Source organism: Tessaracoccus sp. O5.2 (assembly GCF_964266725.1).
Taxonomy (GTDB): domain Bacteria; phylum Actinomycetota; class Actinomycetes; order Propionibacteriales; family Propionibacteriaceae; genus Arachnia; species Arachnia lapidicapta.
Map to the genome: position 1 here is coordinate 111685 of NZ_CAXWGV010000001.1, position 111328 is coordinate 223012.

At 71.0% G+C, this 111328-nt stretch carries 111 protein-coding genes, 1 other RNA gene, 2 pseudogenes and 1 riboswitch (2 of these 115 running past the window's edge); of the genes and pseudogenes, 61 read left to right on the top strand and 53 right to left on the bottom strand.

All coding sequences use genetic code 11. From position 1 onward, the window contains the following. The 10 genes from rplF to ACFQPD_RS00610 form a co-directional block, all read left to right on the top strand. On the top strand, positions 1-266 hold the end of the coding sequence (gene rplF / locus ACFQPD_RS00565) for a 50S ribosomal protein L6 (protein ID WP_385897316.1). The gene continues 277 nt to the left of window position 1, outside the view; the window shows 266 of its 543 coding nt (coding positions 278-543); the start codon falls outside the window, past its left edge; the stop codon is at positions 264-266. Between the two features lie 3 nt (positions 267-269). Beyond that, positions 270-653, top strand: coding sequence for a 50S ribosomal protein L18 (rplR, locus tag ACFQPD_RS00570; protein ID WP_385897318.1), 384 nt, complete (start codon positions 270-272; stop codon positions 651-653). Positions 654-679: 26 nt separating this feature from the next. Continuing rightward, positions 680-1285 carry a 30S ribosomal protein S5 gene (gene rpsE / locus ACFQPD_RS00575; RefSeq protein ID WP_068749469.1) on the top strand — a complete coding sequence of 202 codons (606 nt, stop codon included), beginning with the start codon at positions 680-682 and terminating at the stop codon, positions 1283-1285. Continuing rightward, complete coding sequence (gene rpmD / locus ACFQPD_RS00580) at positions 1285-1467, top strand: 50S ribosomal protein L30 (protein ID WP_068749468.1); 183 nt, start codon at positions 1285-1287, stop codon at positions 1465-1467. Before rpsE ends, rpmD begins: the two co-directional genes overlap by 1 nt. A gap of 1 nt (position 1468) precedes the next feature. Then, positions 1469-1909: a 50S ribosomal protein L15 gene (gene rplO / locus ACFQPD_RS00585; RefSeq protein ID WP_068749467.1), complete on the top strand. Its 441-nt coding sequence runs from the start codon at positions 1469-1471 to the stop codon at positions 1907-1909. Positions 1910-2107: 198 nt separating this feature from the next. Then, positions 2108-3421, top strand: a complete 1314-nt coding sequence (gene secY / locus ACFQPD_RS00590) for a preprotein translocase subunit SecY (protein WP_068749466.1) — start codon at positions 2108-2110, stop codon at positions 3419-3421. Next, positions 3418-3990 carry an adenylate kinase gene (locus ACFQPD_RS00595; protein ID WP_385897321.1) on the top strand — a complete coding sequence of 191 codons (573 nt, stop codon included), beginning with the start codon at positions 3418-3420 and terminating at the stop codon, positions 3988-3990. Before secY ends, ACFQPD_RS00595 begins: the two co-directional genes overlap by 4 nt. Then, on the top strand, positions 3987-4805 hold the full coding sequence (gene map, locus ACFQPD_RS00600) for a type I methionyl aminopeptidase (protein ID WP_385897323.1): 819 nt from the start codon (positions 3987-3989) through the stop codon (positions 4803-4805). The genes ACFQPD_RS00595 and map (ACFQPD_RS00600) overlap by 4 nt, the downstream gene beginning before the upstream one ends. Positions 4806-4840: 35 nt before the next feature. After that, on the top strand, positions 4841-5203 hold the full coding sequence (locus tag ACFQPD_RS00605) for a DUF1707 domain-containing protein (protein ID WP_068749464.1): 363 nt from the start codon (positions 4841-4843) through the stop codon (positions 5201-5203). Positions 5204-5235: 32 nt separating this feature from the next. Further along, positions 5236-6207: a neutral zinc metallopeptidase gene (locus ACFQPD_RS00610; protein ID WP_385897327.1), complete on the top strand. Its 972-nt coding sequence runs from the start codon at positions 5236-5238 to the stop codon at positions 6205-6207. A 1-nt stretch (position 6208) separates the two neighbouring features. On the opposite strand, the gene ACFQPD_RS00615 is transcribed toward ACFQPD_RS00610, so the two are convergent. Genes ACFQPD_RS00615 through ACFQPD_RS00630 form a run of 4 tightly spaced genes read right to left on the bottom strand, consistent with a single transcriptional unit; the run spans position 6209 to position 10422 of the window. Continuing rightward, positions 6209-7351, bottom strand: coding sequence for a carbohydrate kinase family protein (locus tag ACFQPD_RS00615; RefSeq protein ID WP_385897329.1), 1143 nt, complete (start codon positions 7349-7351; stop codon positions 6209-6211). Next, the gene (locus ACFQPD_RS00620; protein ID WP_078920183.1) at positions 7348-8157 is read right to left on the bottom strand and encodes a carbohydrate ABC transporter permease; all 810 of its coding nucleotides are present in this window, start codon (positions 8155-8157) and stop codon (positions 7348-7350) included. Before ACFQPD_RS00620 ends, ACFQPD_RS00615 begins: the two co-directional genes overlap by 4 nt. Then, entirely contained in the window at positions 8154-9062 is a 909-nt protein-coding gene (locus ACFQPD_RS00625) for a carbohydrate ABC transporter permease (protein ID WP_385897331.1), read from the bottom strand. Before ACFQPD_RS00625 ends, ACFQPD_RS00620 begins: the two co-directional genes overlap by 4 nt. Continuing rightward, a complete protein-coding gene (locus ACFQPD_RS00630; protein WP_385897333.1) occupies positions 9055-10422 on the bottom strand; it encodes an extracellular solute-binding protein in 1368 nt (455 codons plus the stop codon). Before ACFQPD_RS00630 ends, ACFQPD_RS00625 begins: the two co-directional genes overlap by 8 nt. Positions 10423-10519: 97 nt before the next feature. Between ACFQPD_RS00630 and ACFQPD_RS00635 the strand changes: the two genes are divergently transcribed. Next, positions 10520-11290, top strand: a complete 771-nt coding sequence (locus ACFQPD_RS00635; RefSeq protein ID WP_385897335.1) for a DeoR/GlpR family DNA-binding transcription regulator — start codon at positions 10520-10522, stop codon at positions 11288-11290. Beyond that, positions 11287-12663, top strand: a complete 1377-nt coding sequence (locus ACFQPD_RS00640) for a 6-phospho-beta-glucosidase (protein WP_385897338.1) — start codon at positions 11287-11289, stop codon at positions 12661-12663. The genes ACFQPD_RS00635 and ACFQPD_RS00640 overlap by 4 nt, the downstream gene beginning before the upstream one ends. A gap of 3 nt (positions 12664-12666) precedes the next feature. On the opposite strand, the gene ACFQPD_RS00645 is transcribed toward ACFQPD_RS00640, so the two are convergent. Further along, the gene (locus ACFQPD_RS00645) at positions 12667-12954 is read right to left on the bottom strand and encodes a YciI family protein (protein ID WP_068749456.1); all 288 of its coding nucleotides are present in this window, start codon (positions 12952-12954) and stop codon (positions 12667-12669) included. Positions 12955-13090: 136 nt separating this feature from the next. Here ACFQPD_RS00645 and infA point away from each other — a divergent pair, with 136 nt between their 5' ends. From infA to ACFQPD_RS00700, 11 genes are all read left to right on the top strand, one after another. Continuing rightward, complete coding sequence (infA, locus tag ACFQPD_RS00650) at positions 13091-13312, top strand: translation initiation factor IF-1 (RefSeq protein WP_068749455.1); 222 nt, start codon at positions 13091-13093, stop codon at positions 13310-13312. Between the two features lie 242 nt (positions 13313-13554). Beyond that, the gene (gene rpmJ, locus ACFQPD_RS00655; protein WP_020575560.1) at positions 13555-13668 is read left to right on the top strand and encodes a 50S ribosomal protein L36; all 114 of its coding nucleotides are present in this window, start codon (positions 13555-13557) and stop codon (positions 13666-13668) included. 251 nt (positions 13669-13919) lie between these two features. Continuing rightward, a complete protein-coding gene (gene rpsM, locus ACFQPD_RS00660; RefSeq protein WP_385897344.1) occupies positions 13920-14294 on the top strand; it encodes a 30S ribosomal protein S13 in 375 nt (124 codons plus the stop codon). Between the two features lie 34 nt (positions 14295-14328). Continuing rightward, the gene (rpsK, locus tag ACFQPD_RS00665; protein WP_068749453.1) at positions 14329-14736 is read left to right on the top strand and encodes a 30S ribosomal protein S11; all 408 of its coding nucleotides are present in this window, start codon (positions 14329-14331) and stop codon (positions 14734-14736) included. A 28-nt stretch (positions 14737-14764) separates the two neighbouring features. Continuing rightward, positions 14765-15370 (top strand): 30S ribosomal protein S4, encoded by a 606-nt coding sequence (gene rpsD, locus ACFQPD_RS00670; RefSeq protein WP_385897346.1) that lies wholly within the window; start codon positions 14765-14767, stop codon positions 15368-15370. 108 nt (positions 15371-15478) lie between these two features. After that, the gene (locus tag ACFQPD_RS00675) at positions 15479-16501 is read left to right on the top strand and encodes a DNA-directed RNA polymerase subunit alpha (RefSeq protein WP_068749451.1); all 1023 of its coding nucleotides are present in this window, start codon (positions 15479-15481) and stop codon (positions 16499-16501) included. 36 nt (positions 16502-16537) lie between these two features. Then, entirely contained in the window at positions 16538-17068 is a 531-nt protein-coding gene (rplQ, locus tag ACFQPD_RS00680; protein ID WP_068749450.1) for a 50S ribosomal protein L17, read from the top strand. 117 nt (positions 17069-17185) lie between these two features. Then, a complete protein-coding gene (locus ACFQPD_RS00685) occupies positions 17186-18187 on the top strand; it encodes an ABC transporter substrate-binding protein (protein ID WP_385897349.1) in 1002 nt (333 codons plus the stop codon). A 71-nt stretch (positions 18188-18258) separates the two neighbouring features. Next, positions 18259-19290, top strand: coding sequence for an ABC transporter substrate-binding protein (locus ACFQPD_RS00690; protein WP_385897352.1), 1032 nt, complete (start codon positions 18259-18261; stop codon positions 19288-19290). A gap of 14 nt (positions 19291-19304) precedes the next feature. Beyond that, on the top strand, positions 19305-20210 hold the full coding sequence (locus tag ACFQPD_RS00695) for an ABC transporter permease (RefSeq protein ID WP_385897355.1): 906 nt from the start codon (positions 19305-19307) through the stop codon (positions 20208-20210). After that, complete coding sequence (locus ACFQPD_RS00700; protein ID WP_385897356.1) at positions 20210-21001, top strand: ABC transporter ATP-binding protein; 792 nt, start codon at positions 20210-20212, stop codon at positions 20999-21001. The genes ACFQPD_RS00695 and ACFQPD_RS00700 overlap by 1 nt, the downstream gene beginning before the upstream one ends. Positions 21002-21064: 63 nt before the next feature. On the opposite strand, the gene ACFQPD_RS00705 is transcribed toward ACFQPD_RS00700, so the two are convergent. The 4 genes from ACFQPD_RS00705 to trmB all read right to left on the bottom strand — a co-directional run bounded on the left by ACFQPD_RS00705 (position 21065) and on the right by trmB (position 24004). Beyond that, complete coding sequence (locus ACFQPD_RS00705; protein WP_385897359.1) at positions 21065-21679, bottom strand: superoxide dismutase; 615 nt, start codon at positions 21677-21679, stop codon at positions 21065-21067. A gap of 204 nt (positions 21680-21883) precedes the next feature. After that, positions 21884-22480: a methyltransferase gene (locus ACFQPD_RS00710; protein WP_353082089.1), complete on the bottom strand. Its 597-nt coding sequence runs from the start codon at positions 22478-22480 to the stop codon at positions 21884-21886. Next, positions 22477-23292 (bottom strand): tRNA pseudouridine(38-40) synthase TruA, encoded by an 816-nt coding sequence (truA, locus tag ACFQPD_RS00715; RefSeq protein WP_078920184.1) that lies wholly within the window; start codon positions 23290-23292, stop codon positions 22477-22479. Before truA ends, ACFQPD_RS00710 begins: the two co-directional genes overlap by 4 nt. Next, positions 23279-24004: a tRNA (guanosine(46)-N7)-methyltransferase TrmB gene (trmB, locus tag ACFQPD_RS00720; protein ID WP_385897361.1), complete on the bottom strand. Its 726-nt coding sequence runs from the start codon at positions 24002-24004 to the stop codon at positions 23279-23281. The genes truA and trmB overlap by 14 nt, the downstream gene beginning before the upstream one ends. 73 nt (positions 24005-24077) lie before the next feature. Between trmB and ACFQPD_RS00725 the strand changes: the two genes are divergently transcribed. Continuing rightward, the gene (locus tag ACFQPD_RS00725; protein WP_068749441.1) at positions 24078-24461 is read left to right on the top strand and encodes a YccF domain-containing protein; all 384 of its coding nucleotides are present in this window, start codon (positions 24078-24080) and stop codon (positions 24459-24461) included. 13 nt (positions 24462-24474) lie between these two features. On the opposite strand, the gene ACFQPD_RS00730 is transcribed toward ACFQPD_RS00725, so the two are convergent. After that, positions 24475-25191, bottom strand: a complete 717-nt coding sequence (locus ACFQPD_RS00730; protein ID WP_385897364.1) for an NRDE family protein — start codon at positions 25189-25191, stop codon at positions 24475-24477. A 47-nt stretch (positions 25192-25238) separates the two neighbouring features. On the opposite strand from ACFQPD_RS00730, the gene coaBC reads away from it, so the two are divergent. Continuing rightward, entirely contained in the window at positions 25239-26459 is a 1221-nt protein-coding gene (gene coaBC / locus ACFQPD_RS00735; protein ID WP_385897366.1) for a bifunctional phosphopantothenoylcysteine decarboxylase/phosphopantothenate--cysteine ligase CoaBC, read from the top strand. 45 nt (positions 26460-26504) lie between these two features. On the opposite strand, the gene ACFQPD_RS00740 is transcribed toward coaBC, so the two are convergent. Next, positions 26505-28586: an elongation factor G-like protein EF-G2 gene (locus tag ACFQPD_RS00740; protein WP_385897367.1), complete on the bottom strand. Its 2082-nt coding sequence runs from the start codon at positions 28584-28586 to the stop codon at positions 26505-26507. Positions 28587-28799: 213 nt separating this feature from the next. Between ACFQPD_RS00740 and rplM the strand changes: the two genes are divergently transcribed. The 5 genes from rplM (at position 28800) to ACFQPD_RS00765 (ending at position 33484) form a co-directional block, all read left to right on the top strand. Then, positions 28800-29243 (top strand): 50S ribosomal protein L13, encoded by a 444-nt coding sequence (gene rplM, locus ACFQPD_RS00745; RefSeq protein ID WP_078920186.1) that lies wholly within the window; start codon positions 28800-28802, stop codon positions 29241-29243. Positions 29244-29263: 20 nt separating this feature from the next. Beyond that, positions 29264-29788: a 30S ribosomal protein S9 gene (rpsI, locus tag ACFQPD_RS00750; protein ID WP_068749435.1), complete on the top strand. Its 525-nt coding sequence runs from the start codon at positions 29264-29266 to the stop codon at positions 29786-29788. Positions 29789-29901: 113 nt separating this feature from the next. Continuing rightward, the gene (glmM, locus tag ACFQPD_RS00755) at positions 29902-31254 is read left to right on the top strand and encodes a phosphoglucosamine mutase (protein WP_385897371.1); all 1353 of its coding nucleotides are present in this window, start codon (positions 29902-29904) and stop codon (positions 31252-31254) included. A 59-nt stretch (positions 31255-31313) separates the two neighbouring features. Then, complete coding sequence (locus ACFQPD_RS00760; protein WP_385897372.1) at positions 31314-32054, top strand: zinc ribbon domain-containing protein; 741 nt, start codon at positions 31314-31316, stop codon at positions 32052-32054. Beyond that, entirely contained in the window at positions 32054-33484 is a 1431-nt protein-coding gene (locus tag ACFQPD_RS00765) for an RNB domain-containing ribonuclease (protein ID WP_385897375.1), read from the top strand. Before ACFQPD_RS00760 ends, ACFQPD_RS00765 begins: the two co-directional genes overlap by 1 nt. Positions 33485-34369: 885 nt before the next feature. On the opposite strand, the gene rnpB is transcribed toward ACFQPD_RS00765, so the two are convergent. Further along, positions 34370-34736: RNase P RNA component class A (rnpB, locus tag ACFQPD_RS00770), an RNA gene on the bottom strand. Positions 34737-34803: 67 nt separating this feature from the next. Between rnpB and ACFQPD_RS00775 the strand changes: the two genes are divergently transcribed. Beyond that, positions 34804-37233: a circularly permuted type 2 ATP-grasp protein gene (locus tag ACFQPD_RS00775; RefSeq protein ID WP_385897378.1), complete on the top strand. Its 2430-nt coding sequence runs from the start codon at positions 34804-34806 to the stop codon at positions 37231-37233. Beyond that, complete coding sequence (locus ACFQPD_RS00780; protein ID WP_385897380.1) at positions 37233-38192, top strand: transglutaminase N-terminal domain-containing protein; 960 nt, start codon at positions 37233-37235, stop codon at positions 38190-38192. The genes ACFQPD_RS00775 and ACFQPD_RS00780 overlap by 1 nt, the downstream gene beginning before the upstream one ends. Here the strand turns inward: ACFQPD_RS00780 and ACFQPD_RS00785 are convergent. From ACFQPD_RS00785 to ACFQPD_RS00795, 3 genes are read right to left on the bottom strand one after another with little or no spacing between them, the layout of a single operon-like run. Further along, positions 38156-38959, bottom strand: coding sequence for a transglutaminase family protein (locus tag ACFQPD_RS00785; RefSeq protein WP_385897382.1), 804 nt, complete (start codon positions 38957-38959; stop codon positions 38156-38158). The two genes, ACFQPD_RS00780 and ACFQPD_RS00785, sit on opposite strands and share 37 nt — an antisense overlap. Beyond that, on the bottom strand, positions 38956-39816 hold the full coding sequence (gene map / locus ACFQPD_RS00790) for a type I methionyl aminopeptidase (RefSeq protein WP_385897385.1): 861 nt from the start codon (positions 39814-39816) through the stop codon (positions 38956-38958). Before map (ACFQPD_RS00790) ends, ACFQPD_RS00785 begins: the two co-directional genes overlap by 4 nt. Positions 39817-39841: 25 nt before the next feature. Further along, on the bottom strand, positions 39842-40684 hold the full coding sequence (locus ACFQPD_RS00795) for a DUF2510 domain-containing protein (RefSeq protein ID WP_385897386.1): 843 nt from the start codon (positions 40682-40684) through the stop codon (positions 39842-39844). 147 nt (positions 40685-40831) lie between these two features. On the opposite strand from ACFQPD_RS00795, the gene ACFQPD_RS00800 reads away from it, so the two are divergent. Beyond that, positions 40832-42124 carry a glutamine synthetase family protein gene (locus ACFQPD_RS00800; RefSeq protein ID WP_068749426.1) on the top strand — a complete coding sequence of 431 codons (1293 nt, stop codon included), beginning with the start codon at positions 40832-40834 and terminating at the stop codon, positions 42122-42124. Positions 42125-42148: 24 nt separating this feature from the next. Here the strand turns inward: ACFQPD_RS00800 and ACFQPD_RS00805 are convergent, their stop codons facing one another. Then, positions 42149-42571 (bottom strand): sterol carrier family protein, encoded by a 423-nt coding sequence (locus ACFQPD_RS00805; RefSeq protein WP_385897388.1) that lies wholly within the window; start codon positions 42569-42571, stop codon positions 42149-42151. A 55-nt stretch (positions 42572-42626) separates the two neighbouring features. Between ACFQPD_RS00805 and ACFQPD_RS00810 the strand changes: the two genes are divergently transcribed. The 3 genes from ACFQPD_RS00810 to ACFQPD_RS00820 all read left to right on the top strand — a co-directional run bounded on the left by ACFQPD_RS00810 (position 42627) and on the right by ACFQPD_RS00820 (position 47644). Then, the gene (locus ACFQPD_RS00810) at positions 42627-45545 is read left to right on the top strand and encodes a bifunctional [glutamine synthetase] adenylyltransferase/[glutamine synthetase]-adenylyl-L-tyrosine phosphorylase (RefSeq protein WP_385897390.1); all 2919 of its coding nucleotides are present in this window, start codon (positions 42627-42629) and stop codon (positions 45543-45545) included. 35 nt (positions 45546-45580) lie between these two features. Further along, positions 45581-45716: riboswitch (FMN riboswitch) on the top strand. An 84-nt stretch (positions 45717-45800) separates the two neighbouring features. Further along, positions 45801-46640: an ABC transporter permease gene (locus tag ACFQPD_RS00815; RefSeq protein WP_385897392.1), complete on the top strand. Its 840-nt coding sequence runs from the start codon at positions 45801-45803 to the stop codon at positions 46638-46640. Continuing rightward, positions 46637-47644 carry an ABC transporter substrate-binding protein gene (locus ACFQPD_RS00820; protein ID WP_385897393.1) on the top strand — a complete coding sequence of 336 codons (1008 nt, stop codon included), beginning with the start codon at positions 46637-46639 and terminating at the stop codon, positions 47642-47644. The genes ACFQPD_RS00815 and ACFQPD_RS00820 overlap by 4 nt, the downstream gene beginning before the upstream one ends. Before the next feature lie 548 nt (positions 47645-48192). Here ACFQPD_RS00820 and ACFQPD_RS00825 read toward each other — a convergent pair. The 6 genes from ACFQPD_RS00825 to ACFQPD_RS00850 all read right to left on the bottom strand — a co-directional run bounded on the left by ACFQPD_RS00825 (position 48193) and on the right by ACFQPD_RS00850 (position 55612). Further along, positions 48193-49158, bottom strand: a complete 966-nt coding sequence (locus tag ACFQPD_RS00825) for an MDR family oxidoreductase (protein WP_385897396.1) — start codon at positions 49156-49158, stop codon at positions 48193-48195. Positions 49159-49199: 41 nt separating this feature from the next. Continuing rightward, positions 49200-51341 (bottom strand): MMPL family transporter, encoded by a 2142-nt coding sequence (locus tag ACFQPD_RS00830; RefSeq protein WP_385897399.1) that lies wholly within the window; start codon positions 51339-51341, stop codon positions 49200-49202. A gap of 198 nt (positions 51342-51539) precedes the next feature. Continuing rightward, positions 51540-52961, bottom strand: coding sequence for a type I glutamate--ammonia ligase (gene glnA / locus ACFQPD_RS00835; protein WP_385897400.1), 1422 nt, complete (start codon positions 52959-52961; stop codon positions 51540-51542). A 113-nt stretch (positions 52962-53074) separates the two neighbouring features. Further along, positions 53075-53875 carry an ABC transporter permease gene (locus ACFQPD_RS00840; RefSeq protein ID WP_385897402.1) on the bottom strand — a complete coding sequence of 267 codons (801 nt, stop codon included), beginning with the start codon at positions 53873-53875 and terminating at the stop codon, positions 53075-53077. After that, entirely contained in the window at positions 53872-54336 is a 465-nt protein-coding gene (locus ACFQPD_RS00845) for an ATP-binding cassette domain-containing protein (RefSeq protein ID WP_385897614.1), read from the bottom strand. The genes ACFQPD_RS00840 and ACFQPD_RS00845 overlap by 4 nt, the downstream gene beginning before the upstream one ends. Continuing rightward, on the bottom strand, positions 54263-55612 hold the full coding sequence (locus tag ACFQPD_RS00850) for a dicarboxylate/amino acid:cation symporter (protein WP_078920204.1): 1350 nt from the start codon (positions 55610-55612) through the stop codon (positions 54263-54265). The genes ACFQPD_RS00845 and ACFQPD_RS00850 overlap by 74 nt, the downstream gene beginning before the upstream one ends. Before the next feature lie 197 nt (positions 55613-55809). On the opposite strand from ACFQPD_RS00850, the gene ACFQPD_RS00855 reads away from it, so the two are divergent. Further along, positions 55810-56232: an RDD family protein gene (locus ACFQPD_RS00855; RefSeq protein ID WP_385897404.1), complete on the top strand. Its 423-nt coding sequence runs from the start codon at positions 55810-55812 to the stop codon at positions 56230-56232. 232 nt (positions 56233-56464) lie between these two features. Here ACFQPD_RS00855 and ACFQPD_RS00860 read toward each other — a convergent pair whose 3' ends face one another. The 4 genes from ACFQPD_RS00860 to ACFQPD_RS00875 form a co-directional block, all read right to left on the bottom strand. Further along, positions 56465-56776, bottom strand: a complete 312-nt coding sequence (locus ACFQPD_RS00860; RefSeq protein WP_385897407.1) for a GIY-YIG nuclease family protein — start codon at positions 56774-56776, stop codon at positions 56465-56467. 289 nt (positions 56777-57065) lie between these two features. Next, on the bottom strand, positions 57066-58829 hold the full coding sequence (locus ACFQPD_RS00865; RefSeq protein ID WP_385897409.1) for an ABC-F family ATP-binding cassette domain-containing protein: 1764 nt from the start codon (positions 58827-58829) through the stop codon (positions 57066-57068). A gap of 3 nt (positions 58830-58832) precedes the next feature. Further along, on the bottom strand, positions 58833-59588 hold the full coding sequence (locus ACFQPD_RS00870; RefSeq protein WP_385897412.1) for a DUF4191 domain-containing protein: 756 nt from the start codon (positions 59586-59588) through the stop codon (positions 58833-58835). Between the two features lie 4 nt (positions 59589-59592). Further along, complete coding sequence (locus ACFQPD_RS00875) at positions 59593-60537, bottom strand: lipoyl synthase (protein ID WP_385897414.1); 945 nt, start codon at positions 60535-60537, stop codon at positions 59593-59595. 58 nt (positions 60538-60595) lie between these two features. On the opposite strand from ACFQPD_RS00875, the gene ACFQPD_RS00880 reads away from it, so the two are divergent. Then, entirely contained in the window at positions 60596-61258 is a 663-nt protein-coding gene (locus ACFQPD_RS00880) for an EamA family transporter (protein ID WP_385897416.1), read from the top strand. Between the two features lies 1 nt (position 61259). On the opposite strand, the gene lipB is transcribed toward ACFQPD_RS00880, so the two are convergent. Further along, complete coding sequence (lipB, locus tag ACFQPD_RS00885; RefSeq protein ID WP_385897419.1) at positions 61260-61901, bottom strand: lipoyl(octanoyl) transferase LipB; 642 nt, start codon at positions 61899-61901, stop codon at positions 61260-61262. A gap of 22 nt (positions 61902-61923) precedes the next feature. Next, positions 61924-62658: a DUF554 domain-containing protein gene (locus ACFQPD_RS00890; RefSeq protein ID WP_385897421.1), complete on the bottom strand. Its 735-nt coding sequence runs from the start codon at positions 62656-62658 to the stop codon at positions 61924-61926. A gap of 112 nt (positions 62659-62770) precedes the next feature. On the opposite strand from ACFQPD_RS00890, the gene ACFQPD_RS00895 reads away from it, so the two are divergent. The 4 genes from ACFQPD_RS00895 to ACFQPD_RS00910 are packed head-to-tail and all read left to right on the top strand — an operon-like array spanning position 62771 to position 66759. Continuing rightward, a complete protein-coding gene (locus tag ACFQPD_RS00895; RefSeq protein ID WP_385897423.1) occupies positions 62771-63493 on the top strand; it encodes a CPBP family intramembrane glutamic endopeptidase in 723 nt (240 codons plus the stop codon). Between the two features lies 1 nt (position 63494). Continuing rightward, on the top strand, positions 63495-64538 hold the full coding sequence (locus tag ACFQPD_RS00900; protein ID WP_385897426.1) for an NAD(P)H-binding protein: 1044 nt from the start codon (positions 63495-63497) through the stop codon (positions 64536-64538). After that, positions 64535-65260, top strand: coding sequence for a class I SAM-dependent methyltransferase (locus tag ACFQPD_RS00905; RefSeq protein WP_385897429.1), 726 nt, complete (start codon positions 64535-64537; stop codon positions 65258-65260). Before ACFQPD_RS00900 ends, ACFQPD_RS00905 begins: the two co-directional genes overlap by 4 nt. Then, entirely contained in the window at positions 65257-66759 is a 1503-nt protein-coding gene (locus ACFQPD_RS00910; RefSeq protein WP_385897432.1) for an FAD-dependent oxidoreductase, read from the top strand. The genes ACFQPD_RS00905 and ACFQPD_RS00910 overlap by 4 nt, the downstream gene beginning before the upstream one ends. 6 nt (positions 66760-66765) lie before the next feature. On the opposite strand, the gene ACFQPD_RS00915 is transcribed toward ACFQPD_RS00910, so the two are convergent. The 4 genes and pseudogenes from ACFQPD_RS00915 to idi all read right to left on the bottom strand — a co-directional run. After that, complete coding sequence (locus ACFQPD_RS00915) at positions 66766-67650, bottom strand: phytoene/squalene synthase family protein (RefSeq protein ID WP_353082052.1); 885 nt, start codon at positions 67648-67650, stop codon at positions 66766-66768. Further along, a complete protein-coding gene (gene crtI, locus ACFQPD_RS00920; RefSeq protein ID WP_385897435.1) occupies positions 67647-69149 on the bottom strand; it encodes a phytoene desaturase family protein in 1503 nt (500 codons plus the stop codon). The genes ACFQPD_RS00915 and crtI overlap by 4 nt, the downstream gene beginning before the upstream one ends. Further along, positions 69149-70270, bottom strand: a complete 1122-nt coding sequence (locus tag ACFQPD_RS00925) for a polyprenyl synthetase family protein (RefSeq protein WP_385897616.1) — start codon at positions 70268-70270, stop codon at positions 69149-69151. The genes crtI and ACFQPD_RS00925 overlap by 1 nt, the downstream gene beginning before the upstream one ends. After that, positions 70268-70810, bottom strand: a pseudogene (gene idi / locus ACFQPD_RS00930) (isopentenyl-diphosphate Delta-isomerase); the annotation flags it as partial. The pseudogene idi and the gene ACFQPD_RS00925, both read right to left, overlap by 3 nt. 123 nt (positions 70811-70933) lie before the next feature. Between idi and ACFQPD_RS00935 the strand changes: the two are divergent. Then, positions 70934-71809, top strand: coding sequence for a MerR family transcriptional regulator (locus ACFQPD_RS00935; RefSeq protein ID WP_385897438.1), 876 nt, complete (start codon positions 70934-70936; stop codon positions 71807-71809). Between the two features lie 63 nt (positions 71810-71872). On the opposite strand, the gene sucB is transcribed toward ACFQPD_RS00935, so the two are convergent. Both sucB and ACFQPD_RS00945 read right to left on the bottom strand, forming a co-directional pair. Beyond that, complete coding sequence (gene sucB / locus ACFQPD_RS00940; protein WP_385897441.1) at positions 71873-73675, bottom strand: 2-oxoglutarate dehydrogenase, E2 component, dihydrolipoamide succinyltransferase; 1803 nt, start codon at positions 73673-73675, stop codon at positions 71873-71875. A 53-nt stretch (positions 73676-73728) separates the two neighbouring features. Then, complete coding sequence (locus ACFQPD_RS00945; protein WP_385897443.1) at positions 73729-75129, bottom strand: FAD-dependent oxidoreductase; 1401 nt, start codon at positions 75127-75129, stop codon at positions 73729-73731. A 52-nt stretch (positions 75130-75181) separates the two neighbouring features. On the opposite strand from ACFQPD_RS00945, the gene ACFQPD_RS00950 reads away from it, so the two are divergent. Beyond that, complete coding sequence (locus tag ACFQPD_RS00950) at positions 75182-75508, top strand: hypothetical protein (protein ID WP_385897446.1); 327 nt, start codon at positions 75182-75184, stop codon at positions 75506-75508. Between the two features lie 4 nt (positions 75509-75512). On the opposite strand, the gene ACFQPD_RS00955 is transcribed toward ACFQPD_RS00950, so the two are convergent. Further along, a complete protein-coding gene (locus tag ACFQPD_RS00955; RefSeq protein WP_385897448.1) occupies positions 75513-77018 on the bottom strand; it encodes a leucyl aminopeptidase in 1506 nt (501 codons plus the stop codon). Between the two features lie 59 nt (positions 77019-77077). Between ACFQPD_RS00955 and ACFQPD_RS00960 the strand changes: the two genes are divergently transcribed. Next, positions 77078-77383, top strand: a complete 306-nt coding sequence (locus ACFQPD_RS00960) for a hypothetical protein (RefSeq protein WP_385897450.1) — start codon at positions 77078-77080, stop codon at positions 77381-77383. On the opposite strand, the gene ACFQPD_RS00965 is transcribed toward ACFQPD_RS00960, so the two are convergent. Both ACFQPD_RS00965 and ACFQPD_RS00970 read right to left on the bottom strand, forming a co-directional pair. After that, positions 77352-77558: a hypothetical protein gene (locus ACFQPD_RS00965; RefSeq protein WP_061620195.1), complete on the bottom strand. Its 207-nt coding sequence runs from the start codon at positions 77556-77558 to the stop codon at positions 77352-77354. The two genes, ACFQPD_RS00960 and ACFQPD_RS00965, sit on opposite strands and share 32 nt — an antisense overlap. Continuing rightward, a complete protein-coding gene (locus ACFQPD_RS00970) occupies positions 77558-78214 on the bottom strand; it encodes a DUF3043 domain-containing protein (protein ID WP_385897453.1) in 657 nt (218 codons plus the stop codon). Before ACFQPD_RS00970 ends, ACFQPD_RS00965 begins: the two co-directional genes overlap by 1 nt. Positions 78215-78363: 149 nt before the next feature. Between ACFQPD_RS00970 and ACFQPD_RS00975 the strand changes: the two genes are divergently transcribed. The 7 genes from ACFQPD_RS00975 to ACFQPD_RS01005 all read left to right on the top strand — a co-directional run bounded on the left by ACFQPD_RS00975 (position 78364) and on the right by ACFQPD_RS01005 (position 84000). Next, entirely contained in the window at positions 78364-79188 is an 825-nt protein-coding gene (locus ACFQPD_RS00975) for a PspA/IM30 family protein (protein WP_385897455.1), read from the top strand. Beyond that, positions 79185-79517, top strand: coding sequence for a hypothetical protein (locus ACFQPD_RS00980; protein WP_068749393.1), 333 nt, complete (start codon positions 79185-79187; stop codon positions 79515-79517). The genes ACFQPD_RS00975 and ACFQPD_RS00980 overlap by 4 nt, the downstream gene beginning before the upstream one ends. After that, positions 79514-80407 carry a glycerate kinase gene (locus tag ACFQPD_RS00985; protein WP_385897457.1) on the top strand — a complete coding sequence of 298 codons (894 nt, stop codon included), beginning with the start codon at positions 79514-79516 and terminating at the stop codon, positions 80405-80407. The genes ACFQPD_RS00980 and ACFQPD_RS00985 overlap by 4 nt, the downstream gene beginning before the upstream one ends. Positions 80408-80519: 112 nt before the next feature. Next, positions 80520-80867 carry an iron-sulfur cluster assembly accessory protein gene (locus ACFQPD_RS00990; RefSeq protein WP_353082041.1) on the top strand — a complete coding sequence of 116 codons (348 nt, stop codon included), beginning with the start codon at positions 80520-80522 and terminating at the stop codon, positions 80865-80867. Between the two features lie 300 nt (positions 80868-81167). Next, positions 81168-81875 (top strand): cytochrome c oxidase subunit II, encoded by a 708-nt coding sequence (gene coxB, locus ACFQPD_RS00995; protein WP_385897618.1) that lies wholly within the window; start codon positions 81168-81170, stop codon positions 81873-81875. Positions 81876-81949: 74 nt separating this feature from the next. After that, the gene (gene ctaD / locus ACFQPD_RS01000; RefSeq protein ID WP_385897621.1) at positions 81950-83605 is read left to right on the top strand and encodes a cytochrome c oxidase subunit I; all 1656 of its coding nucleotides are present in this window, start codon (positions 81950-81952) and stop codon (positions 83603-83605) included. Next, positions 83602-84000 (top strand): cytochrome c oxidase subunit 4, encoded by a 399-nt coding sequence (locus ACFQPD_RS01005; protein ID WP_068749389.1) that lies wholly within the window; start codon positions 83602-83604, stop codon positions 83998-84000. Before ctaD ends, ACFQPD_RS01005 begins: the two co-directional genes overlap by 4 nt. Before the next feature lie 51 nt (positions 84001-84051). Here the strand turns inward: ACFQPD_RS01005 and ACFQPD_RS01010 are convergent, their stop codons facing one another. After that, complete coding sequence (locus ACFQPD_RS01010; RefSeq protein WP_385897460.1) at positions 84052-84525, bottom strand: hypothetical protein; 474 nt, start codon at positions 84523-84525, stop codon at positions 84052-84054. Positions 84526-84668: 143 nt separating this feature from the next. Next, on the bottom strand, positions 84669-86129 hold the full coding sequence (locus ACFQPD_RS01015) for a GuaB1 family IMP dehydrogenase-related protein (protein ID WP_385897462.1): 1461 nt from the start codon (positions 86127-86129) through the stop codon (positions 84669-84671). A gap of 526 nt (positions 86130-86655) precedes the next feature. Here ACFQPD_RS01015 and ACFQPD_RS01020 point away from each other — a divergent pair. Then, positions 86656-86799 (top strand): annotated as a pseudogene (locus tag ACFQPD_RS01020) (pirin family protein); the annotation flags it as partial. A gap of 440 nt (positions 86800-87239) precedes the next feature. Here the strand turns inward: ACFQPD_RS01020 and ACFQPD_RS01025 are convergent. From ACFQPD_RS01025 to ACFQPD_RS01040, 4 genes are read right to left on the bottom strand one after another with little or no spacing between them, the layout of a single operon-like run. Beyond that, positions 87240-89021: a cytochrome bc complex cytochrome b subunit gene (locus ACFQPD_RS01025; protein ID WP_385897465.1), complete on the bottom strand. Its 1782-nt coding sequence runs from the start codon at positions 89019-89021 to the stop codon at positions 87240-87242. Further along, a complete protein-coding gene (locus ACFQPD_RS01030) occupies positions 89021-90085 on the bottom strand; it encodes a Rieske 2Fe-2S domain-containing protein (protein ID WP_385897467.1) in 1065 nt (354 codons plus the stop codon). Before ACFQPD_RS01030 ends, ACFQPD_RS01025 begins: the two co-directional genes overlap by 1 nt. After that, positions 90082-90882, bottom strand: coding sequence for a c-type cytochrome (locus ACFQPD_RS01035; protein ID WP_385897470.1), 801 nt, complete (start codon positions 90880-90882; stop codon positions 90082-90084). Before ACFQPD_RS01035 ends, ACFQPD_RS01030 begins: the two co-directional genes overlap by 4 nt. A 22-nt stretch (positions 90883-90904) precedes the next feature. After that, positions 90905-91495 (bottom strand): heme-copper oxidase subunit III, encoded by a 591-nt coding sequence (locus ACFQPD_RS01040; RefSeq protein ID WP_068752578.1) that lies wholly within the window; start codon positions 91493-91495, stop codon positions 90905-90907. 214 nt (positions 91496-91709) lie between these two features. Here ACFQPD_RS01040 and ACFQPD_RS01045 point away from each other — a divergent pair, with 214 nt between their 5' ends. From ACFQPD_RS01045 to trpD, 3 genes are read left to right on the top strand one after another with little or no spacing between them, the layout of a single operon-like run. Beyond that, positions 91710-92684, top strand: coding sequence for a cytochrome c oxidase assembly protein (locus ACFQPD_RS01045; RefSeq protein ID WP_385897472.1), 975 nt, complete (start codon positions 91710-91712; stop codon positions 92682-92684). Next, positions 92681-93088, top strand: a complete 408-nt coding sequence (locus ACFQPD_RS01050) for a response regulator (RefSeq protein WP_385897474.1) — start codon at positions 92681-92683, stop codon at positions 93086-93088. The genes ACFQPD_RS01045 and ACFQPD_RS01050 overlap by 4 nt, the downstream gene beginning before the upstream one ends. Further along, entirely contained in the window at positions 93088-94125 is a 1038-nt protein-coding gene (gene trpD, locus ACFQPD_RS01055) for an anthranilate phosphoribosyltransferase (RefSeq protein ID WP_385897476.1), read from the top strand. Before ACFQPD_RS01050 ends, trpD begins: the two co-directional genes overlap by 1 nt. Before the next feature lie 121 nt (positions 94126-94246). Here the strand turns inward: trpD and ACFQPD_RS01060 are convergent, their stop codons facing one another. Next, the gene (locus ACFQPD_RS01060) at positions 94247-94894 is read right to left on the bottom strand and encodes a prepilin peptidase (protein WP_385897479.1); all 648 of its coding nucleotides are present in this window, start codon (positions 94892-94894) and stop codon (positions 94247-94249) included. Between the two features lie 29 nt (positions 94895-94923). Continuing rightward, positions 94924-96333: a DUF222 domain-containing protein gene (locus ACFQPD_RS01065; protein WP_385897482.1), complete on the bottom strand. Its 1410-nt coding sequence runs from the start codon at positions 96331-96333 to the stop codon at positions 94924-94926. Between the two features lie 116 nt (positions 96334-96449). Here ACFQPD_RS01065 and ACFQPD_RS01070 point away from each other — a divergent pair, with 116 nt between their 5' ends. Further along, complete coding sequence (locus ACFQPD_RS01070; RefSeq protein ID WP_385897485.1) at positions 96450-97730, top strand: winged helix-turn-helix domain-containing protein; 1281 nt, start codon at positions 96450-96452, stop codon at positions 97728-97730. Between the two features lie 181 nt (positions 97731-97911). Here the strand turns inward: ACFQPD_RS01070 and ACFQPD_RS01075 are convergent, their stop codons facing one another. The 4 genes from ACFQPD_RS01075 to ACFQPD_RS01090 all read right to left on the bottom strand — a co-directional run bounded on the left by ACFQPD_RS01075 (position 97912) and on the right by ACFQPD_RS01090 (position 103889). Beyond that, positions 97912-99858 carry a dTDP-4-dehydrorhamnose 3,5-epimerase family protein gene (locus ACFQPD_RS01075; protein WP_385897487.1) on the bottom strand — a complete coding sequence of 649 codons (1947 nt, stop codon included), beginning with the start codon at positions 99856-99858 and terminating at the stop codon, positions 97912-97914. 24 nt (positions 99859-99882) lie between these two features. Further along, positions 99883-100647, bottom strand: a complete 765-nt coding sequence (locus ACFQPD_RS01080; RefSeq protein ID WP_385897489.1) for a hypothetical protein — start codon at positions 100645-100647, stop codon at positions 99883-99885. Between the two features lie 155 nt (positions 100648-100802). Further along, the gene (locus ACFQPD_RS01085; RefSeq protein WP_385897491.1) at positions 100803-102608 is read right to left on the bottom strand and encodes a polysaccharide biosynthesis protein; all 1806 of its coding nucleotides are present in this window, start codon (positions 102606-102608) and stop codon (positions 100803-100805) included. Between the two features lie 324 nt (positions 102609-102932). Continuing rightward, complete coding sequence (locus ACFQPD_RS01090) at positions 102933-103889, bottom strand: hypothetical protein (RefSeq protein WP_385897493.1); 957 nt, start codon at positions 103887-103889, stop codon at positions 102933-102935. Between the two features lie 106 nt (positions 103890-103995). Between ACFQPD_RS01090 and ACFQPD_RS01095 the strand changes: the two genes are divergently transcribed. Beyond that, positions 103996-105411, top strand: coding sequence for a MauE/DoxX family redox-associated membrane protein (locus tag ACFQPD_RS01095; RefSeq protein WP_385897496.1), 1416 nt, complete (start codon positions 103996-103998; stop codon positions 105409-105411). Positions 105412-105478: 67 nt separating this feature from the next. Further along, positions 105479-105988 (top strand): peptidylprolyl isomerase, encoded by a 510-nt coding sequence (locus tag ACFQPD_RS01100; RefSeq protein WP_068752436.1) that lies wholly within the window; start codon positions 105479-105481, stop codon positions 105986-105988. A 344-nt stretch (positions 105989-106332) separates the two neighbouring features. Here ACFQPD_RS01100 and ACFQPD_RS01105 read toward each other — a convergent pair whose 3' ends face one another. The 4 genes from ACFQPD_RS01105 to ACFQPD_RS01120 all read right to left on the bottom strand — a co-directional run bounded on the left by ACFQPD_RS01105 (position 106333) and on the right by ACFQPD_RS01120 (position 110210). Further along, complete coding sequence (locus ACFQPD_RS01105) at positions 106333-107091, bottom strand: ABC transporter permease (protein WP_385897498.1); 759 nt, start codon at positions 107089-107091, stop codon at positions 106333-106335. Then, positions 107088-108020 carry an ABC transporter ATP-binding protein gene (locus tag ACFQPD_RS01110; RefSeq protein WP_385897500.1) on the bottom strand — a complete coding sequence of 311 codons (933 nt, stop codon included), beginning with the start codon at positions 108018-108020 and terminating at the stop codon, positions 107088-107090. Before ACFQPD_RS01110 ends, ACFQPD_RS01105 begins: the two co-directional genes overlap by 4 nt. Next, a complete protein-coding gene (locus tag ACFQPD_RS01115) occupies positions 108017-108358 on the bottom strand; it encodes a PLD nuclease N-terminal domain-containing protein (protein ID WP_385897503.1) in 342 nt (113 codons plus the stop codon). The genes ACFQPD_RS01110 and ACFQPD_RS01115 overlap by 4 nt, the downstream gene beginning before the upstream one ends. Positions 108359-108461: 103 nt before the next feature. Beyond that, positions 108462-110210, bottom strand: coding sequence for a DEDD exonuclease domain-containing protein (locus ACFQPD_RS01120; protein ID WP_385897505.1), 1749 nt, complete (start codon positions 110208-110210; stop codon positions 108462-108464). A 61-nt stretch (positions 110211-110271) separates the two neighbouring features. Here ACFQPD_RS01120 and ACFQPD_RS01125 point away from each other — a divergent pair, with 61 nt between their 5' ends. Continuing rightward, positions 110272-110550 (top strand): hypothetical protein, encoded by a 279-nt coding sequence (locus tag ACFQPD_RS01125; protein WP_385897506.1) that lies wholly within the window; start codon positions 110272-110274, stop codon positions 110548-110550. Between the two features lie 36 nt (positions 110551-110586). Beyond that, positions 110587-111328, top strand: the 5' portion of a protein-coding gene (locus tag ACFQPD_RS01130) for an NlpC/P60 family protein (protein ID WP_385897508.1). Its footprint extends 371 nt past the window's final position; 742 of the gene's 1113 nt are visible here — the first part of the coding sequence; the start codon lies at positions 110587-110589; its stop codon lies off the right edge, out of view.

The window sequence follows — 111328 nt, forward strand, 5'->3', positions numbered from 1 at the left end:
TCGGTTACCGCGTGATCGCCAAGGGCCCGCAGCAGCTCGAGTTCGCGCTCGGCTTCTCGCACCCGGTGGTCATCGACGCCCCCGAGGGCATCACGTTCACCGTCGAGACCCCCACGCGCTTCAGCGTGCAGGGCATCGACAAGCAGCTCGTCGGTGAGACTGCGGCGAACATCCGCAAGCTCCGCAAGCCTGAGCCCTACAAGGGCAAGGGCGTCCGCTACGCGGGCGAGCACGTCCGCCGCAAGGCTGGAAAGGCTGGTAAGTAAGACATGGCCATCTCGCTCAGCAACTCCAAGACGCTGGCCCCCAAGGCGGCGTCCCGCGCCCGTCGGCAGCTGCGTGCCCGCAAGAAGATCAACGGGACGGCCGAGCGCCCCCGCCTGGTCGTCACGCGGTCCACGCGGCACCTCTTCGTGCAGGTGATCGACGACGTCCAGGGTCGTACCCTGGCGTCCGCCTCCACGATGGAAGCCGACCTGCGCGCTCTCGAGGCGGACAAGTCGGACAAGGCGCGCAAGGTCGGCGCCCTGATCGCCGAGCGCGCCAAGGCCGCCGGTGTCGAGCAGGTCGTCTTCGACCGTGCGGGCAACAAGTACCACGGGCGGATCGCGGCCCTGGCCGATGCCGCCCGCGAGGCCGGGCTCGGCTTCTAACACGACGAAAGGAAAGGTTTTTCACGATGAGTGAGACCCAGCAGCGCCGCGGTGGCGGCGCGACCGGTGAGCGTCGTGGCCGTGATGATCGTCGTGGCCAGGCTCCCAAGGAAGAAAGCAAGTACCTCGAGCGCGTGGTGACGATCAACCGAGTCGCCAAAGTGGTCCAGGGCGGTCGTCGCTTCAGCTTCACCGCGCTGGTCGTCGTCGGCGACGGCGAGGGCATGGTCGGCGTGGGCTACGGCAAGGCGAAGGAGGTGCCGGCCGCCATCGCCAAGGGTGTGGAGGAGGCCAAGAAGCACTTCTTCCGCGTGCCGCTGATCCAGCGGACCATCCCGCACCCCGTGCAGGGCGAGAAGGCCGCCGGCGTGGTCATGCTGCGCCCGGCGTCCCCGGGTACCGGTGTCATCGCCGGTGGTTCGGCCCGCGCGGTGCTCGAGTGCGCCGGCGTGCACGACGTGCTCGCCAAGTCGCTCGGCTCGTCCAACGCCATCAACGTGGTGCACGCCACCGTCGATGCGCTCAAGCAGCTCGAGATGCCGGAGTCCGTCGCCAAGCGTCGCGGCCTCCCGGTTGAGGACGTCGCCCCGGCGGCGCTCCTGCGAGCCGCGAAGGAAGAGGTGACGCACTGATGTCGAATCTGAAGATCACCCAGGCAAAGTCTGGGGTGGGTGGCAAGCAGAACCAGCGGGACACGCTGCGGACGCTCGGCCTCGGCAAGATCCGCTCCTCGGTCGTCCGTGAGGACACCCCCGAGGTCCGCGGCATGATCCGCGCCGTCGCCCACCTCGTTACCGTGGAAGAGGTGAAGTGAGATGTCGCTGAAGCTGCATCACCTGCGTCCCGCTCCGGGCGCGAAGACGGAGAAGACCCGCGTCGGTCGCGGTGAGGGCTCCAAGGGCAAGACCGCGGGTCGCGGTACGAAGGGCACCGGTGCGCGTAAGAACGTGCCGCAGAACTTCGAGGGCGGCCAGATGCCGATCCACATGCGCCTGCCGAAGCTGAAGGGGTTCAAGAACCCGTTCCGCGTCGAGTTCCAGGTCGTCAACGTGGGCCGCATCGCCGAGCTGTTCCCGCAGGGCGGGACGGTCGGCGTGGCTGAGCTCGTCGAGGCTGGGGCCGTGCGCTCCGGCCAGCTGGTCAAGGTGCTCGGCAACGGCGACGTCGACGTCAAGCTCGACGTGGCCGCTCACTCGTTCTCCGGCTCCGCCAAGGCGAAGCTCGAGGCCGCGGGCGGTTCCGCCAAGCAGCTCTGACGAGCCGCACACGCACTACTCACCGAGGGGGTGGGTCCGGATCATCCGGGCCCACCCCCTCGGCGTCGTTACGGCCACGCGAGCTGTACGCGCGGCTGTTTGGGCGCCGGTGCGCGCGCTTGGTAGGCTGCCCTGGTTGCCGTGTGCCCTGTGGGGCGCCCGTCGGCTGTGTTCCTCTCGAGATCGAAAGTAGGTCGGATGCTCTCCGCCTTGGCTAACGCGCTGAAGACCCCGGATCTTCGCCGGAAGATCCTCTTCACGCTGGGCATCATCGTCGTGTTCCGTCTGGGATCGACGGTCCCCTCGCCGAACGTGAACATCTCGCGCATCGACCAGTGTCTGGCGTTGGCGCAGCAGGGCGACGCCGCCGGCCTGTACTCGATGATCAACCTGTTCTCGGGCGGTGCGCTGCTGCAGCTGACGATCTTCGCGCTGGGCATCATGCCCTACATCACGGCGTCGATCATCCTGCAGCTGCTGACGGTCGTGATCCCACGCCTGGAGGCCCTCAAGAAGGAGGGCGGCACCGGGCAGCAGAAGATCACCGAGTACACCCGCTACCTGACGCTGGTCCTCGCTGTCCTCAACGCCACCGCGTTCGTGACCCTGGCCCGCACCGGGCAGCTGTTCCAGGGCTGCGACGGCATCCTCTACTCCGATGAGCTGCTGCCGCTCATCACCATGGTGCTCGTCATGACGGCCGGCACCGGCATCATCATGTGGATGGGCGAGCTCATCACCGAGCGCGGCATCGGCAACGGCATGTCGATCCTCATCTTCACCCAGATCGCCGCCAGCTTCCCCTCGGGCCTGTGGTCCATCAAGCAGAGCCACCAGGGCGTGACGGGCTGGGTCCTGTTCTTCCTGGTCATCGGCATCGGCCTGCTGGTCATGCTCGGCATCATCTGGGTCGAGCAGGGGCAGCGCCGCATCCCGGTCCAGTACGCCAAGCGCATGGTCGGGCGCCGCCTCGTCGGCGGTTCCACGACCTACATCCCGCTCAAGGTCAACCAGTCCGGCGTCATCCCCGTCATCTTCGCCTCGTCGATTCTCTACCTGCCGGTGCTGTACTCGACGTTCCGGCCGGACGGTGCGGTGTCGCTGTGGATCCAGCAGAACTTCACCGGGCAGGGCTCCTACTCGTGGGTCTACAACCTCACGCAGTTCGTCCTGATCATCGCCTTCTGCTACTTCTACGTCTCGATCACCTTCAACCCCGAAGAGGTCTCGGACAACATGAAGAAGTACGGCGGCTTCATCCCGGGCATCCGCGCCGGTAAGCCGACCGAGCGGTACCTGGCGTATGTGCTGTCGCGGCTGACGGCGCCGGGCTCGCTGTACCTGGCGACCATCGCGCTGATCCCGACGATCGCCTTCATGGCGGTCGGTGCTCAGCAGAACTTCCCCTTCGGCGGTACCTCGATCCTGATCATCGTGGGCGTCGCGCTGGACACGGTCAAGAAGATCGAGAGCCAGCTGCAGCAGCGCAACTATGAAGGATTCCTGCGATGAGGCTGCTGATCATGGGGGCGCCGGGCGCGGGCAAGGGCACGCAGGCGATTGCGCTGGCCGAGCGGTACGGCGTTCCTGCGATCTCGACCGGCGACATCTTCCGCTACCACATCAAGAACCAGACACCCCTCGGCGTCAAGGTCAAGGCGATCATTGACGCCGGGGAATACGTCCCCGACGACGTGACCGAGGAGATCGTGGCGTCCCGCCTGGCGGAGCCGGACTGCGAGCCGGGCTTCCTGCTCGACGGGTTCCCGCGCACGATGCACCAGGTGCACTTCCTCGACCGCTACCTGGCCGAGCGCGGCCAGCAGCTCGACGCCGTGGTCTCGCTGCACGTCGAGCCGGAGGCCCTCGTCGAGCGGCTGCTCGCGCGTGCCGCGAAGGAGGGCCGAACCGACGACAACTCGGACACCATCCGCCGCCGCATGGAGGTCTACGCCGGCCAGACGGCGCCGCTGCTCTTCCACTACGAGAACAAGGGCCTCCTGGTGGACGTGGAGGGTACCGGCTCCGTGGACGAGGTCCGCGAGCGCATGTTCCAGCTCGTGGACGCGCACACCGCGTGACGATCGAGGTCAAGACCGCGGAGCAGTTGCTCCTCATGCGCCGGGCCGGCCTGGTGGTGGCGGAGGGCCTAGAGGCGATGTGCGGGGCGGCGGCGGTCGGCGTGACCACCGGCGAGCTCGACGCCGTCGGCCGCGAGGTCCTCGCCCGCAATGGGGCCATCTCCTCGTTCCTCAACTACGGCGAGGACTGGGGCAACGGCTTCCCCGGCGTGGCGTGCATCTCCGTCAACGAGGAGCTCGTCCACGGCGTCCCGGGGGAGCGGGTCCTCCGTGACGGTGACGTGGTGTCCATCGACTTCGGCGCCATCGTCGAGGGCTGGCACGGCGACGCCGCCCGGACGATCATCGTGGGTACGCCCGACGAGGCGGACCTCGCGCTCATCGACGCCACGCGCGACGCCATGTGGGCGGGCGCCTTGGCGATGCGGCCGGAGGGCCGGGTCGGCGACGTGTCGCGGGCCATCGAGGAGCACGTCAAGTCGCTGCCGCGCCGCTACGGCACGCTCAAGGAGTACACCGGTCACGGGATCGGCTCCGAGATGCACATGGAGCCCGATGTGCCGAACTGGCACCGGCGCCGCCCCACGCCCCGGCTCACCGTCGGCATGGCGTTGGCCATCGAGCCGATGCTCACCCGGGGCCTGCACCAGACCCTCGAACTCGACGACGGCTGGACCGTGATCAGTCGGGACGGCTCCCGCGGGGCGCACTGGGAGAACACCGTCGCCATCACCGAACGCGGTCTGTGGGTGCTCACGGAGCCTGACGGCGGCGAGGCGTCGCTCGGCGACCGCTTCGGTCCGCTCGCGGACTGAGCGCGCCGGTTGCCGCCGGCCGTATGCTGGGTGCCATGGCGCTTCCTCCGTCCTCGAAGTACCTCCAGCGCGCGGGTGACCCCGTCGACGAGGTCGAGCGCGAGTCCATCACCTCCCGGCTGAACGGCGCCTTCGCCGACGGCCGGATCACCCACGACGAGTACGCGCACGCCATGGATGTCGTCTACGACGCGCGGACCCTCGGCGATCTCGTGCCCGTGGTCGAGCGGCTGCCCGCGGCCGCCACGTCCGTGCCCGCGATCGTCGAGCAGAGCGGTCCCCCCGCCGGAAACGTGACGACGACGCGGGACCTGGTGCCGTTGGCCATCGGCGCGGGCGTGGTCGGGGTCACCCTGACCGCGGTCCTGCTGCTGCTCGTCGTCCTGCTGTTCCTCTGAGCCGGCTCCACCGGCTGACGAGGAGGCGACCAATGATGTGGCAGGCGACCCCGGGCCCCGCCGATGACGCGGCGGTGCCCCGGCACGCCGCGGAGCCGGTCACTGCCGCGCCGCCGTTGGCGATCCGGGTCGGGGCCGCGGCGGTCTCGCTGACGGTGGTGGCCGCCCTGGCCGTCGTCGGCTGGTCGGTGGTCACCGGCAACCCTCGCCAGGCGGCCGAGCCGGCACCGCCGCCCTCCGCGACACCGTCCGCGTCGCCCAGCGTCAGCCCCGCGCCAGGGCCGGACGAGTGGCGGCTCCCGGAGCGGACTTGGGCTCCGCTACCGCCCGCCGATCCGGCCTCCCCGCTGTACGGGGCGCAGAGCACGGCACTCGACGCCCTGAGCCCCGTCGCGCTGGAGGGCTGCCCGACGCCCACCGCACCCGTGGGGGAGGAGCAGTGGCGGCTCGCCGTCGCGGAGCAGTGGACCTGTGTCCACGCGTCGTGGGCCCCCGTGTTCGCCCAGCTGGGCTGGCCGGCGGACCAACCGGCGCTCGAGTTCTTCGCGGGGGAGGGCACCGACAGCGATTGCGGCTACCTCGAGGCGCCGGCGTTCTACTGCGCCTCCGGGTCCGGCCACGTCTACTTCGGCGACGGGCACTACGCGATGGCCACCGCCTGGGTGCTGTCGGTCAACGAGATGGTCAACCACGAGTACGGGCACCACCTGCAGCATCTGTCCGGCGTGACGGCGGCGAAGCTGCAGTCGCCACACAGCGCAGAACTGGAGCGGCGGGCCGAGCTGCAGGCGACCTGCTGGGCGGCCACCATGACCATGCACAACACCGCGCTGGCGTTCGACGACGCCGCGCTGGCCTCCTGGATGGCGCGCCTGGACACCATGCTCGTCGACGGCGTGCACGGGTCCCGGGAGTCGATCCGCTATTGGGGCACTCGCGGCCTCTATGCGGAGACGCTGGGTGACTGCAACACGTGGGTGGTGGCGGCCGACGCGGTCGACTGAGTCAGTGGCGGGCCCCCGCGTCGGACGCGAGCGCGAACGTGCCCCGGGCCCGACGCACTCCCTGCACCGGGTGATCGGGCAGGAGTTCGGCCAGGAAGCCGTAGTCGCGCAGGAGGTACGCGGCCTTGAGGTCGCCGCCCGTGGCCCGGGCCGAGGTGAGGCGCCACCAGTCGGTGATGTCGCCCCAGCCGGGCGCGGCGAGCGACCCGCCGAACTGACGCACCGCCAGTGACGAGCTCAGGCTGGCGAACCGCAGACGGTGTTCCAGGGGCCATCCGGCCAGGGTTCCCAGGATGATCGAGGCGGCGAAGACGTCTCCGGCGCCGGTGGGATCGATGGCGTCGACGGCGACCGCCGGGCAGTACGCCTCCTCGCCCGTTGCCTGGTCGATGGCGAACGACCCGTGGACCCCGTCGGTGACGACGGCCAGCGGGACTCGCTCGGCGAGGCGCCGAACCGCGTCGGTGGGCCGGTCAGTGCGCGTGTAGTGCATCGCCTCGACGGCGTTGGGGGTGAAGGCGTGGCAGTCGTCGAGCAGTCGCAGCACCGCCTGGTCCCACACCCCCGTGTCGTCGAAGCCCACGTCGGCGAAGACGAGCGACCCGCGCTCCTTGAGGGTGTGCCACCAGGACCCGCCCTCCTTGAGGTCGACGGCCACCGCGCGGGCGGCGGGCGCGGCCACGAGCGCAGGTTCCAGGGACTCGGGGAGCGGATGCATGTGCGTGACCATGCTGCGGTCGTCGGCGTAGGCCATCGACACCGTCAGCGCGGAGTGGAAGTTGGGGAACCGCCGCGAGGCGCTGAGATCGATCCGCTCCTGCCCGCTCAGGGTGTCCCACATCCAGTCGGCGTACGTGTCGTCCCCGAACCCCGCCACCAGGCCGGTGCGCAGCCCGAGCCGGGCGGTGGCGGTCGCCAGGTTGGCGATCCCGCCCGGGCAGGACCCCATGCCGGCGCTGTACAGCTCCTCGCCGGGCAGCGGGAGGCGGGGGAGGCCGGTGAAGATCAGGTCGAAGAAGATGGTGCCCGTGGTGAGGACGTCCAGCGGCGGATCCCCGGCCGAGCGCTGAGCCTCGAGCGGGTCCCACGGGGAGCACTCGGCGCAGACGGGGACCTCGTCGTGCGTGTGGTCGTGGTCAGTCATTCCTTGGCCGCCCCTTCCAGCATGCCGGTGATGAAGTAGCGCTGGAGCAGCAGGAAGACGACGATGATGGGCGCGGCGATGATGACGCCCGCGGCCGCGATCAGCGCGTTGTCGGCGGTGTACTGCCCCTTGAAGATGGCCAGCCCGAGCGGGGCGGTGCGCCACTGGGCGCCGGGGCTCATGATCAGCGGGATGAGGAACTCGTTCCACGTCCACATGAACATCAGCACGGCCACGGTCGCGATCGACGGCAGCGACGGCGGGACGACCACGCGCCACAGCGTCCGCATCCCGCCGGCGCCGTCGATGGCAGCCGCCTCGACGAGGTTGGGGGGCAGTGCCCGGAACTGGGCGCGCATCCAGAACGTCCCGAAGGCCACGGACTGGGCGATCTGCGGAAACGCCACCGCCCAGATGGTGTCGGTCAGGCCCAGCGTCCGCAGGTCGAAGAACAGCGGGATGACGATGGCCTCGGCGGGCACCATGAGCCCGAGCAGGAACAGGTAGAACAGGACGGTCGACCCCGGGAAGCGCATGGTCCCGAACGCGTAGCCCGCCAGGATCGACAGCGTCAGCGCCACGGTGACGACCAGGGCTGCGACGAGGAGCGACCGGGTGAGGGCCGCCCCGAAATCGCCGATCCGCCACGCGTCGGCGATGTTGGTCCAGTGGGGCCCCGGCTCCGTCACGCCGTTCTGGGGACCCAGGGCGGTGAGCGCGATCGTCAGGATGGGGAACAGCGCGTAGGCCGCGAACAGCACCAGGATGACGTAGTTGAGGACCTTCTCGCCCGTGCCGACCCTCATCGCCCGACCACCCGCTCCTCGCCGATGCGCGAGATGACGACGTTGATGCCGAACACGAGCATCGTCAGGACGATCGCGACGGCCGACGCCGAGCCGACCTCCTTGAGGTTGAACGCCCGGTTGTAGACCTCATACGAGGGCACCGTCGTGGCGGTTCCCGGGCCGCCCGACGTCGTGACATAGACGAGGTCGAACGTCTTCAGCGCCGCGATGATCGTGAGCACCAGGGCTGTGGTGATTTCGGCCTTGACGCTCGGCAGGCTGATGGCGAAGAACTCGCGCACCGGCCCGGCGCCGTCGAGCCGCGCCGCCTCGTAGAGGTCGTTGGGGATCCTGCCCATCCCGGCGAGGAGGAGCAGCATGACGAGGCCGGTCGACAGCCAGAAGCCGATCATGCCGACGGCGGGCAGGGCGAGGTTCGGATCCCCCAGCCAGCCGCGGGCCAGTTCACCGAGCCCGAGTGCTCGCAGCACGTCGTTGAGCAGGCCCGTCGGGGAGTAGATCTGGTGCCACGCGACGGCGACGACCACCAGGGCGATCACCTGCGGCATGAAGATCACGACGCGGAAGAAGCCGAGGCCACGGACGCGACCACGGCGCAGGATGGCCGCCAGCACCAGCCCGACGACGAGCGGCAGGATCGAATAGAAGACGATCAGCGTCAGCGCGTGGCCGACGGCGTCGCGGAAGCGCCGGTCTCCGAGCAGATCGACGTAGTTGCCGAGCCCGACGAACTCGGAGGGTCCGAAGCCGGGCCAGTCATAGAGCGAGAACTGACCGGCCCGGATCAGGGGATACAACAGGAAGAGTCCGTAGACCAGGAACGCGGGCAGGACGTAGAGGTACGGCGTCATCCGGCGGTGGATGACGGCCGACGGCCTGACCCGCCTCCTGGCGTCAGCCACCGACGAACGCCTGGTAGTCGGCCTCGAAGTCCGCGAGGACGTCCTGGGCGGACTTCTGGCCGCCCAGCACCTCCTGCAGGCCGGTGCCGGCGGTGTCGCTGAACGTCGGTGTCGCGTAGTCGAGGTAGGGCAACAGCGTGCCCTCCTGCGAGACGGTGTCGAACGCCTCGTAGATGTCCTTCTGCACCCCGGACTCGGGCGCGAGTTCCGCGGTCCGCAGCACGGGCATGCCGCCGTTGTCGGCGATGATCTGCATCGCCTCCTCGCTGGTGATGAAGTCGATGTAGGCCGCAGCGGCCGCGACGTTCTTGGCCTTGGCGGGGATCGAGAAGGGGATGCCGGTGCCACCGGTGGTGGCGAGCTTCCCGTCGACGGCCGGGGGAGGGGGCATGAAGCGCAGGTCCTCGCCCATCACGGCCTCCATGTCGGTGGCCAGCCAGGAGCCGCCCGGCAGGAAGACGCCGGTGCCCTGCGTGAACTCCGTCCACGCCGGGTCGTAGTCGAGTCCGTTGGGGGAGGCGCCGAAGTAGCCCTCGGTGCCCCACGTGGCGAACTGCTCCATGGCGGCCACGTTCGCCTCATCGGTCCAGGTGGCGCCCGCGTTGCCCATTCCGAGCTTCACGATGGTCTCCGGCTCGACGTAGTGCGCCTGCAGCGGCCCGAAGACGTGGAGAGCCGGCCATTTCTCGATGTTGCCGAGCACCATCGGCTGCTCGCCGGCGGCCTTGGCCTCGTCGAGCAGCGCCAGGTAGTCCTCCCACGTCGCGGGCGCTTCGGCGCCGAGCGCGTCGAGCTTCTTCTGGGAGTAGAACAGCCCCACGATCTCGCCCGTCTGCGGCAGTCCGTAGAGGTTGCCCTCGCCGAACGTGGTCGCGTCGCCCGAGTAGCGGACCTTGCTCAGCACCGACGCCGGGAAGCGGTCCTCCCAGCCGTACTGGGCGGCGTAGGGGCTGAGATCCACGAGCTGACCGGCCTTGACGAACTGCCCCATGTCACCGCGGGCGTTGTTGACCTGCACCACGTCCGGGACGTCGTTGCCGCTGAGTGCCAGCGACACCTGAGCCTTGAGGTCGTCGAACGACTGGCTCGTACGGTTGACCGTGATGTTGGGGTACTTCTCCTCGAAGGCGGCGATCAGTGCGACGAGGGCGTCGTTCTGGCTCCCGCGCACCTCCTGGTCCCAGACGACCAGCTCGACGTCGCCGAGCTCGGCCGGGTCGGTGCCCTCGGGCGCCGCGCCGGTGGCGCTGCCGGAGGCGCTGGGGGCCGACTCGCCCGGGGCGCACGCCGAGACGACGGCGGCCCCGGCCAGGCCGGCGCCGAGCAGCAGGCGACGACGGGTGATCGGGTGAAGCTTCATGGTCCCTCCTCGGACATCGATATGCGCGATTCTGCCACGACATGCATGGACTTGATCGGTGTCGAGTACATTTTGTGTCCTAGTAAGGGGGAGCGACATGTTGACCGACGTGCGGCACCAGCAGATGGCGGACCTGGTCCGCCGTCGCGGGGCGCTGTCGGTGCAGGAGGCCGCCCGGCACTTCGGCGTGTCGCAGGCGACCGCGCGGCGCGATCTGGATCAGCTGGCCGAGCGCGGCCAACTCGACCGGGTGCGCGGCGGCGCCCGCGCGCCGCGCCACCACATCAGGCCGGAGGCCGACGCGGCGGCCTTCGCCGTCGTGGCCGAGCAGGAGACCGTCGAGAAGCGGGCCATCGGCCGGCGGGCGGCGTCGCTCGTCCGGGACGGCGACGTGGTGGCCCTCGACATCGGGACCACGGTCTTCGCCATGTGCGAGCATCTCCGCGACCGCGACATCACCGTCGTCACCGCCTCACTGGCCGTCGTCCGTGCGCTCGCGGACGCGCCCCGGATCGACCTGGTCGTCATGGGCGGCGTGCTGCGCCCGAACTACGAGTCGCTGGTCGGCGTCCTCACCGAGTCCTGTCTCCGGCAGGTCCGCGTCGACATCGCCTTCCTCGGCGCCTCGGGTGTGCGCCACGACGGCGCGGTCTTGGACTCCACGCCGAGCGAGGTGCCCGTCAAGCGCGCCATGATCGACATCGCGACGCGCGCCTGGCTGCTCGCGGACCACGCGAAGTTCCCCGGCATCGGGTTCCTGGAGGTCGCCCCGGTGTCCGCCTTCGCCGGCCTGATCACGGACCGGGCCCCCCTGCCCACTGACCTGGCACTGTCCCCGGACTCCGACCTGGAGGTCGTCATCGCATGAAACTCGTCATCCTCGGCGGCGGTGGATTCCGCGTCCCGCTCGTCTACGACGCCGTCGCCACCAACGCGCTCGCCGCGGCCGGGCGGCCCGCCGTCGACATCCGGGAGATCGTGTTGCACGACGCGTCGCTCGAGCGGCTCGACGCCATCGCGCGCGTCATCGCCGAGCGCTCGCGGCAGCTGGACCGCCCGCCGGCCGTGCGCGTCACCACGGATCTGCGCGACGCGCTGCGCGGGGCCCACTTCGTCTTCGCCGCCGTCCGCGTCGGTGGAGCGGAGGGGCGGATCGCGGACGAGCGGGTCGCGCTCGACCTCGGCCTCCTCGGCCAGGAGACCATCGGCCCCGGCGGCCTGGCCTACGCCCTGCGCACCATCCCGGTGATGCGCCAGGTGGCCGAGACGATCGCCGATGTCGCGCCCGAGGCCTGGACCATCAACTTCACCAACCCCGCCGGCATCGTCACCGAGGTGATGCGCGGCGTGCTGGGGGACCGGGTGGTCGGCATCTGCGACACCCCCATCGGGCTCGTCCGTCGCGTGTCGCGCCTACTCGGCGTCTCACTCGAACACGACCGGGACCGTGTGGCCTACGACTACGTCGGCCTCAACCACCTTGGCTGGCTGCGCTCGGTGACGGTCGACGGCGTGGACCGCCTGCCGGAGATCCTCGCCTCGGACGAGTTGCTCGACCACATCGAGGAGGCTCGCCTCATCGGCGAGGACTGGGTGCGGGCCGTCGGCGCCCTCCCCAACGAGTACCTCTACTACTACTGGAAGACCGACGAGGCGATCGCGGCCATCAGCGCGGCGGCCCAGACCCGTGGCCAGTTCCTACACGCCCAACAGGGCCGCTTCTACGACGACGCCGCGTGCTGCGCCTCGCCCCTCGACTCCTGGCGGGCCGCTCTCCACGAGCGCGAGGCCACCTACATGGCGGAGGCCCGCGGCGGGGCTGAGGAGAGGCGCGAGGAGGACGTGGCCGGTGGGGGATACCAGGAGGTGGCGCTACGCCTCATGACCGCCCTGGCCACCGGGGAGCCCGAGCGCATGGTCCTCGATGTCGGCAACGGCGCCTCCGGCGGGCGGATCATCCCTGAACTCCCCGACGACCTGGTGGTCGAGGTCGGCTGCGTCGTCGACGGCGACGGCGTGCACCCGCAGCCGGTCGCGCCCGTCAGCCTGCCGCAGCTGGCTCAGATGACGGCCGTGCGCGCCTCCGAGCGGGCCATCGCCGAGGCGGCGCTCACCGGTAGCCGGGAGCGCGCCTGGGAGGGGTTCTCCATCCATCCCCTGGTGTCGTCGCCGCGTCTGGGCCGGCAGCTGGTGGACGGCTATGCCGCGGCGCACCCGGCCATCGGCCGCCTGCTGCGCTGAGGGTCAGTCGGCCGACAGGGATCCGAGGACCGGGTTCCACTCCTCGATGGAGCGCTCCGCGATGAGGTTGGCGGTCCAGAACGGGTCCAGGTCCAGCAGCTGCTCAAGCTCGTCGGCGGAGCCGGCGCGCATGATGAGCAGGGCGCCCGGCAGCTCACTGTCGACGTAGGGGCCGCTCACCACGAGGGGGCCGCCGAGCAGCGTCGACAGGTAGGCGCGGTGGTGGGGCCGCTCGGCGTCGAGGGCCCGGGCGTCGTCGATGTAGGTGTACTGGACGGCGAAGTAGCTCATCCCCCCAGGCTAATGGGAGGGACACCGAGGGGCACCGCGGCCACGCAGGTTTGGTCACGCCGCGACGGCGGGCGTAGAATAGTTGTTCGATACCATCCGGCGCGCACCAGGCGTGCCGTGTGACGAGAGAGAGTACATGGCGAAGAAAGAAGGAGCCCTCGAACTCGAGGGCACCGTGGTCGAGGCCCTGCCCAACGCGATGTTCCGCGTGGAGTTGGCCAACGGCCACAAGGTGCTGACGACCATCAGCGGCAAGATGCGTCAGCACTACATCCGCATCCTGCCGGCCGACCGTGTGGTCGTCGAGCTGTCCCCGTACGACCTGACCCGCGGCCGCATCGTCTACCGGCACAAGTGAGTCGCGCGGCCGAGCGCCCGACGCCGGCCGGAGAGAGGGCACCCCGCACGCGCGGTGGCGCCCTTTTTTCATGCCCGGCGACGACAGAGGCTGATTTGGGGAAGTGTGGGCGTGTCGCGTAAAGTGGTGCGTCGGTCGTCTATGCCCGGACATGCGTGCGTGCCCAGGCCGGCGGCCAAGTCATCCACCACAAGATTGGGGCGCTCGTGCGCTCCCAGTCGCCGATTGAAAAGGTTGCTCGAATGAAGGTTCAGCCGAGCGTCAAGAAGATCTGCGACAAGTGCAAGGTCATCCGCCGGCACGGTCGTGTGATGGTGATCTGCGAGAACCCGCGCCACAAGCAGCGTCAGGGCTGACCGGGGGCTCACGCCCCAGGCACGCAGACCACCGCGGGACGGGTCGATCGCCCACTCCGCCGACAACTGAAAGCAACGTGATCGCAAGGATCTCCTCCGCGGAGATTCCCACCCTTGGACGAAGGCCAAGGCCCCGTCGGTGCCAGCAGGCACCACAGGCGGCGGGGACGCGTCACGCCACACACCTTCGCGGTCCGCGACCGGGCTCCAGAGTGAGTCAGGACCGACATTTCTAGAAAGGTAACCGCCTGATGGCACGCCTCGTTGGTGTCGACCTGCCGCGCGACAAGCGCTTGGAGGTCGCCCTCACCTACATCTTCGGCGTCGGGAAGACCCGCGCCGCCGAGACCCTCGCTGCTACCGGGATCAGTGGAGACGTCCGAGTCCACCAGCTCACCGAGGACCAGCTCGTCGCCCTGCGCGACCACATCGAAGGCAACTACGAGATCGAGGGTGACCTCCGTCGCACCGTTGCCGCCGACATCCGCCGCAAGATCGAGATCGGCAACTACCAGGGCCGTCGCCACCGCAGTGGTCTGCCGGTTCGTGGTCAGCGCACGCGCACCAATGCGCGCACCCGCAAGGGCAAGAAGAAGGCCGTCGCTGGCAAGAAGAAGGCGCGCTGATCCGCGCCCCTCGTTGAGGACTTAAGGAGACTTCATGGCTACTGCAAGCCGTAAGGCGGCCGCCAAGACCAAGGTGCGCCGCAAGGAGAAGAAGAATGTGCTCGCCGGTCAGGCGCATATCAAGAGCACGTTCAACAACACCATCATCTCGATCACCGATCCGACCGGCGCCGTCATCTCGTGGGCGTCCGCCGGCACCGTCGGCTTCAAGGGCTCGCGCAAGTCGACCCCGTTCGCCGCGCAGATGGCCGCCGAGGCCGCCGGCCGTCGCGCGATGGAGCACGGCATGAAGCGTGTCGACGTGTTCGTCAAGGGCCCCGGCTCCGGCCGTGAGACCGCGATCCGCTCGCTGGGCGCCGTCGGCCTCGAGGTCGGCGCGATCTCAGACGTGACCCCGACGCCGCACAACGGCTGCCGCCCGCCCAAGCGTCGTCGCGTCTGATCGCCCGAGAGAAGAAGGACTAGCAATTATGGCTCGTTACACCGGCCCTTTGACCAAGAAGTCCCGTCGTCTCGGGACCGACCTGGTCGGCAATGACAAGGCGTTCGAGCGCCGTCCGTACCCCCCGGGTATGCACGGCCGCGGACGCACCAAGGATTCTGAGTACTCGCTGCAACTCAAGGAGAAGCAGAAGGCTCGTTTCGCGTACGGCGTGCTGGAGAAGCAGTTCCGCCGCTACTACGAGGAGGCCGACCGGCATCCGGGCAAGACGGGTGACCGTCTGCTCCAGATCCTGGAGTCGCGTCTCGACAACGTCGTGTACCGCTCGGGCTTCGCGTCCACGCGTCGGCAGGCCCGCCAGCTTGTCGTCCACGGCCACTTCCTGGTCAACGGCCAGCGCGTGAACATCCCGTCGTACCGCGTGCGCGCCCACGACATCATCGACGTCGCCGAGAAGTCCATGAACCTCGCGCCGTTCGTGATTGCGCGGGAGACCCACCACGAGCGCTCCGTTCCGGGGTGGCTCGAGGCGCGTCCGAACCGCATGCGCATCCTCGTGCACCAGCTCCCCGTCCGCGAGCAGATCGTCGTGGATGTCCAGGAGCAGATGATCGTCGAGCTCTACTCAAAGTAACCACTGTGCGGCCGCGGGCCGGTCGGGAACACCGGCCGGGCCGACGCCGCGGGCCGTCAGGCCACCGTTCGCGCCATCAGATAGCGGTTGGCGCGGGAAGGAACCCTCATGCTCATCGCACAGCGTCCCACCCTCTCCGAGGAAGTCGTCTCGGACTACCGGTCGCGGTTCATCATCGAGCCGCTGGAGCCGGGCTTCGGCTACACCCTCGGCAACTCGCTGCGTCGCACCCTGCTGTCGTCCATCCCGGGCGCGGCCGTGACCAGCATCAAGGTCGAGGGCAACCAGCACGAGTTCTCCACCGTCGAAGGTGTCGTCGAAGACGTCACCGAGATCATCCTCAACCTCAAGGGCCTCGTGCTCTCGTCGGAGGAGGACGAGCCGGTGGTCATGTACCTCCGCAAGGCCGGCGCGGGTGCCGTCACCGCTGGTGACATCCAGCCCCCCGCAGGCGTGGAGATCCACAACCCCGAGCTGCACATCGCCACCCTCGGCGACAACGGCAAGCTCGAGATGGAACTCGTCGTGGAGCGCGGCCGCGGCTACGTCTCCAGCGTGCAGAACAAGGACCCGGAGGCCGAGATCGGCCGCATCCCGGTGGACTCGATCTACTCGCCGGTGCTCAAGGTGACGTACAAGGTCGAGGCCACCCGTGTCGCGCAGCGCACGGACTTCGACCGCCTCATCGTCGATGTCGAGACCAAGCCCTCGATCGCCCCGCGTGACGCGGTGGCCTCGGCCGGGCGCACCCTCGTCGAGCTGTTCGGCCTCGCCCGGGAGCTCAACGTCGACGCCGAGGGCATCGAGATCGGCCCGTCCCCCGTGGACGAGCAGATCGCCGAGTCGCTCAACCTCCCCGTCGAGGATCTGGAACTCTCGGTGCGCTCGTACAACTGCCTCAAGCGTGAAGGCATCCACACCGTCGGTGAGCTCGTCGCCCGCAGCGAAGAGGATCTGCTCGACATCCGCAACTTCGGTTCCAAGTCGATCGACGAGGTCAAGGAGACCCTCGCCGGCCTCGGTCTGGCGCTTCGTGACTCGCAGCCGGGCTTCGACCCGCTGCAGGCCATCGAGCGGTACGACGAGGACAACGACGAGGACGGCGACTTCGCCGAGACCGAGCAGTACTGACCGCCCACCACCCGAGAATCCTGGAGATCCACAGCAATGCCCAAGCCAACCAAGGGCGCTCGTCTGGGCGGCAGCCCCACCCACGAGCGCATCATCCTGCGCAACCTGGCCACCCAGCTCTTCGAGCACGGCCGCATCACCACCACCGAGACCCGCGCCCGCCGCGTCCAGCCGCTGGCCGAGAAGCTCATCACCAAGGCGAAGCGGGGTGACCTCCACTCGCGCCGCCTGGTGCTCAGCTCCATCACGGACAAGGAGGTCGTCCGCCACCTGTTCGACGACATCGCGCCGTCGCTCGAGGGCCGCGAGGGTGGCTACACCCGGATCACGAAGATCGGCAACCGTAAGGGTGACAACGCCCCGCTGGCCCTGATCGAGATCATCACCGAGGCGGTGACCCCGAAGCCGAAGGCAGCCGCCCCGGCCCAGGAGAAGCCCGCGGCCGTCGAGACCGAGGCTGAGGCCGAGGAGACCGAGGCGCCCGCCGACGAGGCTGAGGTCGCCGACGCCGAGGCCACCGAGGAGGAGACGGCCGAGGAGGCCGCCGCCGACGAGGACGCCAAGTAAGAACGCTGTACGCGAGGAGGGCCCCCATGGGGCCCTCCTTTCGTTGTGGGGACCTTGGTTTCCGCGGCGGCGACGCTCGCAGATAAGGTGTGAGCCACGTTCGAGAAGGAGACGACGATGTTGCGACGTGCAGTCACGGGAGCGGCCCTGGCCGCGGCCCTGCTGATGGCCGGCTGCGGGACCAGTGCCGAGCCCACCGCCACCACCCCGGCGGCCACCGGTACCGAGGAGAAGCCGTCGGTGTCGGTCGGTGCCGTCACCATCGTGTCCCACCCGTCGCTGGACGCCGTGTACGAGGGCATCAAGGAGGGCCTGGCGGACGCGGGCTACGTCGACGGAGAGAACCTCACGCTCGAGTTCCAGAACCCGCAGGGGGATCAGGCGACCCTCACCAACATCGCCAACACCTACGCCGCCTCCGACCACGACATCTTCGTGGCGCTCGCGACGCCCCCGGCGCAGGCCCTGGCGCAGGTCATCCAGGACCGACCCATCGTGTTCGCGTCGGTCACGGACCCCGTCGCGGCCGGCCTGGTCGACGACCTCGAGGCACCGGGGGCTAACGTGACCGGCACCAGCGACCAGCTGCCCACCGACAGACAGCTCCAGGTCATCCAGCAGATCCTGCCCGACGTCGAGACCGTGGGGATCGTGTACTCCTCGGCCGAGGTCAACGCGCAGGTGCAGGCCGAGGCCGCGATCGAGGCCGGCAAGGAGCTCGGCATCGAGGTCCTCACCGCCACTATCACCAACTCGTCCGAGGTGCAGCAGGCGGCCGAGTCGCTCGACGTCGACGCCTACTTCGTCGTGGTCGACAACACCGTCGTCTCCGCGATGGAGTCCATGGTGCAGGTGGCCGAACAGCGGCAGCGTCTCCTCGTGACGTCCGACCCCGACTCGGTGCAGCGCGGCGCCGCCGCGGCGCTCGCGACGGACTACCGGGCGCAGGGGGTGCAGACCGCGGGAATGATCGCGCGCATCATCGAGGGCGCGGACCCGGCCTCGACCCCCGTCGAGTTCGCCGAGTCGCTCGAGCTGTCGGTCAATCCCGCCGCCGCGGAGCGCATGGGCGTCACCCTGCCCGACGAGGTGCTCGAGCAGGCCGCGACCACCTACTGACCCGAGCGCGGCGCCCCCGGGCGCACTCACTACTCTTAGCCCAGCGAACCCGCCCCCCCCCAAGGAGAATCATGAAGCTCAAGGCCCTCGCGCTCGGCGCCGTCGGAACCCTCGCCCTCACCGCGTGTGGCGGCGCGTCCCCGGCGGACACCTCGTCGGCTCCGGCCGCCACCTCGTCGGCCGCGAGCTCGGCCGCCGAGACCACCGGCGGCGCTCCCGAGTCGATCAAGGTCGGCGTCGCGACGATCGTCGCGCACCCCGCGCTCGATGCGGCGCAGCAGGGCTTCATCGACGCCCTCGCGGAGGCGGGCTACGTCGAGGGTGAGAACGCCGAGTTCGATCTCCAGAACGCCCAGGGCGACCAGTCGACCCTGACCAACATCGCCAACACCTTCGCCTCGTCGGACTACGACGGCTTCCTCGCCATCGCCACCCCGACCGCGCAGGCGCTGGCCAACGTCGTCACCGACCGGCCCATCGTGTTCGCGGCCGTCACCGACCCCGTCGCCGCCGGTCTGGTCAGCTCGTGGGAGGCGCCCGACGCCAACATCACCGGTGTCTCGGACCTCAACCCGATGAAGGAGCAGCTCGAGCTCATCAAGGAGGCGCTGCCCGAGGTCGCCACCGTCGGCATCGTCTACTCCTCCGGCGAGGTGAACTCCGAAGTCCAGGTCGCCGAGGCCGAGGAGGCCGCCGCCGAGCTGGGCATCGAGATCCGCTCCGCGACCGTCACCAACTCCGCCGAGGTGCAGCAGGCCGGTGAGTCGCTGGACGTCGACGCCTACCTCATCCCGACCGACAACACCGTGGTGTCGGCCGCCGAGTCGCTCATCCAGGTGGCCGAGCAGAAGCAGGTCCCGGTCTTCGCCTCCGACGAGTCGACGATGGAGCGCGGCGCCGCCGCCGGCCTCTCGGTCAACTACACCCAGCAGGGCAAGGACGCCGCCGCGGTGTTCCTGCAGCTGCTCGAGGGCACCCCGGCGTCGGACATCCCGGTCGAGACGCAGAAGCAGTTCGACCTGTTCGTCAACGTGGCGGCCGCCGAGAAGCAGGGCCTGACGCTGCCCGAGGCCATCGTCTCGCGCGCCACCAAGCAGTTCTGAGGTTCGACACACCCATGATCATCGCGCTGGAGATCGGTCTCCTCTACGCCGTCATGGCGTTGGGGGTGTACCTCACCTATCGGGTGCTGGACTTCCCGGACCTGACGGTGGACGGGTCGTTCACGACGGGGGCCGCGACGTCGGCGATCCTGCTCGTCAACGGCGTCGCGATCCCTTTCGCGATGATCGCGGGCGTGGTGGCCGGCATGGTCGCCGGCGCCGTCACGGGCTTGCTGCACGTCTGGGGCAAGATCAACCCGCTCCTGGCAGGCATCCTCACGCAGATCGCGCTGTACTCCATCAACCTGCGGATCATGGGCAACAAGGCCAACGTGCCGCTACTGCGCCAGGAGACGTTGTTCTCCGAGCTCCGCGCAGACCGGTTGCTGGGCACCTGGTTCTCCGTCGCGGTGTTCGCCGTCGTGGTGCTGGTGATCGGCGCCCTCGTCTACTGGTTCCTGGGCACCAGTTACGGCGTCGCGATGCGCGCCACGGGTGACAACGAGCTGATGGCGCAGTCGCAGGGCATCAACACCGGCACCACCAAGATCGTGGGGCTCATGCTGTCCAACGGTCTGGTGGCGCTCTGCGGCACCCTCGTGGCCCAGTACCAGGGCTTCTCGGACATCTCGATGGGCATCGGTCTCATCGTCGCGGGCCTGGCCTCCGTCATCGTCGGGCAGGCGATCTTCGGGATGACGGCCGTCTGGCAGGCCGTCACGGCGGCGGCGCTGGGCTCCGTCATCTACCGCGGCGTGATCCAGATCGCGCTCAACAACGGCTTCAACCCCAACGACATGAAGCTCATCTCCGCCGTGCTCGTCGTCCTCGCCCTCGTGCTGCCGGCCTGGGGACCGCTGCGGCGCCTCCGGGTCCAGCGACGGCGCGCGAAGGCGATCCCGGAAGGGGCGGCCGCCTGATGCTGACGCTGACGACCATCACCAAGCGGTTCTTCCCCGGGACCGTCAACGAGCGGGTCGCGCTCGACGACCTCACCCTCACACTGCACGAGGGGGACTTCGTCACCGTGATCGGCTCCAACGGGGCCGGGAAGTCGACGATGCTCAACGTGGTCGCCGGGCGCTACCTGCCTGAGGGCGGGCGGGTGGTCATCGACGGCTCGGACGTGACGCGCATGCCCGAGCACCGGCGCGCCCGGTGGGTGGCGCGGGTCTTCCAGGACCCGATGGCGGGCACGTCGCCGCACCTGACCATCGAGGAGAACCTGGCCATCGCCTTCGAACGCGGCAAGCGCCGCGGACTGGGCATGGCGGTGACGAAGCCCAAGCGGGCCATCTTCCGCGAGGCGCTGACCACGCTCGAGCTCGGCCTGGAGGATCGGCTGGAGATGCGCGTGGGGATGCTGTCGGGCGGGCAGCGGCAGGCGCTCAGCCTGCTCATGGCCACGTACGCGCAGCCGTCGATCCTGCTGCTGGATGAGCACACCGCTGCGCTGGACCCGTCGCGTGCCGAGCTGATCACGCGCCTCACGGGCGAGGCGGTCGCCCGCCACCGGCTCACGACCCTCATGGTCACCCACAACATGCACCAGGCCATCGAGCTGGGCAACCGCCTCATCATGATGCACGAGGGCCGGATCGTCCTCGAGGTGGACGAGGCGGAGAAAAAGACCATCACGGCGGAGCGGCTGCTCGAGGAGTTCTCGAAGATCAAGGGCGCCAGCCTGGCCGACCGCACGCTGCTCGACTGAGCCCGCACACGAACGACGGAGCCCCGGGGATCATCTCCCCGGGGCCCCGTCGCGTGCGTCGGGTCAGACGAGACCGGCGGAGGCGGCCTTCGCCCGGGCGAAGCGCTCGGTGACGTCGGTCCAGTTGACGACGTTCCACCAGGCGGTGACGTAGTCACCCTTGACGTTCTTGTACTGCAGGTAGAAGGCGTGCTCCCACATGTCGAGCTGCAGCAGCGGGATCTGCCCCGCCGGCAGGTTGCCCTGCTGGTCGAACAGCTGGTTGATGTTCATCCGCTGGCCCAGCGTGTCCCACACGAGCATCGACCAGCCGGAGCCCTGGATGCCGTTGGCGACGGCGTTGAAGTGCTTCTGGAACGCGTCGAAGCTGCCGAAGTACTCATCGATCGCGGAGGCGAGCTCGCCGTCGGGGCGGCCGCCGCCGTCGGGCGACATGTTCTTCCAGAACACTGAGTGGTTGATGTGGCCGCCGAGGTGGAACGCGGCGTCCTTGCTCAGCTTGTTGACCGCTCCGAGGTCGCCCTTCTCGCGGGCGGCGGCGAGCTGCTCGAGCGCGTCGTTGATGCCCTTGACGTAGGCGGCATGGTGCTTGCTGTGGTGCAGCTCCATGATCTCCGGGGCGATGTGGGGGGCCAGTGCCCCATAGTCGTAGTCGAGGTCCGGGAGGGTGTAGGTCATAGCTCACTCCTTGCAGCTGAGGACTCGCGCCGGTGGGCGCGCTGACAGTGTCATCCTATGCGCGATCTGTAGTTCGTGGTTCAACCATCAGGCGTTCGGTGGTCCGCTGAGGGCTGAACATGCTCAGTCGAGGCAGAACTCGTTGCCCTCGGGTCGGCCATCACGATGAACCCAGGCGGCCACCGCCTAGTCGCGCGGAAGATCTCACGCGGACCGGGGCGATACCTCCAGGACACGGAATCCCTTGGCGGAGGCGACACGCTCGGTCGGATGGCCCTGCTCGATCAGCCAGCGCTGCAGCGAATCGCCGCCGAGGTTCTTGGACACCACCAGGCGCGCGACGCCCCCGGGGGCGAGGCGGGGCAGCCACGCGAGCAGCAGGTCGTGCAGCGCCTGCTTGCCGATGCGGATGGGCGGGTTGGACCAGATCTGGTCGTAGGTCCGATCCGGCGGGACCTGATCCGGTGTGCCGGCGCGCACGCGGTCCCCGACTCCCGCCCGCTCGGCGTTGGCCTGCGTGAGGGTCACGGCGAGCTCGTTGACGTCGACGGCGTCGACGGTGACCGCCGGACCGGCGACGGCGAGCGCGACTGCGATGGGCCCGAAGCCGCAGCCCAGGTCCAGCAGGTGTCCGCCGGTGGGTGGCTCGAACGTGCGCAGCAGGACGGAGGTGCCCAGATCCAGCCGCGAGCCGGAGAACACGCCGCCCGCCGTGGTGAAGGAGAGGTCGTGGCCCCAGACGGTCGCTGTGACCTCGCGGGTGGGGCCGGCCTGGTCCGGGGTGTGGAAGTAGTGGCTCACGCGTCCTCCAGGGTCCGTACGGCGCGGGCGGCGCGGGCGCGGGCCGCGAGGGCATCGTCGGCGGGGTAGCCGACCTCTTCGAGCGTCAGGCCGTGGGCCGGCATGACCAGCACCTCGCCGTGTCGTGTGGGAGCGGCCGCGACCCGCTTGATCCAGGCGAGGTCCCTTCGCCCGGACGCCACCGACGTCAGCGCGCCCACCACCGAGCGCACCATCGAGTGGCAGAACGCGTCGGCCAGCAGGTGGATCTCGACGACGCCGTCGTCGCGTTGCTCGGCGCGCAGTTCCCGCAGGTCGCGGATCGTGGTGGCGCCGGCGCGCGGCTTGCAGAAGGGGGCGAAGTCGTGCAGCCCGGTGAGGGCCGCGGCCGCGGTGTTGAGCGCCTCCAGGTCGAGATGGTGCGCGACGGGTGCGATGTGGCGGCGCAGCAGCGGGTCCGGGACGGTGTCCGAGGGCGCGACCCGGTAGCAGTAGCGGCGCCAGATGGCGGAGAACCGCGCGTCGAATCCCTCGGGGGCGGGTGCCACGCTGCGGACGACGAGGTCCGCGGGTAGCACGCGGCGCAGCCGCCGCTGCAGATCCGCGGCGACGCCCTCCCCGTCCAGGTCGGCGTCGACGTGACACACCTGGCCGCGCGCGTGGACGCCGGCGTCGGTGCGGCCCGCCACGACGATGTGCGGCGGCCCGGGCAGCCGCATCACCTGGGCGATCCACTCCGTGAGGACTCCCTCGACGGTGCGCAGCCCCGGTTGCGCGGCCCAGCCGTGGAAGTCCGTTCCGTCGTAGGCGAGGTCGATCCTAAGCCGCATCAGCCCTCCGATAGGTGAGGTCGTAGACCCGGCGCCCCGCGGCGAGGCCCTTGGCCTCGTACTTGGTCACCGGGCGCTCGGCCAGGCGCGGCGCCCAGCCGTCGTGGACGTTGACGAGCCCCGGGTGCGCGTCCAGGTGCTCGCGCATCCACAGCGCGTAGTCCTCCCAGTCCGTGGCCAGGCGCCAGAGACCTGCCGGCGCCAGCTTCGCGACGACGACGTCGGCGAAGTCCTGCCCCACCAGCCGGCGCTTGTGGTGGCGCTTCTTGTGCCACGGGTCCGCGAAGAAGGTCCACAGTTCGGTGACCGAACCGTCGTCGAAGAGCTTCGCGAGCCCCTGGGCGCCGTCGGCGACGACGACCCGCACGTTCTCGAGGCCCTCTCGGCCCAGCCGGCCGAGAGTAGACGCGACGGCGGGCTCGAACACCTCGAACGCCACGACGTTCGCGTCCGGGCGGGCGGCGGCCATCGGCGCCAGCGAGTCGCCCGCGCCCGAGCCGATCTCGACGATCAGCGGCGCGGCGCGCCCGAACTCGTTCGCCCAGTCGACGTCGGCGCCGTCGGCGACGGACGTCGACAGGCTCCCGCGGGGGACGTCGACGACGAAGCGGTCCCGGTACCGGTCCCAGGACCTCATCTGGGACTCGTTCATCCGGGTGCTGCGGCGCACGAAGCTGACGACGTCGCGGTGCAGTCGAGGGGGCAACGGATCCACCCGCCCAGACTAGTGCCCATGGAGGAGGGGCTGCGCATACGCTGGAGGTGCATCGCGATACGTGAGGAGAGACATGCGCACGCTGCTCAACATCATCTGGGTCGTCTTCGGAGGTATCTGGCTGGCTCTGGGGTACTTCCTGGCGGGCATCCTGGCCTGCCTGCTCATCGTCACCATCCCCGCGGGCATCGCCTCGTTCCGGATGGCGCGCTACGTGCTGTGGCCGTTCGGCAGGAGCGTCGAGCCCAAGCCGGGCGCCGGGGCGGGGTCGGCGATCATGAACGTGGTGTGGTTCCTCATCGCGGGCTGGTGGCTGGCGCTCGCCCACGTCGCGACCGCCCTCGCGCAGACACTGACCATCGTCGGCATCGCCAACGCTTACGTGAGCCTGAAGATGATCCCGGTCACGTGCTTCCCGTTCGGCAAGCGGATCGTGGACAACGGCACCATCTTCTGACGCCCGGCCGTTCCTAGCCGTCGCGCCGGGGCAGGCGCAGATCGTTCCAGGCCCCCGGCTCGTCCAGCGTCGCCGTCGACACCGCCACCCCGTCCGGGGACACCGAGGCGACGGCCACCAGCAGGCTGAGGGTCGGATAGCCGTGGGGCCGGTTGTCGCGGATGATGGCACGGTCGTCGGTGGGCGACAGCCGCGACGCCGACTCCGCCAGGACATCGATCCACCCCTCCCACCACGGCCCGGGGCCGTCCGTCGGGGCCTCGGCGAAGCGCTCCAGCCACGCGGCAATGCGGGGAGTGGCGGGGTCGTCCACGTCGTCATGCGCGATCATGTGCGTGCCCGGCTCGAGGTCGGTGATGCGCGGCACCCCGCCCTCCCACGATGCGACCGTGGCCGCGCCGGGGGCCGTCGTGACGAGGTTGAAGCCGAGCGTCGTCAGGGGCTGGGGGAGCGGTCTGCCGGCGACGGCGTCGAGAGGCAGCGACCCACGCGACGTCGGCAGCGGCACGTCCGCCCCGCCGGCCCGGTTGAGCAGGACGGCCAGGCGCTTGTCGTCGGCCGCGAGCCACGCGCCGCCCGCCAGGTCGTCGCGGACGCCACGCACACCCGGGTGCTCGGGCCACCACGGGCCCAGCGGGCGCCAGGGCCGTGCCGGGTCCTCGTCGCGCACCGCGAGGAGGCGGACGGGCCCGCCGTCGGGTTCGGGTACACGGACGACGACAGTGCACATGCCGGGAAGGCTACCCGCGACGCGGGACGGCTGCGAGAATCGGCCGCATGGTCATCGTCGTAGGGGTCACGGGCGGCATCGCCGCGTACAAGGCCGTGCAGCTGGTCCGCTCGTTCGTCTTGGACGGACACGAGGTGCATGTGGTGCCCACCGACGACGCGCTGCGGTTCGTCGGGCGGCCCACGTGGGAGGCGATCTCGCGCAACCGGGTCACCACGTCGGTCCACGACGACGTGCCCGAGGTGCGCCACGTGGCGCTCGGGCAGCGGGCCGATCTGGTGGTCGTCGCCCCCGCGACGGCCAACACGCTCGCCGCGATGGCGGCCGGGCTCGCCTCGGATCTGCTCGGCACGACCCTGCTCGCGACGCGGGCCCACGTGCTCGTCGCGCCCGCGATGCACACCGAGATGTGGCTGCACCCCGCGACGCAGGCCAACATCGCGACGCTGCGCTCGCGCGGCGTCCAAGTCGTGGGCCCGGCCGACGGGCCGCTCACCGGCGGCGACTCGGGGCCGGGGCGGATGAGCGAGCCGGAGGACATCCACGCGGCGGCGCAGGCGCTGCTGCGCGGGCGGCGTGACCTGGCGGGCGTGACGGTCGCGGTGTCCGCCGGCGGGACGCGCGAGCCGATCGATCCGGTGCGCTATCTCGGCAACCGGTCCAGCGGCCGTCAGGGCGTCGCGGTCGCGGTCACGGCCGCCGAGCGCGGGGCCCGGGTGCTGCTGGCGGCGTGCAACGTCGAGGCCGAGGTGCTGCGCCCGGCCGAGGCCGCCGGGGTCGAGGTGCGGCGGGCGGGATCCGCGGCGGAGCTGTCGGAGGTCATGCGGGAGGTGGCGGAGCGCGCCGACGCGGTGATCATGGCGGCCGCGGTAGCCGATTACCGCGTGGACGCCGTGTCCGAGCGGAAGCTGACCAAGGAGGACGGGGAGCCGCCGGTGCTGCGGCTGGTCGAGAACGAGGACATCGTCGCGGGACTGGCCGCGCGCCGTCGGCCCGGTCAGGTGGTGGTGGCGTTCGCCGCCGAGACCGCCGTCGGCGAGGAACTGCTGGCGCGGGCGTCGCGGAAGCGCCGCCGCAAGGGCGTGGACCTCATCGTGGTCAACGAGGTCGGCTGGGGGAAGGGCTTCGAGGTCGCGGAGAACCGGCTGCTGATCCTGGGAGCCGACGATGTCGTCCTGGCCGACGTCGAGGGCAGCAAGCGCGACGTCGCGGAGGCCGTGGTGGACGCGGTCGGTGTCGCGGTGTCCGCCGCGCGCGGGGTGGGGTGAGCCGGGCCCCGGCCGGACGCAACCGACCGGCCGGGGCCCGCCCGCTCAGGACTTGGGCCAGAGCTCCCGCGGCATCAGCTCGTAACCGTGGAACTCGCGGGTGAAGCTCCCGGTGCCCTGCGCGAGCCCGCGCAGATCGATCGGGTAGCTGATCAGCTCCGACTGGGGGACCAGCGCCTCGATGATCGCGTGGTGCTCGGCGTCGCCGTCGCTGCCCAGCACCTGGCCGCGCCGGCCCGACAGGTCGGTGAGCACCGGCCCGACGAAGGCCTCGTGCACCGTGACGGTCACCTTGTCGACCGGCTCGAGCAGGGCCATGGTCTTGTCCGAGGCCGCCTCCTTGATCGCCAGCGCCCCCGCGGTCTGGAAGGCCATGTCGGAGGAGTCGACCGAGTGTGACTTCCCGTCATAGAGGGTCACCGCCACGTCGACGATCGGGTAGCCGCTGAGCGCGCCGTGGGCCAGCTGGGCCTGGATGCCCTTGTCCACCGACGGGATGAACTGCCGCGGCACCGCGCCGCCCACCACCTTGTCGATGAACTGGTAGCCGGCGCCGCGCTCCAAGGGCTGGATCTCCACGTCGACGACCGCGTACTGACCGTGGCCGCCCGACTGCTTCACGTGCCGGCCGTGAGACTTGACCGGCGCGATGAAGGTCTCCCGCAGGGGCACCGTGACGGGCTCCTCGGAGATCGACAACCCGTAGCGGTTGCGCAACCGCGACAGCAGCAGTTCCTTGTGCGCCTGCCCCATCACCCACACCAACTGCTGGTCGGTCTCGGGGTGGCGCTCGATCCGCACCGTCATGTCCTCGACGGCCAGGCGCTGCAGGGCACCGCCGAGCTTGTCCTCGTCGCCGCGGGTGTCCGCCTTGATTGCGACGGGGAGCAGGGGCTCGGGCAGTTGCCACGGCCGGACGAGGGCGGGGCGCTCGATCGACGACAGCGTGTCGCCGGTCTCCGCCCGCGAGAGCTTCGCGACGTAGACGATCTCGCCGGCGATCGCGACGTCCTTGGGGGCCGGGTCGACGCCGATGGGCGCGGACAGCGGCCCCACCCGATCGGTCTCGTCGTGGTCGGGGTGGGCCGGGTCGGTGTGCCCGGTGAAGAGCTCCCGGTGCCCCGAGACGTGCACCTGGTCGTCCGTGCGCAGTGTGCCGGAGAAGATGCGCACCATGCTGAGGCGTCCGGCGTACTGGTCGCTGGTGGTGCGGATCACCTGCGCCACCAGCGGGGCGGAGGGGTCGCAGTCCGAGCCGGGCAGCGTCGCCCCGCCGGGGGTCATCACGGGCGGGATGGTGTGGGTGGAGGCGGCGGGGAAGCCGCGTTCGATCCACCGCAGGAGTTCCTCGGTGCCGACGTCGCTGGTCGTGTGCGCCGGCAGCACGGGGAAGAACCGGGCGCCGATGATGGCGCGGTTGAGGACCTGGTAGACCTCCGCGACCGCGATCTCCTCGCCCTCGAGGTACCGCTCCATGAGGTCCTCGTCCTCGATCTCGGTGATGAGGGCCTCGAGGAAGGGGGCGCGCTGGTCGGCGATGAGCTCCGCCTCCTCGGGGGTCGCGTCGCGCGAGACCCGGGTGCCGGAGGAGTAGTCGTGGATGCGCTTGTTCAGCAGCGAGATGTTGCCGATGCTCCGGTCCCCGGCGCGCATGGGCAGCAGCGCCGCGACGACGCCGTCGCCGAACGCCTCCCGGCATGCGGCCACCATCTGGTCGAAGTCCGAGCGGCCCTGGTCCAGCTTGGTGATCGCGATGATGCGCGGCATGGCCACCCGGTCGCACTCCTGCCAGAGGCTGACCGTCGAGGGCTGGATCTCCTCGCCCGCCGGGATGGCGAATACCGCGGCGTCGGCGGCGCGCAGCCCGGCGCGCAGTTCCCCGACGTAGTCCGGGTGCCCCGGCGCGTCGAGCAGGTTGATCTGCACGTCGGAGGCCGGGATGGATGCCAACGTGAGCGAGGCCGCTCTCTCAGGGGTGTCCTTCTCCCCGCGGTAGCCCTCGACGCGGGCACGTAACAGGTGCTCGAAGAGGGTCGTCTTGCCCGAGCCGCTGCTGCCAACGAGGATGACGTTGCGGATCGCGTCCGGGCCGGTGATGTTGATGTGTGAGCTCGTCTTTGAGGCCATGGACAGACCTTAGTACCCACCTCGTGCGCTGTGGGCGGGGCCCCCATGCATTGACTACGACAAATCCCTCCCCAGCGACCCAGCTGAAGGGCGTTTTGACCGGCCGCCTCCCGGAACGTAAGCTAGGCAGCTGTTGCGCGCGTGAATCGACCCTGCCTCGGCACGGCCGGCGGGCAACCCCCATCAGTTTCCAAACCGAATGGAAGTGGGATTGTGTCCACGTACACCCCAAAGCCGGGCGAAATCGCCCGCAACTGGCACGTCATCGATGCCGAGAACGTGATCCTGGGCCGCCTGGCCGTCCAGGTCGCGAACCTCCTGCGCGGCAAGCATAAGCCGCAGTTCGCGCCGCATGTCGACACGGGTGACTTCGTCATCGTCATCAACGCGTCCAAGATCGCTCTCTCCGGGAGCAAGCGCACCGACTCCATGCGCTACACGCACTCCGGCCGCCCGGGTGGCCTCCGCGCCGTCGCCATCGGCGAACTGCTGGAGCGGGACCCGCGCCGCGCCGTCGAGCGCGCCGTCTGGGGCATGCTCCCGAAGAACAAGCTCAGCCGCCAGATGCTGAGCAAGCTCAAGGTCTACGCCGGCCCCGAGCACCCCCACGCTGCCCAGCAGCCGCAGCCCTTCGAGATCACCCAGATCGCCCAGTGAGCGAGAGCGAGACGCATCCCATGAGCCAGACTGACATCGACGAGACCGTCGCCGAGGAGATCACGCCCTTCGTCGACGACGAGAACCGCGAGATCGCCTACCGTTCCGACGCCAACCCCGCCGCCGCGGCCGGGTCGGACGTCCGCCCCGCCGTCGTCGCCCCCGGCGCGGCCACCGGCCGCCGCAAGGAGGCCATCGCCCGCGTCCGCATCGTGCCGGGCTCCGGCACCTGGACCATCAACGGCCGCACCCTCGAGGACTACTTCCCGAACAAGGTGCACCAGCAGCTGGTGAGCGACCCGTTCACCACGGCCGGTGTCGCGGGGTCCTACGACGTCATCGCCCGCATCCACGGCGGCGGCATCACCGGCCAGGCCGGTGCGCTGCGGCTCGGCGTGGCCCGCGCCCTCAACGAGGTCGACGCCGAGGCGTCGCGCCCCGCGCTGAAGAAGGCCGGCATGCTGACCCGTGACGCCCGCATCAAGGAGCGCAAGAAGGCCGGTCTCAAGAAGGCCCGCAAGGCTCCTCAGTACAGCAAGCGCTGACCTCAGCCGCTGCTCGCGCCCGTCCCGCATCGCGGGGCGGGCGCGTCCGCGTTCCGGGCGCGGGCCGTGCGGGGATTCGCTCACCGTCTCTGCGCGACGGTATTGTCGCCTGCGTGGCACGACTCTTTGGCACCGACGGCGTCCGCGGCGTCGCGAACAGCGAACTGACCGCCGAGCTGGCGCTCGACCTCTCGGTCGCGGCGGCGCACATCCTGGGGGAGGCCGGCGCGTTCGCCGGGCACCGCCCCCTGGCGGTCGTCGGCCGTGACCCCCGTGCCAGCGGCGAGTTCCTCGAGGCCGCCGTCGTGGCCGGGCTCGCGTCGGCCGGCATCGACGTCGTGCGGTTGGGTGTCCTGCCCACGCCGGGCGTGGCGTTCCTCGTCAACGAGTTGGAGGCCGATCTCGGCGTCATGATCTCCGCCTCGCACAACCCCATGCCCGACAACGGCATCAAGTTCTTCTCCAAGGGCGGCGTCAAGCTCGACGACTATCTCGAGGACGCCATCGAGGCCCGCATGGGCGAGACGTGGACCCGCCCGACGGGGTCCGCCGTCGGCCGCGTCCGCAACGACCTTGGCGCCGTCGAGGCCTACGTCGCCCACCTGGTGGGGTCGCTGGGCGAGGACGCCTCGCTGCAGGGCCTGAAGATCGTCATCGACTGCGCCAACGGAGCGGCGTCGACCACCGCTCTCGAGGCGTTCGCGGCCCAGGGCGCTCAGATCATTCCGATCCACGCGGAGCCGGACGGCCTCAACATCAACGACAACTGCGGCTCCACCCACATGGGGGATCTCATCGCGCGCGTCCGGTCCGAGGGCGCCGACATGGGTATCGCGCTCGACGGCGATGCCGACCGCTGCCTCGCAGTGGACCACGAGGGCACCGTCGTCGACGGCGACCACATCCTCGCCATCCTCGCCGTCGCGATGAAGGACGAACACCGGCTGCACTCCGACACGCTCGTCGCCACCGTCATGAGCAACCTGGGTCTCATCAACGCGATGCGGGAGCACGGGATCCGGGTGGACCAGACGAAGGTGGGCGACCGCTACGTCCTGGAGTCGATGAACGCCAACGGCTTCGCACTGGGCGGCGAGCAGTCCGGCCACGTCATCATCGCAGAGTTCGCCAACACGGGTGACGGCACCCTCACGGGCCTGCACCTCGCGGCCCGGATGGTGGCCACCGGCAAGTCGCTGAAGGAACTCGCTTCCATCATGACGGTGCTGCCCCAGGTGATCATCAATGTCCGCGGCGTCGACAAGCTGCGCGCCGGCATCGACAACCACGTGCAGCGGGCCGTCGCGGCCGCCGCCCGGGAGCTCGGCGACACCGGCCGCGTCCTGCTACGCCCGTCCGGCACCGAGCCCGTGGTCCGCGTCATGGTCGAGGCGCCCACGGACGAGCAGGCCCGGCGCATCGCCGACGACCTGGCCGAGACGGTGCGCACGCGTCTCGCGCTCTGAGGCACGACGGGACCCCACCCGAGTATCCTGGGGCGCACCCAACTGGATAAGGACGCCCGATGCTCGCTGACCCTGCCGACCAACGCACGCTGCTCACGCTCGCGGACCTCGACACCGAGGTGGCCCGGGTGCAGCACGCCGCCAGGTCGCTGCCGCAGCACAAGACCATCGCCGAGCTGATGGCAGCCCGGCAGCAGCTCACCGACGAACTCGTCGCCTCGGTGACCGACGTCGACGACCTGCAGGTGGCGGTGACCAAAGCCGAAGCGGACCTGACTCCCGTGCGGGCGCGTCTGGAGCGTGACGAGAAGCGGATCAACGACGGCTCCGTCAGCGACGGCAAGATCCTGCGCTCCCTCCAGGAGGAGGTCGAGCACCTCAAGCGTCGCATCCGCGACCTGGAGGACAGCGAGCTGGAGCTCATGGGGCGCCTGGAGGACGCGACGGCGCACCGCGACCGCATCGCGGTCCGCAAGCGCGAGATCGAGGAGAAGCTCCGCGCCGCCGTCGCCGAGCGCGACACCGCGGTGACCAAGCTCAGCCAGGAAGCGAAGGACCTCACCGCCACGCGGGCCCCCATCGCCGCTCGCGTCCCCGCCGCGCTGCTCACGCTGTACGAGAAGCTGCGGGCCTCCTCCGGCCTCGGCGCGGCCGCGCTCAAGCAGGGCCGGTGTGGCGGATGCCAGCTGCAGCTGACCGTCTCGGATCTCGACACCTATCGCCGCGCCGCCGCCAACCAGGTGTTGCGCTGCGTCGAGTGCGACCGGATCCTTGTCCGCACGCCGGAGTCCGGCCTCTGATGCCGTCACCGCACCTCGACATTCACGACATCCCGGCCGAGGTGCGGGAGGGCCTGCTCCTGCTGCAACGCCGGCTCGAGATCCCGCGGGCCTTCTCTGCCGAGGTCGAGGCGGAGGCGGCCCGAGCCGCCGAACTTCCGCCGTCGGGGCACGCGGACCTCACCGACGTCGAATTCGTGACGATCGACCCGCCCACCTCCACCGATCTGGACCAGGCCGTGCAGATCGAACGCGACGGAGACGGCTACGTCGTGCGCTACGCCATCTCCGACGTCGCGCACTTCGTGCGTCCCGGCACCGCCTTGGAGGCCGAGACCCACCGCCGGGGCCAGACGCTGTACGCACCCGGCGCCCGCGTCCCGCTGCATCCATCGGTCCTGGCCGAGGGCGCGGCGTCGCTGCTCGCCGACGGCCGCCCGCGCCCCGCGATGGTGTGGGAGCACCGGCTGGATCGCGATGGGCATCCGCGGGAGGTGTCGCTGACCCGGGCGATGGTGCTCAGCCGCGCCAAGCTCAACTACGAGGGGGTGCAGCGCGACGTCGACGCGGGCACGGCCCACCCGAGTATCGCGCTGCTGCCCGAGGTGGGCAGGCTGCGCCGGGAGATCGAGATCGCCCGCGGGGGCGTGTCCCTGGATCTGCCCGAGCAGGAGATCAAGGCGCACAACGGCGGCTGGACGCTGGAGTTCCGGTCCCTGGTGCCGGTGGAGAACCACAACGCCCAGATCTCGCTCCTGACCGGCTTCGCCGCGGCCGACATCATGCTCCGCGGTCGCGTCGGCATCGTCCGGACACTGCCGCCCGCGGAGGAGTGGTCGCTGGAGAAGCTGCGGCGCTCCGTGCGGGCCCTCGGCGTCGACTGGCCGCGCGGGATGGACTACCCGGAGTTCGTGCGGTCGCTGTCGCCCGACGACCCCCGCGAGCTGGCGGCGCTGACGCGCGGCACCATGCTGTTCCGGGGCGCCGGATACGTGGCCTTCGACGGCGAGCTGCCCGCCGGCAACCTCGAGCACTCCGCCCTGGCAGCCCCCTATGCGCACACGACCGCTCCGTTGCGTCGGCTCGTCGACCGCTATGTCCTGGAGGTCTGCCATGCCCTCCTCAACGACCTCGAGGTGCCGGAGTGGGCGCGGGCCGGGCTCCCCGCGCTGCCCGATGAGATGGCAAACTCCGGGCGCACCGCCCGCGCCTACGAGAACGGGGTGCTCGACCTGGCCGAGGCGCTCGTACTCAAGGATCAGGTCGGGCGGATCTTCACCGGCGTCGTCACCGACGTCCACCCCAAGACCGGCATCGGCACCGTGCAGGTGCCAGACCCCGCCGTCGAGCTGCGGGTGGCGGCCGAGCGGGCGGAGGTCGGCTCGGAGATCCGGGTCCGCATCGACGCGGTCGACGTCCCGGCCGGGAAGGTCACCCTCTCGCGGCCGTGAGGGTCGCGGTGTCAGGTTCTGCCGGGTACTCCCGGCGAAACCTGACACGGGAGGTCCCGGGGGCGCCGCCGACACGTGGCAGCCGGCCCGGGCCAGCCGCGTGATCGGAGTGCCTGTGCCACCTGAAGGGCGACCTCGCAGGGAGCCCGCTCGACGGCGTACCAGCCATAGCGCAGCGTGATCAGTCCGTCGACGAGCAGATGCTCGTTGTCGCGCATCATGTCCTTGGACCACACCGAGTGGTCCCGCATCCCGTCGAGCTCGATCACAAGCGATTCACGGTCATACAGAACGTCGACTCGTCCAGCGCTCCTCTGTACCTGGCGATCCGGCACGGGGAGGCGGTGAGGGGTCAACACTCGCTGCTGGAATCGCCACTCCAACGCACTCTCAATGCCCCGGGCAGCGGCTGAGCAGAGCAGCCTGAGGGTAGCCGAGTGGCGGACCCGATGGCGCCCATCCAGCTCGGCCAACAGCCGCGGGCCCGTCGTGCAGCCAAGGGCGAGCGCGCCCGTGACGGCCGCAACGGCCTCGTCTTCTGTCGAGTGGTCCGAGATGTCCAACAGGGATTCCTCGAGAGTGGTCCGAGGAAGATGGCCGCGCCCCGTACGGACCCCTCGAAGGAATCGCACCTGGAACTCACCGACGGTGAGGTCATCATGCCGGTGGCGCGCCCACACCCTCAGGACGCCGGGGGCGTCACGCATGGCTCCGTGGAGATACGCCGCCCCCTCAGCGCCGAGCACCGCCGAGCTGCCGCGTCGTGAGCACGCCCGCCTGAGCGGCGGCCAGTCGCCGGAGGGCGGGGGTGGACAACACGGGGTCACTGAGTGTCAGGTTCTGCCGGGTACTCCCGGCGAAACCTGACACGAGAGGCGGGAGTGGTGGACGAGTCGGCCGGTAAGCCGGATTCTGTCGACGGATGATCATCTATCTGAGGCCCGCCGTTGCCGACGGGCTCATGCGACCTACCCGGGCGCCTCGCGCGAGCAGCGCTCGATCGGCGTCCGCGGCCGGTCCGAAGACCGGCCTTCTTGGTCTTGCTCCGAGTGGGGTTTACCGAGCCGCCCCAGTCACCTGGAGCGCTGGTGGTCTCTTACACCACCGTTTCACCCTTACCTGTCGCCAGGCGGTCTGTTTTCTGTGGCACTGTCCCGCGGGTCACCCCGGGTGGGCGTTACCCACCACCCTGCTCTGTGGAGTCCGGACTTTCCTCAGCCACCGAAGTGGCCGCGATCATCTGGCCGACTCGTCCGCCCCCATGGTACCGGCTGTCGCGCCGGCCCGCCGCCCCGCCGCCGGGCGCTAGGGTTACGGGCGTGACCGTCCCGACCGAAGGCCCGAGCGTCGGCATCAGCGCCGTCGTCGACGCCGTGGAGCGGCTCGGCGCCGACGGGCTGGCCGCCGCCCGCACCGAGCTGGTCCGGCTCGTCGAGGACGAGGGCATCCGATACGGCGGCGAGGGCGGGCGCCACTGGTCGATCGACCCGCTGCCCCTGCTGCTGCAAGCGGAGGAGTGGGCCACCCTGGAGGCGGGGCTGGCCCAGCGGGCGCGCCTGCTGGACCTGGTGCTGGGCGACCTCTACGGCGAGCAGCGCCTCCTCAGCTCCGGCGCCGTCCCGGCCGAGGCCGTGTGGGGCCATCCCGGGTTCCTCCACCGTGCCGCGGGCGTCCCGGCGCCCGGCGAGGGCTGGCTCCCGCTGCTGGCGACCGACGTCGGCCGCGACGCCGCGACTGGCACGTGGCTCGTCCTCGCCGATCGTGCCGACGCGCCCGCCGGCGTCGGCTACGCCATGGCGACCCGGCGCCTCACCACCCGCGTCATGGCTGACCTGCACCACGACGCGCCTCCCGCGCGGATGCGCTCGTTCTTCTCGGCGATGCGGGCCGGCGTCCAGCAGGCCGCACCCCGCCCGGACCACACGCCGCGGGGCGTGCTGCTCTGGTCCGGCGCCGCCGACGAGACGGCCTACGAGCAGGGCTTCCTCGCCACGCTCCTGGGCTACGCACTCGTCGAGGCCGAAGACCTGCTGGTCCGCGACGGACAGGTGTGGCTCACGTCCCCCGAGGGTCGCGCGCTGGTCGACGTCATCCTCCGCCGCGTGCCGTCGGACCTGGCCGACCCGCTCGAGTTCCGCAGCGACTCCCAGCTGGGCGTTGCGGGCCTGCTCGAGGCCGCGCGGCTGGGCACGGTGGCCACGCTCAACCCGCTGGGCAGCGGCGTGGTGGAGAACCCGGCCCTGCTGGGGCTGCTGCCCGCCCTGGCGCCGCAGCTGCTGGGTGAGGACCTCGCGCTGGCCACCCCGGAGACGTGGTGGTGCGGCGATCCGGCCCAGCGCAGCCATGTGCTGACGCACCTCGACTCCCTCGTGATCAAACCCATCAACCGCGACCGCGCCCCGAGCCGCGCCGGCTGGGAACTCGACGCCGCCGGCCGCGACGCCGTCCGCGCCCGGATCGCCGCCGAGCCGTGGGCCTGGTGCGGCCAGGCGCCGGTCGAGCTCTCGACCGAGCCCGTCGTCGGCGACCACGGCCTCGAGCCGCGCCGCGTCGTCGTGCGCACCTTCGGTGCCCGCGTCGACGGCGAGCACGTGTTCCTGCCCGGCGGGCTGGCCCGTGCGGCCCGCGGCCCGGACTTCCGCATCGCGTCGGCCGACGGCGCCCTCGCCAAGGACGTGTGGGTCCTCGACCCGGCGGAGGCGCAGGAGACGTGGGCGCGCACGTTCGACGGCGGCGGCGCCGTGGTGCAGCGCGTCCAGGCTCCCGCGCCGCGGGTGGCCGACAACCTCGTGTGGTTCGGGCGCTACGCCGAGCGGGCAGACGGCACCGCCCGCCTGCTCCGGGTCGCCGCCGACCTCGCCCAGGACCACGGGCGCCGGCCGGGGTCGCGGGGGGCGCAGACCCTCGCCGCCATGCTCGACGCCGGAGAACGTCTGACGGGGCTCGAGCTGTCCAGCGGCGACGTCACCGGCGCCCTGACCCACCTCCGGCACGCGATGTCGCGGACGGCCACCACCGGGACGGTGGCGCACTCCGTGCGCCGCCTCGTCGACGCGGCCAACCAGGTCCCGGACATCATGTCGGGCGACGTGTGGCACGTCCTCAGCCGCCTGGAGCGGCTCGTGGCCGGCGCCCCCCGCCGCCACGACCTCGCCGGGGTGCTGGGCGACGTCGTCACGCAGACCCTCGCCGTCGCGGGCATCAACGCCGAGAGCCTCACCCGCGACGTCACGTGGGCCTTCGTCGACGCCGGCACCCGGCTGGAGCGCGCGCAGCGGACGGTCGCGCTGGTCCAGCATGCGTTCGGAGTGTCCCGGGCGCTCGTCGTCGAGAACCAGGTGGCCGAGTCGCTGCTCGCGGCCTGCGAGTCGGCCATCACGTACCGCCGCCGCGCGGCATCGGGCGAGGCACCGGACCGTCCGACGGTGGCGGCCGCCCACCTGCTCGTGGCCGACCGCACCAACCCCCGGTCCGCCGCCTACCAGATGGACCGGCTCGCCGAGGATCTTGGCCTGGTGGGCGACGACGAGCTCGCGGCGCGCGCGGACGAGCTGGCCGGGGGACTGGCCGCCTCCGACCTGGAGGAGCTCTTCGCCGGCCCGCGGGACCGCGTCGTGGACGCCGCCGTCGTGTGGCAGGCGGCGCTGCGCGACCTGGCCGACGCCCTGCACCGCCGGCACCTCACCCGGTCGGCCCCGCGGCGCGCGACGCTGTCGGACTGGTGGTCGGGCCCGGCGGAGGAGCACTGATGCAGAAGGCCCAACACCTCGGCCCACGCCGCTACTTCGTCAAGCACCGCACCAGCTACGAGTACCCGGAGCCGGTGACGCAGTGCTACGAGCGTGGATTCCTCACCCCCCGCGACACGCCGTCACAGCAGGTCCGCGCCGAGGGGCTGCGCGTCACGCCCGGCCCTCTGCTGCACACCCGGCACGTGGACCGGTTCGGCAACGAGTCGCACTTCCTGGAGATCCACTACCCCCACACGCACCTGGAGGTGGTGAAGGAGGCCGTCGTCGACGTGTCCTGGCCGGAGGTCGACATGGCGGCCCTGGACCGGTGGACTCTTCAGGCGGCGTCGCGGGCGCTCGCCGACACGGCGGCGTTCCGCCTGGACCGGGCGATGTTCGGGCTGCCCTCGCGCATGGCGCGGGTTGCGGACGCCGGCGGGCTGGCCGCCTACGCCGAGACCGTCGTCGCCCCGGACCTCGGGTTCGGCGCGGCGCTGGCGGAGCTGACCGCCGGCATCCGGCGGGACTTCGCCTACCGTCCGGGCGTCACGTCGGTGCGCACCACCGTCGACGAGCTGCTCCAGCTGCGCGCCGGCGTCTGCCAGGACTTCACGCACGTCGCGCTGGCGGTGCTGCGGTGGCTGGGTATCCCTGCCCGCTACGTCTCGGGGTACATCGAGACGGTCCCGGCGCCCGGCACCGAGAAGCTGGAGGGCGCCGACGCCTCGCACGCCTGGCTGTCGGCGCTGGCGCCCGACGGCACCTGGGTGGACATCGACCCGACCAACGGCCAGTTCGCCGACTCCCGCTACATCGTCACCGCCTGGGGTCGCGACTACGCCGACGTGTCGCCGCTGCGCGGCGTCATCGTGACCGAGGCCGCGACGTCCCGGCTCAGCGTCGGGGTCGACGTCGTCCCGATGGACGGCGACGAGGTCCCTCAGGTGAGCGTGACGAAGCTGAACCTGTCGTCGTAGGGCAGGTCGCCGTCGACGGAGGCGTCCACGGCGAGGCGCGTCAGCCGCGTGCGGCCGCCCAGCGTGGTCATGAACGCCGTGTCGGCGGCGTCGCGGCCGGTGCAGATGCGCACCATCGGCTGCCGGGGCGCGAGGCCCGTGGCGTCGAGCAGGTACCAGCGCCCGTCGTGGTACGCCTCCGCGACGGCGTGGAAGTCCATGGGCCGCAGGCCCGGCGCGTAGACCGAGACGAGCCGCGCGGGCATGTTGAGGCCGCGGAGGAATGCGACCACGAGGTGCGCGGAGTCGCGGCACACGCCGGCGCGGCTCAGGTATGTCTCGAGGGCGCCGTCGACGACCCGGCTCGATCCTGGCCGGTAGGTGACCTTGGTGCGCACCCACTGCGTCACTGCGCTCATCAACTCGTAGCCGGTGAGCCCCGCGAAGTGGGTGTGACTGAGGTTGGCGAGCCGGTCGGAGTCGCAGTAGCGCGACGGGCGGGTGTAGAGGATCTCGTCGATGCCCTGGATCTCCGCCTCCGGCGAGGGGGACGCGACCGTGACCCGGTAGTCGACGTGCAGCGTGCCGACCGGAGCCTCGCGGATGCGGTGCAGCCGGCTACCGGACGGGGCGATGAGCTCCTCGGCCTCGACCTCGCGGTCCCCGACGCGGAAGGTCAGCTCCTCCGCGACGTCCGGGTAGTCGCTGCTCACCGCGACCGAGAACACGAGGTGCGCCGGTGCGCTGACCTCCACCTCGAGGTGGCTGGAGGCGTGACGGACGGTCACTCGGCGGTGCCCGGCAGCGTCAGGATCTCCGCGCCGTCGTCGGTGACGACGATGGTGTGCTCCCACTGCGCGACCCGCGACTTGTCGGTGGTCACCACGGTCCAGTCGTCGTCCCAGACGTCGGTCTCGTGCGTGCCGAGGGTGAGCATCGGTTCGATGGTGAACGTCATGCCGGGCTGCATGACGGTGGTCATCCGCGGCTCGTCGTAGTGCAGCACCACGAGGCCGGAGTGGAAGACGCTGTGGACGCCGTGGCCGGTGTAGTCGCGCACGACGCCGTAGCCGAAGCGCTTGGCGTAGGACTCGATGACGCGCCCGATCACCGAGATGGGGCGCCCGGGCCGGACGGCCTTGATGGCGCGGTTGAGCGCCTCGAGCGTGCGCTCGGTCAGGAGCCGCGACTCCTCGTCGACGTCGCCGCAGTAGAACGTGCCGCAGTTGTCGCCGTGGACGCCGTCCTTGTAGGCGGTCACGTCGATCTTGACGAGGTCGCCGTCCTCGAGCCGGCGCAGGTCGGGGATGCCGTGGCACACGACCTCGTTGACCGACGTGCAGATCGACTTGGGGAAGCCGCGGTAGCCCAGCGCCGACGGGTAGGCGCCGTGGTCGAGCATGTACTCGTGCGCGACGGCGTCGAGTTCGTCCGTCGTGACGCCCGGCGCGATGGCCTTGGCCGCCTCGTACATGGCCTCCGACGCGATCCGCCCGGCGACCCGCATCTTCTCGATGGTCTCGGCCGTCTGCACGTCCGAGCCGGTGTAACGCTTCGGCGCCGGCCGCCCGACGTACTCGGGGCGCGGGATGCTCCGCGGCACGTCGCGCAGCGGGGTGATGGGGTGCGGGGTCACGAGGCTCACGATCCGCCAGTCTACTGGCGCGGGCTCAGCCGTCGAAGCGCAGCGACGCCAGGGACCGGTCCACCTCGCGCTGGTTCTCCTCGTGCCCGATGGTCACGCACGAGACGTAGACGGCGAAGCGGTCCTCGTCGTCCGTGGGCACGATGATGATGTCGACGACGTCGCCCTCGATGCCGTTGTGGCGCTGGTTGTTGACGTAGATGTTCGACGTGAGGCGCCAGCCGATGCGGTCGGACACCACGTAGTCCTGGTTGATGAGGATCTCGCGCCGCTCGAAGCCGAAGAACATGCCCGACGACGCCATGCAGGTGACGAACTGCTCCGCGGCCACGCTCATCACGGGGGAGAAGCCGTCGGAGACCTTGATATAGCCGACGTTGACGTTGCTCATCCAGCCCGGCGCGATGTCGCGGATCATGCCGTTGGAGTCGTGCAGCCAGTCGATCCAGGCGGCGCTCTCCACCCAGTCCCGGCCGTCGGGCGTCTCGATGGACAGGCCGCCGCCGTGCAGGCGGCCGTCGACGATCTCGCTGCGCGGGTCCTGCAGGGTGGAGGGGCACTCGATGGGCTCCCCGAAGCCGCTCTCCACCGGTTCGGGCGTGGGCGTCTCTGAGGTTTCGAGTTCGTTCCACTGCGTGCCGGTCGGGCGGGCGGACCGCGGGTCCTCGGGCGTGGCGGCGAACGGGTTGGCGCCGCGCGGGAAGAGGATCATGGCTCCGACGACGGTGGCCACGACGAGCAGGGCGACGACGAGCCACGTCGTCATGCCGCGACCCTGCCGCGGCGGGTCGTCGACCCAGCGTCGGCCGTCCCAGTAGCGCCGACCCTGGGGCGCCGTCGGATCCGCGTACCACCCCGGCTCTGCCATGCGTTCCATCGTAGGTGCTCGCCGGGGCCCCTTCGACACGCTCAGCCGCCCGCCACGCGCGGTTGAAGCATGGGACGACATGCGGAAACGGCGGAGTGCGGGCAGACTGGGGGCATGGATAGGCAGACTGAGTTCGTCCTTCGCTCGATGGAGGAACGCGGCATCCGTTTCGTGCGGCTCTGGTTCACCGACGTGCTGGGGTCGCTGAAGTCGGTCGCCATCGCGCCCGCCGAGGTCGAGGGAGCCATCGCGGAGGGTGTGGGCTTCGACGGCTCGGCGATCGAGGGGTTCGCGCGCGTCTACGAATCGGACATGGTCGCCCACCCGGACCCGTCGACCTTCCAGGTGCTGCCGTGGCGGCAGTCCGGCCGGTCGACCGCCCGGATGCTGTGCGACATCAAGCTGCCGGACGGGTCGCCCAGCTTCGCCGACCCGCGGTTCGTGCTCAAGAGGGCCCTGCAGAAGGCCGGCTCCATGGGCTTCACGTTCTACATCCACCCCGAGATCGAGTTCTTCCTGCTGCGCTCCCTCATGCCGCCGGTCCCGCTGGACGAGGGCGGCTACTTCGACCACACGACGCTGGGCGACGGCACCGACTTCCGTCGTGACGCCATCACGATGCTGGAACAGATGGGCATCTCGGTGGAGTTCAGCCACCACGAGGCGGCGCCCGGCCAGCATGAGATCGACCTGCGCTACGCCGACGCGCTGACGATGGCGGACAACGTCATGACCTTCCGGGTGGTGATCCGCGAGGTGGCGGTGAGCCAGGGCATCCACGCTTCCTTCATGCCCAAGCCCTTCTCGGAGCACCCGGGCTCGGGCATGCACACGCATATGTCGCTGTTCGAGGGCGACACCAACGCCTTCTACGACGCCACCGACGAGTACAACCTGTCGAAGACCGCCAAGCAGTTCATCGCCGGCCTGCTGCGGCACGCCCCGGAGATCACGGCCGTCACCAACCAGTGGGTCAACTCGTACAAGCGGCTCATCGGCGGCGGCGAGGCCCCGTCGTACGCCTGCTGGGGTCGCGCCAACCGGTCGGCGCTCATCCGCATCCCGCAGTTCACGCCCGGCAAGACGTCGTCGGCGCGCATCGAGTACCGGGCCGTGGACGCAGCCGTCAACCCGTACCTCGCGTACGCCGTCATGCTCAACGCGGGCCTCAAGGGCATCGAGGAGGAGTACCCGCTGCCGGAGGAGACCGAGGACGACGTGTGGCGCCTCACCGACCGTGAGCGGCAGGCCATCGGCATCCGGGAGCTGCCGCGGAACCTCGACGAGGCCCTGCGCCTCATGGAGGAGAGCGAGCTGGTCGCCGAAACGCTGGGCGAGCACGTGTTCGAGTACTTCCTGCGCAACAAGCACGAGGAGTTCGCGGCCTACCGCAAGCAGGTCACGCCCTGGGAGCTGGACCGGCACATCCGCGTGATGTGACCGGCCGCGCCCGCCGGGCGGAGGTCAGAGCGGGAAGGCGCGGGCGGCCTCGGCTGCGTGCGCGCCGGACGCGTTGATCCGGGCGTCGCCCCAGGAGAGCCGGCCGGTGGCCAGCCCGACGAACGTCTCCGGCGACATCTCCACGACGTTGGGCGGAGTGCCGCGCGTGTGCACCGGCCCGGTGCCGAAGCCGATCTGCACCGCGGCGTACGGCGGGACGCGCACCTCGATCGTCGGACCCGGGTGGCGTTCGCCCAGCAGGCCGCAGCCGGCCCGGCAGACCGCGGCGAGCAGTTCGCGGGGCAGCGGCTCGGCATCGGCGGCCGCGCGCAGCAGCAGGCGCGTGAGGTCCGGGCGGCGTCGGGCGAGTTCGGCGTCGAGCGCCGGGTCCGCGGCGCCGAGGCGTTCCCGGAGCGCGGCGACGACGGCTGGGGTGGGCTTGAACATGGCCGCCCCAGGATATCCGCCCCTGCAGGGTGCCGCCCGTGGCTAGTCTGGGCCGGTGAGCAGGTACCAGTCGCAGACGGGGGAGTTCGCCCGCCGCGGCTTCGACTCGGCCACGGCCAGCGCCGCGATCTGGGAGAAGTGGCAGCGGCGCATCGACGGTGACCCGCCACTCGACCTGGCCATCTTCGAACCCGTCGCAGACCGGGACCTGGCGCTGGACTCCCTGGAGCGCATCTCGTCGGCGGACCCCGCGCTCTTCGAACGCATCGCGGCCGACCCCGCCTGGCTGGGTCGGGTCGTGCTGGTGCTCGGCGGCTCGTCCGTGCTGGCGCAGACGCTGGTGCGCCACCCGGAGGAGGCCGAGATCCTCCGCGAGGAGCCGGGACCGCGCGGCCGCGACGGGTGGCTGGACTTCTTCACCGCGCGCGTCGGACCCGTCGGCGGCGTCGCCTCCGGCAACGGCGACGCCCTGCGCTTGGCCAACCGCGTCGCGCTCATCGCCATCGCCGCCCGCGACCTCGGTGCCCCGGACCCGCTCGCCATCGCCGACGACATCGCGCGCGAGCTGGCCCACGTCGCCGACGCCGTCCTCGAGCTGTCGCTGGCGTACGCCCGCGCCGAGGTCCCCGGATGGGAGAAGGCCCGACTCGCCGTCCTGGCGCTGGGCAAGACCGGCGCCGAGGAGCTCAACTACATCTCCGACGTCGACGTGCTCTACGTCGCCGAGCCGGCCGACGGCGCGGACGCGGAGGAGGCGGTCACCGTCGCCACCCGGCTCGCCGCAGCCCAGGCTCGGCTCTGCTCCGCCCACACCGCGGAGGGCACCATCTGGCAGGTCGACTCGGCGCTGCGACCCGAGGGCAAGGCCGGTCCGCTGGTCCGCACGCTGGCGAGCTGCCGCGCCTACTACGAGCGCTGGGCGAAGAACTGGGAGTTCCAGGCCATGCTGAAGGCGCGGCCGGCCGCCGGCGACCTGGCCCTCGGCCAGGCGTTCGTCGACCTGGTCTGGCCCATGGTGTGGCAGGCGGGGGAGCGGCCGGAGTTCCTGGCCGAGGTCCGCGCGATGCGCGAGCGCGTCATCTCCCTCATCCCCGCCAAGCAGGCCGAGGTCGAGATCAAGCTCGGCTCGGGCGGGCTCCGCGACACCGAGTTCTCCGTGCAACTGCTGCAGCTCGTGCACGGCCGCGCCGACGAACGGCTCCGCGTGCGGGGGACGTTCTCGGGGCTGCGGGCGCTGGTGGGCAGCGGCTACATCGGCCGCGCCGACGGCGCCGAGATGGCCGACGCCTACCGCTTCCAGCGAGCACTGGAGCACCGCGTCCAGCTGCGACGGCTGCGGCGCACGCACCTCGTGCCCGACGACGAGACGGCGCTGAGCCACGTGGCCAGGTCGCTGGGCCTGACGTCGGACGAGCTGCGGGCCCGGTGGCGCGACTCCACGCGTCGCGTGCGCCGGCTGCAGCAGCGCATCTTCTTCTCGCCGCTGCTCGACGCCGTCAGCCACGTCCCCGCCGACGGCCTGCGGCTGACGCCGGAAGCCGCGACCACCCGCATGCACGCGCTGGGCTTCGCGGACCCGCAGGCGGCGCTGGGGCACATCCAGTCCCTCATCCGGGGCACCGACCGTCGCGCCGAGATCCAGCGGCAGCTGCTGCCCGCGATGCTGGAGTGGTTCGCCGAGGGGCCGAACCCCGACTTCGGCCTGCTGGCCTTCCGGCAGCTGTCCGAGGCGCTGGGCACCACGTCGTGGTACCTGCGGACGCTGCGCGACGAGGGCTACATGGCGCACCGGCTGGCGCGCATCGCGTCGACGAGCCGCTACGTCGTCGACCTGCTCAAGCGCAACCCCGACCACATCCAGATGCTGGCGGGCAACGACGACCTGCGCCCCCGCACCGCCGAGGAGCTGACGGAGGCCATGACGCGGGCGGCCGCCCGCCAGGACGACCCGGACAAGGCCGTCGCGTCCGTGCGGGCGCTGCGCCGGGCGGAGCTGTGCCGCATCGCGCTCAGCGACGTGCTGGGGCTGGCCGACCTGGCCGCCGTCGGCACGGCCCTGAGCGACCTGGCGTCGGCCACCGTCGACGCCGGGTTGCAGGTCGCGCGGCGCCGCGTCACCGCGCCCGAGGTGGGGGTCATCGCGCTGGGCCGGTGGGGCGGCCGCGAGATGGGGTACGCGTCCGATGCGGACTGCATGTTCGTCGTCGCCGACGGCACGGAGGGGGAGGACCTGACACGCGCGACGGAGCTGATCCGCTACGCCACCGAGATCATCGGCAAGCCCGGACCGGACCCGGCGCTGGTCATCGACACGGACCTACGCCCCGAGGGCAAGGGCGGCCCCCAGGCGCGCACGGTGTCGTCGTACGCGGCGTACTACGGGAAGTGGGCCTCCACCTGGGAGGCGCAGATGCTGCTGCGGGCGCGGCCCGGGGCGGGGGACCGGGCGCTCGCCGAGGCGGTCCTCGACGCCGTCGAGGGGTTCCGCTATCCCGAGGGCGGCCTGACCCGTGAGCAGGTGGGCGAGATCCGGCGGCTGAAGTCGCGCATGGAGACCGAACGCATCCCCAAGGGCGTGCCGCGCGAGCGGCACCTCAAGCTCGGGCCGGGAGGGTTGTCGGACGTCGAGTGGACCGTGCAGCTGCTGCAGCTCCGCCACGCCCACGATCACCCCGGGCTGCGGACGACGTCGACGCTGCCGGCGCTGCGGCTGCTGGCGCAGCTCGAGCTCCTGCCACAGGCCCAAGCGGTGCGCCTCGAGGAGGCGTGGGTGCGGGCGAGCTCGCTGCGCGACGCCATTATGCTCGTGCGCGGCCGCGCCGGGGACGCGCTGCCCGCAGACTTCCGTGAGCTCGCCGCGATCTCCGTGCTGCTGGGGTACGGACCAGGGGAGGCCTCCCGGCTCCTCGACGACACCCGCCGCCTCCTGCGCCGAGCCGGCGACGTCGTCGACGCCGTGTTCTGGAAGGGCTGAGCGGGGCCGCCGCGGCCGGGTGCTAGGATCGCCGCAAACGTGTTCCGGGGTCGGTGAAAGTCCGAACCGGCGGTGATAGTCCGCGACCCCCGCGGCCCGCATGGGCCAACGGGTTGACTCGGTGAAATTCCGAGACCGACAGTCAAAGTCTGGATGGGAGGCAACACGCTTGCGCGACGGCGCGCGCACTGAAGGTGCGCGCATTCAGCCGTCGTACCTGCGCGTACCCCGGACCTGACGAAGGACCGGGACGATATGACCCTCGAGGAGCGCCGCAGGGCCCGCAGCCTCGCCCACCTGGGCGTGTGGTCGGCCTATCCCGCGCGCACCCGCCCCTCCGCCGGACGGTGGAAGCCGGCGGCGGCCGCCATCGGCGGCGTGCTGCTGCTGTGGTGGGGGGTCACGGCCGGCGGCCTCATCGCCCCGCTCTACCTGCCCAACCCCCTCGACGTCGTCGCCAGGATGGGCACGCAGCTGACCACCGGCGTCGCCTGGCGCTACCTGGCGCCCACGTTGTGGGCCGCGCTGCTCGGCGCGCTCATCGCGGTCGCGGTGGCCATCCCGCTGGGCGTGGTCATCACGCACTCGCGGCTGTTCGCCGCCGTCGTCGAACCCTTCGTCGCCATCTCGCAGACCGTGCCGCTCGTCGCGATCGCGCCCCTGCTCGTGCTGTGGATCGGCTACGGTACCGTGCCCATCGCGGTCCTGTGCGCCATCATCGCGTTCTTCCCCATGGTCACCACCACGGTCGTCGGCCTACGGTCCCTCGACATGCGCGTCGTCGAGAACGCGCTGCTCGACGGGGCCGGTGCCTGGCAGCGCCTCGTCCACATCGAAGGACCCATGGCCGCGCCCGCCATCCTCGCGGGCGTCCGCGGGGGCGTGGTGCTCACCATGACCGGGGCCGTGGTGGGCGAGCTCGTCATGGGCGGCGCCGGCCTCGGCACGCTCCTCACCCTCACCCGCGAGGCGGCCGACACGGCCGGCCTGTTCGCCGTCGTCGCGTGGATCAGCCTCACCGCCCTCACCCTGCACGGCCTCGTCCACGCCCTGGAACGAGCCGCCGTCGCCCGACTCCAAGGAGAAACCACATGATCAGCCGCCGTTCCGTCCTGCTGGGCGGGCTCGCCGCCGCCGGTGCCACCGGTCTCGCCGCCTGCTCCGGCGCATCGCCGGCCGCGTCGCCGTCCGCCGACGGCAAGCTCACCGTCGGACTCACCTACATCCCCAACGTGCAGTTCAGCGCCTTCTACCTGGGCGTGGCCGAGGGACTGTTCGCCAATCAGGGACTCGACGTGACGCTGCGGCACCACGGCCAGCAGGAGGACGTCTTCGGCGCCGTGCTCGCCCGCGAGGAACACGTGGTGTTCGCGTCCGCGGACGAGGCGATGGTCGCCGCGGCCGCCGGGCAGGACCTGCGCACGTTCGCCACCAGCTACCAGACCTACCCGCTGGAGGTCATGGGCGGAGGCGACCTCGGGCTGTCCGCCGACGACGGGTTGGCCGTCCTCGCCGGCCGGACGCTCGGCATCCCTGGCCACTACGGATCCAGCTACTACGCGGCGCTCGCCGCCATCCACGAGGCGGGACTCACGGAGGACGACGTGACACTGATGGACATCGGCTACACGCAGCTCAGCGCGCTGGCCGCCCGGCAGGTGGACTTCATCATGGGGTTCCGCAACAACGAGCTGGTCCAGCTGCGGGCCCAGGGGGAGTCCGTGCTCTCGATCCCCATCTCGGATCCCGCGTCGCCCCGGCTTGTCGGGCCGAGCCTGGTCACGGTCGGGACCGAGGTGTCCGAGGACGTGCTGGCCGCCGTGGCCCGTGGGATGAAGGAGGCCGAGGAGGCCGTCATCGCGGACCCGGAGGCCGCCCTCGACGCGACGGCGGAGCAGGTGCCGGCGCTGAGCGACCCCGCGCAGCGGGAGTCCGCGGCGCGGGTGTTGGCCGCGACCACCGAGTTGTGGACGCGGGGCGGGGTCGTCGACGTGTCGCTCGACACTGCCGCGTTCGCCCGGATGGCGGAGTTCCTCGTCGAGGCCGGCATCATCGAGCGGGCACCCGAGCAGGCGTACGTCGAGCTGGACCTGTCCTGACGGTGACGACCCTTCGAGACGGCCGGCGCCGCTACGCGGCCGGGCCTCCTCAGGGAGCGATATTTGAGGAGGTCGGCGCGCAGCGCCGATACGGTGACGACCCTTCGAGACGGCCGGCGCCGCTGCGCGGCCGGGCCTCCTCAGGGAGCGATATGTGAGGAGGTCGGCGCGCAGCGCCGATACGGTGACGACCCTTCGAGACGGCCGGCGCCGCTGCGCGGCCGGGCCTCCTCAGGGAGCGATATCGGAGGAGGTCGGCGCGCAGCGCCGATACGGTTACGACCCTTCGAGACGGCCGGCGCCGCTGCGCGGCCGGGCCTCCTCAGGGAGCGATATCGGAGGAGATCGGTGCGCAGCGCCGATACGGTTACGACCCTTCGAGACGGCCGGCGCCGCTGCGCGGCCGGGCCTCCTCAGGGAGCGATATGTGAGGAGGTCGTTGCGCAGCGCCGATCGTCTGCTTCCGGTCCCTGAGGAGATCGGCGCGCTAGCGCCGATCGTCTCGAAGGGTCGTGACGCGACCCTCCCGCAGGCCGGGACCGCGGTCCTCAGATCTCGACGAGCGTACGGCCGTGCCGCGCGCCCGCCAGCAGCTCCTCGCCGGCGGCGATGACCCCTGGGAGCCCCACCCGGTCGGTCATCGCGTCGAGCTGGTCGACGTCGACGCCCCGCGCGAGCACGCGCCACGCGTCGGCGCGGTCCTCGACCCCGGCCCAGACCGAGTCGATGCCCGCCAGGGTGACGCCCCGCAGGATGAACGGCATGACGGTGGCGGGTAGCTCGTGGGACGCGGCCAGGCCGCACGCGGCGACCACGCCGTGCGGCTGGGTCTGCGCGATGGCGTTGGCCAGGATCTGCCCGCCCACGGAGTCGACGACCCCGGCATAGAGCGCCTTCTGCAGCGGCCGCCCCGGCTCGCCCAGCGCCTGGCGCCCGACGATCGAGCTGGCCCCCAGGTCCCGCAGGTAGTCGCCGAACCGGTCCTCGCGGCCGGTCAGCGCAGCGACGTCGAACCCGGCGGCCGCGAGCAGCATCACCGCGACGGACCCCACGCCGCCCGTCGCGCCGGTGACCAGCACCGGGCCCGAGTCCGGCGACACGCCGTCCATGACCAGGCGCAGCACCGCGAGTGCCGCCGTGTAGCCGGCGGTGCCGAGCGCGGCGGCCCGCTCCGGGGTGAGTCCGTCGGGCACGGGGACGGCGAGGTCGGCGTCGGCCCTGGCCAGCTCGGCGTACCCGCCGTGCCTGGTCTCCGAGAGCCCGGCGCCGTTGAGCACCAGCCACTGTCCCGGTGTCCAGCGCTCGTCCGCCGACTCGCCGACGCGGCCGACCAGGTCGATGCCGGCGATGAGCGGCTTCTGCCGGACCACGCCAGGGCGGCCGGTGACGGCCAACGCGTCCTTGTAGTTGAGGTCGGAATAGACCACCTCGACGAGGACGCCCTCGTCGGCGAGGAGTTCCTCGCATCCGTCCTCGAGAGCCACTCCGCTGTCCCGCACCACGATTCCACGCATGACCCCAGCCTAGGGGGTCGCGACGGCGGCTCGGCCCGGGGTCACTCGGCGGCGTGCGCCGCCCGGTCGGCTTCGAGACGCGCCGGCCACCAGATGCGCGGGCCGATGTCGTAGCTGAGCGCGGGCACGAGCAGCGTCCGGACCAGGAACGTGTCAACCAGGACGCCGAATGCCACGATGAAGGCCAGCTGCAGCAGGAAGAGGATGGGCAGGACGGCGAGGGCGGCGAACGTGGCGGCAAGCACCAGGCCGGCCGAGGTGATGACGCCGCCGGTCACTGCGAGGCCGCGGAGGATGCCGGGGCGGGTGCCGTGGACGAGCGACTCCTCCCGCACGCGGGTCATGAGGAAGATGTTGTAGTCGATGCCGAGCGCCACCAGGAACACGAACCCGTAGAGCGGCACCGACGGGTCCGCGCCGGGCAGGTCCAGCACGTGGTTGAACACCAACGCCGCCGTCCCCATGGCCGTGCCGAACGACAGGACCGTGGTGAGGATGAGCAGCACCGGGGCCAGGACGCTGCGCAGCAGCACGATGAGGATGAGCAGGATCACCACCAGCACCAGGGGGATGATGAGGTTGCGGTCGCGGATGGAGGTGTCGCGGGTGTCGATGTTGGTGGCGGTCTCGCCGCCGATCTGCGCTCGGCCGTCGAGGTCTGCGCGGAGGGCGCGGACGGTGTCGCCGGCCTCGTCGCTGTCCGGGGCGTCGGCCAGCGTGGCCAGCAGCATGACCTGGCCTTCGCTGACGGTCGGGGCGGGAGCGGGCGTTCCGGGCGGGCCCAGCGGCTGCACACCGTCGGCCGTCACGGGGGCGGTGCCGGCGGGGGAGTCGGCGGCCACGACGGAGACAGAGTCGACGCCGTCGGAGGACAGGAGCAGGTCGGTGACCTCCTGCAGGCGGGCCTCGTCCGTGAGGACGCGGGCCGGATTGCCGGAGCCGGCCGGGAAGTGCTCGGCGAGCTCGGCCTGACCGTCGCGGGCCTCGGAGGCGCCCAGGACGAACTCGCTGGGCGGCACGCCGTCGGCCTTGAGAGTGGGGACGAACGCGGCCCCCGCGGCGAGGGCGAGCGCGCACGCGACCCAGACGACGCGCGGCCGGGCGGCGACGAGGCGGGCGGCCTGCGCGTAGATGCCGGTGGTGACCTCGGCGTCCTCGTCGCGGTTCGGGTCGAACCGGGGCCGGCGCGGCCAGTACGACGCACGGCCCATGAGGTAGAGCATGCTCGGCAGCAGGGTGAGGGCGGCGAGCATGGCGAAGATGATGCCGATCGCCGCGACGGGGCCCAGGGAACGGCTGGAGCCGAGGTCGCTGAGGAGCAGACACATCAGGCCGGCGATGACCGTGCCGCCGGAGGCGAGGATCGGCTCGACGACACCCTTGAGGGCCGCGCGCGTGGCGTCGGCCTTGGACGCGCGGCGCTTGAGCTCCTCGGCGTAGCGGGCGGTGTAGAGCAGCGAGTAGTCGGTGGCGGCGCCGATGACCAGGATGAAGAGGATGCCCTGCGTCTGCCCGGTCAGGGTGACGATCTCCGCCTTGGCGAGCCACCAGTTGGCCAGCAGCGCGACCGCGAGTGCGAACAGGCTCGTCGCCAGCACAGCGAAGGGCAGGATCAGCGAGCGGTACACCACCAGCAGGATGACGAGCACCACGGCCAGTGCCACGGCCAGGAGCAGGCCGTCGATGCCGCTGAAGGCCTCGGTGATGTCGGCGGTGAACCCGGCCGGGCCCGTGACATAGGTGGTCACGCCGTCGGGCAGGCCCTCGGGCAGGTCCTCGCGGATGACGTCGACCACCTCGGCGATGCTGGCCTCGGCGTCGACGCCGGCGAACACCTGGGCCGCCAGCCCGTCTTCCGAGGGGATGAGCGGGGAGACCGACTCGACGCCCTCGATGTCGGCCAGCGTCGCGGCGCGCTCCTGCAACTCGGCCAGGACGTCAGGGGTGAGGGCGTCGTCGCTGGAGAACAGCACGATCGCGGGCAGCGTCGAGGAGTCGACGAAGTCAAGGTAGCGGTCGCCGACGACGGTGGCCTCCGCGCTGGTGGGGAGGAACGTCGACTGGTCGTTCGTGGCCACCTCCTCGATGCGGCCGAAGTAGGGGCCGCCGATCCCCGCCGCGGCGAGCCAGGTGAGGATGAGGAGGACGGGGATCGCGAGGCGCGCGAGACGGGTCGTGGACACGGGCTCAGCCTAGGGGCGCGTGGCGGGGTCGCGGGTGGTCGCGGGGTCGGCCGAACGGTTGATGTCGCGGGGGCCGTCGAACCAACGCCCTCCCCGCGACGGCGACATCATCACCCCGCGACGGCGACGCCACCACCCCGCGACAGCGAAAGTCCCCGCCCTGCCGAGGCAGAGCGGGGACTTCCAGCCGGTCAGCGATCAGATCGCGTAGTACAGCTCGAACTCGTGCGGGTGCGGGCGCATCGCGATGGCCTGGATCTCGGCGCGCTTGAGCTCGATCCACGTCTCGATGAGGTCCGGGGTGAACACGTCACCGGCAAGCAGGAACTCGTGGTCGGCCTCGAGGTTGTCGAGCACCGCGCCCAGCGTGCCGGGGACGGTGGGGACCTGGGCGTGCTCATCCGGGGGCAGCTCGTAGAGGTCCTTGTCGATCGGCGCCATCGGCTCGATCCGGTTCTGGATGCCGTCGATGCCGGCGAGCAGCATCGCCGCGAACGCCAGGTAGGGGTTCGACGACGGGTCGGGGCAGCGGAACTCGATGCGCTTGGCCTTCGGGTTCGACCCGGTGATCGGGATGCGGATGCAGGCGGAGCGGTTGCGCTGCGAGTACACCAGGTTGACGGGAGCCTCGAAGCCGGGGACCAGGCGGTGGTAGGAGTTCACCGACGGGTTGGTGAACGCCAGCAGCGACGGCGCGTGCTTGAGCAGGCCGCCGATGTACCAGCGGGCCAGGTCGGACAGGCCGGCGTAGCCGTTCTCGTCGTAGAACAGCGGCTTGCCCTCGTTCCAGATGGACTGGTGGCAGTGCATGCCCGAGCCGTTGTCGCCGAAGATGGGCTTGGGCATGAAGGTCGCGGTCTTGCCGGCGGCCCACGCGGTGTTCTTGACGAGGTACTTGAACTTCATGACGTCGTCGGCGGACTTCAGCAGCGTGTCGAAGCGCCAGTTGATCTCGGCCTGGCCGGCGGTGCCCACCTCGTGGTGCGCGCGCTCGACCTCGAGGCCCGCAGCCTCCATGTGGCGGACGATGTCGTCGCGCAGGTCGCCGAAGTGGTCGACCGGGGCCACCGGGAAGTAGCCGCCCTTGTACTTCACCTTGTAGCCGCGGTTGCCGCCGTCCTCGACGCGGCCGGTGTTCCAGGCGCCGGCCTCCGAGTCGATGTGGTAGTACGACGAGTTCGCGGTGGTCTCGAAGCGGATGTCGTCGAAGACGTAGAACTCGGCCTCAGGCGCGAAGAAGGCGGTGTCACCGATGCCGGTCGACGCGAGGTACGCCTGCGCCTTACGGGCGATGTTGCGCGGGTCGCGCGAGTACGGCTCCTTCGTCAGCGGGTCGTGGACGAAGAAGTTGACGTTGAGGGTCTTGGACTTGCGGAAGGGGTCCACGTACGCGGTGGTCGGGTCCGGCATCAGCGCCATGTCCGACTCGTGGATCTTCTGGAAGCCCGTGATCGACGACCCGTCGAACCCCAGTCCATCCTCGAACACCTCCCGCCCGAACGACGACGCCGGGACGGTGAAGTGCTGCATGACCCCGGGCAGGTCGCAGAAGCGGACGTCGACGGTCTCGATGCCTTCGTCCTTGATGTAAGCCAGCAGGTCGTCTGCGCCTTGGAACATGGGCGTTCTTCCTTCAATGTCGGGTGATCGTGAGAGTGACTCTAGGCAACGTTATGTGCTCGACAGTTGCCGCCGCGTAACGGCACTGTTACAGCTTCCCCGGATCGGCAGGGTCACCGGGTTAGTCTCGGCATGGAAGACGCGGCGATGACGAGCATGCCCACCACCAGGGCCGCCAGCAGCGACACCCCGACCCACGTGGAGCCGGACACCTCCGTGTTGCCGGTGACGTCGAGCACCGCCTCGGTGGCCCAGGTCATGGGCAGCACGCGCGCGACGGCGGCCAGCGCGTCGGGCATCTGGTCGACGGGCGCGAACAGGCCGCAGAGGAACAGCTGGGGCCCGATGAACAGCGGCATGAACTGGACGGCCTGGAACTCGGTGCGGGCGAAAGCGCTGGCCAGCAGCCCGAACGACACCCCCACCAGCGCATCGAGCAGCGAGATCAGCAGCAGCACCCACAGCGGCCCATCGATCTCCACGCCGTAGACCCACAGCACGAACGTCGCGAGCAGAGACGCCTGCAGCACGCCCAGCGCGCCGAACACCAGTCCGTACGACGCCAGCAGGTTCCACCGGCTCAGCGGCGTGGTGAGCAGGCGCTCCAACGTGCCACTCGTGCGTTCGCGCAGCATCGTGATGGAGGTGACGAGGAACATCAGCATCATCGGCAGGACCGCGAGCATCGTCGGACCGATCTGGTCGAACGCGGACGGCGCGCCTGGTGGGGTGGGCAGGTCGATCATCACGAAGTAGAGCAGGGAGATGAACACCACCGGCAGGAACATCACGAGCGCGATGGTCCGCGGGTCGGCGTGCAGCTGCGCGACGATGCGGCCGACGGTGGCAAGGGGGCGGCCGCGCCGGGCGACGGCGGCGTGCTGTGCGGGAGCGGCGTGCCGCGGCGCGCTCATGCGCCGGCCTCCGCCCGCACGAGCGTCAGGAACGCGGCCTCGGGGGTCGGGGCGCCGGTGCGCTCCTGCAGGTCGTCCATGGGGCCGTCTGCGAGGAAGTGGCCGTCGCGCATGAGCAGGACCGAGTCGCACCGCGTCGCCTCGTCCATCACGTGGCTGGAGACCAGCAGCGTCGTCCCGGACTCGGCGAGCCCGCGGAAGTGGGACCACAGCGACTCGCGGGTCAGCGGGTCCAGGCCGACGGTGGGCTCGTCCAGGATCAGCACCTCGGGGCGGCCGACCAGCGCGCAGGCGAGCGACGCGCGGCTGGCCTCACCGCCCGACAGGGTTTCGACGCGCCGCCCCGCCCGGTCGCCGCAGCGACGGGACGGGACGCCGTCGGGAGCCTCAGGCGGAGAACTGCGGCCGCGCCGAGTAGGTGGCCTCGTCGAGGATGCCCTCGCGCTTGGCGACGACGGCAGGCACGAGCGCCTGGCCGGTGACGTTGAGCGCGGTGCGGCCCATGTCGACGATCGGCTCGACGGCCAGCAGCAGGCCGACGCCCTCGAGCGGCAGTCCGAGCGTCGACAGGGTCAGCGTCAGCATGACGGTCGCGCCGGTGGTTCCGGCGGTGGCCGAGGAGCCCAGTACCGCCACGAACGCGATGAGCAGGTAGTGCGTGAGACCCAGGTCGATGCCGTAGAACTGTGCGACGAAGATCGACGCCAGGGCCGGGAACACCGCGGCGCAGCCGTCCATCTTCGTGGTCGCGCCCAGCGGCACGGCGAAGCTGGCGTACTGACGCGGCACCCCGACGTTGCGCTCGACGACCTGCTCGGTGACCGGCATGGTGCCCATCGAGGAGCGGGTGACGAAGCCCAGCGAGATGGCCGGCCACACGTTGCGGTAGAACTCACGCACGCCCAGGCCGTGGAACTTGAGGATGGCCGGGTACACGACGGCCCACACGATGATGAGGCCGATGTAGAGGGCGGCGACGAACGTGCCGAGCGACGCCAGCGAGGACCAGCCGTAGGTGGCCACGGCGCGGCCGATGAGGGCGGCGGTGCCGATGGGGGCGAGCCGGATGATCCACCACAGCACCTTCTGGATGACCGAGAGCGCGGACTCCATGAAACCGACGAAGGGCGCGGCCTTGTCGCCGACCTTGACCGCCGCGATCCCGAAGAGGATCGAGATGAGCAGGACCTGCAGCACGGAGAAGCTGGGCGACGCGGCGAAGCCGGACTCGGCGTCGCCGGAGATCCGCACGCCGAGGCCGAAGATGTTGTTGGGGATCAGGCCGGTGAGGAAGGCGGTCCACGAGCCGACGCGGCCGGGCGCGGCCGCCGCCTCAGCGTCGACGCCGGCGGTGAGCCACGGCGAGGAGATGAGGCCGACGCCGATGCCGACGATCACGCTGGCCAGAGCCGTGATGGCGAACCAGATGAGCGTCTGGACCGCCAGCCGGGCGGCGTTGGTGACCTCGCGCAGGCGGGCGATCGACGAGATGACGGCCGTGACGACGAGCGGGACGACCAGGAGCGTCAGGAGGCTGACATACGCGCCGCCGACCTCGTAGAGCAGCCCGGCGAGCCAGTTGCGCTCCTCGCCGTCGGGGCCGATGGCCACGGCGATCAGGCCGAGGACGACGCCGGCGACCAGGCCGACGACGATCTGGAAGCCGAGGTTGGTGTAGAAGGGCTTGCGCGGCGGGGCGGTCGTTTCGGGCGCGCGCTCAGAACTGATGGTTGACATGGTTTTCCTCTGCTGGGTGTGCGGAAGTGGGGTCGCGGCGGAGCGGGTCAGCGACAGCCGCTGACCGTGACGCGACACAGGTCAACCCAGAGGCGACCGACGAGCACAGGCATGCGCATACCCTCCCACGGTGTCTCGGCTAGGAGCAACATCGTTCGCCGACGGCACAACGGGCGAGCGCTGCTAGGCTCGCGGCCGTGACCGCCGCGCCCGTCGACCATCCTGGAGCCTCGCTCGGGCTCCCGCCCTCCGGCCCCGGATCCCTCGCCTCGTGGCGGGCGCGCGTGGCAGCCATGATCGGCGACTGGGCCGCCAGCATGATCGTTGCCATCGCCCTGTTCGGGTTCGACGTCATGACGGGTTCCGGCTGGGAGTCGTTCATGATCCTCGCGGTGTACTTCGTCGAGGCCAGCCTGCTGACGGCGCTCGCGGGTGGGTCGTTCGGGCAGCTGATCGCGCGGATCGGCATCGTGAGGGTCGACGGCGGGCCGCTCGGCTGGTGGCGCCCCGCCGTGCGCACCGCGCTGAAGTGTCTGGTGATCCCCGCCATGGTGGTCGGCGCCGAGCGGCGGGCCCTGACCGACCTGCTCCTGGGCACCGTCGTCGTCAACCGCCGCTGACGGCCGCCCCTGCCCCCGATCCCTGAGGAGATCGGCGCGGAGCGTCGATCGTCTTTCCCGGTCCCTGAGGAGATCGGCGCGCAGCGTCGGCAGCCTTTCCCGGTCCCTGAGGAGATCGGCGCGCAGCGTCGATTGTCTTTCCCGATCCCTGAGGAGATCGGCGCGGAGCGTCGATCGTCTCTCCCGATCCCTGAGGAGATCGGCGCGGAGCGTCGATCGTCTCGAAGGGTCGTTACTCTCGCTTTCGATCAGTCTCGTGCGAACGGCTGGCGCCCCGTCGCGCCAGCCGACTCACCTCGTCGAACCGTCCCGCGATGAGTGCCGCCTTCTTGGCGCGACTCCATCCGTGCAGCCGACGTTCCATTGCGTACGCCTCGCCGATGTTGTCGAACTCCTGGGCCCACACCAGCTTGACGGGAAGTCGCTTGGCCGTGAAACGGGACCCGGAGCCGATCCCGTGCTCCCACGCCCGTTGATCCAGGTCCCGCGCCGAGCCCACGTAGTAGAAGCCGTCTGCGCATTCGAGGATGTAGGTCCATGCCATGCCCGTCATGTCACCAGGGACGAAGGGCAGTTCGGACCCCTTCCGATGTCGTGTGGATAACAGCGCGTAGTGCGAACTCGAGTCTGTGGGAAATGAAACGTGACGACCCTTCGAGACGGCCGTCGCTGCGCGACGGGCCTCCTCAGGGAGCGGGGGTCACGGCCGTCGCTGCGCGACGGGCCTCCTCAGGGAGCGGGGGTCACGGCCGTCGCTGCGCGACGGGCCTCCTCAGGGAGCGGGGTGGACGGCCGTCGCTGCGCGACGGGCCTCCTCAGGGAGCGATAGCTCTTCAGTCGGCGGTCTCCAGCCACGCCTCCTCGAGACGCTCGTGGCGCGCCTCGGCGTCGCGCAACTGCGCATCCAGCTCGGCCAGGCGGGCGAAGTCCGTGGCCGCCTCCGCCATCGTCGCGTGCAGCCGCTCGATCTCGGCGGCGACCTTCTCCAGCTGTCCCTCGATGCGGGCCAGGTCCTTCTTCCGCTGCCGCTCCGCGGCGGCGTCGGAGCGGGACGCCTCGACGGCGGCCCCTCCCGGACGCGAACCGGCGGCAGCCTTCGACCGCGCCCGGCGGTCGAGATACTCGTCGACCCCGCCCGGCAGCAGCACGCAGGACCCGTCCCCGAGCAGCGCGTAGGTGTAGTCGGTGATGCGCTCGAGGAAGTAGCGGTCGTGGCTGACGACGATGAGCGTCCCCGGCCACCGGTCGAGGTAGTCCTCGATGACGGTGAGGGTGTCGATGTCGAGGTCGTTGGTGGGCTCGTCGAGGATCAGCACGTTCGGCTCCGCGAGCAGCAGGCGCAGGAACTGCAGCCGACGCCGCTCACCGCCGCTGAGGTCGCCGATGCGGGCCACCAGTTTGTCGCCGGTGAAACCGAATTCCTCCAGCAGCGACGACGCGCTCGCCTCGCGACCGGTCGCGAGCTTCGTCTCCTCCTTGAGCCGCTTGACGGACTCCAGCACGCGGTCCTCGTCGTCCAACTCGCCCACGGTCTGCGACAGGTAGCCGAGCCGCAGCGTCTTGCCGCGCCTGACCTTGCCGCCCTGCGGGGAGCGGTCCCCGGAGAGCAGGTCCAGCAGCGTGGTCTTGCCGGCGCCGTTGACGCCGACCAGCCCGATGCGGTCGCCCGGCCCGATCGACCACGTGAGCCGGTCCAGCAGCGTCCGATCATCGACGGCGTACTGGACGTTGATGAGGTCGAACACGTCCTTGCCGAGGCGGGTGACCGCGAACTGCTGCAGGGCCAGCTTGTCGCGGGGCTCGGGCTCGTCGGCGATGAGCACGTTGGCGGCGTCGATGCGGAACTTCGGCTTCGAGGTGCGTGCCGGCGCGCCGCGCCGCAGCCACGCCAGCTCCTTGCGGGCGAGGTTCCGCCGCCGCGACTCGTTGGCCGCCGCCTGACGCTGCCGTTCGACGCGCGCCAGGACGTACGCGGCGTAACCACCCTCGTAGGCGTCGACCACGCCGTCGTGCACCTCCCAGATCCGGGTGCAGATGGCGTCGAGGAACCAGCGGTCGTGGCTGACCACGAGCATCGCCAGTCCGGCGCGGGTCCGCGCCTGCAGGTGTGTGGCGAGGAACGCGATGGCCTCGACGTCGAGGTGGTTGGTCGGCTCGTCGAGGACGATGAGGTCGTGGTGGCCGAGCAGCACCGCGACGAGGCCCACCCGCCGCCGCTCGCCGCCCGACAGGGTGGCGAGCCGGCGGTCGAGGTCGAGGTCGGCCACGAGGGCTTCGACGACGGCGCGCTTGTCGGCGTCGGCCGCCCACACGTGGTCGGGCTCACCGTCGACGATCCAGTCCCGGATGGTCTGGGCGTCGTCGCCGATGGTGGCCTGCGTGAGCACGCCTATCGACGAGTTGGTCGCGACCGTGACGCGGCCGGAGTCCGGCTCCAGTTCGCGGGTGAGGATCCGCAGCAGCGTGGTCTTCCCGTCGCCGTTACGGCCGACGACGCCGATAACCTCGCCGGCGCCCAGTCCGAGGGACACGCTGTCGAGCAGGATGCGGGTCCCGAAGCCGTGGCTGACGCCTTCGAGGTTGACGAGATTGGCCACGGATCAGCGGCCGCGCATCGCGGACCGGGCGCCCTTCATCTGGATCGGCCCGCGCGGAATCGGTGCTTTCGGCCGCATCGCGTCGAGCGCACGCAGCCGCTGGTTCACCTCGGTGATCTTGGCGGCCGACAGCTTGTTCGGCAGCTTCTTGATGTGGTCGGCGAGCTTGTCGAGCGGGATCTGGCCGGAGCCCTTGCCCATCTGCACGATGATGACGTCCACGCCGTAGGCGACCTGCTCGTGCTTCTTCTTCTCGCTGGCCAGCAGCGGCTTGAGCCGGCCGGGGTCGCCCTCGCCGATGAGCACGAGGCCGCCGGGGCCGAGCGTGCGGTGGACGGCGTCCAGCTGCCGGGTGGCGGTGATGACGGGGGTGGAGATCCACTTCTTCGGCAGCATCTGCAGGGCCACCTCCGCCGAGCCGGCCTGCCCGTCGAAGCGACGGTAGACGGCCTTGCGGGCACGCAACGTGAACACCGACAGCGCGCCGAGCACGCCGGCCGAGATGCCGACGATGCCCCACACGATCCACGCCTCGAGCACGATGCCCAGGATCAGCAGCGCCAGGAACGGCACGACGAAGCCGGCCAGCATCAACCACGGCAGCACGGTGTCGTACTGCACGGTGATCCGGTACGTCTCACGCAGCTGCCGCCACCAACCCCAGTCGGCCGGATTGGTGGAATTCTTCTTCGCGAGCTTCGCGGCCTTCAGCTCCGCCTTCTGCTTGGCCGCCAGGGCCTTGGCTTTTTCGCTGGCCATCGATCTACTCCGTCTCAACCTTCATCATGCGGGCATCCATCGCGGTGCGGTACAGGCGACCGGCGCGGTAGGAGGACCGGACCAGCGGCCCGGACAGCACGCCAGAATATCCGATCCCTCTCGCCTCCTCCGCCAGGTCCTCGAACTCCTCGGGCGTGACCCACCGGTCGATCGGGTGGAGGGTCGCGTTGGGGCGCAGGTACTGGGTGATCGTGATGAGCTCGGCGCCGGCGTCGTACAGGTCCCGCAGCGCCTGGCTGATCTCCTCGCGGGTCTCGCCCATGCCGAGGATGAGGTTGGACTTGGTCACCAGCCCGGCCTCCCGCGACATCGTCAGCACGCGCAGCGACCGGTCATAGCGGAAGCCGGGCCGGATGCGCTTGAAGATCCGCGGCACGGTCTCGACGTTGTGCGCGAACACCTCAGGGCGGGCCTCGAACAGCTGGTCCAGCAGCTCGGCCTTGCCGGAAAAATCGGGGGCGAGCATCTCGACGCCCACACCGGGGTTGAGGGCGTGGATCTGGCGGATGGTTTCGGCATACAACCAGGCGCCCTCGTCGGGGAGGTCGTCGCGGCAGACGCCGGTGACGGTGGCGTAGCGCAGCCCCATCTTCCTCACCGACGCCGCGACCCGCAGCGGCTCCGACGGGTCGTACCCCTCGGGCTTGGCCGACTCGATCTGGCAGAAGTCGCAGCGGCGCGTGCACTGGTCTCCGCCGATGAGGAAGGTGGACTCGCGGTCCTCCCAGCACTCGTAGATGTTGGGGCAGCCGGCCTCCTGGCACACGGTGTGGAGGTCGCCGTCGCGCACGATGTTCTGCAGGTCCGAATAGTTGGGGCCCATCTTGGCGGTGGTGCGGATCCACGACGGCTTCCGCTCGATCGGGGTCTCGGCGTTCTTCGCCTCGACACGGAGGAGGCGACGTCCATCGGGCTGCACTGCGGTCACCCGGACAGCCTACCCCGGCCGTTCGGGAACCCCCTGATCGCGACGTTAGGCTGAGCGGGTGCTCAGACCCGCCACCCCGCAGACGTCTGGGCTGTTGCTCCTGGTGGTGGCCGGGGTCGCGTGGGGGACGTCGGGCACGCTGGGAACGCTGCTCAACCGCGCCTCGGGGCTCGGGTTCCTGCCCGTGGCTGGCTACCGGATCCTCATCGGAGGGCTGCTGCTGCTCGCGGCGGCCGGTCTCACGGGCCGCGTCCGGCTGCCGCGACACCGATCCGGGCGGCTGCGGGTGCTGGCGATGGCCGCCTGCGCCGCGTTCGCGGCCATCAGCCTGCTGGGTGCGCGTCCGGAGCGAGACTACGACGACGCCACCGGGTCCGGTCTGGCCTTCCTGCTCGGCGGGGCCGTGGTGCTGGCGGTGGCCCTGGCGACGGGGGAGCGGGTGACGATCGACCCGGCCCCGGGCGCCGTCGCGCTGGTGGTGGCCCTCGGGCTCATCCCGTCGGCCGTCGCCTACCTGGCCTACCTGAGGGGGCTGCGGACGCAGAGCTCCACGACCGGGGTGATGGTCGCGCTGCTCGAGCCGCTGACAGGGGCGGCGCTCGCGTTCCTGGTGTTGGGGGAGCGGCTCGGCCCCACGGGGCTGGCGGGCGCCGTGCTGCTGCTGGCCGCCGTCGTCCTGGCATCCCTGCGGCCGGGTGTCCCGGCACACGCCGCGGAGTGACTCAGTCGAGCAGCGGGGTCAGCGCCCGGGTGAGGGGGTCGCGGAGGTCGTCGGCGACCCCGGTCACGGTCCAGTCCCCGCCCAGTTCTTCGACGATCGACGTCACCCCTGCGTCGGCGATGCCGCAGGGGATGATGTTGCCGAAGCGCTCGGCGGAGCTCAGCACGTTGAGCGCGAAGCCGTGCATGGTGGTCCGCCGCGCCACCCGGACGCCGATGGCGCAGATCTTGCGCTCCGGGCGGCCCTCGCCCGCCGCCAGCCACACGCCCGTGCGGCCGTCGACGCGGCCGGTCTCCAGGCCGTAGCCGGCCAGCAGGTCGATGACGGCGGCCTCCAGCGCACGGACGTAGTCGACGACGCCCACGCCGTCGCGCAGCCGGACGATCGGGTAGCCCACCAGCTGGCCCGGCCCGTGGTAGGTGATCAGCCCACCGCGGTCCACATCGATGACCGGCGTGCCGTCCTGCGGCCGCTGCTCCGGGGTGGTGCGCCGGCCGGCCGTGTAGACGGGGGCGTGCTCGACGTAGATGATCCGGCCGGGGGCGCCCGCCGCGACGGCCTCGTGCAGCTCGCGCTGCCGCTGCCAGGTCTCCTCGTAGTCGGCGTGATACTCGCCCAACCCCCGGTACTCGAACGCCACCATGGGCCCGATGGTAGCGCCGCCGTCAGACGAGGGCCGCGGCCAGCGTGACCAGCGGCGGTGCCAGCAGCAGGGCCGGCAGCAGGTCACCCACCGGGATCTGCTTGAGGTCCAACAGCCGCAGGCCGAGCGCCAGCAGCACGACGCCGCCAGTCGCGGTGAGCGCATCCACCTGGGCGGTGGTGAGCACGTCGCCGACGAAGTAGCCGACGGCGGTCAGCGATCCCTGGATGAGCGCGACGGCGCCGGCGGACGCCAGGACCCCCCAGCCGAGGGTCGACGCGAACGCCATGGCGGCGAAGCCGTCCAGCACGGACTTGACCAGCAGCTGGTCGGCGCCGCGCCCCAGCCCGTCGGACAGGGAGCCCAGGATGGCGAGCGGGCCGACGCAGAACAGGAGCGTCGCGGTGACCATGCCGTCCACGAAGCGCGCCGCGTCCCCGGACGCGGTGAAGCGGGCGCGTACCCAGCCCGCCCCCTGCTCGAGCCGGTCCTCGACGCGCAACCACGACCCGAGCAGCGCCCCGACGAGCAGGGCGGCCAGGACGACGAGCATGGCCGCGCCGTCGACCGCCTCGCGCAGCGCCTCAGAGTTCATGGCCACCACCGACATGCCGCCCAACACCAGCGTGACGAGCCCGAGGACCGCGGTCACCGTCGACTTGGTGGTCTCCGGGATCCGGTTGCCCAGGGCTATCCCGATGAGAGACCCCACCACGACGGTGATGACGTTGACGACGGTCCCGGCTCCGATGAACACGCCCGCCATCCAACCAGATGGGGCAGGCTGAACCACACACGGGTCCACCTAGTTTGTCTCAGGTTTGTCTAACCTTTAGGCTGGCGGGCGACGGCGACGGGAAGGAGCGGGCATGCGACGATTCCTCGCCGAGCCGCGCGCGTTCCTGGCCGCCGCGCTGCTGCACCCCGTGGAGCGCACCCGGGTCGAGACCCCCGGCCAGCGGCTGCGGCGGCTCGTCGTCGTCGCCCTGACGATCGTCGCCGGCGCGGTGGCGCTGGGGTTCGCGCTGGCGATCCCGCCGGGCGAGAGCGAGTTCTACCTGGCCACCGTGGGCGTCGCCGCGCTGTGGGTCGTGGGCGCGCTGGCGTCGGGCCCGCTGTATCTGGGGGAGGGGCGCGCGCGCGACGGCGGCCGCAGCCGCGGCGTCGTCCAAGGCGTGCTGCTCGGCCTCATGCTGCTGGGTGTCTTCCTCGCCGGAGCTCTCGTCGTGGACCGGATCCCGCTCCTGGCGGCGCCCGTCGAGGACCTCCTCGACCACGCCCGCTTCGGCTCCCTGTGGATCGTCGCGCTCATCACGGCCGTCAACGGCGTGGCGGAGGAGTTGTTCTTCCGCGGCGCGGTCTATGCGTCGCTGCCCCGCAGCGTCAACGGCATCGGCTCCACCGCCCTGTACGCCGCCTCGACGCTGTTCACCGGCGTCCCCCTGCTGACCTTCGCCGCGATCTGCCTCGGACTGCTCACGGCCGCGCAACGCCGCGTCACCGGCGGGGTTCTCGGGCCGATTGCCTCACATCTCACGTGGTCACTCGGCATGCTGTTCCTATTGCCGCCAACGCTCGCCCTGGGAGGCTGACGTGCCCCGCACCGCACTCGTTACCGGCGCCACCGGATACATCGGTGCCGCGCTCGTACCCGTCCTCCTCGACGCCGGCTGGCACGTCCGCGTGCTCGCCCGGTCGCCACAGAAGCTCGATCCCGCCTGGCGGGACCGCGTCGAGGTGGTCACCGGGGACGCGGCCGACTTCGCCGACGTCGTGCGGGCCCTCACGGGCGCCGACGTCGCGCATTACCTGCTCCACTCCATGGACGGCAAGGGCGACTACCGGGCCCGTGACCGGGAACTGGCGGCCACCTTTGCCGAGGCCGCCCGCGACGCCGCCGTCGGCCGGATCGTCTACCTCAGTGGGCTGCACCCGCGCGGCCCGCTGTCGGACCACCTGGCCTCGCGCGTGGAGGTCGGGGAGATCCTCCTGGGCTCCGGGGTGCCGACGGCCGTGCTGCAGGCGGGGGTGGTGCTGGGCGCCGGCTCGGCCTCGTTCGACATGCTGCGCCACCTCACGGAGCGGCTGCCGGTGGCGGTGGGGCCGCGCTGGCTGCGCAACCGCATCCAGCCCATCGCCGTCGACGACGTGCTGTTCTACCTGCGCAGCGCCGCCGACCTGCCCCCGGAGGTCAACCGCACCATCGACGTCGGCATGGACGAGCGCATGACGTACGTCGACATGATGCGCCGCTACGCCCAGGTGACCGGCCTGCGCCCGCGGCACATCTGGACCCTGCCCGTGCTCACGCCCGGCCTCGCGTCGCACTGGGTCGGCCTGGTCACCCCCGTGGACGCCGGGATCGCCCGGCCGCTGGTCGGCAGCCTCATCCACGACGCCGTCAAGGACGACGACGACGCCCGCACCCTGCTCGGGGAGCCGCCCGGCGGCACCGTCGGTTTCGACGAGGCCGTCCGGCGTGCCACGGCCGGCATCGATCCGCACTGGTGGAGCCGGACGCTGCGCGGCGGCGTCGCGGGCTTCGGCCTCTCGGCCGGTTTGGCGGTGGCCTCCACAATCCTGTCGGTCACCATCGCTAGGCTCGTGCGCGATCGGCGAAGGGGGGAAGCCGCATGATCGACGACCGTCTGACTCAGGCGTTCGACAGGGGGGCCAAGCGCTACGACCTGCTGGTGGCGCTCAACCCGGGTTACCACCGCGAGCTGCGCCGCGCCGCGGAGGCGCTGATCGGCCGGGTCGGTGAGCGGGAAGGACTGCGGCTGCTGGACCTGGCCTGTGGGTCCGGGGCGTCGACGCAGGCGCTGCTCAACGCGTCGCCGCCTGGCACCGAGATCCTCGGCCTCGACGCGTCGCGCGGGATGCTGGCGCAGGCGCGGGCCAAGCACTGGCCGGGCCGCGTCACGTTCGACCAGGCGCGGGCCGGCGAGATCGACCTCGACCGCATCGACGGTGGCCGCGACGGGATCCTGACCTGCTACCTCTTCCGCAACGTGCCGGAGGAGGACCGGGACCGGGCCGTGGCGGAGGTGTTCGCGCTCCTGAGGCCGGGCGGCTGGCTCGTCGTGCAGGAGTACTCCGTCGCGGGGGACCCGGCGGCCGCCTTCGTCTGGGACGCCGTCAGCCGCGGCGTGATCATCCCGCTCGGATCGGTGCTCGACGGCGGCCCAGAGCTCTACCGCTATCTGCGCCGCAGCGTCCACGACTTCGATTCCGTCGACCGGTTCATGCAGCGGCTCGCCGCCGCCGGCTTCGTCGACATCGCCCACCGCACCGCCGCCGGGTGGCAGCGCGGCATCCTCCACACCTTCGTCGCCCACAAGCCCGAGGAGCACGCATGAGCCAGTACCCCGGCCGAGACCGCCGCGCCGTCCGACATCGCGGCCCCTCCGGAACGCCGCGCGTGCGGGACCCCCGCACGGCGCTGGTGGTCGGCGGGGGAATCGCGGGCCTGACGGCCGCCACGGCGCTCGCGGAGCGCGGCGTGGGGGTCACGCTGCTGGAGTCCGGGGATCGGCTCGGCGGCAGGGTGGCCGCCTGGCCGCTGGACGACGGCCGCACCATGAGCCGCGGTTTCCATGCCTTCTTCCGCCAGTACTACAACCTGCGCGGGCTGCTCGCGCGGATCGATCCGCAGCTCGGGTTCCTCGTGCCGATCGAGGACTACCCGCTCCAGCGCCCCGACGGCCTGCGGGACTCCTTCACCGGGCTGGCAACCACCCCACCCTGGTCCGTCATGCAGTTCGTGCTGCGCAGCCCCTCCTTCACCCTGGGCTCGCTGGCCAAGGTCGACGTGGCGGCCGCGCTGGAACTGCTGCGGGTCCGGTTCCGCGACACCTACTCCGCCTACGACGGCGAGTCCGCCGCCCAGTTCCTCGACCGCCTCCGCTTCCCGCCGGACGCCCGCGACCTCGCGCTGGAGGTCTTCGCCCGCTCCTTCTTCGCCGACCCCCGCGAGTTCGCGGCCGGGGAGCTCGTCGCCATGTTCCACACCTACTTCATGGGCTCGGCCGAGGGGCTGCTGTTCGACGTGCCCGACGACGACTACGACACCGCCCTGTGGGCGCCGCTCGGCCGGCACGTGGCCGGTCTGGGCGTGGACGTGCAGCTCGGCCGCACCGTCGAGTCCATCGGGCTGGCCCAGGGGTCCGCCTGCGTCGTCGTCGACGGCGAGCAGCTCGACGCGGACGCCGTCGTGCTCGCCACCGACCCGCGCAGCAGCCGGGCCCTCATCGGCGAGCTGGGCGGCTCCGGGCTGGGCGGCTGGCAGCGTCGCGTGGCGGGGACGGTCAACGCGCCGCCGTTCGTCGTCGTGCGGCTGTGGCTGGACCGGCCGGTCGCGGCCGAACGACCGGCCTTCGTCGGCACCTCCGGCTACGGTCCGCTGGACAACGTGTCGGTGCTGGAGCGGTTCGAGGACGGCGCCGCGCGGTGGACTGAGGCCAACGGCGGCTCGGTCGTGGAGCTGCACGCCTACGCCTGCGCGCCCGAAGTGGCCACCGACGGCGCCGCCCGCGACGCCGTCGTGGAGCGGCTCGAGAGCGAGTTGCACCGGATCTTCCCCGAGACCAGGACGGCCGGCGTCGCCCACCGCGAGGTGCTGGTGCGCGACGACTGCACGCTGATCGGCCCGCAGCGCTGGATGGACCGGCCCGGTGTCCGCACGCCGTCGCCCCGCCTGATGCTGGCGGGGGACTGGGTGCGGTGCGACTATCCGGTGGCGCTCATGGAGCGCGCCGCGACCACCGGCTTCGTCGCCGCCAACGCGCTGCTGGAGGGCTGGGGCGCCCAGGGGCATGACCTCTGGACCGTGCCGATGACGGGCATCCTGGCCCGCTGACCGGAACTAGACGGGCAGGGAGCCGCTGAGCGCGCGCAGCGTCACGGCGGCCTTCTCCCGGCCCGGCACCCGGATGCGGCCGTGGAACACGTCGTACCCGGCGTCCTCGATCCGGTCGAGGATCCGCCGGTACAGCACCAGGGCCGTTCCGACGCAGCGCCGCGACGCGGGGGGCAGCATGTCGAGCCCCGGCAGGGCCTCGGCATACAGGGCCCGGTTGCGGGCCACCTGTTCGGCCATCATGGCCTGCCACTGCGGCGTCACCCGGCGTTCCCACGGGTCGACCCCGTGCCGGGCGAGATCCTCCTGCGGCAGGTAGACGCGCCCGCGGTCGAGGTCCTCGTCGACGTCGCGGAGGAAGTTCGTGAGCTGGAACGCGTGGCCGAGCGCCCGGGCGGGTTCCTTGGCGTCCTGCGTGTAGGGCTCCAGGACGGGCAGCATCATCTCGCCGATGACGGCGGCCGAGCCCTCCATGTAGCCGTCGCGGAGGTCCGACCAGGTGGCCCACGACGAGGTGGTGAGGTCCGCGGCCATCGCGTCGAAGAAGCGCTCGAAGCACTCGGGGTCCGTGCCGCGGCGCCCGATGCTCTCGACGATGGCGGACATGACCGGCTGCTCGGCCTCGCCGCGGGCCAGCGCGTCGAAGAACGTGTGCCGGAACGCCTCCAGCCGCTCGGCCGACGTGCCGTCGCGCGGGACGGCGCAGTCCTCGGTCTGCACCTTCTCGGGCTCGTCGACGATGTCGTCGGCGAGGCGGCACAGGGCGTAGACGGTGTAGACGTCGCGGCGCTGCTGCTGGGGCAGGAGCCGCGCGCCCCAGTAGTACGTGGTGCCGTAGTCGCGGGTGAGCTGCGCGCAGCGTCGGTACCCCGCCTCCTGGGCCGCGCTCATCGGCCCAGCTCCGCGACGCGGGCGGCGGCCAGCTTGCCGGACACCAGGACCATGGGGATCCCGACACCGGGGGTGGTGCCGGAGCCGGCGAACACCAGGCCCGGGACGCGACGGTCCACGTTGCGGGGGCGGAACGGGCCGGTCTGCGGGAAGGTGTGGGCGAGCGCGAAGGGCGTGCCGGCCGCCATGCCCTGCCGCTCCCAGTCGACGGGCGTGACGAGCTCCTCGGTCACGATGTCGGTGGGGTAGCCCAGCCGGTCGAGGGTGCCGAGCATGCGTTCGCGCAGCCGCGGTCCCTCCGTCGCCCAGTCCATTCGGCCGACGTGCAGGTTCGGCACCGGTTCGAGGTAGTACAGCGTGTGGTGGCCGGCCGGGGCGGCCGCGGGGTCGTCCAGGGACGGCACGGACAGGAACCGCGATGGGTCCGTCATCGCTACCCCGTCGTCGAGCAGCTCGCGGAACGACTCGTCCCAGGCGCGTCCGAAGTAGATGTTGTGGTGACCGACCCCCTGGGGGAGGTCGCCCTTCACCCCGACGTGCCAGACCAGCGCGCTCGGCGAGTACTTCCCACGGCGCGCCACCCGGGGCGCCGGCAGGCCGGGGAGTAGACGCTCATAGGCTACGGGCAGGTCGGCGGTGACGACGACGGCGTCCGCGGGGACGAGCGAGCCGTCGGCCAGCCGCACACCCGACGCCGACCCGTCGCCGCGGCGCTCCACCCGGTCCACCGGGCTGGAGTAGCGGATCTCGACGCCCGCGTCGGTGGCCGCGGCGGCCATGGCGCGCGGGACCGCGTGCATGCCCCCCTCGGGGAAGAAGACGCCCTCGATCGAATCCATGTAGGTGATGACGGCGTACAGGGCCAGCGCCTGCGCGGGCGCGAGCCCGGCGTACATGGCCTGGAAGCTGAACACCCGGTGCAGGCGCTCGTCGTCGAAGCGGCGCGCGACGGTGGGGCCGAGGCGGCCGAAGCCCCCGAGCCGGACCAGCTCAAGCGCGGCCCGCGGTGAGCGGAACAGACTGAGCGGGGAGTTGAAGTTCGCGTCGATGAAGTGCGGCAGCTCGACGTCGTTGAGGCGCTTGAGCCAGTCGACGAACCGGTCGAAGGCGGCGGCGTCCTTCGCGCCGCTCTGGGCGAGGATCTCCTCGCGCATCGCCTCGTGACCGGGCCGGACGAGCAGCGTCGAGCCGTCGGCGAAGTGCGCGTGGTAGGCCGGGTCGAGCAGCTGGAGCGTCACGTAGTCCGACACGCGACGGCCGACGGCGGCGAACGCCTCCTCGAGCAGCGACACCATCGTGAACACTGTGGGGCCGGTGTCGAAGCGGAAGCCGTCCTTCTCGAGCGAGCCGTTCCGCCCGCCGGGGATGGCCTCGCGCTCGAGGACGGTGACGCGATGCCCGGCGCCGGCGAGGTGCAGCGCGGCGGCGAGGCCGGACAGGCCCGCGCCGACGACGACGACGGTGCGGGGGGTGGTGGCGCGGGGTGCGGGTCGACGCATCAGGCGTCCCTCCATGCGAGTGAGTGGGCGGTGTCGCGGAGGCCGGTGACGCCGGCCGCGGTGAGTGGCAGGGTGTCGAGGCAGGCGAGTCCCTCGGCGACGGCGTCGGCGATCATCGCCTCCAGCTCGTCGGCCACGCCGGCGGCGCGCATGGCGTCGGCGAGGGGGGCGACGTCGTCGCGGCCGAACGCCGGAGTGCCGACGCGGGCGACGAGCTCGGCGTCCGGGCCGGTGAGCCGGTCGCCGGCCAGCGACAGCAGGACGGTGGCCTTGGCCTCGCTGAGGTCGTCGCCGGCGGGCTTGCCCGTGATGTCGGGATCCCCCCAGACGCCGAGGTACTCGTCGCGCAGGGCGAACGCGCGGCCGAGGTGGTCGCCGCACTCGAGGAGCGTCGCGACCGCCTTCGCGGTGGCGCCGGCCGCGGTCGCGCCCAGCTGCAGCGGCCTGGCGACGGTGTAGCGGCCGGTCTTGGCGCGGGCGATGTACTCGGCGTGGCCCCGGTCGCGCCGCGCGGCTGCCGCTCCGGTGAGGTCCGCCCGCTGCCCGGCGATGAGTTCCACCGAGAGCACGTACCAGAGGTCCCGCAGGGGCTGCGGTAGCCCGTCGACGAGCCGGTCCGCCATGGTGTGGGCGAGGTCGCCGAGCAGGATGGCGAGGTTGCGGCCGAACACCTCGCGGTCGCCGAAGGCGGTGGCGGAGCGATGCCACCGGGCGGCCTGACGGTGCGCGGACGGGCGGCCGCGGCGCGAGTCCGACTCGTCCATGACGTCGTCGTGGATGAGCGCGAAGAGATGCAGCGTCTCGAGGGCGGCCGCCACCCGGACGAGGTTGCGGTAGCCGGTCGAGCCGTGGACGCCGCCCGCGGCGATGAAGCCCCAGTAGGCCAGGGCGACGCGGAGCCGCTTGCCGTGGCCGACCAGCAGCGAGCCGAGCCAACGGGGGAGGTCGGCGGGCAGGACGTCGAGGCCCAGGTCGCCGGCGTACTCGCGCCACTCGATGGCCAGCGACTCCAGCTCCGCGGTGAGCAGCGCATCGACGTCGCCGATGGCGGAGCCGACGTCCACCGACGGGGGAGTGGCCCGCCACGCGGCGTCCGGGTGGCCGGCGGCGATGAGCGGCACCTGGAGCGCGGCCCACGGGCTGTACACGTGCGGGGTCGCGGTGATGGCGTCCGCAAGCTTCTCCCACGGCACCCACCTCCACTCCGCGACCTCGCCCGGGTCTGGCGTCGGCTGCTCGTCGGGCACGAAGGCCGCGAACACCGGGCAGATCTCGTTCTCGACGATGCCCGAGGCGTCGGTCGCCCGGTAGCGGAAGTCCGGCACCAGCGGGGTGAGCGGGCCGACGTGCAGCCCCAGCTCCTCGCGGATCCGGCGCCGGGCCGCCTCCTCCAGCGACTCCCCGGGCTTGGGGTGGCCGCAGCACGAGTTGGTCCACACCCCGGGCCAGGTCTTCTTGGCCAACGCCCGGCGCGTGACCAGGACCTCGCCGCGTGCGTTGAACACGTACGTCGAGAAGGCGAGGTGGAGCGGGGTGTCGGTGGTGTGCACCTGCATGCGGTCCGCACGCCCGATGGGGGTGCCGTCCTCGGCGAGGAGCACGACGTCGTCTGGCTCCCCGGCGGCCGGCGGGGCCGCCTCGCGGTGTCGATCTGCGATCATGGCTGTGTCCAATGTTTGTCGAACCTTGGGACGACCTTAGCGGGGCCGCTGCGATGAGGCAAGATGTGACGAAGGTTTGTCCAGGGTTTGCTACGGTGTGCGATGTCGGCGGGAGATGAAGCGATGTACACAGTCAAGCAGGTGGCCGCCCTCACCGGGGTCGCTGAGGCGACACTCCGGGTCTGGGAGCGCCGCTACGAGGTCGTGCGCCCCGTGCGGTCGTCCGGCGGTTACCGCCTCTACGACGACGCCCAGCTCGCGGTGCTGCGGGAGATGGCCGCACTGGTCGAGGCGGGGGTACCGGCATCGCGTGCCGCCGCCACGGTCGTCGAGTTCACCCCGGTGCCCGCGCCTCCGGAGGGCGCCGGCTCCGTGTCCGCCCGGCCCGACGGGGCCGAGTTCGTCGCCGCCGCCGCGTCGCTGGAACCTGCGGCGCTCGCCGACGTCCTCGGCCGCGCGCTCGCCAGCGGGCCGTTCGAGGACGTGGCCGACGACTGGATCCTCCCGCAGCTCGTGCGGCTCGGACAGGCATGGGAGAGCGGCGAGTTGTCCGTCGCCCAGGAACACTTCGCGAGTGCCGGGCTGATGCGCGCCGTCGCGGCAGTCTTCGACGCCGCCCCTGCGACGGCGGGCGGCCCGGCCGTCCTCGTGGGGCTCCCGGCCGGCGACCGGCACCAGCTCGCCCTGCTCTGCTTCGCCACCTGCCTGCGGCGCCGCGGCGTCGAGGTGGTCTACCTGGGGTCCGACATCCCGACCGGCGAGTGGGTGCTGGCCGCCGAGCGGCGCCGTGCCCGCGCCGCAGTCGTCGGCGTCACGTCGACGACCACGCTGCCCGTCACGCAGGAACTGATCGACGCGCTGCGCCGGGTCTCGCCGCCGCTGTCGGTGTGGGTCGGGGGATCGCTGCGCGACGCCGTCGACGGCGCCCACCCGCTGCCGGACCGCGTCGCGGAGGCCGCCGCACTGCTCCACCGCAGCCTCGCCGCCGGCCGACTCTGACGCCGCGGAGACGCGACGACGGGCGCCACCCCGCGAGGGATGACGCCCGTCGGATCGCGTCGATCAGAGGCCGAACTCGCCCCCGAAGTCGCCGTCCTCCAGCCGCTCCTTCACGGACGACAGGAACCGGGCCGCGACCGCGCCGTCGATGAGGCGGTGGTCGTAGCTGAGCGACAGGTACATCATGTGCCGCACCGCAATCGACTCGTTGCCGAAGCGGTCCTCCACGACGACGGGGCGCTTGACGAGCGCGCCGGTGCCGAGGATGGCCACCTGGGGCTGGTTGATGATCGGCGTGTCGAACAGCGTGCCTGCCGACCCGTAGTTGGTGATCGTGAAGGTCCCGCCGGACAGCTCGTCCGGGTTCACCTTGCTCGCCCGGGTGCGGGCGGCGAGGTCGGCGATCTTCTTGGCCAGGCCGGTGAGGTTGAGATCGCCGGCGTCCTTGATGACGGGGACGAGCAGGCCCTTCTCGGTGTCCACCGCGATGCCGATGTGCTCGCCGTCGGCGTAGGTGACGGTGCCGGCCTCCGTGTCGATCGTGGCGTTGACGACCGGGAACTGCTTGAGTGCCTCGACCGCGGCCGCCGTGATGAACGGCAGGTAGGACAGCGACACGCCCTCGCGCTTCTTGAAGTCGTCCTTCACCTGGCCACGGATGTGGCTGATCGCGGTGACGTCGACCTCGACCGTCGCGGTGAGCTGCGCGGACACCTGGAGCGACTCCACCATGCGCGCCGCGATGGTGCGCCGCAGCCGGGAGAGCTTCTCGGTGGTGCCACGGACCTGCGGGGCGGCTGCGGGCTTCGCAGCGGCCGCGGGCGCGGACTGCGCGGCCGGCGCGGCCGCGGGAGCCGGCGCCTCCTTGGCCTTCTTGGCGGCCTCGGCAGCCTCCAGGACGTCCTGCTTGCGGATGCGGCCGCCGACGCCGGTGCCCTTGACGCTGGTCAGTTCGACGCCGTGCTCCTTGGCGAGCTTGCGCACCAGCGGGGTGACGTAGGTGCCGTCGCCGGACGCCTCGGCCGCGCGGCGGGCCACGGCGGCCTCGACGGCGGGGGAGTGCGCGGGCTGCGCGGCGGGCTCGGCCTTCGGCTCGGGCTTGGGTTCTGGCTTCGGCTCGGGCTTCGGCTCGGGCTTCGGCTCGGGCTTCGGCTCGGGCTTCGGCTCGGGCTTGGGCTCCGGCGTCGGCTCGGCAGCCGCGGGCTGGGCCTCGGCGTCGCCGATGATGGCGAGGACGGCGCCGACCTCGGCCACCTCGTCCTCCTTGAACCGGATCTCGAGCAGCGTGCCGGCGGCGGGGCTGGGGATCTCGGTGTCGACCTTGTCGGTGGAGACCTCGAGCAGCGGCTCGTCCGCCTCGACGGTGTCACCGACGTTCTTGAGCCACCGCGACACCGTGCCCTCGGTGACCGACTCGCCCAGCGCGGGCAGGGTCACCTCCGTGCCGGTGGCGGGCCCGGAGGCCTGCGCGGCGGGGGCCTGCTCGGTCACCTGCTCCGGCTCCGGGGCCGGCTCCTCCTCCGCCGGTGCCTCGGCGACCGGGGTCTCCTCGGCGGTGGCCTCGGGCTCGGGAGCGGGAGCAGCCTCCTCCGCGGGGGCTTCGGCGGCCGGCTGCGCGGCGGCCTCGTCGGCCTCTCCGATGACCGCGAGGACGGCGCCGACCTCGGCCACGTCATCCTCCTGGAACCTGATCTCGAGGACGGTTCCGGCGACGGGGCTGGGGATCTCGGTGTCCACCTTGTCGGTGGAGACCTCGAGCAACGGCTCGTCCACCTCGACGGTGTCCCCGACGGCCTTCAACCAGCGGGAGATGGTGCCTTCCGTGACGGATTCGCCCAGTGCCGGGAGGGTGACTTCGGTTGACATGTGTCTGTGGCTCCTTTGCGTACCGCGGTAATGCCCCTCAGCCTATATGCGATTCACCCATGCATGTGCAGAGGCCGACCGGCGAGAGCCCAGTTCGCCTCCGCGATCGCCTCGCCCAGCGTCGGGTGGGCGTGCACGATCCCGGCGACGTCGTCGGGGGTTGCCTGCCAGCCGACGAGGAGGGCGGCCTCACCGATGAGCTCGGCCACGTCGTCGCCCACCAGGTGGACCCCGACGATTTCCCCGCCGGGGCGGCGCACGAGCCGCACGACGCCCGTCTCCCGGTCGCCCGGTGCCCGCAGGATCTGCGCTCGGCCGTTGCCGGTGAGGTGGTAGTCGACGATCTCGGCGTCGGGTCCGGCCTGGTCGGCGGTGAGCCCCACGGACGCGAGTTGGGGTGAGGAGTAGGTGACGCGCGGGATGTCGGCGTCGCGGGGCAGGGTGGGCCGCTCACCGGAGCGGCCCTGCAGGTGCGCGATGCGTTCGGCAAGGAACAGGCCGTGCGCGTAGCCGCGGTGGGCCAGTTGCGGCCCCGCGACGAGGTCGCCGGCCGCGAACACGCCCTTCAGCGTGGTCTGCAGCTGGCCGTCGACGACGACGTGGCCGCTGTCGCTGACGGCGACCCCAGCACCCTCGAGGCCGAGGTCGCCGGTCGCCGGGCGGCGCCCGACGGCCACCAGCAGGGCGTCGGCCGCGACCGTCTCGCCGCCGATCTGGGCGCTCACGCCGTCGTCGGTCGCCTCGGCGGTGTCGACGGGGGCGCCGAGGCGCACGTCCACGCCGCGACCCTTGAGGGCCCGCGCGAGGATGCGCGAGTGGCCCGGCTCTTCCGTCGGCACCAGCCGGTCCATGGCCTCCACCAGGGTGACGTGGACGCCCAGGTCCGCCCACAGGGACGCGAACTCGACTCCGATCACCCCGCCGCCGAGCACGACGGCCCGCTCGGGCAACGCCGTGAGCCGCAGCGCGTCCGCGCTGGTGAGGATGCGCGCGCCGTCCACGGGCAGGCCCAGCGTGACGGGCGCGGCCCCGGTGGCGAGCACGACGGCGCGCGCCCGGTGCACGGTGGCGCCGGTCTCGATGCCGGGCCCGCGGTCATCGGCGACCAGCGTGCCGCGCTCGCGGATCACCGTGATGCCCCGCTGCGCTATGAGGCCCTCCAGGCCGCGGTGCAGCTGCCCGACGACGCCGTCGGTGTAGGCCAGCAGCGCGGCCGGGTCCGTGTCGCCGAGGGTGGCGCCGATCCCGAACGACGCCGCCTTCGCCACCGTGCGGCGCACCTTGGCGGCCTGCAGCCACGCCTTGGTGGGGATGCAGCCGCGGTGCAGGCACGTGCCGCCGAGGGGGGTGTCGTCGATGAGCGCCACGCTGAGGCCGAGCTGGGCGGCCCGCAGCGCGCAGGCGTAGCCGGCGGACCCGGCGCCGAGGATGGCCACGTCGAAGGGGTGCGTCATGCGGGCAAGTCTCCCACGCCGGGCCTTGGGGGCGCTGGCGCATAATGGGCCCGTGGGGTGGTTCCGACGACGGCGGCGCGAGGTCCAGGTGGCGCGCGAGGAGCGACAGGTGCCGGACGCGATGCGTCAGCACCTGTCGCAGTTTGTGGCGACCCGGCGGGGCGTGGAGGCGTGGGTCGAGCAGCCGACCTCGTTCAACAAGCCGTCGCTGCTGCTCGTTGCCGCGGATGGCGAGTCCACCCGTCGCGGGATCCCGAGCGTCGCCTACGGCTACGACTTCGCGGCCCGGCACGACCTGCCGTGCTACGACGCCGGCGTCGTCCCGTACCCGAAGCGCATGCGCGAGTACGGGCTGCGCGCCAAGCGCGCCCGCCGGTGACCCGTCAGCCCTGCAACAGCTCCGCGAGCGCCACGAGCGTCCGCACCGCGACCCCCGTGCCGCCCTTCGGCACGTAGCCGTACGGCGCGTCCGGGTTCTCCGCCGGCCCCGCGACGTCCAGGTGGGCCCACGCGACACCCTCGGGCACGAACCGCTCGAGGAACGCGCCGGCGACGAGCGCCCCGCCCCACCGGTGCCCGGCGCCGGAGCGCATGTCCGCGACCGTGGACTTCAGCTGCTCGCGCGTGAAGTCCGTCAGCGGCAGCTCCCAGAAGTCCTCGCCGGCGGCCTCGGCGGCGTCGAGCAGCAGGTCCGAGGTGGCCTCCCCGTTGGTGAGCAGGCCACCGGTGCGCAGGCCGAGGGCCACCATGCAGGCGCCGGTCAGCGTCGCGACATCCACGATGAGGTCCGGGGTGTCGAGGCCGGCGCGGGCGATGGCGTCGGCCATGACGAGCCGGCCCTCGGCGTCGGTGTTGTAGTTCTCGACCGTCTGGCCGTCGAACATCGTCAGGACGTCACTGGACCGGTACGAGCTGCCCGACGGGAGGTTCTCCGCGAGCGCCGCGTAGGCGGTGACCTTGACCTTGAGGCCCAGGGCGGCGATGGCTCGGGTCGCCGCGACGACCGCGGCCGCGCCCGACATGTCGAACTTCATGCCCGCCATCTGGCCCGCGGGCTTGATGTCGAGGCCGCCGGAGTCGAACGTGATGCCCTTGCCCACCAGCGCCAGGTGCGCCTCGGCGCCGCGCGGGGTGTAGCTGAGCCGCACGAGCCTCGGCTTGCGGGCCGAGCCGCCGCCGACGGCGAGGATGCCGCCGTAGCCGCCCTTCTCGAGGGCCTTCTCGTCGAGGATCTCCACGGCGATCCGCTCGTCGCGCACGTAGCCGCGGGCCGCGTCGGCGAACGTCTCGGGGTAGAGGAGGTTCGGGGGAGTGTTGCCCCAGTCGCGGGCCTGGCACACGGCGTCCGCGACGACCTTCGCCCGCGCCACCGCTTCCTTCTGCGCCGCGCCGACGGTGGCTGACACGAGCGTCACGGCCGTCACCGGGGTGGGAGGCGTGGTGGCGGTGATGGTCTCGAAGCGGTAGGCGCCGAGCAGGGCGCCCTCGCCGGCGGCCTGCAGCAGCTGGGGATCGGTGACCTCGAGGGACACCGCGACCTCGAGGCCGTCCGCGCCCGGCAGCGCCGCGACCGCGCGCAGCGCCGAGCCGACGGCGATCCGCACGGCCTCGGGCGTCACGTCGGCGTCGCCGAGGCCGACGAGCAGCAGGCGCGCCCCGTCGACGGGCGGTACGTGCGTGAGCTCCTCGCGCTTCGACTGCGCGGCCATCGTGACGGCGACGTCGCGGATGCCGCGGCCGTAGGCCTTGGTGAAGGCCTTCTCCAGGTCCGGGGTGGCGCCGACGACGGCGAGGCCGTCGCCGGTGAGCGGTACCACTCCCAGCACGACGACGTCGGCGGACTTCGGGAGGCTGCGGGACAGGGTCAGGGTCGGGTTGATGCGCGTCACATCGTCAGCCTAGCGAGTCGGGTTGGGCCGCCCGGGAGCGCCGGGGTACCTTTGCCCGCATGATGCAGCGGGTGGGCCTCTGGGCGTTCATCGTGGCCGGCCTCGCCGTCGCCGCGTGGGGCCTGGTGTCGTGGGTCTCGCCGTCGACGTCATGTCGCGGCGTCGAGATGGGCCCGGGCGACACCTGCGAGTATGCGAGCCTCACCGACGAGAGCGCCGGCCGCGTGCAGCGTTACGAGGACCGGATCGAGGTGGCGCGCCAGCAGGCGCCGTTCGCCGTCGCCGCGGGACTCGGCATGGTGGTGTTCGGGGCCGCGCTCGTGCGGCGGCCCGTCACGGGTGCAGCGACATCGGACCGTAGATGAGGCGGTCCTCCTCGTAGAGGCTCACCTCGGCCACCCCGTGCTCGAGCAGATCCCCGTAGAAGATGCCCAGCCATTCCTCGGCGGCCGCCTGGTCCTCGAAGCGGTGCAGCAGCCCCTCGTCCTCGAGCTCGGCGAGCGTGTAGGCCCCGGACTCGGGGCGCCATGCGTAGCTCATCAGATCGGGTCCCCGCGCTTGATCCGCGGCGCCGGCTGCCGGAACCGGCGGATCATGAGCGAGCGGTTGAACATGTAGACGAGCAGCCCGCGGGTCGACGCCCCGGGATGCCGCTCGGCCAGCAGCTTCTTGAAGCCGCGCCACATGATGGCGACGTTGATCATGGTGATGGCGAGCATCACCCACAGCGACATCGAGATCCAGCTCGACAGCACGACGTTGTTCATCGTCACCATCACCGCGGCTATGACGAGGATCATCGCCGGCATCATGAACTCGGCGGCGGTCCAACGGGTGTCGACGTAGTCACGCAGCAGCTGCCGCTCGGGGGACTTCTCGACGCGGTCCCAAGCCTCGGCGCGGGCCCGCGACTTGGCGGCGGAATCCGCCTTGCGCTGCTGCTTCGGCGTGAGGGTGGGGTGGAGGCGCTCCATGCGGGCGGCCTCCGCGGCCCGACGGGTGGGCGTGGCGCCCTGCTTGCGGCGCACCGCCTGCCGCGCCTCCGGGGTGGGCTGCGTCGGTTCTGCCGCAGCGGGAGCCGGCGCGTCGGCCTTGGCCGCCTTCGCGGACGCCTTCTCGCCCTTCGGGGTCAACGCGGAGATGCGGTCCTTCGACGGCGTCGAATCGGTGCGCTCATAGGGGCGGAACAGGGCCACGGTGCTCAAAGTCCTTCGTCGGGTGTACGGCTCGCCCAGTCTACCCCGGGTGGCCTCAGGGTCGGCTCAGGGGCCGCAGCGACCCCGGGGGGCCTGCCGCCGCGCTAACGTTGAGGCGAACACCGCACGTTCCTGGAAGGACACCCTCAGTGGCCAGCATTTTTGAACGCATCGCCCTGGTCTTCCGCTCGAAGGCCAACAAGGCTCTCGACAAGTACGAAGACCCTCGCGAGACCCTCGACTACTCGTACCAGAAGCAGCTGGAGCTCCTGCAGAACGTGCGTCGCGGCGTCGCGGACGTCGCGACCAGCCGCAAGCGGGTGGAGCTGCAGGCCACGAAGCTGAACCAGGAGGTGCAGCGGCTGCAGTCCGCGGCGCAGCGGGCGCTCGAGTCGAACCGCGAGGACCTGGCGCGCGAGGCGCTCACCCGCAAGGCGGGCCTGCAGGTCCAGCTCGACGAGCTGCAGACGCAGCACGCGCAGCTCCAGGGCGAGGAGGAGAAGCTGGTGCGCGCCAGCTCCCGGCTCCAGGCGAAGGTCGACGCGTTCCGCACCCGCAAGGAGACCATCAAGGCCACGTACTCGGCCGCCGAGGCCCAGACACGCATCAACGAGGCGTTCACCGGCATCTCGGAGGAGATGAGCGACGTCGGCCTCGCGATCCAGCGCGCCGAGGACAAGACGCTCCAGCTGCAGGCGCGCGCGTCGGCCGTCGACGAGCTGCTCGCCTCCGGGGCCCTCGAGGATCCTACCGGCATGGTCAAGGACGACATCACGCGCGAGCTCGACTCGCTGGCCGCCGATTCGCAGATCGAGAACGAGCTGGCCGCCATGAAGGCCCAGCTGACCGGCGGCCCCGCTGCGCGCCCTGAGCTCTCGGCCTCGCCCGCGGAGCCCGCCCAGCAGTCCCAGCAGGTGTCCCCGGCCGAGCAGCCGGCGGTGGATCAGGCCCGGCAGGAGGGGTACCAGGGATGATCGTGCGCATCATGGGGCAGGGCCAGTGGGTGCTCGAGCCCGAGCACCTCATGGACCTCAACGAACTGGACCGCGAGCTCGAGGAGCGGGTCGCCGCCGAGGACGAGGAGGGCATGCGCGCCGCGCTGCAGCGCCTCATCGACGGCGTGCAGGCTGTGGGCGTCGTCGTTCCTGACGACGTGCTGGCCGAGTCGGACCTCATCCTGCCGGACATGGACGTGACCCTCGACGAGATGCAGGCGCTGCTGGACTCCACCAGCGAGTACTACGGCCTCATCCCCGACGCCGACGACGACCTGCACGAGCTGGACCCGGAATCGCAGCATTGAGAGTTGTCGTCGCGGCCGACGCGATGGCGGGTCTCACTCCCGCCGACGCGTCTGCCCTCATCGCGGGCGCGTTCGCTGAGCGCGGGGCGGTGCCCGCCGTCGTCCCATTGGCGGTGACGGGCGACGCCCTGGCGCATGCGGTGGCCACGGCGGTGCCCGGGGCCCCCTTCGCGCGGCCGGCTGACGCCGTCGAGCTGGGGCGCGCGCTTGCGGACGCGGACGGCGACCTGGTGGTCGACCTCACCGCGTGCCGCGTCGCCGACCTCGGCCGGGGGGTGCTCGACGCGTTCGCCGACGATCCGGTGGAGGCTGTGGCGGTGGCCCGGCAGGCGTGGTCGGGGCGGCGCCTCGTCGCGCTGGTCGAAGACGGGCAGCAGGAGCGGCCGCTCACCGGCCTCACGGGTCTGGCCGCCACCGAGGGGCGCGAACACGGCGCCGATCTGGCCGACGTGCTGGCCGCCGACGCGGTCGCCGGCCGGTGGGCCACGTCGCTGGGGCTGACGGCCCAGCCCGGCGCTGGTGCCGCGGGCGGCGCCGGCCTGCTGCTGCAGGCGATGGGCGCCGTCATCACGGATCCGCTGACCTTCCTCGTCGAGCACTACGGGCTCGCCGGGACGATGGCGCAGGCGGACCTCGTCGTCACCGGCGCGGACATGCTGGACTTCCACGCTGTCGGCGGGCCGGTGGTCAAGCGCATCGTCGGGATGGCGGGGGAGGCGCTGCGGCCGGTCATCGCGATCGTGGGCCGCAACTATGTGTCGTCGCGGGAGCTGAGGTTGGCCGGCCTTGAGGCGGCGTACCCGGTGCTGGCAGGCGCCGGCGACGACATCGCGACGCCCGGGCAGGTCGCCGAGGTGGCCGAGCGGGTGGCCCGCACCTGGTCCTGGTGAGCCCATCGGCGAAGTTTCGCCGTGGGCATACGCCGACCGGTATGGGGATTCCTCCGAAAGCGACGTAGAATCTTCCAGCAAGACAGTGCCCTCTCTCGACTTGGAGTCAAGCGTGACCGATACCCAGATCGCCCAGAACGGTGTGGTCCTCACCGACGTCGCAGTGCAGAAGGTGCGCGCGCTGCTCGACGCCGAGGGCCGCAACGATCTCGTGCTCCGCATCGCCGTGCAGCCGGGCGGCTGCTCCGGCCTGCGCTACCAGCTGTACTTCGACGACCGTGAGCTCGACGGCGACGTCGCCTCCGACTACGACGGCGTGCGCGTCGTCACCGACAAGATGAGCGCCCCGTACCTCGGCGGCGCCAGCATCGACTTCGTGGATTCGATCGAGAAGCAGGGCTTCACGATCGACAACCCCAACGCGCAGGGCTCGTGCGCGTGCGGTGACTCCTTCCACTGATCGGCGCCGAACCTTTCAGCTTAAGCCACCCCTGTGGAGCGCAATCCACGGGGGTGGCTTTATGCGTTAAGGTGGCCCCAGCAGTGGTGTCCCTGTGCGATCCGGAGTGTGCGGGATCCACCGGGTCAATGGTCAACGGAAGGGCAACTTGTGAGTGGCAATCCTGCGCCATCGCGTCGGCGGATGGTTCGTGCAGCCTTGCTCGTCGGGCTCCCCGCGTCGCTGGTGGGGCTGACGGCCTGCTCCGGTCAGGGAGCGCGGTTCGGGCTGCCGGAGGCGGCGACGGAACAGGCGCCCGTCATGGGGAACGTGTGGATCGGTGCGTGGATCGCGTCGCTGGTCATCGGCGTGCTCGTCTGGGGCCTCATCGGCTGGGCGGTGCTGCGCTACCGCCGCAAGGACGAGGATGCCCCCGCCCCGCGTCAGACCACCTACCACTTGCCCCTCGAACTGCTCTACACCTTGGTGCCGTTCCTCATCATCGGCGTGCTGTTCTTCTACACCGTCAAGGCGTCCGACGCCGTCCTGCAGACCACTGAGGAGCCCGAGGTCACCATCAACGTCATCGGCCAGAAGTGGTCGTGGACGTTCAATTACATGGAGGCCGACAACCCGGACGTGGGCACCGACGCCTACTCCATCGGCACGCTGGAGACCATCCCCGACCTCTACCTGCCCGTCGACAAGACCGTGCGGTTCAACCTGCAGTCGGCCGACGTCATCCACTCGTTCTGGGTCCCGTCCTTCTACTTCAAGATGGACGTCATCCCGGGCCACCCCAACTCGTTCGAGGTCACGCCCAACCGCCTCGGCACGTACGACGGCAAGTGCGCCGAGCTCTGCGGCGAGTACCACGCGCTCATGCTCTTCAAGGTCCACGTCGTGACCGAGGAGGAGTACGAGGCGAAGGTCAAGGAGCTGGCGGAGTCCGGCAACGCCGGCGAGAAGAAGCTTCAGGAGGCCCTGCAGGCCGTCCTGCCGACTGAGGCACCGGAGGAGCAAAAGTGAGCAGCGCCAGCATCCCGGAGCGGAGCCAGCTCCAGACCGAGACCCGCACCGAGCCGCACCGGCTGGGCGAGACCATGATGAAGTACCTGACGACCACCGACCACAAGGTGATCGGCAACATGTACTTCGTCACGGCGTTCATCTTCTTCGCGATCGGCGGCGTCCTGGCGCTGGCCATCCGCGCCGAACTGGCGGCCCCCGGGATGCAGTTCGTCAACTACGAGACGTTCAACCAGTTCTTCACGATGCACGGCACGATCATGCTGCTGATGTTCGCGACGCCGATGTTCGCGGGCTTCGCCAACGCGATCCTGCCGCTTCAGCTGGGTGCGCCGGATGTCGCGTTCCCGCGCATGAACGGGTTCGCGTTCTGGCTCTACGTGTTCGGCTCGCTCATGGCCTGCGCCGGCTTCGTGAGCCCCGACGGCGCCGCCAGCTTCGGCTGGTTCGCGTACGCGCCGCTGTCGAACTCGATCCACTCGCCCGGCATCGGCCACGACCTGTGGTTGATGGGCCTCTACCTGCTCGGCCTGTCGTCGATCCTCGGCGCCGTGAACTTCGTCACCACGATCATCACGATGCGTGCGCCGGGCCTCACCATGTTCCGGATGCCGATCTTCTCGTGGAACATCCTCGTCGCCTCGCTGATGGTCCTCATCGCGTTCCCGGTGCTCGCCGCCGGCCTGCTGATGCTCGAGGCGGACCGCGTGCTCGGCAGCCAGGTCTTCGACCCGGCGTCGGGCGGGCCGGTGCTGTGGCAGCACCTGTTCTGGTTCTTCGGCCACCCCGAGGTCTACATCATCGCGCTGCCGTTCTTCGGCATCATCACCGAGGTGCTCAGCGCGTTCAGCCGCAAGCCGGTGTTCGGCTACTACGGCCTGGTGTTCGCGACGCTGTCCATCGGCGCGCTGTCGGTGTCGGTGTGGGCGCACCACATGTTCGTCACCGGCGCGGTGAACCTGCCGTTCTTCTCGTTCATGACGTTCATGATCGCGGTGCCCACCGGCGTGAAGTTCTTCAACTGGATCGGCACCATGTGGCGCGGGTCGTTGACGCTGAACTCGTCGATGATGTTTGCGATCGGGTTCCTGACGACGTTCCTGTTCGGCGGCCTGACCGGCATCATCCTCGCCGCCCCGGCGCTGGACTTCCAGGTCTCCGACACCTACTTCGTCGTGGCGCACTTCCACTACGTGTTGTTCGGCACCGTCGTGTTCGCGATGTTCGCCGGCTTCTACTACTGGTGGCCGAAGTTCACCGGACGCATGCTCGACGAGACGTGGGGCAAGGTGCACTTCTGGCTGATCTTCATCGGCTTCCACACCACCTTCCTCGTGCAGCACTGGCTGGGTGTCGAGGGCATGCAGCGGCGCATCGCGGACTACGGCGCGTGGGAGGGCTTCACCTTCCTCAACCAGCTGTCCACGTTCGGCGCGTTCCTGCTGGGTGTGTCGATGATCCCGTTCCTGTGGAACGTGTGGATTACGCGGAAGTCGCCCAAGGTCATGGTCGACGATCCGTGGGGCTGGGGCCGTTCGCTCGAGTGGGCCACGTCCTGCCCGCCGCCGCGGCACAACTTCACGTCGCTGCCGCGCATCCGCTCCATCTCCCCGGCGCTCGACCTGCACCGGCCCGAGCTGGTGGCGGCCGCCGACCTGCACGCGGAGGATCCGGGCGAACTGCTCGACCGCGTCGACCCCATCGTCGAGACCGAAGGTAGCCACAAGTGAGGCCGGAGAAGTACGTATTCCTGTTCATCGCGGTCTTCTTCGCGATTGTGACGCCCATCTACTGGTTCATGTCGGGCGAGATCGCCGGGACGTTCGTCCTCGGCTTCAGCGGCCTGCTGGGCCTGATGATCGGCGGCTACCTGGCGCTCACCGCACGCAACTTCGATCCCCGACCTGAGGACCGGGGCGATGCCGAGGTCGTGGAGGGGGCCGGCGCTCTGGGCTTCTTCGCGCCGAAGAGCATCTGGCCGTTCTGGGCCGCCGTGACGGTCGCGATCATCTTCCTCGGCCCCGCGCTGTCGCAGCCGTGGATCAGCCTCGTCGGCTTCGGGATCGGGATCTGGTCCGCGAGCGGGTGGATCCTCGAGTTCTACCGAGGCGACTACAAGCACTGACACAGCATAAAGAAAAGGCCCCGCCGCGAGGCGGGGCCTTTTCTTACCCTGTCAGGCCGGGCAGAAGTCGTCAGCGCAGGTGTTGTTCGAGCTGGTGAACTGGGGCATGTCGACTCGGTCGTCGATGATGGTCGTCTGTCCGTTGCACGTGATCGAGCCCCTGACCCTGACGTAGTTCGACATGTTGTACGCGGTGTTGCAGATGTATGCCGTCCCGCCGTCCGCAGTGATCGGCCCATCGTCCCAGATGGTCCGACCCTGCCCGGTCGCCTCATAGATCTTAGTGATAGTTCCCGTGCAGGAGTCCAAATCACACGTGTTGCCCACGATGCTGAAGGACAGCTTGTACGAAGACTCTTTGGCGATCTTGCAGGACGCGTCCTCGTCGATCACGATCGTGGGCACGCACGGGCCGGAGACGGCGAAGGCGGGTGCGGTGCCCGCGATGGCCACGGCCGGCGCGGTCCACGCGATGCCCTTGGCGACGGTGCGCCGACTGATCGGTGCGGGTGAGTCAAAAGCCATGGTGTTTCCCCCTTTAATCGGCAGACTGCGCCGAGGCGTACGGTCAACACCACTCTAACACCGGGGAGGGTCGCCGGAGAATAGCGTCTTGCACTCAGGATCTCCACTTGGCGCGCGGTTTCTGGCCGTTCGTCAAGGGTGGGTCACCAGCTCTGATCGAGCGGTCGCCCCTCCTCGTAGCCGGACCCGGACTGCACCCCGACGACGGCACGCTCGGAGAACTCGCCCAGGCTGCGCGCGCCCGCGTAGGTGCACGACGAGCGCACGCCGGACGTGATCCAGTCGATCAGATCCTCCACACCCGGCCTGCGCGGATCGAGGTACATCCGCGACGACGAGATGCCTTCCTCGAACATGGCGGCGCGGGCCCGGTCGAACGCCGACTGTTCCCGCGTGCGCTGCCGCACCGCGCGCGCCGACGCCATGCCGAACGACTCCTTGTAGACGCGGCCCTGGTTGTCGACGAGCTGGTCGCCGGTGGACTCGTGCGTCCCCGCGAACCACGACCCGATCATCACGGAGCCTGCGCCGGCGGCGAGCGCGAGTGCGACGTCGCGGGGGTGGCGGACGCCGCCGTCGGCCCAGATGGACTTGCCGCGCGCGGAGGCGGCCTCCGCGCACTCCAGGACGGCGGAGAACTGGGGCCGGCCGACGCCGGTCTGCATGCGCGTGGTGCACATGGCGCCGGGACCGACACCGACCTTGAGGATGTCCGCGCCGGCGTCAATGAGGTCGTCGCAGCCCTCGGGGGTGACGACGTTGCCCGCCACGATCAGCACGCGGCGGCCGCTCTCGGCGGCGAAGGCGTCGCGGACCTCGCGGGCCAGGCTCAGGGCGGAGATCATTTTCTCCTGGTGCCCATGGGCGGTGTCCATGACGATGACGTCGGCACGGGCCTCGAGTGCGGCCCGGACCTTGGCGGGGATGTCGCCGTTGATGCCGACGGCGACGCCCGCGCGCAGGTGACCCTCGTGGTCGAGGGCGGGGGAGTAGATGGCCGAGCGCAGTGCGCCCTTAGGCGTCATGAGCCCGACGAGGCGGTCGTCGGCGTCCACCGCGAGCGCGACCTTCTGGTGCTGCTCGGAGAGCCGCTCGAACACCTCCTCCGGCGTGGCTTCGGGGGCGACGCGCGTGACGTCGGTGGTCATGATGTCCTTGGCCTGAGCGAAGCGGTCGGCGTCGATCGCGTCCTGCGGCGTGACGAGGCCGATGACGCGGCGGTCGCTGTCCACGACGACGGCGACGCCGTGCGCGCGCTTGCCGATGAGGCTGAGCGTCTCACCGACGGTGGTGGTGGGGGACACGGTCACGGCCGTGTCGAAGACGGGGTGAGCGGCCTTGACCTTCTCGATGCTGCGGGCGACGACGTCGCTCGGGATGTCCTGCGGGAACACGGCGAGCCCGCCGCGCCGGGCCATCGTCTCGGCCATGCGGCGCCCGGAGACGGCCGTCATGTTGGCGGCCACGAGGGGCGTCGGGGTGGCGAGGCCGTCGGTGGAGGTGAGGTCCACGTCGAGGCGGGAGCTGATGCCCGAGCGGCTGGGGACCATGAAGACGTCGCTGTAGGTCAGGTCGTAGCCGGGGCTGCCGTGTAGGAATCGCACGTGGGCTGATTCTACCTGAGTCGGGGCCGCCGGCCCTCCTCGTCGCCCCACCGTCCCTCACACCGCCCCCACCGACACCCACCACCTCTGGCACGACACGCCGTCGAACTGCCACGCCGACGGCGTATGGCCGCTCGACGCCCGCGGAGCCCTGTCATTCGTGCTGCCGACGGCGCCGGCACCACCTCCGATCGCGCCCCCATTCCGCCCGACGGCGCCGCCGCCGCGGGTAGCGTGAAGGGCACGCACGAAGGAGCGCCCATGAGCAACGTCGAAGCCGCACCCCAGTTCGTCGACTGCGAGCACCACACCCACCCGCCGACGGACGTCCAGCACCTTGCGCCCAAGCTGGTCGCGCTGGGCGAGGGGCCGGACGCGATGACCGTCCGCCGCACGCTCCCACAGCTGGAGCGCTCCTTCGTCGGAGCCTGGTGCTTCGCCGACCACTACGGGCCCAACCTCGTGGAGGCGACCGGCGGCATGGACGTGGCGCCGCACCCGCACACGTCGCTGCAGACCGTGCTGGCTGTTCGACGGCGAGATCGAACACCGCGACTCCGGCGGCGTCCACGACCTCGTCCGCCCAGGCGAAGTCAACCTCATGACCTCGGGTCACGGCATCTCGCATTCCGAGGTCACCACCAAGCAGACGGGCTACCTGCACGGCGTCCAGCTCTGGGTCGTGCTGCCGGACCACGCCAAGGACATCGAGCGCGGATTCCAGCATCACCGCCCCGACGTCGTTGACGTCCCCGGCGGCACCGCGCGCGTCATGGTGGGCGGCCTCGCCGGCGCGACGTCGCCCATCGTCACGGAGACGGGCCTCCTCGGAGCCGAGGTCGTGATCCGTCCCGGCGCCACGTGGGAGTTTGACGTCGCCCCGGGGTTTGAGCACGGCGTGCTGGTCGACATCGGCGCCGTCGAGATGGACGGCGTCCTCATCGAGAAGGACGCCATGGGCGTGCGCGACGCCGGCCTGGACCACCTGCGGCTGTCCAATCCCACCGACGGCGAGGCTCAAGCCCCGCTTCCGCCGTCGCCGCTGACCGGCCGGACACAAGGGGAGGGCGCCGTCCCCCCAGACGACGCCCTCCTGCCTTACCTCCGCACTCAGTGGTGCAGGCCGGCCCGCTCCGGTCCGTGGCCGGCGTCGGCGCCGTGCCGAGGACCCTCGATGCCGTTGATCCCAGCGCCATCCACGCCGGCCGCCCCGTGCCCATCCTCGACGGCGTGCGCCGAGTGCGAACCGTGGTGCGCCGCCGCGGCGAGCTCCGCAGCGGAAGGCTTCGCGATGTCGTGGCCCAGATACCACCGCGACAGTCGGGCGCGCAGCTTCGACACCCCGCCCTTCTTCCGGCGGACGCCGGACGCGTCGGTCTCGGCGCCGGGCTCCAGCACGCGGTGCTGCAGGTGCTGAGTGAGCAGGAACTGCTCCTCGTGCGACAGCGGCAGGTGCCCCTCGGAGTAGCCGCCGTCGGGGGAGCGGACGATGACGCCGTCCTCGGATCCGTGCAGGGCGCGCTCACGGTCGGCGCGCTGCAGGCTCAGCATCAGGCGCTTGGTGATGATGAACGCGATCACGGGCGCCACGAACACCGCGACCCGCATGAACACCGTGATGGCGTTGAGGTCGAGCGCGAAGCGGGTGGCGATGATGTCGTTGCCGCCGGCGAGCCAGAACATGGCGTACGACGTCATGCCCGCGACACCGAGCGCGGTGCGCGTGGGAGCGTTCCGCGGCCGGTCCAGCAGGTGGTGTTCGCGCTTGTCGCCGGTGATCCACTGCTCGATGAACGGCCACAGCCCGAGGCCGGTGAACAGCACGCCCATCAGCCCGACGCCGGGCAGGAACACGCTCCACGTCCAAGTGGTGCCGAGGATGTGCGTCTCGAGCGCCGGGATGATGCGGATGGCGCCTTCGACCCAGCCCATGTACCAGTCGGGCTGCGAGCCGGCCGTCACCTTCGCCGGGTCGTAGGGGCCGTAGATCCACACCGGGTTGATCTGGAACAGGCCGCCCATGAGGATGAGGAACCCGAACACGATGAAGAAGAAGCCGCCGGCCTTCGCCGCGTAGACGGGGAACAGCGGGTAGCCGACCACGTTGTTCTCGGTGCGGCCGGGGCCGGGGTACTGGGTGTGCTTGTGGTAGACCACGAGCGCGAGGTGCGCGGAGATCAGGCCGAGCAGGATGCCGGGCACGAGCAGGATGTGCACCATGTAGAGGCGCGGGATGAGGATGTCGCCGGGGTACTCGCCGCCGAAGACGAAGAACTCGGCCCACGTCCCGATGATCGGGATGGAACGGATGAGGCCGTTGACGAAGCGCAGGCCGGTGCCGGACAGCAGGTCGTCGGGCAGGGAGTAGCCGGCGAAGCCCGCGATGAGCGACAGCGACAGCAGCCCGACGCCGATCAGCCAGTTCACCTCGCGCGGCTTGCGGAACGCGCCGGTGAAGAACACGCGCAGCATGTGCACGGTGGCCGCCGCGACGAACAGCAGCGCCGCCCAGTGGTGGATCTGGCGCACCAGCAGGCCGCCGCGGACGTCGAAGGAGATGTTCAGCGTCGACGCGAACGCCTCCGACACCGGCATGCCTTTGAGCAGCTGGTAGGAGCCGTCGTATTCGATCTCGGCCATCGACGGCTTGAACCAGATCGTCAGGAACACGCCGGTCAGCAGCAGCACGATGAACGAGTACAGGGCGATCTCACCGAGCAGGAAGGACCAGTGGTCGGGGAACACCTTGCGCAGCCCGGCGCGGCCGATCTTGGCCAGGCCGATGCGGTCGTCGGCCCACTTGACGGCCCCCGGCATCTCCCGGTTGGCCGACGGCGCGGGCTGCCCCTCGAGGACGGGCGACGTCGGCGCGATGCGGGTGGGGTTGGCCATCACTGGTCACCATCCTTGAAGTCCTGGCTCGAGTCACGCTCGAAGTAGCTCGGTCCGACGGGCACCGTGAAGTCGCTCTGCGCGACCAGGTAGCCGTCCGCGTTGACGGTGATCGGCAGCTGCGGCAGCGCCCGGGCGGCGGGCCCGAAGACGACGACGCCGCTGTTGCCGAGGTCGAACGTCGACTGGTGGCAGGGGCACAGCAGGTGGTGCGTCTGCCGTTCCCACAGCGAGATCGGGCAGCCGACGTGCGTGCAGATCTTCGAATAGGCGAGGATACCGCTGACGTGCCAGTCCTTGCGCGACTCCGGCACCTTGATCGAGTTGGGGTCCATGCGCACGACGATGATCGCGGCCTTGGCCTTGGCCTGATGGGCCTCGACGCCATGCAGGTCGCGCAGGTTCGCCGGCTGGGCGTTGACGAGCTGCCCGACCTCGAGCATCTCGGGGCGGAGCGGCAGCCAGTTCTCGTCGTTGAGGAGCACGATGCCCTCGGCCCAGATGGTCCTCTCGAGCGTCTCCTCGCGCAGCCGGGCCGTCGGGTGCGGGCCCATGTCGGCGAGCAGCACGACGGCGGGCACCAGCGAGATGCCGACCGCTCCGCCCAGCGCGCCGAGCAGCAGCTTGCGGCGGCGGACCGACGACTGCTCCACGCCGTCGTCCCAGAGGCCCATGACGGCGGCGCGGTCGTCGTCGGTGGAGGAGGCGGCGTGCCGCAGCTCGACGGACTCCTCATCGCTCATGAGCACGCGCGCCCACTGGATCACCGCGACACCGATCAGCACGGCCGCGAGCCCGCCCGTGAGGCCGAAGCCGACGTTCTGCGCGTTGGCCTTCAGCAGGCCGAAGTCGATGTAGGCGTCGCGGGGGACGGCGAAGTAGATGACGACGAACGCGATCGCCAGCACCGGCACCGCGGCCAGCATCATGAGGATCGCGGCGTAGGCGCGGTTACCGGCGCCCTTGTCGACGTCGGTGTACCGCTCGACGTGCGGCTCCAGACCCGGGTCTGGGACGCTGTGGCCGAGGTCGGGGTCCTTCACCGGCAGGTTGTCGTGGCTCATCGGGCGCGTGCCCCCTTCTTGGCGATCCAGGTGGCGACGATGGCGAGGCCGCCGATGCCGAGAATGAAGGCCCAGAAGCCCTCGGACACGGGGCCGGCGTCACCCATGGTGAGGCCGCCGTAGTTGGGCTGTTCGTGGGCCTCGTCGAGGTAGCCGATGATCTCGCGGACGCTCTCGTCGGGCATGACGTCCTTGGAGAACGTGGGCATCTGCTGCGGGCCGGTGCGGACCGCCTCGTAGATGTGGACGGGGTCGGTCTCGACCAGCGACGGGGCGTACTTGCCGTTGGGCATGGCGCCGCCGCCGCCGACGATGCCGTGGCATGCGGAGCAGTTGGCGCGGAAGAGCGCGCCGCCGCGGGCGATCTCCTCCTCGGTGAGGCCTTCAGGGGAGTACGCGCTCTCGGCGGGGATCTCGGGACCGGGGCCCAGCGTGGCGACGTAGGCGGCCACGGCCTCGATCTGCTCCTGCGAGTAGTTCACCTTGCGGGAAGGCAGCTGCGCCTGCTCGCGCGCGGCGGGCATGCGGCCGGTGCCCATCTGGAAGTGGACGGCGGCCGCGCCGACGCCGATCAGCGACGGCCCCTGCGAGGTGCCCTCACCGCCGAGGCCGTGGCAGGACGAGCACGTGAAGTCGAACAGGGCCTTGCCCTCCTCGATCTGCTGCGTCATCTCGGTCTCGGCCGACGACTGCTGCGGGCTGACGACGCTGTAGCCGAGCCCGACGACGAGAAGGGCCAAGATCAGCAGCGCCGGCCGTGCGGCCGCATGGCGCCTGAGATTGGTCAGGAAGTTCATGTTCTTCTCCAGGTCTCGCAGCTCAGCGGAGGAAGTAGAGGACGCCGAACAGCAGGATCCAGATGACGTCGACGAAGTGCCAGTAGTAGGACACGACGTGGGCGCCGACGGTCTGTTCGTGGGTGTGGGTGCGGGTCATGTAGGACCGGGCGAGGACGAACCAGAAGGCGATGATGCCGCCCAGCACGTGGAGGCCGTGGAATCCGGTGGCGAGGAAGAACACGGACCAGTACTGGTTGGTGGAGATGAAGTAGCCCTCGTTGAACAGCGTGAAGTACTCCCACACCTGGCCGGCGACGAAGACCGACCCCATGATGGCGGTGATGATGAAGCCCTGCCGCATGCCCCACTTGAGCGGGTTGAGCCAGGAGCCGGTGACGCGGCCGGCCTCGGCGGCGTTGGCGGCGAGCTGGCAGGTGACCGACGACAGCACCAGGATGGCCGTATTGATGCTGGCGAAGGTGAGGTCCAGGTGGGCGGAGTTGGTCTCCCACAGCGACGGCACCCCCGCGGCGGCCGCGGCGTCGTTGGTGATGTTGCGGATCCAGAAGTACGCAGCGAACAGTGCCGCGAAGAACATCAGCTCGCTGGCCAGCCACACGATCACGCCCACCGAGACGGTGTCCGGGCGGCCGAGCGGCTTGTTGAGCCGGGCAGAGGGGATCTGGTGGATCGCGCCCGTCGGCAGCTCCGCCGGTGCGGTCAGGGTGTCATGATTCGTCGCCACGGGGTCATTATTGCCGTAAAAGGGCCTATAGGTCACGCCGGCCGCCGGAATAAGACCACCCCCCTCGCAGGTCACTCAAGGGGCATGCGATAATCCGCGCATGTTTGCCCGGGCTCTGGCCGTCTTTCCGCTGCACGCCAAGCCCGATGACGACATCATCCCGCTGGAGGGGTCACGATACTTCACGGCGTGGGAGTTCCCACCGTATGCCGTTGTCATCCTGCTGATCGTCGCCGGGCTGTACCTGTGGGGTGTGTGGACGCTGCACCGCCGTGGGGACCGCTGGCCGGTCATGCGGACGGTGTCGTTCGTGGGCCTCGGGCTGGGCAGCATCGCGGTGGCGACGTTCAGCTTCCTCGGCGTCTACGACACGGTGCTGTTCTGGACCCACATGATCCAGCACATGCTGCTCAACATGATCGCACCGGTGTTCCTGGTGTTCGGCGCCCCCGCGACCCTCGCGCTCCGCGCCCTCCCGAAGCGCCCCCGGGCCGTCCTGCTGGCGGTGCTGCACTCGACGGTGGCGAAGGTCCTGCTGTTCCCGCCGCTCACCACGGGGCTGATGGTGGCGAGCCCGTTCGCGCTGTACATGACCGGTTGGTACGACCTGACGCTGCGCAACGACTTCTGGCACGACTCGCTGCACTTCTATCTGGTCACGGTCGGCAGCCTGTTCTTCTTCCCGCTGCTGGGGGTGGATCCGGTGCCGATCAAGATGCCGTATCCGATCCGCATTCTGCTGTTCTTCCTCACCATGCCGTTCCACGCCTTCCTGGGCGTGACGATCATGGGGTCGACGCGGCTGATCGCGGAGGAGTGGTACCTGAGCTTCGACCGGGCGTGGGGCCTGTCGCCGATGGAGGACCAGTCGTGGGCGGGCGGCCTGATGTGGGCGACGGGCGACATCACGATGCTGGCGGCGATGATCACGATCTTCGTGCAGTGGATCAAGGACTCGAACCGTGAGGCCAGACGGGTGGACCGGGCACTGGACCGCGAGGAGGCCCAACGAGCCAGGCAGGCGGGTCTTGGCTACGATGACGGCAAGTACAACGCGAAGGATGACCCACGATGACCGACTCCACCGCCAAGGTGCTGGTGTTCTCCGACGACCGCACGGTCCGCGAGCAGGTCAGGCTGGCGCTCGGCCGCCGCGTGGCGAGCGACCTGCCCGAGATCGAGGTCTTCGAGGTGGCCACGCAGGGCGCGCTGCTCAAGACGCTCGACGCGGGCACCGACTACGCGCTCATGATCTTCGACGGCAACGCCCAGCCGTCGGGCGGCTTCGGCCTGGCGTACCAGGTCAAGGAGGAGTACGCCGATTCGGCGCCCATCATGCTGCTGGTGTCGCGTGAGGCGGACGCGTGGCTGGCGTCGTGGTCGCGCGCCGAGGCGGTGGCGCCGTTCCCGATCGATCCGGTGACGATGCCCGTGCAGGCCGCCAACCTCATCCGGGCACGCCTGGCGCAGGTGGGCTGATGTCGGGGTACACCTGGCCGGACATCCTGACTGGCCTGGTGCGCAGCGAGGGCCTCGAGGCCACCGCCGCGACGTGGGCGCTCAACGAGATCCTCGCGGGCCGCGCGTCCGACGTGCAGATCGCGGCGCTGTTGACGGCGCTGCGGGCCAAGGGGGAGTCGGAGGACGAGATCGCCGGGATGGCGGACTCGATGCTCGCGAACGCGCTGCCGATCGCGCTGGATCCCGACGCCGTCGACATCGTCGGCACGGGTGGCGACCGCGCGAACACGGTCAACATTTCGACGATGGCCGCGATCGTGGCGGCCGGCGCGGGCGCGAAGGTGGTCAAGCACGGGTCGCGGGCGGCGTCGTCGATGTCCGGGACCGCCGACACCCTCGAGGCGCTGGGCGTGAAGATCGACGTCGAGCCGGCCAAGCAGGCCGTCATCCTCGACGAGGTCGGCCTGGTGTTCCTGTTCGCGCAGATGTACCACCCGGCCATGAAGAACGTGGCGGGTGTGCGCAAGGCGCTGGGCATCCAGACGACGTTCAACTTCCTCGGCCCGCTCGCCAACCCTGCCCGGCCTCGGGCGATGGCGCTGGGGGTGGCCAACGACGACGTGGCGCCGGTCGTGGCACGCGTGCTCGCCGAGCGCGGGACGCGGGGCATGGTGTTCCGTGGCTTCGACGGCTTGGACGAGCTGACGACGACGTCGGAGTCTGACGTGTGGATGATCGCCGAGGGGCGGGTGCATCGCACGGTGCTCAACCCGGAGGATCTCGGGCTCGAGGCCGCCGCGCCGCATTCGCTGCAGGGCGGGGACCCCGCGCACAACGCCCAGGTGGCCCGCGACGTGCTGGCCGGCACGCCGGGGCCGGTGCGCGACATCGTCGTCCTCAACGCCGCTGCCGCCATCCTCGCCTATCGGGGGATCTCGACGGTGCTGCCGCTGGTGGACCAGATGCGCGATCCGCTGCGCGACGCCCAGCAGGCCATCGACTCGGGCGCCGCCGCGCGCACCTTGGAGAAGTGGGTCGAGGCGACGAACCGCTAAGCCCGCTCCCTGAGGAGGCCCCAGCCCGAAGCGCCGGCCGTCTCCCCTCGATCCCTGAGGAGGCCCCAGCCGCGAAGCGGCCGGGCCGTCTCGAAGGGTCGTCACGCAACCTTCACGCTGACTACAGCGCCGCCATCCACACCGCAGCGGCGACGGGCCCCAACCACAGCGCCGGCCCGTACGGGAAGTACGTCGGGCGACCCTCTCCGCGACGTGCCCACACGGCATGCACCACCGCATGCACGGCGCCCAGCGCGGTGCCGAGGAACAGCGACAGCGCCCACATAGACGCCCCCAATTGTCCCGCGACCGCTCCGATGAGCAGCGCGAGCCGCACGTCGCCGAATCCGAGGCCGGGGGAGAGGCGCCAGGCCGCGTACAGCAGCCCGTAGGCGGCCAGCGCCCCGACCACAGCGCCGACGAGTGCCCGCCAGTCCGCGACCCCCACCGCGACACCGCCAACCGCCATCAGCCCCAACGCGAGGTTGTTCATGAGGCGCGGCAGGAAGGTGGTGCGCCAGTCGACGTACGCCATGGCCGCACCGACGCCGAGGTAGGGCACCCACAGCCACCATGTCCAGGTGGGCTGGACCCACAGCACCTGCGCGACGGCGACGCCCAGCACTCCGACCCCCAGCACCGACCGCCGAGACACCAGCGCCGCGAAATCCGGCGCCTCCTCGTCGTCGTCGATCCGCACCCTGGGCACGACGACGGCCATGACGACGGCGGCCAGGATCCCCACGCCGATGGCCGCGATCCACACCATGCCTGGACCTTAGCGCCCGTGCGCTCACCTCATCCGCCGGCGTCCTCCGCCGGCCCATCTGGAGTCGCGCCCGGGGGCGGCTCGGCCCCCGTCGACCCCGGAGGTCTCAGGAACACCCGCATCCGCCGCGGCGGACTGACCACCGGTTTGCGTGTCACGGGATGGAACGTGATGGTCCACTGGTCGGCGTCCGGATTGAACCGTTGGGGCTCGACCACCGCGTGATGGTGATCGCACAGAGACGCCAGGTTCCCCAGCGACGTGTCCCCTCCCTCGTGCCAGGGAACCACGTGGTGGGCTCCGCACTGGGCATCCGGGACGTTGCAGTGGGGGAAGATGCAGCCCTTGTCCCGCAGCGACATCGCCTTGCGGATGCCGGGGGTGACGAGGCGCTCCGTCCGCCCGACGTCGAGGATCTCCGACGCGCTACCGAGGACGACGGGGGTGAGGTCGGCGTCGCAGCACAGCCGCCGGAGGTCGCTGGGCGCGATCTCTTGCCCGGAGCCGAGCACGCCCACCGCCTCGGCCCGCGACCGCAGGTCGGCCTCCTGCATCACCACGACGATGCGCGGCCGGTCCCCGGCCGCCGTCGGCGCGCCCCGGTGCTCGGTCATCAGCTGGACCACGGCGTCCGCGCGACGCTGCTCCGGCGTCCGCCCCAGGTCTGCCGTGGCATGGTCCCGCAACAGCCGCGGCCCGGGGCGCGTTGCCCGCATGCCCGTGAGCCGGTCCCGCGACTCCCGCCGGTCCGCCGCGACATAAGCCTCCAGCGCCGCCACCAGCGGCGCCGCATCGACGGCGGGCAGGGACCCGCGGAACCAGACCGAGCCGTCGCCGTCGTCGCCCCACGTGAAGTTCCGCCGTGCCCGCGCCCGCCGCGCCTGGGCCTCCACCGCGGCCGCGTGCTGATCCGGCCCGGGCACCTGCTCGGGCGCCACCGCCGCAAGCACCTCCGGCGCCATCGAGGCCAGCCTCCGCGCCGTCGTGGAGGCCGCACGCTCCAGCAGTAACTCCTCCGCCCGCGACACCGCCTCCGCGCCCAGGTCCGCCGGCAGCTGCGCCATCGCCTTCGAGATCGCCGCCGCCTGTTCCCCGGACACCTGCCCGTTCAGAGCCGCGTCCCGCACGGCCGGCCTCGCCGCGACATCACGAGCCCGGAACACCTCCGCCGCCGCCCGCCGCGACTCCAGCTGCTCGTCCACCGCCAGGAACGACGTCAGTGGCGTGCCTGCCGCCTTCATCGACGCCTGGTCCCGGTTCACCTCGTCGGTGAGCACGTCCGCCAGCGCCGACACCCGCTCCGCGACCCGCCGCGCGCGTTGCATCAGCCGGACGCGTTCGCCCGCGCTCAGCGCGGACCGCTCCGCGTGATCCACCTGCGACAGGGCTGACTCCAGCGCGGCGAGCGCCTGGTCTGTCGAGAGCCGCTTCTGAAGCATGGGACTAGTTTAATAGATCGCGTGAGCGAAACAAGGCCGTCGGGCCACCGTTAACAAACCGTTATGCAGGGGCCTGGAACCTCCCGGACCCCATGACCGAGCCTTATCCTGGGCCAATGCCGCGACACCTGCGCAACGCCGACGCCCGCCGCATCGCGATCGCCGCGCAGGGCCTCCACCGCCCCCACGCAGCCGCGCCGTCATCCGCGCCCGACGACAACCCGCCCACCAACCAGCCCACCGCCGCCCAGCTGAACCGCGCCATTAGTCGCATGGGCGTGCTCCAGCTGGACTCGGTCAACGTCTTCGAGCGGTCCCACTACCTCCCGGTGCTGGCCCGCGTCGGCCCGTATCCCAAGCAGGCCCTCGACGCGCTCCTCCACCACGACACCACCGCCGCCTCCAGCAGCAAGACCCCGGCCCGCCCCCGCCTCGGCCGCTACACCGAGTACCTGGCCCACGAGGCCACGGTCATCCCGGTGGCGGACTGGCCGCTGTGGCACTGGCACCGGACGGCGCCGAAGCGCCCCGGCTTCGAGACGTGGGCCGCGGAGCACCACACGCTCATCGACGACGTCCTCGCGGAGTTCACCGACCGCGGCCCGCTGCGAATCCGCGACCTCGACCACCCCCAGAACGTCTCGCTCGGCGGCGGCTGGTGGAACAAGAACGAGGTCCACTGGGCGGCGCAGTACCTGTTCCGTCGCGGCGACCTGGTCGTGGTCGGCCGGCAGCGCTTCGAGCGTGTCTTGGCGCCCGCCGTCGACGTCCTCCCGCCGGAGGCGCACACCCCGATCCCCAGGCGCGACGCCCAGCGCGAGCTCATCCGGCGCGCGTCCGTCGCGCTCGGGGTGGCCACGCTCGACGACCTCGCCGACTACCCGCGACTCAAGATCACCGACGCCCGCCCCGCCGTCGAGTCGCTGGAGGCCGACGGCATTCTCGAGCCGGTGATCGTCGACGGCTGGGCGAAGCCCGCGTGGATGCCGGCGGGCGCCCGCGTCCCCCGGAAGGTGGAGTCGGCGGCGCTGCTCAGCCCGTTCGACCCGCTGATCTGGTACCGGCCGCGGGCCGAGCGGCTGTTCGACTTCCACTACCGCATCTCGATCTACACCCCCGCGGAGCAGCGCGAGCACGGCTACTACGTGCTGCCGGTGCTCATCGACGACGAGGTCGTGGGCCGCGTGGACCTCAAGAGCGACCGCAAGGCCGGCGTCCTGCGCGTGCAGCACGCGCACATCGAACCCGCCCACGCCGACCGGGCCGGCGAGCTGGCCGAGCGTGTGTGGCCGCTCCTGCGGTCGGCGGGGGAGTGGCAGGGGTTGAGCGAGGTCGCGCTGACGGGCCCCGGCACCAGGACCCCCGCCCTGAGGCGCACCCTAACGACCGTTCCCTGAGGAGGCCCGCCGGCGAACCGGCGATCGCCCCCCTCGATCCCTGAGGAGGCCCGCCGGCGAAGCGCCGATCGTCTATCCCGATCCCTGAGGAGGCCCGCCAGCGAAGCGCCGATCGCCCCCTCGATCCCTGAGGAGATCGACGCGAAGCGGCGATCGTCTCGAAGGGTCGTAACCCCAACCCTCACGCCATCCGCGACAACGCCCCGACGATGACCTCCAGATGTCCGTCGATCGCCCGCGCCGTGACCCCCGCGGCCTCGGCGCCCCGTCGATACGGGTCCGCGACCTCGTCGCTCTCCTCAGACGTCCGGTGCCGCCACAGATAGTCGACGACGCCATCCAGCGTCGTGCCCTCCGGCGCGTCCGCCAGCACCCGCGACACATGCCCGATGACGAACGCCTTCCGCCCGAGCCCGGGCCACTCGTCGAGGATGTAGCGGCGGTGCTCGGCGGCCATGGTGAGGATCAGGTCCGCGTCCTCGACCATCTGGCGGGTCAGCTGGCGCGCCACGTGCGCGTCCGGCTCCCCGCGACCGTGCAGTTCCGCGGCCATCGGCGGGTCGATGCCCTCACCGACCAGCGCTCGGATCCCGGCGGAGGCGAATTCGAGCCCCGACGGCGCCGCGGCGTTGGCCGCGACGTCCGCGTACGCCGACCGGCAGATGTTGGCCGTGCACACGAACAGCACCCGGAACGCCCCCCGGGGGACGGCCCGTGCGGGGGCGACGTCCGCGGACCCAGCCGCCCCGGGCCCTGACCCGCCCGGGACCACAGCGTCCGAGGCGGAGGCACCCCCGACCGACCCGCCCCGCGGCACATGGTCCGTCAGTTCCAACCAGCTGTTCCCGGGACGGAACCCGGTGGCTTTGATCCGCGCGAGGTCGAGCAGCGCCCCGGCCCCGGCGTCGCCCCCGGCTCCTGCGTCCACCAACCCCGGATCAGCGCCCATGACGAGGTAGATCCGGCGCGCGGCGTCCAGCCAGCTCACGGCCCTGCCATCACCGGTCAGGTTGTACACCCCGGCCTCGGCGCCGACGTCGAGCAGATGCCGGATCCCCGCCACCACCTGCGACGCGTACGTCAGCCTGCCGCGCGCGTCACCGTCGACCGTGAGAGGCCGGCCGTGGCGAGCGGCGGCGACGGTGTCGTGCAGGAACCCCTCGTCCGGCCCGAGCACCCAACCGGTGCGCACGATGAGGTGTCGCGGCACCCCGCCGGCGACCACCTCGGCAACGGCAACCGCCTGACCATGCCCGGTCGCGAGGATCAGCCGATCGGTCTCCGCGTGCTCGGGTGCGTCCCGCTCGAAGGAGCAATCGGCGGACACCTGCACGTAGCCCAACCCGTGCTGCCGTGCCAGGCCCGCGAGCCGCTGCGCCCGTCCCGCGACGACGGACCAGCCCGGTGGATCCCAGGCAACCCCACCAGCCCCACCGACGGCGTGCACCACCGTCGCGTACTCGGTCACGTCGAGCTCGGCGTCGAGCGCCGACGACGGCACTCCGGTCGCACCCGGCCACGCCCCGAGCAGCGCCCGGCCCAGGGGAGTATCGGTTCCCGCGATGAGCGTGCGCCGCGGCGGATAGGGCGTGGCGTCGGCCAGCAGCGGGTTGAGGGAGTCGCTGTGGGAGACGATCGCGCGGTCGCGGCTGATCGGCCACGGGATCGCGAGCCGCGGGTCGAAGAGGTCGACCGTGGAGTACCGCTTCCGCGCCTCCGGCGTCCAGTGATGGTCGAGCAGCACGGCCATCGTGGTGTGGTCCTCGAGGATCTGGTGCGCGTTGGCCACGCCGCGGGGGACGAAGACGGCGACGGCGGGGTCGAGGTCCGCGGTGACGGTCCGGCCGTAGCTCGCCCCGGGGCGCAGGTCCACCCAGGCGCCCATCGCCCGGCCCCGCACCACGGTGATGAGCCGGTCCCACGGCTCGGCGTAGAAGCCGCGCGTGACACCGCGCTGTTCGACGTGGCGGACGTTGAACTGCACCGGGTGGAAGTCGGGCAGCCCGAGCGCGGTCATCGTGGCGCGGTGCCAGCTCTCCTTGAACCAGCCGTCGTCGTTGTACTGGACCCCCAGGTGCAGGACGAGCAGGCCCGGGATCTCGGTCTGGTTGATGCGGAGTTCGTGCACGGGTCCCTTTCGGAGGGTGCTGGGCTAGCTGAGCTGGTCCACGACCTGCTGCGCGATGTGGGCCTGCGCTTCGCTGGACAGCGTCTCGCCGTCGCCGACGCCGGGCTGGCCGACGTCGACGAACGTGCCGTCGACCGCCTCGACGCCGGCGCGGATGGTGCGGCCGTGGAGGGTGAGCCAGTACTCGGCGGTGTCGTCGGTGGTGACGGGGTTGATCGCGATGAGATCGGCGTCGGGGAGTTCCTCGCGCAGTGCCTCGAAGTAGGCGGCGGCGGGCTCTGCCAGGCTGTAGTCGCCGTCGGCGGTGCCGCCGAAGGTGACGACGACGTCCGGCCCGGCCTCGACGATCGCGGAGATGCTGTCGATGAAGGTGGCGCAGGGGCCGGCCTCGCACGAGCGGGGCACGGAGAGGTAGCCGCGGCCGGGAGCGGAGAGGTTGACGACGTCGCCCCAGCCGAGTTCCTCGGCGGCGGTGCCGACCCAGGTGTCGGCCTCGTCGCCCACGGAGTTGGAGTCGCCGATGATCACGACGGTGGGGCCGGTCCCTGCCGATGCGCCAGGGTCCTCGCTCGGCTCGGGGCCGGGGGAGGGGCTGGCTGAGGATTCCGGATCGGGCAAATCGACGGCCGACGGTGTGGCGCTGCCGACGGCGGGGGTCGACGACGGCGCGGGCGAGGCCTCGACGCCGCCGAACCGCGTGAGCGCCAGCGCGCTGAGGATGAGGGCCACGAGACCGAGGACGATGAGGCCGACCACGCTGAGCGTGCCGGCGTTGCGCAGTGCCTTCATGTCCCTCTTCCCGGCCGATGAGCCTGAACCCAGAGTCACGTTATTGTAGGCGGACGATGGGCCGCTAGCGGTGGCACAATCTGCCCTGACAACGCATCGTGCTCATGCGAGGCGGCGGACCCACGACGGCTGAGTTCCATTACTGCCGTGACGCGTCAGGCGGAATTCGTCAGACGACCCAGCGACGCCGTCGACTCCTCAATCCGTGCGGTCCGTCTGTGGGACGGAAGCTCACTTGGGTCGAGTGCCGGTACCGGGACTTGGCTGATGAGCGGGTGGGCGCTGGGTGCGCGGTCCTCGGCGTCGCTGAGCAGCACTTCGTGCAGCTTCTCGCCCTGGCGGAGCCCCGTGAAGTGGATCTCGATGGCCTGTCCGGACTCGGCGATGAGCCGCTCGGCGACGTCGACGATCTTGACGGGCTGCCCCATGTCCAACACCAGCACCTCGCCGGGACGTCCGATGGCGCCCGCCTGAAGCACCAGTTCGCAGGCCTCGGGGATGGTCATGAAGTAGCGGGTGACGTCGGGATGGGTCACAGTGACAGGACCACCGCGCTCGATCTGAGCCTTGAAGGCGTGGAGCACCGATCCACGGGATCCGAGAACGTTGCCGAATCGGACCGAGACGTACGGGAGTTGGTACTCGTCGGCGAACCAGGCCGTGAGCTGTTCCGCGAGCCGTTTGGTTCGCCCGAGGGTCGAGGATGCGTCCGCTGCCTTGTCTGTTGAGATGTTGACGAAGTGCCTGACTCCGGCGTCGTGAGCGCACTTCAGGACGTTGAGGCTGCCAAGGACGTTGGTCTTCCACCCCTCATCGGGGAAGCGCTCCAGCATCGGGAGGTGTTTGAGCGCTGCCGCGTGGAACACGACGTCGGGCCTGTGGTGTGTGAAGACCGCGCACAACGCCTCATGGTCGCGGATGTCACACAGCACCATGTCGTCGGTGTCGAGCAGCCCGTTTCCATAGATGTCCAGCTGGACGCTGTGGAGAGCTGACTCGTCACGGTCGAGAAGGATCAATTTCGATGGGCCGAGTCTGTGCAGCTGGCGGGCGAGTTCGGCGCCGATGGAGCCGCCGGCTCCGGTCACCAGAACCGCCTTGCCCGTGAGGTAATCGGCGATCGCCCCGAGATCCGTCGTGACCGGTCGTCGGCCGAGGAGGTCCTCGACGCTGAACTGACGCAGCGACGACAGAGAGATCTGGCCGCCGATCATCTCGCGGACCGGCGGGATCACGACCAGCGCAAGACTGTGCGCCTTGCATAGGTCCGAGACGCTCTGGATGAGTTGGGGCGAGGCGTTCGAGATGGCGAGGATCACCAGTTCGGCGCCGCGATCGCGCGCCACGGACACCAGGTCTCTGCCGAGCCCCTGCACACGGTAGCCACGGACGCGCAGCCATCGCTTGGTGGGGTCGTCGTCGACGAAGCCGACGATCCGGTAGGGCGAGACCTCGGCCTTGTCGACCAGCATCGCCACCTGGTGGCCGGCCTCTCCGGCGCCGTAGACGATGGCCGGGACGGCGTCGTCGCTGAGCGTGCGGGGCAAGCTGGACGTCAGCATCATGCGGAACAGCCAGCGGCCCGCAGCCATGAACGTCAGCGCCAGCGGCGGGGCCATGAGGGCGATGCCGCGCGGGAAGTCGGGCGAAACCACGCTCAAGATCAGGCCGAGAGGAATACCGGTCAGGAGGACCAGGCCGCCGACCCAACTCGCCTCGCTGAAGGATCCCACCCGACTGCGACCGAGGTACACGTGGGTGACGAGGCCGAGCGCAGCCTGAAGGGTCATGGCGGCCGCTGTGTAGAGGAGCGACCACGACCACTGGGCCGTGGTCAGCCGCAGGTCGTATCGGATGATGACGAACACCAGCAGCGCGATCATCCACGAGATGAGGTCCCATGCCATCAGGAGCGAACGGCGCCAGAACGAGGGCAGTCCGATGATGTGCTTCGTCACCACCTGCGTGACCGTTGGCCGGGCAGGTGACCCCCCAAGGTCCCCCGGCTCGTAGCTGACAAAGTAGTTTGTTTCTCCACGAATCTTCATTCCACCCGGCTCCCGTGAGCGCCTCCTACGCACCCGCAGGTCAAGACGGGGCGTGGGTCGGCAGCTGCTCAGCGTGGATCCCGCTGGAGATGACGGTAGGCGGGGGCGGGGTCATTTTCGGCTCATGACGGAGCTTGACGGGGAGGTTCCGTACGAACTGGTACAGCGGCTGACGGGACAAACGAGGGCGGCGCCCCCATGGTGGGAGCGCCGCCCTCGTCGTCGGGTCAGCTGCGACTAGCGCTGGGCCTTCGTGAAGCCCGCGGCCTGTGCCGCCTCCTCCGACTTGAACCACACCTCGGCGATCGTCCGCTCATAGCCGGCGCTGCCCTCGAGGTGGTACTTCTTCGACCGCTCGTTGCCCTTGATGGTGAAACCCTCCGGGGGCTCCGAGCCGACGTACGCGTCGTCACCGTAGGCCGATGCCGTCGCCGCGACTCCGGGCTCCTCCACCGGCTCCGGGGTGCCGCCGTCGTGGTACGGCTGATCCTCGGCGGTGGTCTCCGACAGCACCGCATCCTCCGCGGCCACCGCTTCCTCGACGTCCGCCGACTGGGTGTCGTTGGCGATGTCCTCGGCCGGCGTGGCCACCTCGTCGGGCTCGCCCTCGGGGGCGGTGTCGGAGGCGAACTTCGCCGCGTTGGAGAAGGTGTCGTTGTTGTTGACGTACGCCTTCGACGGCTCGTGCGCCGTCCAGCCGTCGTCCTTCGGGGCCAGGAAGTGCCGGACCGCAGCGACGGCGCCGGCGACGATGGCGGAGATGGCGAGGAACTTGCCGAACGCCTTCATCTTGCTCTTCTTGGGCTTGACCCCCAGCTCACCCTTGAGGGCGGCCACAGCGGCCGTGCCGCGCTTCGTGGCCTCGGCGACAGCCGGCGAGGCCGCCGCGTGGTGCAGAGCTTCCTGCAGCTTCGGCAGAAGATCGTCTTCGAGCCTCTCCCGGGCTGCGTCGACCGCGGGGGCGACCTTGTCGAGGGCGTCCTTGATGCGCGGCTCGAGGTCGTCCAGACGGCGCGCGGCGAAGTCCGCGCTGCGGACCTTCGCGTCGTGCAGCAACGGGCCGGCCTGCAGGCGGGCCTCGTCGAGCAGGATCTGGGCGCGTTCGATGCCTTCCTTGAGTGCGTGCTGGCTGTACTCGGCGGCGGCGGCAGCGGACTCAGCGGCGGCCTTCTTCAGCTCTTGTGACTTCTTCACAAGTACCTCCCATGGTTGTGGCTCGTAGTCGAGCAGTTCCACGCTACCGCTTTGTGGGGTTCGCGCAAGGGGGTTCGGGGGTCAGGGGATCGGCAATAATCCATTCGTGAGCTATCTGGTGCTGGGGAACCTGGCCGTCGCCGTCCTGCTGGCCATCTCGGGGGCGGCCAAGCTCCGCTCCCCGGAGGAGACCCGCGACGCGTTCCAGGCCCTCCGCCTGCCCGGATGGCTGCGGCGGTCCCCGGCGCCCGTGCTGCTGCCGTGGGGGGAGCTGGCGCTGGCTGTCCTGCTGATCGTGGGCGCGGGATGGGTGCTGGTGATCGCCGCGGCGGCGGCCACGCTGCTGATGGCGGCGTACACCGTGGTCATCGCGCGGGCCCTGACCTTCGACGAGCCCGTCCGCTGCCACTGCTTCGGGGCGCTCGGCGGCGACGGCGTGACCCGCCGAACCCTGCTGCGCAACGTGCTGCTGCTGGTGACGTCGGTGCTGGGGCTGGTGGGCGCGGTCACCGGGGTGTCGATCTACGCGCAGCCGGCCGCCGGGTGGGGATGGATCGCGATGGCGGCGCTGGCGGCCGTGGTGGCGGTGCTGTCGCTCGCGGGTGGCGGGGAGTCGCCGTCGGGCGGGGTGGCGTCGGTGGCGCCGACGCTCACGATCTGGGAGGTCTCGTCGGGGGAGAGGATCACGCTGCGCAAGCTGGCCGCCCGGCACGGCGGGATCGTGCTGCTGTCGGTGGTCTCCGGCTGCGGCGGCTGCGAGCGCGTGCTGGCGGCCCTGCCCGGCTGGCTGGCCGAGAACCCTGGCCGCACCGTCGTGCCGATGAGGCCCGCGGGGCACGCCGTCGACGACCCCAAGTGGGAGAGCCTCGCGCTGCTGCACGAGGACTGGGGGTCGAACGTGGCGCACACGCTGGTGGGGTCGCGGACGCCGTCGGCCATCGAACTCGACGCCGCGGGCGTGCCGGTGGGGGAACCGGCCGTGGGGCCGGCGGCGGTTGAGGAGCTGATCCGGGGGCGGGTCGAGCCCGAGCCCGCCGTCGAGGCTCCTGCGGCGCCCGTGGAGGAGGAGCCGGACGACTACGTCCGCCGTCCCATCCCGGACGCCGTCCTCATCGACGCCGACGGCGAACCTCTGACCCTGCGCCAGGTCGCGTCCCAGCAGGCGCAGCTGCTGGTCACCATCGACTGCCTCTGCTCCCCGGCACGCCACGCGATCGCCAGCATCACCGAGTGGCAGCAGCGACTGCCCGTGCTGGAGGTGCGGCTCGTTCCGTCAATCCGGCCCCGGGACCCCGCCGCCGTCCCCGCAGAGGTGCAGTCCACCGCGCTGTACGACCACGGCGGATTCGCCGCCCGGGCGCTCGGGGCCACGGGGAAGGTCGCGGCAGTGCTGCTCGGCGCCGACGGGCTGATCGCCGGCGGCCCGGTCACGGGACTCGAGGCGGTGGAGGACTTCGTCGCAGACATCGAGGACCAGATCCGCGCCGCGGCCGCCGAGAGCGAGGTCCCGCCGTCGGAGTGACGGCGCGGGGCTTGCCCGCTCTGCCAGACTGGAGCAGTCCATCTGGAGGCAACCGAAAGGACCCAGCGTGAGCACCGCTACGCTCCACACCAACCACGGCGACATCGTCATCGAGCTGTTCGACGACCACGCCCCCAAGACCGTCGAGAACTTCGTCGGGCTGGCCACCGGCGCCAAGGAATACGCCGACCCGTCCACCGGGGAGAAGACCACCGGCAACTTCTACGACGGCCTCACCTTCCACCGCGTCATCGATGGATTCATGATCCAGGGCGGCTGCCCGCGCGGTGACGGTCGCGGCGGGCCGGGCTACACCTTCGGTGACGAGTTCCACCCCGAGCTGAGCTTCAACAAGCCCTACCTGCTCGCGATGGCCAACGCCGGGCCGGGCACGAACGGGTCGCAGTTCTTCATCACGGTCGCGCCGACGCCGCACCTGAACCGTCGCCACACCATCTTCGGTGAGGTGAAGGACGAGGCGAGCCAGAAGGTCGTGGACGCGATCGCGACGACGAAGACCTCCTTCGGTGACAAGCCGGTCGAGCCGGTGGTGATCGAGAAGGTGACGGTCGCCTGACCTAACTCGCGGACGCCCGTCGGCTGATGCCGGCGGGCGTTTTCCGTCCCCCGCTCCCTGAGGAGGGCCGTCCGCGAAGCGGCGTGGCCCGTCTCGAAGGGTCGTGGCCCGAGTTGTCCGCGGGACTGCCTGTGGGTGAGAGTTACGACCCTTCGAGACGCCTGCGGTCGCTCCGCGACGCGGGCTCCTCAGGGAGCGAGTGGACGCCCGCGGTCGCTCCGCGACGCGGGCTCCTCAGGGATCGGGGCGTGAGAGTTACGACCCTTCGAGACGCCCGCCGTCGCTTCGCGACACGGGCTCCTCAGGGATCGGGGAGGCGACGCGGGCTCCTCAGGGATCGAGAGTCAGAGTTCGCGGCGCTCGAAGACCTTCACCGCGGCCCACACCAGCACAGCCGTGAGGATCGCCGTCGTCACCGCCGGCCACAGCACCTCGACCTCCAGGTCCGCGCCCAGCGCCGCCGGGGCGCCCGCCATCCCCGCGGGCGTCCAGCGCAGCATCGGACCCCAGACACCCGAGAGCATCAGCAGGAAGAAGAACCCCAACCCGATCCCGGCCGCTCCCGCGCCCGAATCGACCGCGGCCGACCCCAGCAGCACCACCGCCACCAGCAGCAGCGCGAACAGGAGCCAGGCCGCCGTCGCCGCCACCAGCGGCCCGAACGGGGCGTCGGGGAACCAGATGAGCGTGAGCCCCCAGGTGATGAGCATCGTCAGCGCGGTCGCCGCGACCAGGAGGATCGCCGTCGATACGAACTTCGCGAGCACGAACCCCGCCCGCGACACCGGCTTGGTCAGCACCATGATCGACGTCCCCACCCGCTTCTCGCCGGAGATCGCCCCGCCGAGCGCGATGATGAGTGCGAAGACCACCAACTGGCTCAGGTTCTTCGTCCACTGCGCGTAGGAGTCCACCCAGGTGGGATCGGGCAGCATCCCGGCGAACACGTCGCCACCCAGCGACGCCAGCAGCTCGGCCGTGTACGCCGCCGTCGGCGGTCCCGACACGGCGGAGAAGAGCAGGATCCCTGGCACCACCCAGATCCGCCACGTCCGCACGATCTCCAGCAGATCCTTCGCCAGCAGCGCCCGGAAGCTCCTCACCGGTCCACCCCCACCAGTCCGACGAACACGTCCTCCAGCGACACCTCGAGCTCGTCGAAGCGCCGCAACCCCAACCCGAGGCGGGCCAGCAGCCCGGGCAGGGCCTGGCGGGCGGCGTCGAGGTCGTTGACGACGACGTCGGTGGCCTGCCCGTCGTGGGGCACAGGCGTGTGCCGCACGCACCACGGCTCGGCCTCCAATGCGGCGACCAGCGCGCCGATGCCGTCGGTCACCGCGATCCGCACCGTCGTCGACCCGCCGTGCGAGCGCCGCAGTTCGTCGACGGTGCCCTGGACGACGAGGCGGCCGCGGTCGAGGACGGCGACCTGGTCACAGACGCGTTCCACATCGCCCAGCAGGTGGCTGGAGAACAGCACCGTGGTGCGGCCGCGCAGCGAGGCGATCATCTGCAGCACATCCGCGCGCCCGAGCGGGTCGAGGGCCGACGTCGGCTCGTCCAGGATCAGCAGGTCAGGGGCGTTGATGAGCGCCTGCGCGATCCCCAGCCGCTGCTTCATGCCGCGCGAGTAGCCGCCGACAGGGTTGCGGTTGCCCGCCAGGCCGGCCATGTCGAGCAGAGCGTCCGTCCGCTGAGTGAGCTGGGGCTCGGGGATCGCGAACAGCGACCCCGCGAACCGCATGAACTCCGCGCCCGTCATCCACGGATAGAACCCGGGCACGTCCGGCAGGAAGCCGACGCGGGCGTGGATGGCGTCGCGCTCGGTGGAGGTGTCGCGGTTGAAGATGCTGGCGCTGCCCGCCGTCGGCGGGGCCAGGCCGAGGAGGATCCGCAGCATCGTCGTCTTGCCGGCTCCGTTGGGGCCGAGGAACCCGAACACCGACCCCTCGGGAACGGTGAGGGACACGCCGTCGAGGGCGCGGACGGTGCCGTACTGCTTGGTGAGGTCGCGGGTCTCGACGACGCTCACTTGTCGTCCTCGCGGTCGCCGTACAGGAGGTCGACGGTGTCGTCGGCGCGTTGCCGGGCCGCGCGACGGGCTGGCGGGGTGGGCTCGTCGTAGCTCGCACCGACGGCGCGGGCGCGGCCGCGGCGCGCGATGAGGAACGCGATGGGGCCGAGGATCTGCAGGAACAGGATGAGCGCGAGCCACACCCACCTGTTGGGCGGCGGCATGTGCGTCTCGGGGGTGCGGGCCCATGCGAGCAGCGCAATCACGAGGAGCGCCATCTCAACCACGACCAGGACGCCGAGGGCGACGAGCAGCCCGACGGGGAGGTCGGCCAGGTCGGCCAGGTCAGGATTCATGGCGGTGCCTTCCGTGCGGTGCCGCGGGCTGGCGTCGTCGCCCGCCCCGTGTGATCACCGTAGTGCCGGGCAGGTTCCGCCGGCGCTGAGGCGCGCGGAGGGGTCAGGAGGCGAGGCAGATCGCCGGCTCCAGCGGCAGGCACGGCTCTGGGCCGAGCAACTCCGCCGCCAGCGCGCCCTCGGGCAGCCCGGCGTTGACGGGCCAAGCCCAGTCGCCGTCGGTCTCGATGAGCCGCACCCCGGGCAGCTCCAGCCACGCCGCGATCCGCTCCGCCTCCTCGACGCTGCCCGCCGGCAGTCCCCCGCTGGGTGGCAGGACGGTCTCGGCGGTGGCGGCGGCCTCCTCGGCCGCGAGCCGAGCCCGGGCCGACGGCGCCGTCGTGGCCGCCGCGAGCTTGCCGTAGCGGATGACGTGGATGTCCCACCCGTGCGCGGACGGCACCGCCGCGACCAGCTGCCGGCACAGGGCCAGCGACCGGATCCGGTGGAACCTGATGGAGGTCCGGTAGTAGGCGGTCAACCGGTCCGAGATCGTGCCGGCCTCCTCGAACCGCTCCTGCTCGACCAGCTTGCGCATCCGCAGCCGCACGCTGCGCAGGACGGGGCGGACGTCGCTGAGCCAACTGTCGGTCACGGCCTGCGCGATCGCGGGATACGCGGCGGCGCCGTCGCCCAGCCGGCACGGCGCGACGCAGCGCCCCATCTCCGCCAGCGCGCACGCCGTCGACTCCTTCCGCGGCGACAGCCGCGTGGTGCAGCGGCGCAGGAGGAAGGCGTCGTAAAGGGTGAGGGCGGCCTCCTCGGCCGCGTCGCGGGAGCGGAAGGGGCCGAAGTAGGTGCCGTCCTCGCGGACCTTCGTGACGATCGACAGCCGCGGAAACGCCTCGTCGGTCAGCTTGAGCCAGCTGATCTTGCGCTGGTTCTTCGACCGGCGGTTGTAGCGCGGCGCCAGCGACTCGATCATCCGCAGCTCCCGCACCTCCGCCTCGAGGTCCGTGGCGCACGGCACGAACTCCACGCCGGACGCCACCCGCACCATCTCGTGGATCCGCCCGCGCTTCTCCGCCGCCGAGAAGTAGGACCGCACCCGGCGGCGCAGGTTGGTGGACTTGCCGACGTAGAGCACCTCCCGCTTCGCCTCGCCCTCGGGCGTGGTCGAGTCCGCGTAGAAGTAGTAGACGCCCGCGCACTCCGGGGCGTTGCTCGCCCACGTGCGCTTGGCCCGGCGGTCCGGCGACACCTGCAGCGCGAACTCCGTCAGGTCCTCCAACGTGTGCACGCCGAGGTTGCCGACCCGCTCCAGGAGGCCGTGCAGGACGTCGACGGTGGCGCGGGCGTCGCTGAGCGCCCGGTGGTTGGGCTCGGTGGCGGCGCGGAAGTACCGCGCGAGGGTGGCGAGCTTGCAGTTGGGCACCTCGTCGCGCAGCAGGGCGGTGCGGGCCAGCGCGACGGTGTCGACGACGGTGGGGCGCGGCCACGGCATGCCCAGTTCCTCGTAGCCGCGGCGCAGGAAGCCGGTGTCGAAGCGGGCGTTGTGCGCCACGATCACCGCCCCGGCCGCGAACTCCGCGAACGCGGGCAGCACCTGCGACGGCGGGGGAGCGGACGCCACCATCTGGTTCGTGATGCCGGTGAGGACCTGGATCATCGGCGGGATGGGCGCCGATGGCCGCACCAGCGTCTGGAACTCGCCGACGACCTGCCCGCCGCGGACCTTCACCGCGCCGACCTCCGTGATCTCCGAATCGGCCCCGCCCCCCGTCGTCTCCAGGTCCACCACCACGAAGGTGACGTCCGAGAGATGCACACCGAGGTCCTCGAAGGACGGCTGTGCGGGGGAGATGTCCGGCATGGGGCAGACAGTAGAAGGTGGGGGTGACAGAAATGTCGGAGGGTGGGGGCAGGGTGGCGCCATGGCAACTCTCCATGTTGATTGCACCACCTGCTCCGCCCGAGGCGCCGGGTGCGCCGACTGCGTGATCTCGCTGCTGCTCGGGGCGCCGGACGACGTCGGGCTCGAGGACGAGGAGCGCAGCGCGCTGGCCGTCCTCGCCGACGCCGGACTGGTTCCGCCGCTGCGGTTGGCCGGGGCTGCCGGCTCGCCGGGCGACACGCCGGTCCCACTGGGGGTCCAGCCCGGGGTGGGGAGACGCATCGACGAGCAGTTTGAGAAGAGCCTGAAACGCGCTTAAGATTCTCTCAGATTTGTCCTTCCATCTGGAGATGACGTGAACCGAGTTCGACTCGCTATTGCCGCCGGCCTGGCAGCCGCCATCCTCGCCACCTCGGGCATCGCCGCCCAAGCCGATCCAGCAGCGGTGGAGAAGGCGCGTGAGGAACTGGCCCGGATCCACCAGGAGGCCTCGGCGATCGACCAGCAGCTGATCGAGGCCCACGAGCGCGTGCAGCTGGCCGAGGCCAAGCTCAAGACCCTGACCGCGGACCTGCAGGTGCAGGAGGCGAAGGTCGCCACCCTCGCGGACCAGATGGGCGACGTCGCCGCGCTGCAGATGCAGCAGGACTCCATCAGCGTCACCGCCCAGCTGCTCGCCAGCGGGTCGTCGGACAACTTCCTCAGCGGCCTGGCCACCTACCAGAGCGAACTCGAGCGCTCCAACGCCGGCGTGCAGCAGCTCCAGCTGGACCAGGCCAAGCTCAACACTCTCCGCGAGGACGCCGCCGCGACGGAGGCTGCGCTGCAGAAGGACGTCGCGGCCAAGACCGAACTGGCGAAGTCCTACGACGCGAAGGAGGTCGCCGCCCAGCGCGTGTACGACCGCCTGTCCGCGGAGGAGCGCGAGCGCCTCGCCCGCATCGAGGAGGAGCGCCAGCGCGCCGCCGAGGAGGCGCAGCGCCAGGCCGAGGCCCGCGCGGCCGCCGCGGCGGGCACGAGCCGGTCGCGGGACACGGCGGCGACATCGTCGTCGGCCGCCGCGTCGTCGAGCGCTCCGGCTGCCGAGACTGCGGTGA

Coding starts and splice junctions, on each gene's coding strand:
- rplR (WP_385897318.1), top strand. CDS start 270: ATGGCCATCTCGCTCAGCAACTCCAAGACGCTGGCCCCCAAGGCGGCG.
- rpsE (WP_068749469.1), top strand. CDS start 680: ATGAGTGAGACCCAGCAGCGCCGCGGTGGCGGCGCGACCGGTGAGCGT.
- rpmD (WP_068749468.1), top strand. CDS start 1,285: ATGTCGAATCTGAAGATCACCCAGGCAAAGTCTGGGGTGGGTGGCAAG.
- rplO (WP_068749467.1), top strand. CDS start 1,469: ATGTCGCTGAAGCTGCATCACCTGCGTCCCGCTCCGGGCGCGAAGACG.
- secY (WP_068749466.1), top strand. CDS start 2,108: ATGCTCTCCGCCTTGGCTAACGCGCTGAAGACCCCGGATCTTCGCCGG.
- ACFQPD_RS00595 (WP_385897321.1), top strand. CDS start 3,418: ATGAGGCTGCTGATCATGGGGGCGCCGGGCGCGGGCAAGGGCACGCAG.
- ACFQPD_RS00605 (WP_068749464.1), top strand. CDS start 4,841: ATGGCGCTTCCTCCGTCCTCGAAGTACCTCCAGCGCGCGGGTGACCCC.
- ACFQPD_RS00610 (WP_385897327.1), top strand. CDS start 5,236: ATGATGTGGCAGGCGACCCCGGGCCCCGCCGATGACGCGGCGGTGCCC.
- ACFQPD_RS00615 (WP_385897329.1), bottom strand. CDS start 7,351: ATGACTGACCACGACCACACGCACGACGAGGTCCCCGTCTGCGCCGAG.
- ACFQPD_RS00620 (WP_078920183.1), bottom strand. CDS start 8,157: ATGAGGGTCGGCACGGGCGAGAAGGTCCTCAACTACGTCATCCTGGTG.
- ACFQPD_RS00630 (WP_385897333.1), bottom strand. CDS start 10,422: ATGAAGCTTCACCCGATCACCCGTCGTCGCCTGCTGCTCGGCGCCGGC.
- ACFQPD_RS00635 (WP_385897335.1), top strand. CDS start 10,520: ATGTTGACCGACGTGCGGCACCAGCAGATGGCGGACCTGGTCCGCCGT.
- ACFQPD_RS00640 (WP_385897338.1), top strand. CDS start 11,287: ATGAAACTCGTCATCCTCGGCGGCGGTGGATTCCGCGTCCCGCTCGTC.
- ACFQPD_RS00645 (WP_068749456.1), bottom strand. CDS start 12,954: ATGAGCTACTTCGCCGTCCAGTACACCTACATCGACGACGCCCGGGCC.
- infA (WP_068749455.1), top strand. CDS start 13,091: ATGGCGAAGAAAGAAGGAGCCCTCGAACTCGAGGGCACCGTGGTCGAG.
- rpmJ (WP_020575560.1), top strand. CDS start 13,555: ATGAAGGTTCAGCCGAGCGTCAAGAAGATCTGCGACAAGTGCAAGGTC.
- rpsM (WP_385897344.1), top strand. CDS start 13,920: ATGGCACGCCTCGTTGGTGTCGACCTGCCGCGCGACAAGCGCTTGGAG.
- rpsK (WP_068749453.1), top strand. CDS start 14,329: ATGGCTACTGCAAGCCGTAAGGCGGCCGCCAAGACCAAGGTGCGCCGC.
- rpsD (WP_385897346.1), top strand. CDS start 14,765: ATGGCTCGTTACACCGGCCCTTTGACCAAGAAGTCCCGTCGTCTCGGG.
- ACFQPD_RS00675 (WP_068749451.1), top strand. CDS start 15,479: ATGCTCATCGCACAGCGTCCCACCCTCTCCGAGGAAGTCGTCTCGGAC.
- rplQ (WP_068749450.1), top strand. CDS start 16,538: ATGCCCAAGCCAACCAAGGGCGCTCGTCTGGGCGGCAGCCCCACCCAC.
- ACFQPD_RS00685 (WP_385897349.1), top strand. CDS start 17,186: ATGTTGCGACGTGCAGTCACGGGAGCGGCCCTGGCCGCGGCCCTGCTG.
- ACFQPD_RS00690 (WP_385897352.1), top strand. CDS start 18,259: ATGAAGCTCAAGGCCCTCGCGCTCGGCGCCGTCGGAACCCTCGCCCTC.
- ACFQPD_RS00695 (WP_385897355.1), top strand. CDS start 19,305: ATGATCATCGCGCTGGAGATCGGTCTCCTCTACGCCGTCATGGCGTTG.
- ACFQPD_RS00700 (WP_385897356.1), top strand. CDS start 20,210: ATGCTGACGCTGACGACCATCACCAAGCGGTTCTTCCCCGGGACCGTC.
- ACFQPD_RS00705 (WP_385897359.1), bottom strand. CDS start 21,679: ATGACCTACACCCTCCCGGACCTCGACTACGACTATGGGGCACTGGCC.
- ACFQPD_RS00725 (WP_068749441.1), top strand. CDS start 24,078: ATGCGCACGCTGCTCAACATCATCTGGGTCGTCTTCGGAGGTATCTGG.
- ACFQPD_RS00730 (WP_385897364.1), bottom strand. CDS start 25,191: ATGTGCACTGTCGTCGTCCGTGTACCCGAACCCGACGGCGGGCCCGTC.
- coaBC (WP_385897366.1), top strand. CDS start 25,239: ATGGTCATCGTCGTAGGGGTCACGGGCGGCATCGCCGCGTACAAGGCC.
- ACFQPD_RS00740 (WP_385897367.1), bottom strand. CDS start 28,586: ATGGCCTCAAAGACGAGCTCACACATCAACATCACCGGCCCGGACGCG.
- rpsI (WP_068749435.1), top strand. CDS start 29,264: ATGAGCCAGACTGACATCGACGAGACCGTCGCCGAGGAGATCACGCCC.
- ACFQPD_RS00760 (WP_385897372.1), top strand. CDS start 31,314: ATGCTCGCTGACCCTGCCGACCAACGCACGCTGCTCACGCTCGCGGAC.
- ACFQPD_RS00765 (WP_385897375.1), top strand. CDS start 32,054: ATGCCGTCACCGCACCTCGACATTCACGACATCCCGGCCGAGGTGCGG.
- ACFQPD_RS00780 (WP_385897380.1), top strand. CDS start 37,233: ATGCAGAAGGCCCAACACCTCGGCCCACGCCGCTACTTCGTCAAGCAC.
- ACFQPD_RS00795 (WP_385897386.1), bottom strand. CDS start 40,684: ATGGCAGAGCCGGGGTGGTACGCGGATCCGACGGCGCCCCAGGGTCGG.
- ACFQPD_RS00800 (WP_068749426.1), top strand. CDS start 40,832: ATGGAGGAACGCGGCATCCGTTTCGTGCGGCTCTGGTTCACCGACGTG.
- ACFQPD_RS00805 (WP_385897388.1), bottom strand. CDS start 42,571: ATGTTCAAGCCCACCCCAGCCGTCGTCGCCGCGCTCCGGGAACGCCTC.
- ACFQPD_RS00815 (WP_385897392.1), top strand. CDS start 45,801: ATGACCCTCGAGGAGCGCCGCAGGGCCCGCAGCCTCGCCCACCTGGGC.
- ACFQPD_RS00820 (WP_385897393.1), top strand. CDS start 46,637: ATGATCAGCCGCCGTTCCGTCCTGCTGGGCGGGCTCGCCGCCGCCGGT.
- ACFQPD_RS00825 (WP_385897396.1), bottom strand. CDS start 49,158: ATGCGTGGAATCGTGGTGCGGGACAGCGGAGTGGCTCTCGAGGACGGA.
- glnA (WP_385897400.1), bottom strand. CDS start 52,961: ATGTTCCAAGGCGCAGACGACCTGCTGGCTTACATCAAGGACGAAGGC.
- ACFQPD_RS00840 (WP_385897402.1), bottom strand. CDS start 53,875: ATGAGCGCGCCGCGGCACGCCGCTCCCGCACAGCACGCCGCCGTCGCC.
- ACFQPD_RS00850 (WP_078920204.1), bottom strand. CDS start 55,612: ATGTCAACCATCAGTTCTGAGCGCGCGCCCGAAACGACCGCCCCGCCG.
- ACFQPD_RS00860 (WP_385897407.1), bottom strand. CDS start 56,776: ATGGCATGGACCTACATCCTCGAATGCGCAGACGGCTTCTACTACGTG.
- ACFQPD_RS00870 (WP_385897412.1), bottom strand. CDS start 59,588: ATGGCCAGCGAAAAAGCCAAGGCCCTGGCGGCCAAGCAGAAGGCGGAG.
- lipB (WP_385897419.1), bottom strand. CDS start 61,901: ATGGTGGCGTTCGAGTACCGGGGGTTGGGCGAGTATCACGCCGACTAC.
- ACFQPD_RS00895 (WP_385897423.1), top strand. CDS start 62,771: ATGCGACGATTCCTCGCCGAGCCGCGCGCGTTCCTGGCCGCCGCGCTG.
- ACFQPD_RS00905 (WP_385897429.1), top strand. CDS start 64,535: ATGATCGACGACCGTCTGACTCAGGCGTTCGACAGGGGGGCCAAGCGC.
- ACFQPD_RS00910 (WP_385897432.1), top strand. CDS start 65,257: ATGAGCCAGTACCCCGGCCGAGACCGCCGCGCCGTCCGACATCGCGGC.
- ACFQPD_RS00915 (WP_353082052.1), bottom strand. CDS start 67,650: ATGAGCGCGGCCCAGGAGGCGGGGTACCGACGCTGCGCGCAGCTCACC.
- crtI (WP_385897435.1), bottom strand. CDS start 69,149: ATGCGTCGACCCGCACCCCGCGCCACCACCCCCCGCACCGTCGTCGTC.
- ACFQPD_RS00935 (WP_385897438.1), top strand. CDS start 70,934: ATGTACACAGTCAAGCAGGTGGCCGCCCTCACCGGGGTCGCTGAGGCG.
- sucB (WP_385897441.1), bottom strand. CDS start 73,675: ATGTCAACCGAAGTCACCCTCCCGGCACTGGGCGAATCCGTCACGGAA.
- ACFQPD_RS00945 (WP_385897443.1), bottom strand. CDS start 75,129: ATGACGCACCCCTTCGACGTGGCCATCCTCGGCGCCGGGTCCGCCGGC.
- ACFQPD_RS00960 (WP_385897450.1), top strand. CDS start 77,078: ATGATGCAGCGGGTGGGCCTCTGGGCGTTCATCGTGGCCGGCCTCGCC.
- ACFQPD_RS00965 (WP_061620195.1), bottom strand. CDS start 77,558: ATGAGCTACGCATGGCGCCCCGAGTCCGGGGCCTACACGCTCGCCGAG.
- ACFQPD_RS00980 (WP_068749393.1), top strand. CDS start 79,185: ATGATCGTGCGCATCATGGGGCAGGGCCAGTGGGTGCTCGAGCCCGAG.
- coxB (WP_385897618.1), top strand. CDS start 81,168: ATGGGGAACGTGTGGATCGGTGCGTGGATCGCGTCGCTGGTCATCGGC.
- ctaD (WP_385897621.1), top strand. CDS start 81,950: ATGATGAAGTACCTGACGACCACCGACCACAAGGTGATCGGCAACATG.
- ACFQPD_RS01010 (WP_385897460.1), bottom strand. CDS start 84,525: ATGGCTTTTGACTCACCCGCACCGATCAGTCGGCGCACCGTCGCCAAG.
- ACFQPD_RS01025 (WP_385897465.1), bottom strand. CDS start 89,021: ATGGCCAACCCCACCCGCATCGCGCCGACGTCGCCCGTCCTCGAGGGG.
- ACFQPD_RS01030 (WP_385897467.1), bottom strand. CDS start 90,085: ATGAGCCACGACAACCTGCCGGTGAAGGACCCCGACCTCGGCCACAGC.
- ACFQPD_RS01035 (WP_385897470.1), bottom strand. CDS start 90,882: ATGAACTTCCTGACCAATCTCAGGCGCCATGCGGCCGCACGGCCGGCG.
- ACFQPD_RS01045 (WP_385897472.1), top strand. CDS start 91,710: ATGTTTGCCCGGGCTCTGGCCGTCTTTCCGCTGCACGCCAAGCCCGAT.
- ACFQPD_RS01050 (WP_385897474.1), top strand. CDS start 92,681: ATGACCGACTCCACCGCCAAGGTGCTGGTGTTCTCCGACGACCGCACG.
- trpD (WP_385897476.1), top strand. CDS start 93,088: ATGTCGGGGTACACCTGGCCGGACATCCTGACTGGCCTGGTGCGCAGC.
- ACFQPD_RS01060 (WP_385897479.1), bottom strand. CDS start 94,894: ATGGTGTGGATCGCGGCCATCGGCGTGGGGATCCTGGCCGCCGTCGTC.
- ACFQPD_RS01065 (WP_385897482.1), bottom strand. CDS start 96,333: ATGCTTCAGAAGCGGCTCTCGACAGACCAGGCGCTCGCCGCGCTGGAG.
- ACFQPD_RS01070 (WP_385897485.1), top strand. CDS start 96,450: ATGCCGCGACACCTGCGCAACGCCGACGCCCGCCGCATCGCGATCGCC.
- ACFQPD_RS01080 (WP_385897489.1), bottom strand. CDS start 100,647: ATGAAGGCACTGCGCAACGCCGGCACGCTCAGCGTGGTCGGCCTCATC.
- ACFQPD_RS01115 (WP_385897503.1), bottom strand. CDS start 108,358: ATGAATCCTGACCTGGCCGACCTGGCCGACCTCCCCGTCGGGCTGCTC.
- ACFQPD_RS01120 (WP_385897505.1), bottom strand. CDS start 110,210: ATGCCGGACATCTCCCCCGCACAGCCGTCCTTCGAGGACCTCGGTGTG.
- ACFQPD_RS01125 (WP_385897506.1), top strand. CDS start 110,272: ATGGCAACTCTCCATGTTGATTGCACCACCTGCTCCGCCCGAGGCGCC.